Source organism: Rhodococcus indonesiensis, assembly GCF_047782815.1.
GTDB lineage: Bacteria > Actinomycetota > Actinomycetes > Mycobacteriales > Mycobacteriaceae > Rhodococcus > Rhodococcus indonesiensis.
Map to the genome: position 1 here is coordinate 3,012,402 of NZ_CP180630.1, position 115,343 is coordinate 3,127,744.

Sequence of the window (115,343 nt, forward strand, 5' to 3'; positions counted from 1 at the left end):
TCGACGCTGATCATCAACCCCGACCTGAAGTACATCGGTGGCCTGCTCGTGTTGATCGTCGTCCTCGTGGTCCGTCCACAGGGCATTCTCGGCAGCCGGGCCAGGGTGGGGTGAGCGCCGTGGACCTCGTTGCCGTTCTCCAGGTTTCGTTCGCCCAGTTGATCGGGCCGTCGGCGATCTTCTACGCGCTGCTCGCCATCGGGCTGAATCTGCACTTCGGGTACGCCGGACTGCTCAACTTCGGCCAGATCGGATTCGCCCTGCTCGGCGGGTACGGCGTGGGGATCATGACCGTCACCTACGACCAGCCCCTGTGGCTGGGCATCCTGGTCGGCCTGGCCGCGGCGGCCCTGCTGGCACTGGTGCTGGGCATCCCCACCCTGCGGTTGCGCGCCGACTACCTCGCCATCGTCACCATTGCCGCCTCCGAGATCCTGCGGCTGGTGTTCCGCTCCACCGCATCGGATCCGGTGACCGGCTCGACCAACGGGCTGTTCGGATTCGCCGGACCGTTCACCGAGCTCAGCCCGTTCGACTCCGGGCGGCAGTACTCGCTGCTCGGGATGCGGTTCTACGGCGACGACCTGTGGGCGATGGTCGTGGGCTGGTCCCTGGTGCTGGCCCTGTGCGGTCTGGTGTACCTGCTCAGCCACAGCCCGTGGGGGCGAGTGCTCAAGGCCGTCCGCGAGGACGAGGACGCCGCCCGGTCACTCGGCAAGAACGTGTTCGTGTACAAGATGCAGGCGCTGGTGCTCGGTGGCATGATCGGCGGGCTCGGCGGCATCTTCAACGCGCTGCAGACCAAGTCGATCAACCCCGACTTCTACTCCACCGCCCAGACGTTCTTCGCCTTCGGCGCCCTGATCCTCGGGGGCGCCGCCACCGTGTTCGGCCCCGTCCTCGGCGCGATGCTGTTCTGGTTCCTGCTCACCATTCCCGATGCCCTGCTGCGCCAAGCCATCTCGGGTCCGGACCCGCTGCTGGCCCTGTCCGAGCAGCAGGTCGGCGCGATGCGCTACATCCTCCTCGGCGTGCTCATCGCAGTCATGATGGTGTTCCGGCCCCAGGGCATCCTCGGCAACAAGCGGGAGGTGCAGCTCGATGCCTGACGCGACCCTGCCCGCGGCACAGCGTTCCGCCCTGTTCGACTCCGTGGCCCGCGAGCCCGGCGCAGCCAAACCGGATCCGGTCCTCGTGGTGGACCGGCTCTCCCGAACCTTCGGCGGCCTCCGGGCGGTCGACGTGGCGCACCTCGAGATCCAGCGCGGCTGCATCACCGGGCTGATCGGGCCGAACGGCGCCGGCAAGACCACGCTGTTCAACCTGCTCACCGGCTTCGACCGACCCGACACGGGGACCTGGAGCATGGACGGGGCGTCGCTCGGACGTCTGCATCCGCACCAGCTCGCGCGCCGCGGGATCGTGCGGACGTTCCAGCTCACCAAGGCGCTGTCGAAGATGACCGTGCTGGACAATGTGCGGCTCGGCGCGAGGGGCCAGCGGGGGGAACGGATGCTCGCAGCGTTGCTGCCGTGGACGTGGCACCGGCAGGAACGTGCCGTCACCGAACGGGCCCACGAGATGCTGGCGCGGTTCGCCCTCGACACGAAGGCCGACGACCTGGCCGGCTCCCTGTCCGGTGGGCAGCGCAAGCTCCTCGAGATGGCCCGGGCTCTGATGACGGACCCGGCGGTGGTCATGCTCGACGAGCCGATGGCCGGGGTCAATCCCGCGCTGACGCAGACCCTCCTCGGGCACATCAAGACTCTGCGCGACGACGGCACGACCGTCGTGTTCGTCGAGCACGACATGGACGTCATCCGCGACATCTCCGACTGGGTGGTGGTGATGGCGCAGGGATCGGTGATCGCCGAGGCCCCGCCGGAGCAGCTGTCCTCGAATCCGGCCGTCGTCGACGCCTACCTCGGCAGCCACCACGACCAGGTGCTCGAGTTCGACGACGAGGGCAACCCGGTCGGCGCCACGGCCGCGCTCGCCGTGGCCATGGAGGAGGCCGAGGCGCACACCCTCGAGACCGGCGGTGACCTGTCCGAACCGGACGCCACCGTCCTCGGCGACCTGCCCGACGCGACCGGACGGCCTCAGCCCGGTACCGAGCCTCCGACGCAGGAGAAGCCGTGAGCGAGACACCGCCCCCCGAACCGGCGCCGACGACCGCGGCCGAGCGCGCGGCCACCGCCGAGGAACACGCCCGCCTCGCCGAGGGGGCACTGGTGCGCGCCGACGACATCGTCGCCGGGTACTTCCCCGGCGTCGACATTCTGCGCGGCTGCAACTTCTACCTCCGCGACGGCGAGATCGTCGGCATCATCGGACCCAACGGTGCCGGCAAGTCGACCCTGCTCAAAGCGCTGTTCGGGTTGATCCCCGTGCGACGCGGCACGGTGACACTGCGCGGCGACGACATCACCGCCGCTCCGGCCCACGTCCTGGTGCGCAAGGGGCTCGGCTACGTGCCGCAGACCCGCAACGTGTTCCCGTCACTGACCATCGAGGAGAACCTCGAGATGGGAATCTATCTGCGGCCCAAGCAATTCGAACAACGGTTCGCGTTCGTCGCGGAGTTGTTCCCGCTCCTCGGTGAGCGCCGCAAGGTCAAAGCCGGGGCCCTGTCCGGCGGTGAGCGGCAGATGGTGGCGATGGGCCGGGCGCTGATGATGGATCCGTCCGTGCTGCTGCTCGACGAACCGTCGGCCGGCCTGTCGCCGATGTTCCAGGACGAGGTGTTCATCCGCTGCAAGAAGATCAACGCCGCGGGGGTGTCGATCATCATGGTGGAACAAAACGCACGCCGGTGCCTGCAGATCTGCGACCGCGGCTACGTGCTCGACCAGGGCCGCAACGCCTACACCGACACCGGACCGAACCTCATGCACGACCCGAAGGTCGTCGAGCTGTACCTCGGGACGCTCGCCGGCAGCCGGGAGCAGAAGCGCAACTGACGGTGGGCGGGCCGGGAACCGATCCGGTTCCCGGCCCGCCCACCGGCTCGTCGTCACCCACCGACCACGATGTAGTCCTCCGTGGTGAGCGTGTTGTCCGGTCCGAACACCAGGTGCCCGTACGACCCGATCCCGGGCTCGCCGGCATCGGTGAACTCGAGCCGGCCGGTGACCCCGTCGTAGTCGATGTCCTGGCCCCCGCGCAGCAGATCGACGCACTGCTGGTAGCTGGTGCACGTCGTGCCGCCCTCGGTGACGCTGTTGATGTTCGCGGCGATGTCCACGCCGGCGGTGGAACCGGCCTGTTCCGCAGCGAGCGCCGAGATCACCACGGCGTCGTAGGACTCGCCGGCATAGTTGAAGTCGATCAGCGCGGGATCGAGCGCCCGGAGCCGGTTCTGGAAGTCCGGTCCGACGTCGGTGAGCGGCGTGGTACCACTCATCGTGTCCAGCAGCCCGGGCGCGACGGCCTCACCGAGGGCATTGCCCATGTTTCCGTCCACGCCGTAGACGAGCATGCCGTCGGACGGCCCGATACCCACCTCGTGCATGCGGGTGAGGATCTTCGCGGACTCCTCGAACCCGATGAGCGCCACGGCGTCGGGACCGAAGTCCTTGATCTGGTCGACCTCGGCGTTGAAGGACTGCGCGTTGGGATCGTAGATGATCTTCTGGATCTGGTCCTCCGGCACGCCGGCCTCGACGAGGTTGTTCTGGGTGTTGGTGGCCAGGCCGGTGCCGTACGGGTCGTTGAGCGCGATGATCGACACCCGCTGGGCGCCGTCGTCCGAGATCAGCTGTGCCAGTGCCTGGGCCTGCAACACGTCGGTGGGGGCGGTACGGAAGTACAGCCCCTTGTCCGGGTAGCACACGAACTGGTCGGAGGTGTTCGCCGGCGAGAACATCACCACCCCGGCGCTGGTGATCTTGTCGATCACCTTCAACGACACCGACGACGACGCGGCGCCCACGATCACCTGGGTGCCTGCCGCGAGCTCCCGGTCCACCGTGGCGTTCGCCGTGTCGGTCGTGGTGTCGCCCGAGTCGCCGGTGATCAGTTCCACCGGCTGGTTCAGCACACCGCCGGCGGCGTTCACGTCGTCCACCGCGAGCCGTACCGCCGCAACCTCCGGGGGTCCGAGGAAGGCGAGGCTGCCGGTCTCGGGGAGCAGGGTGCCGATCTTGAGGGGTGTCGTCACCGGGGTGGCCCCGGCGGTCGCCTGCGCGGGTTCGCAGTCGGTGGTCACGGTCGTCGCCGACGCCGCGCCGTCACCGGAACCGCTCGTGGCGGAATCGTCGCTGTCCGAGCTACACCCCGCAAGGGCGAGAGACGCTGCTCCGAACACCGCAGCGGCGCGGACGAAGGTCCGTCTGGCCATCCAACTCTCCTTCGGTCGGCATGCACACCGTCTCCGGATACGTCACCGGGACGTGGCCAGAAACCTATCCGCCCCGCGCGTTCCGCGAACCCGGGCGAAATCCTTGTGACGCGACCGTTATCGAAGAATTGACACCGGCGTAACGGGGAGCTCCGTCATCCCGCCGCGGCGCCGCCCAGCGTCTCGATGACCACCTCGGCGACGTGCTTCATCGTGGTGCGCCGGTCCATCGCCGCCCGCTGGATCCAGCGGAACGCCTCGGGCTCGGTCATCGCGTGCTTGTCCATGAGCAGTCCCTTGGCACGGTCGACGAGCTTGCGGGTCTCGAACCGCTCGGTCAGCCCCGCCACCTCGCGCTCGAGTTCACGGATCTCCGCGAACCGGCTCGCCGCCACCTCGATCGCCGGAACGAGATCGGTCTTGGAGAACGGCTTGACGAGGTACGCCATGGCGCCGGCGTCGCGGGCGCGTTCGACGAGTTCACGTTGGCTGAACGCCGTGAGAATGACCACAGGGGCGATGCGCCGGGCGGCGATCTCCGAGGCGGCGTCGATACCGTCGCGCCGGGGCATCTTCACGTCCATGATGACCAGGTCGGGCTTCAGTTGCTCGGCCAGTTCGACCGCCCGCTGCCCGTCACCGGCCTCCCCGACGACCTCGTAGCCTTCCTCGCGGAGCATCTCCACCAGATCGAGCCTGATCAGCGCCTCGTCCTCGGCTACTACGACGCGCCGCGGCTGAGCGGGATTCTCGTGCGGGGCGGCTGTCATCGTCGGCCATCTCCTGTCGCTCGGGCGGCCCCCGTGGAGGGGGTGGGACGTTAGAAGGGTACCGGTGGCCGACGGCCGTCACCGATCTTCTACAGTGGTCTGCGCACGACGCCCCCGTATCCCAATTGGCAGAGGAAACGGATTCAAAACCCGTCCAGTGTGAGTTCGAGTCTCACCGGGGGCACTGTGACACTGCCGGCCTGCAGCCCGGTGGACACCGCCGGCTTCCGGCCGGGGCGCCTCCCTGCGAAAACGCTGGTAACGTGCCGACTTCGGTGAACCGTCCGTGACCGCAATCCCCACCGGCCACCGATCTCGCGGGCCACGGATGGAGATGGGAGAGGCATGAGACGCGCCCTGCTCGTCGTGACGGCGTGTGCGGCCGTGCTGCTCGCCCCGGTGCCGGGTGCGGCCGCGCAGGTGCCGGACGAGCGGATCGTGCTGCGTCCCGGTGACGGAATCACCTTCACCGCCGCCGATCCCGCGCCGGGTTGGTGCTCGGTCGGCGCGGTCGGTCACGACCGGGAAGGCCGGCTCGTCGCCGTCACCGCCGGACACTGCTGGCAGAACGGCGCCGGCGAGGTGTGGAAGGTCGGCGAGCAGAGCCACGGACCGATCGGCACCGAGACATCCGTGTACAGCCCCGGCTCGGTGGATCGATTCGGGATACCGACCGACGCGGCGCCGGACTATGCGGTCGTCCTGCTCGACGAGACCAGGGTGCGCGGGTCGAACACGTCGGCCCCGGACGCCGACGGCGAGGTCGTGGTGCTCGAGTCGATCGGCTCGCTGCCGGACGGTGACCAGGACATCGGCCGGCACTGCGCGGCCGGGCACACGACCGGGATCGCATGCGGACCGTTTCCCCTCGTCGATGCCCTGGACGTCGCCGGCACCCGGGACGTGCTGGTGAACCCGAACTCACTCGAGTCGTGGCTCGTGATGCAGCAGGGCGACTCCGGTGGTCCACTGGTCCGCACCGACACCGGCGAGTGGCTCGGCCTCGCCGTCGGCTACCGCCCCGACGACGTGCGCTTCGCGGTCTACCAGCGGGCCGACCGGATCGTCGAGGACCTCGACGCCCGGGGCGGCATCGGCGCCGGATTCACTCTCGTGTGCACCCCGTGACCAGGCGGATCGTTCTCGCGGACGCTGCCTCCGTGGCCGCGCCGTCGTCCGGCGCGGTCCCCGCGCAGACGATTCGTCGGCCGCTCTTTCCTCGTTCGTCATCTTGGGTTCATCCGGCGTCCCTACGGTCGAGGCATGTCGAACCCGATGGTCTCAGTGGGCCCGGATGCGGTGGTCGGCGCCGTGGTCCGGCTGCTCACTCCCCCGCTGTGCGAGCTGTACGCCGTGTTGATGCGCGCCGGCGTGGTGGTCGTGGTCGACGACTGACTACAGCGACGTCGGTGTCGACCGACTTCCGCCCGGTGGGTCGGGCCGAATCCGGATGGCGCAGTCGGTGAGCTGCCGGATTTCCACGTCGAGGACGGGGTCTGCGGCGGTCCACTCGAACTCGGAAGGGCGGCGCCTGGGCCTCTCCCTCAGGCGAGCCGCACACGGATCGGCACCGACCGCCACGAGCGGAGGGTGTTGTTCAGGTGCCGGTGCACCGGACCGTCGATCTCGATCGACTCGATCCGCGCGGCCAGGGCCGTCAGCAAGGCCTCCGACTCGAGACGGGCGACGTGCTGGCCGACACATTGGTGGATGCCCATCCCGAACCCGACGTGACCGGACGGGTCGCGCGTGAGGTCGAACTCCTCGGGCCGCTCCCAGCGCCGAGGGTCCCGGTTGGCCGCACCGAGGAACATCAGGATCTTGTGACCGTCGGGGACGACGGTGCCACCGATCTCGATGTCGCGGGTGGCGGTGCGGAAGAAGGTCTGCACCGGCGACTCCCAGCGCACCGCCTCGTCGAACGCGGTCCGCGCCAGCGACGGGTTCGCGCGCACCGCTTGCCACTGCTCAGGGTGGGTCGCGAACGCGTACAGCACGGCCGCCAGCCCGTTGACTGTCGTGTCGACTCCTGCCGTGAGGAGCGACCGAACGATCAGGGGTGCCTGGTCGTGGGTGATGTCACCGCGATCCGCCGCAGCCCAGATCTGCGCCCCGAAACCGCCCTCGGTCAGGACGTCGCGGGCACACTGCGCGTCGACCCAGGCCGACAACTCCCCGATCCGCGAGATACCCCGGTCGACGAGGCTGTTGGCGGGACCGAAGGCATTGAAGGTGTGGTCCCCGTACGGCAGCAGGTTCTCCCGGCCGTCGCCGGGGATACCGACGGCGTTCGGGAACACCCGCAGCGGGAACGCGGCGGCCAGATCGGTGACGGCATCGAATGCGGTTCCTCGGGCCAGGACCTCGTCGACCAGGTCTTCGGCGTCGTGGATCCAGGTGTTCCGGAGCGTACGCAGCGCGCGGGGACCGAGGATGCGGGTGAGGAGAGCACGGGGGGCATCGTGGTGCGGCGGGTCCGCCTCGAGCAACAGGCTCGGTGGCCGCCAGGGCTTCTCGTAGCGGAAGTTGCTCAGGCCCACGCCTGCGGCGGACTGGAACGACTGCCAGTCGGTGAGGGCGGCGTGCACCTGCTCGTAGCGACCCATGCCGAACACGCCGAGACGAGCGAGGCGGACGACAGGCCCGGCCTCACGGAGTTCCTCCTGGAACGGTAGGGGGTTTTCGAGGACGTCGAGGGCGAACGGGTCGGCGTCGCTGATCGGTGTTCCGGTCTGGGCGAGAGTTGTCATGACGGGTCCCTTGCTGAGGCGGGTCAGAGGTCGAGTACGAGACGGTCGGAGCAGGATCGCGAAACACAGACGAGCATGCAGTCGTCCGCCGCCCGCTCGCCGTCGTCGAGTACGGAGTCGCGGTGGTCGGGCTCTCCGGCCAGGACCGTGGTCTCACAGGTGCCGCAGGTACCTTCGCGGCACGACGAGAGCACCCCCACACCGGCTGCGCGCAACGCGTCGAGCACGCTCTGCTGCGGCGTGACGGTGACGGTGCGGCCCGACCGGGCCAGCTCGACGTCGAAGGGGCTGTCGCGGACCGGGGCCGGCTGCTCCCGGGGGACGAAGCGTTCCAGGCGCAACGCGCCCTCCGGCCAGGACGTGGCGCGGCTCGCGAGCGCGTCGAGCAGCGGTACCGGACCGCAGGCGTACACCTTCGCGCCGGCCGCCGCGGCGTCGGTGGCGGCGTCGAGGTTCAGTCGCCCCATCTCGTCCTGCGGGACGAGGGACACCCGCTCGCCGTACCGCGCGAGTTCGTCGCCGAACGCCATCGTGTCACGGGTACGGCCGCCGTAGAGGAGGTGCCAGTCGGCAGCGATCGAGTCTGCCTGCCGGATCATCGGCAGGAGGGGGGTGATGCCGATACCGCCCGCGAGGAACAGGTACCGCGACGAGGGCACCATCCGGAAGTTGTTGCGGGGACCGCCGATACCGACGAGATCGCCGACGGCCAGGTGGTCGTGGACGTATGCCGACCCGCCGCGGCCGTGCGGCTCGCGCAGCACGGCGACGCGGTAGGTGCGGGCATCCCAGCGATCGCCGCACAGCGAGTACTGGCGGGTGACTCCGTTGGGCAGCATCAGGTCGATGTGCGCGCCCGGCGCCCAGTCCGGCAGTCGCCTCCTCTCCGGATGCGCGAGCGTCAATGCGACAACACCCTGTGCCACTGGATCTTTCGCGGCGACTCGCAACACCGACTCGGCGGAAGCAGTGTGCTCGGACACGGGAGACTCCTCACTCTTGTCGTCGGATCGAGAATCGTTCGGGCGGTGGAGTTCGCACCAGATGCTTCTCGATCAATGAGAGAAAATGTGCGCCCGGTCACCGACCGGGCACGGCCGCGTGCGAGATCACTCGGGTGATGCCCCGGGCGGCAGCCTGCAGTGCCGGGATCTGTGAGTAGGCGGAGGGGTCGTTCGGCACGATCAACCCCAACGCGGCGACGACCTCGTCGTGCGTCCCGCGGACGGGGACCGCGACGCCCGTGGTGTCGGGGTGGATGTGACCCGCGCAGAGCGCGAATCCCTGTCGGCGGATCTGCGCCAGTGCCGCACGCAGATCTCGTGGGGTGTGGATGGTGTGCTCGGTGAACGCGCGCATCGGCGCGTTCATCACCTGTTCCTGCACCTCGGCCGGGCTGTGGGCGAGCAGCACCAGCCCGGACGAGGACGCATGGAGCGGTAGCCGACCGGCGACGCGGGTGAAGTTCACCGCCGCCCCGCGCGCGGTGAGTCGTTCCAGGAACAGCACCTCGGTCCCCTCCCGGACCGCCAGCTGGGTGTGCTGCTCGACCACGGCGTGCAGATCCTCCATGAACGGCCGCGCCGCCTCCCGCAGGCCCACGGTGGGCGACGATCGTGATCCCACCTCCCACAGCCGCACCCCGACCCGCACTCGGCGGCCGTCGCGTTCCAGCCATCCGCACCGGACGAGTTCCTCGATCAGCCGGGAGGCGGTGGCGACGTGCAGGCCTGCGCGCCGGGCGATCTCGGATACCGTCAGTGTGGAATCGTCGATGCCGAACGCCTCGATGATGCGGGCCGCGCGGGCGAGCACGGACTCTCCGGTGGGAACTCGCGCCACGCCTCTTCCTTTCCACGGCCACCGGGACTCACACGGTGGTGCGTTCGCCCTCGACGGTAGTCACGTCGCTCCGCGCCGTGAGCCGAACAGCGGAGACCACCACCGCTGCACCCAGGAAGGCGACGGCGACGAGCAGGTACAGCTCGGCAGCGGTCCAGCCGGCGTCGAGGAACGCGCCCGCGACGATCGGTGACATGATCGCGCCGATGCGTCCGACGCCGATGCCCCAGCCCATGCCGGTGGCGCGCAGGGACGGCGCGTACACCGCCGGGGTCAGTGCGTAGAGCCCGCCGATGCAGCCGTTCACGACGACGCCGATCGCCGCACCGAGGACGAAACCTACCGCCACGGTCACCGTGGCGGGCACGAACGCGGCGAGCAGGATTGCCGAGACCAGTAGGTATCCGGCCAGGACCCGCCCGAGACGGAACCGGACCGTCATCACGCCGAGGAGGGCGGTGCCGAGGATGCCACCCAGATTGAGCAACACGCCGCCGGTGATCCCCTGCGTCGCGGACATCCCGGCCTCCACCAGCAGCTTCGGCGTCCAGCTCGTCACGAAGTAGAACCCGAACATCGTCAGGAAGAAGGCACACCAGATCAACAGGGTGCTGCGGCGCTGCCCCGGGGCGAGCAGTTCGGCCGGTCCTACACCGCTCTTCCGGGTGTCGGCCGCGGCAGAGGCCGGGGGCAGCGCCCTCACCGGCGGGTGGCCGGCGCGGACGACGAACGAATTGATGCGCTCGAGTGCGTTCACCGGGCGGCGGGCGAACAGGAAGTCCAGGGACTCCGGGAGCCGGAACCAGACGAGCGGGATCAGGGCCGCGGTGCAGACACCGCCGAACAGGAACACCGAACGCCAGCCGGACGTGCTCTGCAGGACGACGGCCACTACGCCGCCGAGTGTCGCCCCGACCGCATAGCCGGTGGAGTTGAGAGTCACGGCCAGGCCGCGGAGACGGTTCGAGGCGAACTCACTCGAGATGACGTTGCTGCTGGCCAGGATTCCACCGATGCCGATACCGAGCACGCGCAGCGCGCCGAGTTGGCCGGCGTTCTGGCTCACCGCCGCGAGCAGCATACCGGTGGACGAAAGAGCCAGGCAGACAAGGATCATGGTCCGGCGGCCCACGCGATCCGCCCACGGCGCGAGGGCGATCGATCCGATCGCCATTCCGAACAACCCCGCGCTGAGCAGCAGACCCAGGACCGAACCCGAGATTCCCCACTCCTGCGAGACCGACTGGGAGGTGAAGGCCATGACCAGGACGTCGAAGCCGTCGAGCACATTGAGCAGCACACACAGTGCGACCGCGGTCCACTGGAACCGGCTCATGGGGCCGGTGGCGATGCGGTCGCGCAGATCGAGTTCCACGCGAATCTCCTTGCGTTGGAGGGATGCCGGACGCCGGGAGCAGTGCCCCGGGAGTGACAGAAGCATCACCGGCCCGCGTGCGACGTCGCTACGGAACTCTCAATGGTCGATAGAGAACTGTGTGTGGCACGACACAACGACCCGCCTGTTGCGATTCGAGTCGTTGTCATTGTGCGTCGCCGGCTTCCCGAGGTGCTGTGCAGCGACAGGTCGTCGACGGGGCCGCTCAGGATCTACGCCCAGGTTCTCGGCGAGGGGACACGGGTCGGTGCCGACGGCGTACCGGGCCGGCGAGATGCACATCGAGCGGCGGAGGACGCTCCCCGGCGCCGGGCGGTGAACTCGGCGCCGTGTGCGGAGCACGGTGCGCCGGCCGGCCCCGCGCTACTTCGGTCCCCCTGCCGGGGTGAGCCGAGGGGCCGGGGCTTCCGGAGTCTCGGACACTTCCCCGGATTCTCGGGGCGCGAGCACCGACGTCACCACTGTGCCGATCGCCGGTAACCGTTGCGCGGCGGTCGGGGCGACGGCGGCCAGCACGGTGGCCGCTCCCGCACACCCGAGCGCCTGAGTCCACCCCACCGGGCCGATCGGCACGCAGCCCAGCAGTCCGCTCACCCCCGGTGTGCTGATCAGTGCGGCCATCACGGCGAGCGATCCGAGGACGGTGCCGACGACGAGGGGGCTGCGCGAGTCGAGCAGGGTCTGCCCGAGCTGAGCCCCCACGAGCGCGACCAGTGCCACCGTCGACGCACGCGGGTTCGAGCCCGTCACCCTTGCCATGGCCCAGGCCGCGGTGGCCGCGGCCGCGGTCGCGGCGCCGCGGACGGCCACGGTGTGCAGCAGCGCGGACTCGCCGGGCCTCGGCGCGGGACCGGAGCCGTCGACGCGGGGGGTGCTGACGGCCAGGGCCGCTGCCGGGAGTGCGTCGGTGAGCATGTTCACCAGCAGCAGCTGCCGGGCATTGAGCGGGGAGCGGCCGGTGACCAGGCTGCCGAGTAGCGCGAACGCGACCTCGCCGGCGTTGCCGCCGAGCAGGACCGCCACGGCGGCCTGGACCCGCTGCCACAGCACGCGGCCCTCGTCGAGCGCGTCGAGCAGGCCCGCGACGCGGCCCTCGAGCAGCACGACGTCGGCCGCGCCGCGCGCGGGGTCGCTGCCGTGGGAGGCCACACCGATTCCGACGCTGGCGGCGCGGATCGCGGCGGCGTCGTTGGCGCCGTCACCGACCATGGCGCACACGTGTCCGGCGTGTTCGAGGGTCTGCACGATCTGCACCTTGTGCTCGGGGGACATCCGCGCGAAGACGAGACACTGCTCCACGGCTTGCTGTCGTTCGGTGTGGGAGAGCCCGTCCCATTCGGCACCGCTGAGGACCTGATCCGTGCTGACGGGCAGGCCGAGTTCACCGGCGATCGCGACGGCGGTCACCGGGTGGTCGCCGGTGATGAGCCGGACGGCGACGCCCTGCTCGAGCAGTGCGGGCAGCAGTCCGGCCGCGTCGGCCCGCGGTGTGTCGGACAGTCCGATCAGCCCGACGTGTCGCAACCCGTTTCCGCACAGTTCCGCGAGGGCATCGGGATCGTCTGTCGCCCGGCCCGTTTCGGAGTCGTTCAGGTCGCGCTGCCCCACCGCGATCACCCGTAGGCCTTCGGCAGCCAGGGCGTGCACCCGCTCCTGGAGTTCGGGACGGTCGTCGCCGTAGGCACCGAGCATCGTCTCCGGGGCGCCTTTGACCGCCAGGTGGTTTCCGGCGAGCGCGGCCGCGTAGGCCCGGCCGGACCGGAACGGCAGGTGGGCTGTCCGTTCGGCGGCCCGGTTTGCGACGGCGGCGGCGTGCGCGGACTCGACGATCGCGGCGTCGGTGGCGTGCTCGGGGGCTCCCCCGTTCGCCGGGATGCCGGTGCGGGCGGCGTAGGCCAGCACGTCCTGCCGGGTGAAGCCCGGAGCGGCGTCGACCGTCACGACCCGCAGACGGTTCTCGCTGAGTGTGCCCGTCTTGTCGAAGCAGACGACATCGACGCGGCTGAGGGCTTCGATCGAGCGGGGTGCGCGCACGAGGGTCGAGCGTTTGGTGAGCCGGCGGGCGGACGCGACCTGAGCGAGGGTGGCCACCAGGGTCAGTCCTTCCGGCACGGCCGCGACGGTGACCGCCACGCCGCTGGTCACTGCCGCGCGGATTCCGGTTCCGCGCAGCAACCCCAGTGCGGCGACGAGTACCCCGCCGCCGAGGCTGACGGGCAGCGCACGGCGAGTGAGGGTGCTCAGGCGTGCCTGCAGGCCCACTTCCCGGGCCGGTGCGGGCGCCATGGCGGTGGCACGACGGGCCTCGGTGGCCGCTCCCACCGCTGTCACGATCGTCACCGCGGTGCCGGTGAGCACGGTGGTACCCGCGTAGAGCATGCAGGCGCGTTCGGCCAGCGGCGCCCCCGGCGTCGATTCGCTCTGCTTGGCGACCGGAAGCGACTCCCCGGTCAGGGCCGATTCGTCGACCTCGACCCCGTCGGTGTGGAAGATGCGCCCGTCCGCGGGCACGACCTCACCCGGACGGACCTCGACGACGTGTCCGGGGCGCAGCGCGGCCGCGGGGACTCCGGCGTACCGCCGGTCCCCGCGCGGACCGGCGACGCGGCGGGCAGGTGGATCTTGCACCTCCAGAAGTCGTTTGAGAAGGCGTTCGGCGCGCAGGCGCTGGGCGGCCGAGAGTGCGGCGTTGAGCAGCAGTACCGAACCGACGAGGGCGGCATCGAGCGGGGATCCGAGTACCGCGCTCGCGGCGGAGCCGGTGGCGAGGACCGGGGTCAGCGGGTCCGCCAGTTCGGTGCGCACGGCCCGGGTGAAGTCGGCCGCGGATCCGAGCGGACGGACACCGACCCGCCGCACGCCCCGCACCACGCGCACCCGGGCCCGTACTCGCCACCCGGAGTCCACCGCGGGCGAGAGCAGCTCGTCCGGCGCGGGAAGGAGCGCGCAGACCTCGTCCACCGGCAGCGCGTGCCAGTCGTGGGCCGATCGTGGTGGCGGCAGCGCCGCGCCCAGCGCGGCGCGGGCCGCCGACGTTCCGGCCCACAGCCCGGCCGCGGCGCCGGCGGTGACCGATTCCGGACCGCTGCCGGGCACGCCGGGCAACATGAGCAACGCCCCGAGGGCGGACGCGTCGCGGGCGATCTCCACGCCGCGCCGGCTTGCGGTCCGCGCGGCCGGGAGGGCGTGCAGGATCCGCCACGCGCCGGTCAGATCGCGGACCATCACGTCCGCCGTCCAGGGTGGTCGGTGCCCGGCGCGGAGGACCCCGAGGCCCACGTCGGCGAGGGCGAGTGCCTGCGCCGCCTCGGTGGTGAGGACCGCGACGGTGCAGCCGCCGCGTTGCAGCGTCTCGACGACGGCGCGCAGCGTGGTGTCCATCGACTCGCCGACGGGTTCGAGACGGTCGAAGCCGTTCCGCAGGGATCCCATCGTCTCGTCCTCCGCGGAGACCACGGCGATCCCGGCGTGACGGGCGGCGGCGAGCACGGCGGAGGCGTAGCGGTCGTGGACCGGCCCGATCAGCACCTGTGCATCGACGGGGAGGTGCCCGGGCACATCCGGGACGGCGGAGACGGGATGCCGGCCGGCCGTCAGGACGCCACGTTCGACCGCCGTGCGCGCCCGGTCCCACACGGCCCGGCGGTCGCGGTCGGGGACGCCGCTCAGTCGCGTCACCGCGAGTGCGGCGGTGCACAGGACGCGGGGGTCGACGACGATCGCGTCGATCCGGTCGAGACGGCGCAGCACGTCCGGGCACAGAGTCAGCACACCGTGGGCGGCGAGCCCACGGGTGAGGGTGGCGGCGAAGGATTCCCGCGCGGTGCGGGTGGCCTTGGGGACGGCGACGAGCGCCGCGGAGCCGGCGGTGGTGGGCCTGCCGGTCAGCATCCCGGCTGCTGCCGCACCGGCGAGACCGGCCCAGCCGGCGCGGTCGGTGTAGCGCTCGACGACGCCGGCCGGCGGTTCGGTGGGACGGTCCGGGCGGTGCGGGCAGCGGGCCACGGCCGCGTGAGCGGCGAGTTCCGGTTCGAAGTCGCGCCAGGCGCGCCGCATCGCCAGGGTCTCGCCCAGGAGGACGGTCCGGGTGACGGCCTCGACGGCGGCCGAGGCCGGTGCGAGTGTCAGGGTGTGCAGCGCGGTGGTCCCGCCGGCCAGCAGCAGGTCGGCCCGGCCGGTCCCCAGCGTGGACTCGACGAGGGCGCGGATCCGGGGGTGGTAGTCCGATACGAGCACCGGGGCGGCTGCGGCGCCGGGCAGGTGCGGCAGCCGCAGATAGCGTCCCGTCGCGGTCAGCATCAGCCCGGTGACGGCGGTGGCCGCGGACACACCCCGCCGGACGAGCTGGACGTCGTCGCCGGGCAGCCCCTGCGGGGCGCCGGGACATGCGGTTGCATCGGTGTGTCGGGTTGCAGCGCATTCGGTTTCGATCTGCTCGACGATGCGCTGCAAGGTGCGGTCCGTGGGCCCGGCCGGGTCCGTGGACACCACGAGGCGGCACCAGGGGCGATGCAATTCGGCCGTGGCCACGCCCGGGGTGGCCCGGATCGCGGCGACGACCCGGTCGCCGAGCGCCGCCCCATCCGGGCCGTCGAGGCCCCGGACTTCGATCCAGGTCCGGGCACCGTTCGCCGCGCAGCGTCGGGTGGGGCGGCCGCTGCCCGCTTCCCGGGCGACGTCGGCGACGAGATGGAGCAGCGCCGCGGGGGCCGGGGCGGCGACCGCGGCGACGGGGGCGCGGAGCAGGGCCGTCCCGACGCCGGCCGCCGTGGCGGCGCCGACGACGGCGGCGTCGAGGGCGACGCCGGCACCGGCGGCCGCGACCCGGACGCCGCCCCGCAGAGCGGACCCGGGTAGCGACATCAGGGTCGCGACCGACCGGTACGGACGCCGCCGGTGGGATGTGCCGTGGTCCATGGTGTCCTCCTCGGCTGCCGCACGAGCATTCCGACCGGGACCCGGGCACCGGTGCCACTGCCGACCGTGCCCGCCGGCCGTCGTGGGCATCGAGGTCACCGATCCTTCAGCGTAGTTCGGTCGCCGCGCGGTGGACACGAGTCGGGCAGATTCGCCCGGATCTCAGCGGACGCTCTCGGTGACCGTCCAGTGTCCCTCCCCTTGCAGTTCGAGGACCCGGTCGTGGAATGTGTCGAGGGTGCTGCGGTGCCCGACGCTGACGACGACGCTGTCGGGCAGGGCCTCGCGGAGGGTGCGATAGAGCGCGTGTTCGAGCCCTTCGTCCACGGCGCCGGTGGCCTCGTCGAGGAAGACGGTCCGCGGCCGGGCCAGCAGGACTCGTGCGAAGCCGAGGCGCTGCTGCTCACCGGGCGAGAGCACGCGCGCCCAGTCGGTGTCGTCGTCGAGGCGTTCGGTCAGGTGCCCGAGGTGCACGCGGTCGAGCACCTCGCCGAGTCGCGCGTCGTCCGGTATCGGCGGACGAGGATAGGACAGCGCTTCGCGCAGCGTCCCGAGCGGCACGTAGGGATCCTGGGACAGGAACAACGCCTCGCCGTCCGGACGCGCGATCCGGCCGTGGGCGTACGGCCAGAGCCCGGCGAGGGAGCGCAGCAGCGTCGTCTTGCCGCTGCCGGAAGCGCCGCGCACGAGCAGCGCCTCCCCGGGTGGGATGTGCATGTCGAGGCCGGTCACGAGGGGACGGCCGGACGGGGTCCGGACGTCGAGACCGTGCATGTCGAGTGTGTCGCCCTGCTCGGTCGCGACGAGAACGGGCAGCTTCGCCGCCTGTTCGGTGGCGTCGAGCAGGCCGTTGAGCCGGATGGTGGTGGCGCGGAACGCGGCGAAGTCGTCGTAGGACTCGCGGAAGAAGGACAGCGATTCGTGGACCTGGCCGAAGGCGTTGCCGGTCTGCATCACGTCGCCGAGGGTGACCTGTCCGGCGAACAGCCGTGAGCCCTGGATGAGGAACGGGAAGATCACCGCGATCTGGTTGACGGTCAGGTTGAAGCCGTCGAATTTCAGGATCCGGAACACGATCCGCCACCAGTTGCGGATCACCGCGGCGAATCGGCCCAGCAGCCCGCCTCGCTCGACATCCTCCCCGCGGTAGAAGGCGATGTTCTCGCCGTACTCGCGGACGCGGACCAGGGCGTAGCGGTAGGTGGCGCCGAGCTTCTCGTTGAGGAAGTTCAGCCGGATCAGCGGCCGGCCGATCCAGAACGCCACCGCGGTGGTGACCAGCACGTAGAGGTAGACCAGGAACACCATCGCCCGGGGGATCTCGGTGCCGAAGACCGTGATCGGGCCCGACAGTTCCCACAGGATGCCGGTGAAGCTGACGATGGACAGCACCGCGGTGACCGCCCCCATCGACAGGATGCGGGTGGTGGTGACGAAATCGGTGACGTCGATCTGGATGCGCTGGTCGGGGTTGTCCACGGGCGGATCGACGAACCGGTCCCGGTAGAACGCGCCGGTGTCGAGCCAGGTGTCGACGAGCCGGTTGTTCAGGTGGGTGCGCCAGTGGATGTCGAGAGTCTGGCCGAGCAGGTACGCGACGAGGCTACGCGCCACGTGGATGGTGGCGAGCACGGCGAACACCCGCATGAACCGCCAGAACGCCGCCTCGTCGAGATCCTGGATCGCGGTGTAGAAGTCGTTGTACCAGTACGAGAACAGCACGTTCATCCGCACCGCGAAGACGGTGAACAGCAGCACCAGGGCCACGAGTCCGAGCGGGCCGAGGCCACGCCGCGGGTCGAAGTAGGGCCACGCGATGCGCCACCACTGCCGTCCCCAGTGGGTTGCCCGCGCGAGCAGCGCCACCACGAGGACGAACACCGCCGCTGTGATCACATACGCCTTCAGCGTCCACCAGGCGCTGTCGACGAGTACATTTCCCCATTCCATCGGTCGCTGCTCCCGTCTGCCGCGCGATCGCGCGATCCATGCGGAAGATTGTGGCCCTCGTTCCGGGTGCACGGCGCCGATTCGGTGGCCGACCACTGCGGCGCGTCCGGCCTCGCGGTCCTTGCCGCGGGCTTCGCCGAGGTTCCGGACTGCTGCTTGACCGCGGGCTCGGCGGGTATCCGACGGCCATGGAAGTTCTGGGAATTCTCATTCTGGTCGGAGTGGTCGTCTACGTGGTGGTCCAGCGTCGCCGGAGCGGGCCGCGGCGGTGAGCGCCGCTCGGGGCGCGGCGGTCGAGGCCGATCACCTCGGGTCCGGCGGCGGGAGTGGTACGAAACGTCGCCGGTCCTCGCCGTGAGCGGCGAGGACCGGCGGTCGAGGAGGGATGGTCAGCGGGTACCGGGCACCGTGCGGTGCGTCGTGGTCCGGCGGGTGAGGAGGTAGCCGAGGGCGATCATGCCCACCCCGAGAACGAAGTGCAGCCAGTCGTCGGCGGAGTTGACCGGGACGAAGTTGGCCGAGCTGTCCTTGTCGATGATCAGTCCGTAGAGCCACAGCACCAGGTAGATGATGCCGCCGCCGATGAGGTAGGACCGGGCGGCACCGACGGTGCGGGCCATCGCGACGCCCGCTACGCCGAAGAGCAGGTGCACGATGTTGTGGAGGATGGAGACTTCGAAGATTCCGAGCAAGAGTGCCTCGGACTCGTGTCCGGCGAATGTCATGGTGTCGTAGTTGGTCGTGATTCCGGGGATGAACCCGAGAATGCCGACGAGGAGGAACACCACGCCGACAGCGAGGGCGGCTGTCTGCACCGGCGTCCGGGTCATAGTTCGTCCTGCGTGCTCGGCCATGGCCGGCTCCTTTCGTTCGAACAGGTGACCGGAGCCGGATCGGCTGCGGCTGCCGGAGTGATACCTCCGGGAACACCGGCGAAACCTCGCTTTCGGGGGTTTTTCCCGGATCGGCGGCGGGCCGAGCCACGCGGGGTGGTCCACCTGGTCATCGCTCCGGTCGTGCGGGCTTGCAGGCGGGGGCGAGGCGGGCGACGAGGCGGGCCGCGACGTCGCGCAGTTTGACGTTCTCGTGCTGCGACTGCCGCACCAGCACGGCGAAGGCCTCCTCGGCGGTCAGCCCGCGAGCGGCCATGACGATTCCGACCGCGCGGTCGATCGTCGGACGCGACTGCAGGGCGCGACCGAGTTGCGCGATTTCCGTCCGGGCGCGGGCTCCGCGGCGGGCCTGCCGCAGTGCGGTTTCCACAGCAGTCGTGAACACCTCTACCAGCGTCTCGTCCAGCGATTCGAATCCGTGGTCGTGCTCGCTGTAGAGGTTGAACGAGCCGGCTGTCTCGTCGTCGATCCGCAGGGGCGCGGCCAGAGTGCTCGCCGTCCCGAACTGTTCCGCGCGTTCCCAGAATTGCGGCCAGCGTCGCCGCATCTCCGCGCGGTCCGCGCGGACCACCCGGCCGCTCCGCGCCGCGTCGAGGCAGGGTCCTGCGCCGGCGAGGAACTGGGCGTGGTCGAGTTCGTAGACCAGCGGAGTGCTGCAGACCTCGGTCTCGAGCCGGCCGTCCCGCAACAACGTCACACCTGCGCTCCCGGCGTCGGGCACGATCTTCACGATGTTGTCGACGAGCCGCTGCAGCATTTCGGGCAGCTCGTCGCCCTCGTCGAGCGCGTCGGACAGCCTCCGCAGCGCCACGGCGATCTCTCCGACCCGCCCGCACAGCGGGTCGTTCTCGGCTATGTCCCCGTCCACGACTGCATCCTCGTCGGTCGTTGCCCTTCCCAGCATGCGCCCGGCCCGCCCGTCAGGGAGCGGTTCCGGGGGTCTACTGCGCGAGGCGCTGCGCCAGGTAGTCGACGAGACCGTCGAGGGTGCTCAGATGCGCGTAGTCGGCCTCGGGGATGTCCACTCCGAGCGACGAACGCAGGCCGATCAGCACGTTCAGCCAATCCATCGAGTCGAGGTCGACCTGTTGGCGCAGCGGCCGGTCGCCCTCCAACTCGAGATCCTCGATTTCGGGTGCGACGTCGGCGATCGCGGCGACGACAGCGGCGCGGAGGCCGGCGGGCTCGCCGTGTTCGGTCTCGTCGGTGGTCACGATCTCACCTCACAGTCGTTCCGGGTGTTGGAGCAGTTCGGCGATCTCGGTCAGGAACAGGGCGCCGCGCCGCCCGTCGCTGACCCGATGGTCGGCGGCCAGGGTCGCGGTGACCACCGGCGCGGGCCGCACGGTGTCGCCGTCGACCCACGGCCGCCGTGTCGGCTTGCCGAAGCCGACCAGCGCGACCTGCGGCGGGTAGATCACCCCGTACACCGATTCCACGCTCTCCTCCCCCAGGTTGGTCACGGTGACGGTGGGGTCGGACATCTCCGAGCTGCGCAACGATCCGGCCCGGGCGCGCTTGACGAGATCGGCGAGAGCCGCCATCAGCTCGGGCAGGGCGAGGTCGGCGACGTCGTGGATCGCCGGGGCGATCAGTCCGCCCTGGCGCAGGGAGACCGCCACGCCCACGTGTGTGGCCGGGGCCGGGTGGAACTCGCCGTCGGTCCAGAATCCGCTCATCTCGGGACAGCGCCGGGTGGCCAGCGCGACCGCCTTGATCAGCAGCGCCGCAAGCAGGACGCGCTCGGTGACCGGTCGTTGCGCGTTGTACTCGGTGAGCCAGTCGAGAGCACGCGTGAGCGGGATCTGCTCCGACAGGTAGTAGTGCGGGATCTCCCGCTTGGACCGTCCCATCGCGGACGCGATGGCGCGGCGCATCTCGGCGGCCTTGTCGACGGGTGTCTTGGCCGGAGCCGCGGCGGGCGGGGGCGCCGCGGCAGCGGGTGCGACCGCGGTGCGGGCGGCCGCGGCCCGATCGACGTCCTCGATCGTCACCGACTCCCAGGGCCCGGTGCCGGTCACGGTGTCGAGGTCGACGCCCAGCGCCCGGGCCTGCCGGCGGGCGGCCGGCGAGATCCGTCGCCGCGCGGCCGGCGCAGGCTCGGTGACCGGGGCAGCGCCGGCGGCTGTGGGGACAGGAGCCGCACCGGCGGCTGCGGGGACAGGAGCCGCGCCGGCGGCTGCGGGGACAGGAGCCGCGCCGGCGGCTGCGGGGACCGGAGCCGCGGCCGGGGCCTCGGACACCGGGATCTCCTCGACAGCCGGAGCGTCTTCCCCGGGTTCGAGCATCGTCGCCATCGCCGCCCCGACCGGCAGGGTGATGCCCGGCTGCGCGAGCAGCCGGTGGACCACCCCGTCCCGCCAGATCTCGACCTCGACCTCCGCCTTGGCGGTGTCCACCGACGCGATCACCTGGCCCCGCTCGACCGTGTCACCGGGGGCGACGCGCCATTCGGTCAGGGTGCCCTCGTCCATGTCGGCCCCGAGGGACGGCAGGGTGAACTCGAACACGTCGCCTCCTCAGTTCTCGCCCGTCAGCGCCAGCACGGCGGCGACGATCTTCTCCGGTTGCGGGATCGCCGCCTGTTCCAGGTGCCGGGCGTAGGGCACCGGCACCTCTTCGCTGCACACCCGGGCCACGGGCGCGTCGAGGTCGTAGAACGCCTCCTCGACGATCCGGGTGGTCACTTCGGCGGCGAGGCCGACGCTGCGCCAGCCCTCGTCGACGACCACCACCCGGCGGGTGCGGCGGACGGAGTCCACGACGGTGGCGGTGTCGAGCGGACGCAGCACCCGAAGGTCGACGACCTCGGCCTCGATGCCGCTACCCGCGAGGGTTTCCGCGGCGGCGAGGGCCTTGCCGACGGTGCCGCCGTAGGCGACGAGCGTCACGTCGCCCCCAGGCCGCAGCACCCGTGCGCTCGCGATGTCGACCGGTTCGTCGGGGTCGATGTCGGCGGTGGTGTTGTAGAGCAGGGCGTGCTCGAACACGACGACCGGGTCCGGGTCCGCGAGGGCGGGCGCGAGCATTCCGCGGGCGTCCTGCACGGTGGCCGGGGCCAGGACCCGGATGCCGGGAATGTGCGCGTACCACGCTTCGAGACTGTGCGAGTGCTGTGCGGCCAGTTGCCGTCCGGCACCGGTGGCCATGCGGATCACGATCGGCACGGAGAACTGGCCGCCGGACATGTGGCGCAGCGCGGCGGCGGTGTTCACGATCTGATCGAGGGCGAGCAGACTGAAGTTGACGGTCATGATCTCGACGACCGGTCGCATCCCGCCGAGGGCCGCTCCGATGCCCGCGCCGACGAATCCGAGTTCCGACAGGGGGGTGTCCCGGATGCGTTGGGGTCCGAACTCGTCGAGCAGGCCCTTGGTCACGGCATACGTGCCCCCGTACCGCCCGATGTCCTCCCCCATCAGGAACACCCGCGGATCGGCGGTGAGCGCGTCGTGCAGCGCGGCGCGCAGGGCTTCGCGATAGCTGAGTTTCACAGCGCCTCCCCGGCCGGTGTGGTCACGTCGCGCAACAGGTCGGACTCGGGTTCCCAGGTGCCGGCCTCGGCGAAGGCGACGGCGGCGTCGACCTCGGCCGTGGCCTGGGCGTCGAGGTGCAGGAACTGTTCCTCGGTCAGCAGATTCAGTGCCTTCAGCCGCGCCGAGAACGTGTGGATGGGACCGCGTTCCTTCCAGCGTTCGACCTCGGCCTTGTCCCGGTAGAGCTCGGGGTCGAACATCGAATGGGCGCGGAATCGGTAGGTCTGGAACTCGACGAACATCGGCCCGCCGGTGCTGCGGACGTGGGAGACCCCGGCGCGAGCCGTCTCGTGGACGGCGAGCACGTCCATCCCGTCGGTCCGGAGGGTGGGGACGCCGAACGCGGCGGCCTTCGCGCACAGGTCGGTCTGCGATTCGGACCGGGCCAGGGCGGTGCCCATGGCGTACAGGTTGTTCTCGCAGCAGAACAGGACCGGCAGCTGCCACAGGGCCGCGAGATTGAGCGCTTCGTGGAACGCGCCCTCAGCCATCGCCCCCTCGCCGAAGAAGCAGGCGGTGACCCTCGGGGCCGACTGCATCTTGTCGGCCAGCGCCAGGCCCACCGCCAGCGGCAGGCCGCCACCGACGATCGCGTTGCCGCCGTAGAAGCGGGTGGCGGCGTCGAACAAGTGCATCGAACCGCCGCGACCCCGGGAGCAGCCTTCCTGCTTGCCGAACATCTCCGCCATGATCGCGTTCATGGACAGCCCATGGATCAGGGCATGCCCGTGTTCACGGTAGGTACCGACGACGCTGTCGTCGCGATCGAGTGCGTGCAGGGCGCCGACGGCCACGGCCTCCTCCCCCACGTACAGGTGCAGGAATCCGCGGATCTTGCCGGCGCCGTAGAGTTCGGCGGCCTTCTCCTCCATCCGCCGGATGCGCAGCATGTCGGCCAGCAGCCCGAGCGCGAACTCACGGTCGTAGGGGAATCCGGCGGCATGACCGCCGATCGATCCGCTGGTCATCCGGCCACCTCCGGGGTCTCGAGCGTCGACGTGTCGCCTTCGGCGAGGCCGAGTTCGCGGGCCTTGAGCAGCCGGCGCAGCGTCTTGCCGCTGCGGGTGTGCGGCAGCGAGTCGACGAAGGTGAGTTCCTTCGGGGCGACGGCCGCACCGAGCCGGACGCGGGCATGCCCGATCAGCTTGCGGCGCAACGCGTCGTCCGGTGCGACGCCGCGTTCGAGGACGACGAAGGCCTTGACCTTCTCGCCCAGGATCTCGTCGGGCACCCCGATCACGGCGGCTTCGAGCACGGCCGGGTGCTCGGCGAGTGCGCTCTCGACCTCGAACGGTCCGATGAGATGACCGGCGGACTTGATGACGTCGTCGGCGCGGCCGACGAACCAGAAATACCCGTCGGTGTCGCGGCGCGCGAGGTCCCCGGTGAGGTACAGATGGTCGGCGAAGCACTTGCGGTACCGCTCGTCCTGGTTCAGGTAGCCACGGAACATCGACGGCCAGCCCGCCCGCAGCGCCAGTTCCCCCTCGGTGTCGGGGTCGGTGACCTCGTGCACGGTGCCGTCCTCGTCGCGGCGGACGATCCGGGCGTCGACCCCGGGCAGCGGCCGGCCCATCGAGCCGGGCTTGATGTCGAACGCCGGCGTGTTGGCGATCATGATGCCGCCGGTCTCGGTCTGCCACCAGTTGTCGTGGATGGGCAGCCCGAGCACCTCGGTACCCCACCACACGGCGTCCGGGGCCAGCGGCTCGCCGACACTGGCGACGAACCGCAGGTTTGGGAACCGGTAGCGCCTCGCGACCTCGGGCCCGGCGCGCATGAGCATCCGGACCGCGGTGGGAGCGGTGTACCAGACGCTGATCTGTTGGTCCTGCAGGATCCGGTACCACCGTTCGGCGTCGAACTCCGCCTCGTCGACGATCGAGGTGACGCCGTGCAGCAGCGGCGCGACGATGCCGTACGACGTGCCCGTCACCCACCCCGGATCGGCGGTGCACCAGTAGATGTCGTCGGGATGCAGGTCGAGGGCGTATCGACCGGTGGCGTAGTGCGTGACGACGGCGCCGTGCACGTGCAGCGCCCCCTTCGGGGTGCCGGTGGTGCCGCTCGTGAAGTGCAGCAACGACGGGTCGTCGGCGGTCGTGGGGGTGAGGTCGGCGGCCGGCTCGGCGGCGTCGAGCAGTGCCCTCAGGTCGAGGGTGCCCGGCACGTCGGTGGCGGCGCCGCCGTCGCCGACGAGCAGCACGTGTTCGAGGGTCGGCACCCGGTCGCGCACCGCGGCGACCCGCCGGTGGTACAGCGCCTCCGTGGTCACCAAGACCTGCGCGGAGCCGAGTTCGAGGCGGGTGACCAGGGGTTCGGGACCGAAGGCCGAGAACAGCGGGGTGACGACCGTGCCGTTGCGCAGGGCGCCGAGGACGGCGATGTACAGCTCGGGGATCCGGTCGGCGAACACGAACAGCCGGTCGCCCTTACCGATCCCGAGGTCGCGCAGGACTCGGGTGAAGCGACGCACCCGGTCTGCGAGGTCGTGGTACGACAACTCCGTGACCTCGATGCGGCCGGTTGCGTCCCCCGGTGCGAGGAACCGGAGCGCCGGCCGGTCACGTAGCGGGCCGTCGGCGTGCCGGTCGACCGCCGACCAGGCGATGTTGCACCCCCCGCCGGGCGGGCCCGGCACCTGTGCTGCCGCCTCCTCCCACGTGAAGCGGGCACAGGTGGTCTCGTAGTCCGACAGGTTCGGCGGAACCCGCAGGTCGTCGGCCGTCTTGCGGATCACCGCGTCGCTGCTGGTCGTCACGGCCGCTCCCTCCGTTCGCGTCGAGCCGATCATGCGCCGCCCCGGACGACCCGGCATAGGGGCATTGGTCCTCACGCCCCGCACCGTGGGCGTGCGGACGCAGCGGCGCTGTCGTTCGTCGCCGCCCGTCGGGGCGTTGCCCCGGGGGGCGCGGCCGGGCACACTGACTGTCGACGTCCGTCGGTCCGCAGGGCATCCGAGGAGGCGACCGTGGAGTTGCAGGTCGTGGCGATCGACAAGCCCGACGACATGAACGTCGTCGTCGGGCAGGCCCATTTCGTCAAGACCGTCGAGGACCTGCACGAAGCGTTGGCCGGGGTGAGTCCTCATCTGCGGTTCGGTGTGGCGTTCTGCGAGGCCTCCGGGCCCCGCCTCGTGCGCTCCTCCGGCAACGACGACCGGCTCGTCGAGTTGGCCCGGCGCAACGCCCTGGCGGTGGGCGCGGGGCACTCGTTCTTCGTGTTCGTGGAGGACGGGTATCCGGTGAACTTCCTGAACACGTTGAAGCAGGTACCGGAGGTCTGCGGCATCTTCTGCGCCACGGCCAACCCGGTCGAGATCATCGTCGCCGAGACCGATCTCGGTCGGGGCATCGCCGGGGTGATCGACGGAAGCCCGCCCGTGGGCGTGGAGACGAGCACCGATGTCGCCGACCGCAAGGCCCTGCTGCGGACGATCGGCTACAAGCTCTGACGGCGGGGACAAGGGGCGGGGACAAGGGGCCGCGGCGCGCGGAGAGTCCGCTCGTCGCCGGTCCGGGCCCGATCAGGCGGCGCGTGTGTGAGGTCGCCGGCTGTCCGACCTCCGGGCCCGCTCGGTCACGCGTTCATCGCCCCCGCCCGGCTCCCCGGTCCCGGCTGAGCGCACCGGCAGCGTGCACCGCCGGCCGGTCCGGATGGTCGTACCGCACGACGATGTCTGCGGCGGCCGTCGCGGCGTCGTGCTCGAGCAGTGGCGGGATCGTCCAGCGGTCCTCGGCGGGCGTCAGCCGATCCAACGCGGCCTGCGACATCGCGAGGTGCACCGTGACATCGAAGGCCAGTCCCCGACCGAGCAGCATTGGCCCGGCGATCGTCAGCACCTGACCGTCGGGAGCGTCGATCCGCCGCGCGCGTGCCGATCGGTCCTCCGCCTCGTCCCACAGCTTCGGCAGCCACCGTCCGTTCTCCCGCAGGGCCCGGACCACTTCGCGGTCGAGCGCCCCGTAGTCGAACCAGTTCGCGCGGTAGCTCTCCTGGTCGGTGCGTCCGTGCTCGAACCGGAGCGAGGCCGGGCGCACGAAGTCGTGCAGTGACAGCACGGCCGCCGGCCGCCCCTCGACGCGAAGGCGGGCGGCCACCTCCTCGGCCAGATCCAGCGGTGCGGCCGCGTCGGCGGCGGAGATCGCGACACACACCCGGCCGCGGTGTCCGGCGGCGCGTGCTGCAACGACGTCGGCGAGGGCCTCGGGGCTGATCGGGGTGAACACCGTCATCGCTCCAGTCTCCGGCCTCTCCGTCGTCGCGGCCCCCGAAGATCCTCGGCTCCGGCCGGTTTCTCACCCCCGGCGCGGAAAGTGCCGGATCAGCCCCTCCTGCACGACCGTCGCCACGAGTTCCCCGTCGAGGGTGAAGTAGCGGCCCGTCGCGAGCCCCCGCGAGCCCGCCGCGACCGGCGACTCGGTGGCGTACAACGTCCATTCGTCGAACCGGACCGGCCGGTGGAACCACATGGAGTGGTTGACGGTCGCGGCGACGACGCGGTCCAGCCCCCAGGACAACCCGTGGGTGGTGAGGATCGAGTCGAGCACGGTGGTGTCGGAGCTGTAGGCCAGGGTGGCGGCGTGCAGGAGCCCGTCCTCGGGCAACGCGCCGTCGGCACGCATCCACACCCGATTGTGCGAGAGCCGTTCCCCGGTGCCTTTGAGGATCCACGCGGGATCGTTGGCATAGCGCATGTCGATCGGTTTGAGGGCGTTGACGAAGTGCGGTAGATGATCCTCGAACCCGGACAGGTGGTCCCCGAGCGGCGGCAGCACGTCCGGGTAGGGCACCTCCGGAACGCTCACCGCATGCTCGAGTCCCTTACCCCACCGCTGGAAGGCGACGAGCATGACGAACAGCTCCTTGCCGTTCTGGGACGCGGTAACCATGCGGTTCGCGAAGTCCCGGCCGTCGCGGTGCCGGGCCACCCGGTACTCGATCGGCGCCTTGACGTCGCCTCCGCGGATGAAGTGAGCGTTGAGCGCGTGCACGGGCCGGTCGCCGACCGTGCGGCCGGCCGCGATCAGCGCCTGCGCGACGAGCTGGCCGCCGAACGTGCGGCTACCCACCTGGACCGGGTGCTCTCCGCGGTAGAGGTCCTCGTCGATCTGCGCGAGATCGAGCAGATCGACGAGCACCTCGAGATCGGTCGCGGTGCGACGGCTCAATGGGTGTCCTTCTCCCCGAGCCGGTGCACGTGGATCAGGTTGGTCGACCCGGACCGGCCGGGCGGGGACCCGGCCACGATGACGACGAGGTCGCCGCGCTGGTATCGGCCGAGGGAGAGCAGCGCCGCATCGACCTGCTGCACCATCACGTCGGTGGTGTCGACCGGTTCGACGGAGAACGTCTCGGTGCCCCAGGTCAGCGCCAGCTGGCTGCGGATGTGCGGAACCGGGGTGAACGCGAGCAGCGGCAGCCTGGTGTGCAGTCGCGCCAGGCGCCGTACCGTGTCGCCGGACTGGGTGAACGCCACCAGCGCCTTGGCTTCGAGCCGTTCGCCGATGTCCCGTGCCGCGTAGGAGATCACCCCGCGCTTGGTCCGCGGCACGTGGGTCAGCGCCGGGACCCGGGTGGGGTCGGATTCGACCGCCGCGATGATGCGGGCCATCGTCCGCACCGTCTCGACCGGGTACTTGCCGACGGACGTCTCGCCGGAGAGCATCACCGCGTCCGCGCCGTCGAGCACCGCATTGGCGACGTCGGAGGCCTCGGCACGGGTCGGACGGGAGTTCTCGATCATCGACTCGAGCATCTGCGTGGCCACGATGACGGGCTTGGCGTTCTCGCGGGCGATCTGGATCGCCCGCTTCTGCACGAGGGGCACCTCCTCGAGCGGCATCTCGACGCCGAGGTCACCGCGCGCGACCATCACCGCATCGAACGCCAGCACGACCGCCTCGAGATTCTCGATGGCCTCGGGCTTCTCGAGCTTGGCGATCACCGGCACGCGGTGTCCCACCCGGTCCATCACCTCGTGCACGAGCTCGATGTCGGCCGGGGAACGAACAAACGACAGCGCCACGAAGTCCACGCCGAGGCGCATCGCGAACTCGAGGTCTTCGATGTCCTTCTCCGACAGCGCCGGAACCGAGATGTTCATCCCCGGCAGGGACACGCCCTTGTTGTTGCTGACCGGTCCCCCCTCGGTCACGCGGCAGACCACGTCCGAACCCTCGACGTGCTCGACGACCAGGCCGACCTTGCCGTCGTCGACGAGCAGGCGATCGCCGGGGCGCGCGTCCTCGGCGAGTTGCTCGTAGGTGGTCGAGACCCGGTCGTGCGTGCCCTCGACGTCGTCGACGGTGATGCGGACGATCTCGCCGGTCTTCCACACCGTCGGTCCCTCGGCGAACCGTCCGAGGCGAATCTTCGGGCCCTGCAGGTCGGCGAGGATGCCGACGGCATGCCCGCTGGTATCGGAGGCCTCGCGCACGCGGCGATAGTGAGCCTCGTGGTCGGCGTGTGCGCCGTGGCTGAAGTTGAGGCGGGCCACATCCATCCCGGCGTCGACGAGTTCCCTCAGGACCTCGGGGTCTGCCGTGGCCGGGCCCATGGTGCAAACGATCTTGGTGCGTCGGGTCACGCGGTCGAGCCTAGTACCCGCGTGACGACCACGGAGCATGGCGGGCGATCCGCGGGGGTCAGGCGGCAGGAGCGGCACGGATCCGCCGGTCGGCGGCGGGCCAGGCGGGCGATAAAATCTGTGTCACATGTAAGAGAAATTCGTACCGGAACGGCCGGCGCCGGGAGTTCGGGGTCCCGGGCGCCCCCTCCCCGACAGCTGTCTCCGGTACTGCAGGTTTCCTGTGGTGATCGGGTAGATTCCGATCCACCGGAGATCGTGGCAGCGAGGACACCGAGCGAGGGAACCTGGAATGGAGAAGACGCGGAAGGAGCCGGTGCCGGACCCCCGCCGCGGCGTCTACGGCATCTCGGTGGCATCCGAGTTGTCCGGGGTCGACCCGCAGTCCATGCGGCTGTACGAGCGTCGCGGACTGCTCAGCCCGGCGCGCACCCGGGGCGGCACCCGCCGATACAGCGACGAGGACGTGGCGCGCCTGCGACGGATCAGCGAACTCCTGTCGGAGGGCATCAATCTGGCCGGTATCGCCCAGATCTTCCGCCTCGAGTCGCATCATGCCGAACTGGCGTCCCATACGGCGCAACTCGAATCCCACAACGCGCGCCTCGAATCGGACAAGGCTCGCCTCGAGGACGCCAATGCACGTCTCGAGTCGGACAATGCGCGCCTACGGGCGGGCACCGACGACAGCACAGCGACCTCATAGCGCAGACGCACCGGTCGCCCGCCGGCGACCGGTGCGCTTTCGAGCGGCCGAGGACACGGCCGCTGCCGCCCCGCTCAGCGGGCTTCGTTCGCGGCCTGCTGCTCGGTGCGCGCGCCCTCGTGCGCCAGGGTCCCGGAAGCGTTCTCGAGATGGGCCCGGACGAACCACTGGAACTTCTCGAGATCCCGCGTCTGCCCGATGAGCAGATCCTCGGTGATCGGATCGATCTCCCCGACCTCCGAGATCGCCTTGCGGCAGTCCCCGATCACGCCGTCGTACACCAGATCGAGCGCGGCGAGATGCGCCTGGGCGGTGTCCCGCCCCACCGAGTAGTCGTCCCACGAACGGTCCTTCTCGATCGCGCCCGCGGTTCCCTTCGGCGAGGATCCGAGTGCCGCGATGCGTTCGGCGACATCGTCGGCGAATCCGCGGACCGCTTCGACCTGCGGGTCGATCATCTCGTGCACACCGATGAAGTTCGGCCCCACGACGTTCCAGTGCACGTGCTTGAGGGTGAGGTGCAGGTCGTTGTAGGCACTGAGACGATTCTGCAGCACTTCGGCCACCCGGGCGCCCTCGCTGTCGCTCAGGCCGGGGACGGTGAACTTCGCCATCTTCGATTCCTCCTACAGACTCGTGTGACGTACCTCCGCAGGCCGTCTGCCGGCCCGCCGGTCAGCACGTGGGTGCCGGGGTAACTCGCCGGAGGGCTACCCCGTTCCGCGGTCGGCGAAACCGCCGAGCAGTAGCGTGCACGCGTCCCCACGCGAAAAGGGCGTGCACGCGTCTCCACGCGAGGAGGCGGCCACGACCGGCGCGCGGGCCGTCCACCTCGAGCAGAACTGTACGCAGCATTTGACAAAATTTCTGTTCTGCGAGACAGATTATTTGCCGTGCGTGAGTGGGGGCGGTGCGCTGCGGAACCGCGGGCGCCTCGAAGTGCCTCCCCGCTCCGCTTCGAGTGATAGACAAAAAACTACTTGTCATAAGTACGAGTTCGACAGCAATCGCCGGAGCGACCGGCCCCGGTGTCGAGCAAGGAGGCGCGACGCGATGACCGCAGCGGACCTGGTGGTGGTGGCCAATCGGCTCCCCGTCGACTACGACCCATCGGCCGACGACGGACGCGGCGGGTGGCGCCGCAGCCCGGGCGGGCTCGTCACCGCCCTGGAACCGGTGCTGCGTGCCGCCGACGGCGCCTGGGTGGGCTGGCCCGGCGCCGCCGACGTCGCGTTCGAACCCTTCACCGAGGACGGCATCACGATGCACCCCGTCTCCCTCACCGAAGGCGAAGTGGCCGACTACTACGAGGGCTTCTCGAACGCGACACTGTGGCCCCTGTACCACGACGCGATCGTCGCGCCGGTCTACGACCGGACGTGGTGGCGGACCTACGTCGCGGTCAACCGCCGCTTCGCGGCGGCCGCGGCCGATGCGGCCGCCCCGGGCGCCACCGTGTGGGTGCACGACTATCAGCTGCAGCTGGTGCCGAAGATGCTGCGCGAGTTGCGGCCCGACCTGAAGATCGGGTTCTTCCTGCACATTCCCTTTCCGCCCACGGAACTGTTCCTGCAGCTGCCGTGGCGCACCGCCGTCGTCGAGGGTCTGCTCGGCGCCGACCTGGTGGGGTTCCACTTGCCCGGCGGCGCCCGCAACTTCCTGTTCCTGGCGCAGCGCCTGCTGGGGCTGCACACCCACGCGCACTCCGACCTCGACTCGTGTGTGGGCGCCGTCGACGTCGGTGACCGGCGCGTGCAGGTCGGCGCCTTCCCCATCTCGATCGACTCGGCCCACTTCGCGGAACGCGTGCAGTCCCCGCACATCCGGGAGCGGGCCGCGCAGGTCCGCGAGGAACTCGGCAACCCCGAGATCCTGCTGCTCGGCGTGGACCGCCTCGACTACACCAAGGGCATCGACATCCGGCTCGAGGCACTACACGAACTGCTCGACGAGGGCACCCTCGACCCCGAGAAGGTCGTCATGGTGCAGCTTGCCACCCCGAGCCGCGAGCGCGTGTCCGCCTACGCGCAGCTGCGCGAGGACATCGAACGCAAGGTGGGCCACCTCAACGGCGAATACGGGCAGCTGGGCCGGCCGGTGGTGCACTATCTGCACCGGCCCGTGGACCGGGACGAGCTCATGGCCCTGTACAGCGCCGCGGACGTCATGCTCGTCACGCCTCTACGCGACGGCATGAACCTCGTCGCCAAGGAGTACATCGCATGCCGGGCCGACGGCACCGGCGCGCTCGTCCTCAGCGAGTTCACCGGAGCAGCAAGCGAACTGCGCCGAGCCCACCTGGTCAACCCACACGATCTCGATGCCGTCAAACGCGCTATCGTCGTCGCCGCCACCGAGGATGCGGCAACCGCGGCCCGCCGGATGCAGTCGCTGCGCACCCAGGTGCTCCATCACGACGTCGACCGGTGGGCCGACGCCTTCCTCACGGATCTGCGCGCCAGCGGCACCGGCAAAGCGGCGGCGGCGAGCGCCTGAGCCGGGCCCGGCACGGCCGGATCACGTTTAGCGATCCGGCTTGGCGGCGATCCCTCCCGTGACCGTGACCCCGCGCCCGGAGGAGACCGCCGATGGCCGGCCCCGTAGTTCAGAGCCCGACCTCGTCGCGCGCCCGGCGGGCCTCGGCGGACGACACCGCCCGGCTCGCCGCCGAGGTCGGCCTGCCGTTCGTCGCCGCGGGTGCCATCGCCCGCCGTCGCAGGGTGATGGGTCTGCTCGAGCGAACTCAGGCCGACGCCCGCATCGTCGCCACCGTCGCGCGCCTACGCGAACGCTACGGCGACGCTCCCCTCACTTTCGCCCTGCCCGGGCGGACGCTCGCGGTGGTGCTCTCGCCGTCGGACGTCGACGCCGTGCTGAGAACCGGCGCCGGCTCCTACACCGCCGCGACGGTCGAGAAGCGCGCTGCCCTCGGTCCGTTCCAGCCCCACGGGGTGCTGGTCTCGCGCACCCCGCTGCGGGAGAGGCGCCGCGCCGTCAACGAGAGGGCGCTCGACACCGATCGGGACCTGCACCGGCTCGCCACACCGATGCTGCACACCATCGAGGAGGAGGCGAACGGACTGTTGCGCCGCGCCCGGGCGGAGGGGGGCCTGAGAGAGTGTTGTGGAACCCGCGCTGTCAGTCGGTGAGGTCCTCTGCTAGCCGGCGTGCCGCTTCGGCTTCGATCGGACCGCGGGGCTCGATGTCTTCGCCGGCCAGGCGGGCCGCCATGAGCCTGATCATCGCGACCTGGATCATGGCCTCGGCATGTGCCGTCTTGCGTTCGTAGTCCCGTGCCAACCGTCTACACCTCGTCAACCATCCGAAGGTCCTCTCGACCACCCACCGCCGGGGCAGCACCTGGAAGCCTTTCACGTCCGCGTTGCGAGGTACCACCACGACCTCGAGATTCTCGGTGCGGGCCGCCCAGTCGACCAGGCCCGCATCGACCGAGTTGACGTACCCGCCGTCGACCCACACCAGCCCCAAGCCGGGGAACCGGGTCCGGGCCCCGGCCAGCACCAGCCGGGCCCCGGCCCGGTCCTGCACCGACGCCGAGTGCACCAGCCCGACCAACATCAACCCGAGGGTGTCGACCAGCAGATGACGCTTGCGGCCCCGGACGCGTTTGCCGGCGTCGTAGCCGATCTGCTCGCCGCCCTCGCTGCTGCGCACCGACTGCGAGTCCAGCACCGCCGCCGATGGCTGCGGATCACGTCCGTCGTTGGCACGCAACCGATCTCGCAGGGTGTCGTGGATGCGCGCCCAGGTGCCGTCCGCGCTCCAGGCGGCGAAGATCCGGTAGGCGGTGCTCCACGGGGCCAGATCGTGCGGGACCAGCCGCCAGGCGCAGCCGGTGGCCAGCACGTACAAGATCGTGTCGACGACCAGTCGGCGCGGGTGCACCGGCGGCCGGCCCCCGAGCCGCGGACTCGGTCGAGGCAGCAGCGGTTCGATCACCGCCCACTGCGCATCGGTCAGCGACGAGTCGTAGGCGGGCTTGCACACACACGGACACACGTACCGAGACGATCATCGATCACGTTCGGATACCACGGCCGACACGCCGCGTCCGCACAGGGTTCCACAACACTCTCTGAGCGCCGCGGAGTTCACCCGCTCCTGGTGGCGACTGGTGCGCCGGCTCGTCCTCGGCGATGCGGCACGCAACGACGACACCCTCACCGATCAGTTGTGGCGGTTGCGGTCCGACGGCAACTGGGCCTACGCCCATCCCGTGCGCCATCGACTGCGCGACCGGTTCACCGAGCGGCTGCACGGTTACGTCGAGCAGGCTCCCGCCGGAACCCTCGCCGGTGCACTCGGTGAGATCGCCGAGCCGGCCGCGGTCGATCCGCAGGGGCAGATCCCGCACTGGCTGTTCGCCTTCGACGCCGCTGGCATGGTCACCGCCCGCACCCTGGCAGTACTCGCCACCCATCCTGTACAACGGGCACGGGCCCGCAGCGACATCGCCGCCGCCGGCCTCGGCACCCCCGCACCACTCGAGTACCTGCGCGGGTGTGTCCTCGACACCACGCGGCTGTGGCCGACCACGCCTGCGATCCTCCGGGATTCGACGGCCGACACGACGTGGAACGACGAGCGCGGCAGCTACACGATCCCGGCCGGGACCGGTTTCGTCGTGCTCGCACCCGCATTCCACCGGGACTCCGAGACACTGCCGTTCGCGAACCGGTTCGCGCCGGAGATCTGGGTCGACGGCGAGGCCGACCGGTATCCGGCGCTCGTCCCGTTCAGTGTCGGCCCGGCCGGGTGCCCGGGCCGCAATCTCGTCCTGTTCGTCACGAGCACCCTGCTCGCGCACCTGCTCGCCGGCGCCGAGTTCACGCTGACCTCCCGCCTGAAGCCGGATCCGGCGCGGCCGCTGCCGGCCACCCTGAACAACTTCGGACTGGAGTTCGCCGTCCGGTGACCGGCAGGACGCCGCCGGGAAGGGGCGGTGCGGCCGGGCCGCACCGCCCCTTCCCGGTTCCCCGCTCAGTCGCCGGGGGAATTCTCCGCGATCTCCGGGGCGTTCTCCCGTGTCGCCATGCCGCCGTCCTTGCCCTCGTCCACCGGGCCGGGGCGGCCGCCCTTGGGCTCGTCGTCCTCGTCCCTCGACTTCTTCTCCGTCACGACTTTCTCTCCATCGGGGTTGCGCTCACGAGCCGGGACGATCGATGTCGCCGCGCCAGCCGCCGTCGGCGACGCCGCGCTTCTCGATGAACTCCTTGAAGCGCTGCATGTCGCCCTTGATGCGCAGGTCGAGCAGGCCGAGTTTGTCGGCGACGTTCTCCACGACTCCGTCGGGGTCGACATCCATCTGAGCGGTGACCCGCGTGGTGGACTCGTCGAGCCGGTGGAAGGTGATCACGCCGGCGTGGTCCGGACCGGCATCGGATTTCCACGCGACCCGCTCGTCGGGATGCTGCTCGGTGATCGTCGCGTCGAACTCCCGGGTTCCACCGGCGACCTTGACGACCCAGTGGGTATGGGTGTCGTCGATCTGACGGACCTGCTCGACGCCCTCCATGAAGCGGGGAAACTCCTCGAACTGTGTCCACTGGTCGTAGGCCGTACGGATCGGGACGTGGACGTCGACCGACTCGATGATCGTGCTCATGACGTTCCTTCCTGCCGCGACCGGCGCGGTCGCTCACCAGTGGGGCCTACCCCGTCCGGCGGGGCGGAAAACGCGGGAAGCCCAGGTGCAACGAGCCGGGACGGACCGGCACCGGCAACTCCGACTCCCCCGTCAGGAAGGTGTCCACCCCGTGCGCCGCCGCACGCCCCTCGGCGATCGCCCACACCACGAGCGACGCACCACGGTGAGCGTCGCCGCACACGAAAACCCCCGGGGTCGCGGTCTGCCAGTGGTCGTCGCAACCGAGGGTGCCCCGCTCGCCGGGGACCAGGCCGAAGGCCTCGAGGAGTGGTCCGCGCTGCACTCCTTCGAAACCGACTGCGAGGAGTGCGAGGTCGCAAGGGATTTCGAAGGTATCCCCGCGGGGGGTGCGGCGCGCGTCCACCTCCGCCAGTTCGAGCGTCCGGACCCGCCCGCCGGACCCGAGGAAGTGCTGCACCGTCACCTCGAACCGGCGGGTCCCGCCCTCCTCGTGTGCCGGTGCCGTCCGCAGCACCCACGGCACGAGCGGCCACGGGGTGACGTCCTCGTCGCGGCCTCCGGGCGGGCGGGGCCGGTAGTCGAGCTGGGTGACGGACCGCGCGCCCTGCCGCAGCGCGGTGCCGAAGCAGTCGGTGCCGGTGTCCCCGCCACCGACGATCACCACGTGCCGCCCGGCGGCGCTGATCGGAGTGGGGCCGTCGCCCGCGCACTCGTGGTTGGCGGCGACGAGGAACTCCATCGCGGGATGCACCCCGGCGAGTTCGCGTCCGGGAACGGGCAGGTCGCGGGCGCGTCCGGCCCCGACCGCGAGAACCACGGCGTCGAATTCGGCCCGCAGAGCGGCGACATCCGGATCGATCCCGGCCTCGGTGCCGGTGCGAAACACCGTGCCCTCGGCGCGCATCTGCGCGAGGCGCCGGTCGACGAGGGCCTTGTCCATCTTGAACGCCGGGATGCCGTAGCGCAGCAGGCCACCCAGCCGGTCGGCGCGTTCGAGGACGGTCACGGCGTGTCCGGCCCGGGTGAGTTGCTGGGCCGCGGCGAGACCCGCCGGCCCGGAGCCGACGACAGCGACGGGTCTGCCGGTGCGACGGACCGGGGGACGCGGCGGCACGCGGCCGTCGGCCCACGCCCGGTCGGCGATCGCCCGCTCGATCCGTTCGACGGTCACACCGGCGGCGTGGTCGTCCCGGGCCAGCACGCAGGCGGATTCGCACGGCGCCGGGCACAACCGGCCGGTGAACTCGGGGAAGTTGTCGGTGGCGTGCAGCCGGTCGGCGGCCTCGGCCCAGCGGTCGCGGCGCACCAGGTCGTTCCATTCGGGGATCAGGTTGCCGAGCGGGCAGCCCGTGCCGGCGCTGTGGCAGAACGGGAGTCCGCAGTCCATGCAGCGGGCGGCCTGTTCCCGGATCGTGCGGAGCTCCTCGTCCGGGGACTGCGCGCGGTGCACCTCGGCCCAGTCGCGCACGCGTTCGCCGGCCGGCCGGCGCGGCGGGTCGCAGCGGTCGTAGCGCAGGAATCCGCGGGGATCAGGCACCGTCGGCTCCGATCGGGGCGGGTCGTTCGCGAGCGGCCGCGCGGATCCGGAGCAGGTCCTCGGGCACCACCGCGGTGAAGCGCCCCGCGCTGTCGGCCCAGTCGGCGAGCAGCTGCCCGGCGACTGCCGATCCGGTGCGTGCGCGGTAGCGGGCGATCAGGTCCCGCACCTGAGTGAGATCGGCGGGGTCGACCGGTTGCAGTTGCACAGAGTCGGTGTTGACGCGGCCGGGGTCGAGGTCGAGGACGTAGGCCAGGCCGCCGGTCATGCCGGCGGCCAGATTGCGGCCGGTGGGTCCGAGGATCACGACGCGGCCGCCGGTCATGTATTCGCAGGCATGGTCGCCGGTGCCCTCGCACACGGCATCGGCGCCGGAATTGCGCACGGCGAAGCGCTCTCCCACCCGCCCGTGCAGGAACAACTCGCCGGAGGTCGCCCCGTACAGGACTGTGTTGCCGGCGACGATCTGCTCGTGCGGGTCGAACGGCGCGGACGTGTCGGGGCGCACCACCACGCGCCCGCCGGACAGGCCCTTGGCGACATAGTCGTTGGCGTCGCCGGTGACGGTGAGGGTGATCCCGGCGGGAAGGAAGGCGCCGAGGGACTGTCCGGCGCTGCCGTGCAGGTCGATCCGGACGGTGTCGTCGGGCAGACCCTCGGGGCGTCGTCGGCCGGCGGTCCAGCCGAGCAGGGTGCCGACGGCGCGGTCGCGGTTGGTGACGGTCCCGGTCAGATGCACGGGCCGGTCGTGGTCGAGGGCGGGGCCCGCGCGGGCGATCAGGTCCCGGTCCAGCGGCGCGTCGGGTGGTCCGGCGGCCGGACGGGTGCGGCGGCGCTGCGGGGGCGCACCGAGGGCGTCGGCCGGCGGGGTGAACAGCGGCGCGAGATCGAGGCCGCGGCGACGCCAGTGCGTGAGCGCCGCGTCGGGTTCGAGCAGGTCGACCCGGCCGACGGCGTCGTCGAGGCGGGCCAGGCCCAGCGCCGCGAGTCGCCGGCGCACGTCCGCGGCGACGAACCGGAAGAACTGTTCCACGAATTCTGCTCTGCCCGTGAACTTCTCCCGGAGCTCGGGATTCTGGGTGGCGATCCCGACGGGGCACGTATCGAGATGACACACCCGCATGAGGATGCAGCCGAGGACCACCAGCGGCGCCGTGGCGAACCCGAACTCCTCGGCGCCGAGCAGTGCCGCGATCAGCACGTCCCGACCGGTGCGCAGACCGCCGTCGCACTGCACGGTGATGCGGTCGCGCAGACCGCTCAGCACGAGGGTCTGCTGGGTTTCGGCGAGCCCGATCTCCCACGGGGTGCCGGCGTGCTGCAGGGCGGTGAGCAGGGCGGCCCCGGTGCCACCGTCGTGGCCGGAGATCAGGACCACGTCGGCCTGGGCCTTGGCGACACCGGCGGCGACGATCCCGACGCCGACACCGCTGACCAGTTTGACATGGATGCGGGCCTGCGGGTTGGCGCACCGCAGGTCGTGGACGAGTTCGGCGAGGTCCTCGATGGAGTAGATGTCGTGGTGCGGCGGTGGGGAGATCAGGCCGACGCCGGTTGTGGCATGCCGGGTGCGGGCGATCCACGGATACACCTTGTGACCGGGAAGCTGGCCGCCCTCACCGGGTTTCGCTCCCTGCGCCATCTTGATCTGGAGGTCGGTCGCGTCGGCGAGATAGCCGGCGGTGACGCCGAAGCGTCCGCTGGCGACCTGTTTGACGGCGCTGCGCCGCAGCGGGTCCCCGAGCCGGTCGCGGTCCTCCCCGCCCTCCCCCGAGTTCGAGCGGCCACCGAGCCGGTTCATCGCGACGGCGAGGGCCTCGTGTGCCTCCCCGGAGATCGACCCGTAGCTCATCGCCCCGGTGGCGAAGCGGCGCACGATCTCCTCCTCCGGCTCGACCTCGTCGAGGGGGATCGGCTCCGCGGCGACGGTGCGCAGCAGTCCCCGCAGCGTGGCGCCCGCGGCGGCGAGACGGTCGACCTCGGCGCAGTAGCGCGCGTAGACGTCCGCCCGTCCCGTCCGGGTCGCGTGCTGCAGCAGGAACACCGTCTCGGGGGTGAACAGGTGGGGTTCACCGTCGCGCCGGTACCGGTATACGCCGCCGGCTTCGAGAAGAGTGTCGGCACAACGGTTCCCGAAGGCGTGCCGGTGCCGGCGACGGGCGTCGCGGGCCAGGTCGGCGAGCCCGGCGCCGCCGAGGCGGGAGACGGTGCCGGGCAGGTACTCGTCGACGACCTCCCGGGCGAGGCCGACAGCCTCGAACGTCTGCGCCGCCGTGTACGAGGCGACGGTCGAGATGCCGAGTTTGGCCATCACTTCGCGGACACCTCCGACGAGGGCGCGACGGTAGTTCGCCGCGGCCGCCGCCGGGTCCGTGCCGGGAATGCGCCCGGCGGCCGCGAGTGCGCGCACGGTGTCGAGGGCCACGTACGGGCAGACCGCCGCGGCGCCGAACCCGACGAGTACGGCCACGTGGTGGACCTCGCGCGCGTCACCGGATTCGGCGATCAGCGCGACGCGGGTGCGCCGCCGGGTGCGGACGAGGTGGTGGTGCACGGCGGAGACGGCGAGCAGCGACGGGATCGGAACGCGGTCCGGACCGCACCCGCGGTCGGTGACGATCAGGATGCCGCGGCCGTCGTCGAGGGCGGCGTCGGCGGCGCGGCGCAGAGCGGCGAGTCCCGCGGCGAGGGCCTCGCCGGGGTCGCCGCCGGCCGCGAAGTGCGCGGGCAGGGCCCGCGAGGCGAGGCCCGGACGCGGCCCGCCCGGGCCGAGCGCCGCGACGGCGGCGAGTTCGTCGCAGTCGAGCACCGGACCGGGAAGTACCAGTTGCCGGCACGACTTCGCGGACGCGTCGAACAGGTTGTCCTCCGGGCCGGCGATGCGCCGCATCGAGGTGACGACGCGTTCGCGGATGGCGTCCAACGGCGGGTTGGTGACCTGGGCGAACAGCTCGACGACGTAGTCGTAGAGCAGCCGGGGGCGCGGCGACAGCACTGCGGGGGCGATGTCGGCGCCCATCGAACCGAGCGGTTCCGCACCGGTCGCGGCCATCGGTTCGAGCAGCACCTCGAGGTCCTCGCGGGTATAGCCGAACAGCCGGTGGTCGCGGTCCGGGTCGCGGTCCGCGGTGCGGTGCCCCGCCGGACGGGGCAGATCCGCCAGGTCGATCTGCCCGTCGCGCAGCCACCGGTCGTAGGGGCCGGCAGCGGCGAGGGTGTCGAGCAGTTCGTCGGGCGGGACGATGCGCCCGGTGTCGGTGTCGACGAGGAGCATCCGGCCCGGCTCGAGCCGGGCCTTGTGCACGATGTGTTCCGGTGGCACGTCGAGCATTCCGGTCTCGCTGCCGAACAGGACCCGGTCGTCGACGGTGCGGCACCACCGGCCCGGCCGCAGCCCGTTGCGGTCGAGCACGGCACCGAACAACCGGCCGTCGGTGAAGGGCAGGCACGCCGGCCCGTCCCACGGTTCGAGCAGTGCGGCGTGGAAGCGGTGGAAGGCACGGCGCCGGGGATCGAGGTCGGGCGCGTTCTCCCAGGCGGGCGGGACGAGCATGGTCACCGCGTGCGGCAGCGAGCGCCCGGCGAGGTGGAGCAGTTCGAGAACCTCGTCGAGGGTGGCGGAGTCGGACATCTCGGGGGTGCAGAGCGGAAACAGGCGGGTCAGGTCGCCGGGGAGCAGTCCGCTGCGCAGGAGCCCCTCCCGTGCGCGCATCCGGTTGCGGTTGCCGCGGATGGTGTTGATCTCGCCGTTGTGGGCGCTGTACCGGAACGGCTGCGCGAGCCGCCACGACGGGAAGGTGTTGGTGGAGAAGCGGCTGTGCACGAGTGCGATCGCGCTGGCGCAGCGCCGATCGCGCAGGTCGGGGTAGAACCCCGGCAGTTGCTGTGCGGTGAGCATGCCCTTGTAGACGACGGTGCGGGCGGACAGCGACGGAAAGTAGACGTCGCCGGTGTGCTCGGCGCGGCGCCGCAACGGATACACCCGCCGGTCGAGGTCCACCCCGGCGGGCCGGGCGCCGCCCGTACCTGCGGCGACGACGAACAGCTGGCTGATGTGAGGACGGCACGCCTCGGCGGTGCGGCCGAGGCCCGCCGGGTCGACGGGAACCTCACGCCAGCCGAGGATCTCGAGGTCCTCCTCGGCTGCGAGCGCGTGGATCCGGTCGCGCGCCGTCGCCCGGGCGCGTGGGTCGCGCGGCAGAAAGCACAGGCCGGTGGCGTAGTCCCCGGGCGGCGGCAGCTCGACGCCGGCGACGGCGGCGAAGAGCGCGGTGGGGAGGGCCAGGGTGATGCCGGCGCCGTCCCCGCTGGCGGGTTCCCGGCCGCTGGCGCCACGGTGGCCGAGGTTGCGCAACGCGGTGAGCGCGTCGGCGACGGTGCGATGTGTGCTGCGGCCGCGCAGGTCGACGACCGCGCCCACGCCACAGGAATCCGATTCGCGGGCGGGATCGTAGAGTCCGCGGGCCTCGGGCATCCCGGAATGCCGCACCGGTCCACCTCCACGTCGCCGGTGTGGGGCGACGTCACGCGTCGTCGGATGAGCGGCCCCGACGGGGTCGCCACGACGGGCGTGCGCTGCGGTGCGGGTGGCCGGACCAGGTCCGCCCGACGATCGAACCGGGGATCGGTCCCGGTGGCGGTCAGTCTACGCGCGCGGCGGCCGGCCGCGCGAGATGCGCGCCCGGCCGCCGGACGGATGGGTCAGGGCCGTAGCGGACGGCCGTCGGAGTCGCGGACGCTACCGGTGAGCATCATGATCCCGTCGATGACGGACCACACCCAGATCACCGGCATGATCACGAAGCCGATCAGGACGATCGCCAGCAGGCCACCGATCCACAGCCCGAGCAGCTGGATGAGGCCGACAGCGGTGCTCCCGAGGTAGAGCCGACCGACACCGCAGATCCCGACGAAGGGAAGCAGCAGTTGCAGCAGACCCGCGGTGGTCTTCGACTTGTCCGAGTACGGTTCGCCGGTCGCCGGGTCCCGTCCGTACGGGGCGGAGGGATCGCCGTAGGCACCGTATCCGGGTGACCCGTAGCCGGAGTGCCCGTAACCGGAGGATCCGTAGCCCTGCGAGGAGGGCGGCGGGTACTGCGGGGCGCTCTGGAACTCCGGTGCACTCTGGAACTCCGGTGCGCTCTGGAACTGCGGGTCGGGCGTGCCGTAGACGGGTCCGGTGCCGCCGTACTGTCCGCCGGTCTGTGCCTCGGACTCGTGCGCGGTGCCGTACTGCGCTTCGCTCGACGGCGGCGGATAGCTCGGCGTGGTGCCCCAGCCCGGGCCGTTGCCCATGCCCGCATAGGTGTTCCAGCCCGGCCCCGCCGTACCCCAGGTGGACGCGGTCGACTCGGTGGTGGGCGGCGGAACGGACAGCGACGCCTGGGCGGTCGGATCGTAGTCGGCGGTGCCCCCGAACGTCGGCAGTTCCTCTGTGGAGGCCGGCTCGCCGGTGCGTGGTGCGGCGCCCGCCCCGGCCGCGGGAGCGTCCGCGGCGTCGGACTGTTTGCGCAGGTCCGGTCCCGCGGAGGTCTCGTCCTTCTTCCGCAGATCCGGGCCCGTGGGCTCCGGGGATCCCGGATCGGAGGTGGGCTCCGGGGATCCCGGGTCGGATGTGGTCACGACTTGTCCCCTTCGTTCTCGCTGCGCATGCCTGACTCGACCTTACCGCCGGCCTCGGCCGGTGCCACGGACCCGGGCGCACCGTCGCGCTGCTCGTCGTCGGGGGTCCCGGCGGCGCCACCGGCCGCGGCGGCCTCGGCTGCGCCGCCCGGACGGCGGGATTTCAGTTCCTCCGGCGCTTCCCGGCCCTTGCGCGCGACGACGACGTAGGCGACGGCGAGGACGAACACGATGGCGGAGGTGAAGGAGTTGATCCGGATCCCGGCGATCTCGGTGGCCGGATCGGACCGCATGAGTTCGACGAAGAACCGGCCCGCGCTGTATCCGGCCACGTAGAGCGCGAACAGCCGGCCGTGTCCGATGCGGAATCGCCGGTCGACGAGCACGAGCAGCAGCACGACGAGCAGATTCCACACCAGCTCGTACAGGAACGTCGGGTGCACCACCGCTGCGACCTGCCCGGTGGAGATTCCGTCGATGAGGTCCGGGCTCGTGAGTCCCGCGTCGTTGCGGCGCTCGTAGATCTCGAGGCCCCACGGCACGGTCGTCTCCCGGCCGTAGAGTTCCTGGTTGAACCAGTTGCCGAGCCGGCCGATGGCCTGGGCCAGCAGGATCGCCGGCGCCAGCGCGTCTCCGAAGGCGGGCAGGGGGATGCCGCGGCGACGGCACCCGATCCAGGCGCCGACCCCACCGAGGGCGACCGCCCCCCAGATCCCCAGCCCGCCCTGCCAGATCTTCAGCGCGTCGACCGGGTCGGCGCCCGCAGCGAAGTACTTCTGCCAGTCGGTGGCGACGTGGTACAGACGTCCCCCGATCAGGCCGAACGGCACGGCCCACACCGCGACGTCGAGCACGGTGCCGGGCTCGCCGCCGCGGGCGACCCAGCGGCGGTCACCCCAGAAGATCGCGACGACGATCCCGACGATGATGCACAGGGCATAGGCCCGCAGCGCGATGGGCCCGAGGTACCACACCCCCTGCGGTGGACTGGGCAGATACGCCAGGACGGTGGCGGCGGGTACGGCGGTGGAGGTCACGTGGCCACGCTAGCCGAGCGCACGCCCTCCGCGAGTTCCGTGGTGAGCGCGCGCAACGCGTCGGCGCCCTGCGCCACGGCGGCCACCAGCGCCGAGCCGACGATCACCGCGTCGGCGTAGGCGGCGATCTGGGCGGCCTGGTCCCGCGACCGCACGCCCAGGCCGACACCCACGGGAATTTGCGAGTGTTCGCGCACCCGGGCGACGAGTTCGGGCGCCATGTCGGAGACGGCGTCGCGGGCGCCGGTCACGCCCATCGTGGAGGTGGCGTAGACGAATCCGCGGCAGGAGTCGACGGTCGTGGCGAGACGCTCGGCGGTCGAGGACGGGGCGACGAGGAAGATGCGGTCGAGCCCGTGCCGGTCCGCGGCCGCGATCCACTGCGCTGCCTCGTCCGGGATGAGATCCGGGGTGATGATGCCCAGGCCCCCGGCGGCGGCGAGGTCGCGGGCGAACTCGTCGATCCCGTACTTGAGGACGATGTTCCAGTAGGTCATCACGACGGCGTGGCCGCCGGCGGCGGCGACGGCCTCGACGACGCGGAACACGTCCCGCACCCGGAAGCCCGCCGTGAGCGCCTCGTCGGCGGCGGCCTGGATGGTGGGGCCGTCCATCACCGGGTCGCTGTAGGGGATGCCGACCTCGACGATGTCGCACCCGGCCTGCACGAGCGTTTCGAACGCCTCGATCGAGCGCGGCAGGTCGGGGTATCCGGCGGGGAGATAGCCGACGAGCGCGGCCCGGTTCTCGGCCTTGCATCGGGCGAAGACCTCGCCGAGGCGGGACTGCGACTGCTGGGCGCTCACTGCGCGGATCCTTCCGTCGTGTCGGGGGTGGCGGGGTCGGCGGGAAGGAGCCCGAACCACCGCGCGGCGGTGTCGACGTCCTTGTCGCCGCGGCCGGACAGATTGACCAGTACGATCGCGCCGGAGCCGAGTTCGCGGCCCAGTTTCAGGGCTCCGGCGACGGCGTGCGCCGACTCGATGGCGGGAATGATGCCTTCGGTGCGCGAGAGCAGCGAGAACGCGTCCATGGCCTCGGTGTCGGTGACGGGCCGGTAGTCGGCGCGGCCGATGTCCTTGAGGTAGGAGTGCTCGGGTCCGACGCCGGGGTAGTCCAGGCCGGCGGAGATCGAGTGGGACTCGATGGTCTGCCCGTCCTCGTCCTGCAGCAGGTAGGAGTAGGCGCCGTGCAGCGCGCCGGGCGTGCCGCCGGTGATGGTGGCGGCGTGCCGGCCGGTGTCCACACCGTCGCCGCCGGCCTCGAAGCCGACCAGGCGGACGCCGGGGTCGTCGATGAAGGCGTGGAAGATGCCGATGGCGTTGGACCCGCCGCCGACGCAGGCGGTGACGGCATCGGGCAACCTTCCGGTGAGCGCCTGCACCTGTGCGCGCGCCTCCAGGCCGATGATCCGCTGGAAGTCACGCACCATCATGGGGAACGGGTGCGGTCCGGCGGCGGTGCCGAAGCAGTAGTAGGTGTTGTGGGCGTTGGTGACCCAGTCGCGCATCGCCTCGTTGATCGCGTCCTTCAGGGTGCGCGAGCCGCTGGTGGCGGCGACGACCTCGGCGCCGAGCAGGCGCATCCGGGCGACGTTGAGCGCCTGTCGTTCGGTGTCGACCTCGCCCATGTAGACGACGCAGTCGAGGCCGAGCAGCGCGCAGGCGGTGGCGGTCGCGACGCCGTGCTGCCCGGCGCCGGTCTCGGCGATGACCCGGGTCTTGCCCATCCGCTTGGCGAGCAGGGCCTGCCCGAGCACATTGTTGATCTTGTGTGAGCCGGTGTGGTTGAGATCCTCGCGCTTGAGCAGGATCCGGGCGCCGCCGGCGTGGTCGCTCAGCCGTTTGGCCTCGTACACCGGGGAGGGCCGGCCGGTGTAGTCGCGCTGCAGCCGGTCGAGTTCGTCGAGGAACCCGTTGTCGACCCGCGCCTTGTCGTATTCGGCGGTGACCTCCTCGATGACCGCCATCAGCGCCTCGGGGACGAACCGCCCGCCGAAGACCCCGAAGTGGCCGCCGGGGTCGGGTTCGTGCGCGCTGTGCTCGGCCACTGCGGCGCTCATGCGGGGCAGACCGCGGCCCTTGGCGGAAAGTACGGGATCGTCTGTGCTCACCCGTCCAGTCTGCCCCAACCTCGACCCCGCCTCGTCGCCGGGTCCGGCCCGTCGGCGGTGTACGGGAATGTGCTCAGCGCGCGGGCTTGGGGCAGGACGGATGGGTGCCGGCGGTGACCAGTTCGGCAACCGCGTGGCGCGGGTCGCCGCTGGTCACCAGACCTTCGCCGACGAGCACCGCGTCGGCGCCCGCGCCGGCGTAGGTGAGCAGATCGGAGGGACCGCGCACACCGGACTCGGCGATCTTGACGACCTCGGTCGGCAACCCCGGTGCGATCCGGGCGAACGTGCTCTTGTCGACCTCGAGGGTCTTGAGATTGCGGGCGTTGACCCCGATGACGGTGGCGCCGGCCTCGAGCGCCCGGTCGGCTTCCTCCTCGGTGTGCACCTCCACGAGTGCCGTCATCCCGAGGGATTCGACCCGGTCGACGAGCGAGTGCAGCACGGGTTGCTCGAGGGCGGCGACGATGAGCAGCACGATGTCGGCGCCGTGCGCACGCGCCTCGTGGATCTGGTACGGCCCCACGATGAAGTCCTTGCGCAGCACCGGGATCCGCACCGCGCGCCGCACGGCGTCGAGGTCCTCGAGGCTGCCCTGGAACCGGCGCTGCTCGGTGAGCACGCTGATCGCGCGGGCACCGCCGGCCTCGTAGGCCTTGGCGAGTTCGGCGGGATCGGTGATGTCGGCGAGCGCACCCTTCGACGGGCTCGCCCGCTTGACCTCGGCGATCACGGCGATTCCCGGCTCGAGCAACGCGGCCTTGGCGTCGAGGGACGGGGGCGCGGCGGCGGCCGCGGCCTTGACCGCAGCGAAGTCGAGGACCGCTTCCCGGGCGGCGACGTCGGCGCGCACCCCTTCGAGTATCGAGTCGAGAACAGTCATCGTGGCTCGAAGTCCTTTCGCCCCTGTCAATCCGATGTGAGGAAGCTCATCGGAGTTTCTTGAAGGGTAGTGTGCGCCCTCACCGACCCGTCCGGCGGGTCCCCGAATCGTCGGTGCCGCCCTCCCCGCCTCGATCGGTGGACCGGTCGTCGGCGGCATCGACCGTGGGGTCCTCACCCGCGTCGAGCGCGTCCCACAGCGTGCGTTCGGTGACCGGCTCGTCGGCGGTGTCCCGGCGGGCCGTGGCCTCCCGGCGGGCGGCGGGGCTGTCGTAGCGCGACGACAGCCCCGCCCGCGCCCGCGGGGTGCGCCACAGCTGCACCGCGGCGGCCAGCGCGGCCACGGCGCCGGCCAGGGCGAGCAGCGCCGGGCCGGTGGTGACCGAGAGGGAGGTGACCTCGGCGCGTACCGGCAACTCGGCGATGCGCGCCGCGGTCGCGTCGTCGACGCTTCCGGTGAGCAGTCCCACCGCCGGGACGGCGGCGGCGACCGCGACCACCGCGACGAGCACCGCCAGAACCCGCAGCGCCCACCCGCGCACCGCGAAGGACGCCGCGACCGCCGCCAGCAGCGCCAGGGCGAGCGGGGTCAGCGCAGCCGCCCACGTCGCCCCGGCGAGTTCGATGACCCGGTCCTCACCGAGGCCGTCGGAGGAGGTGACGGTCACCCAGGTCAGGCGGCTCGCACCCCACAGCGCGGTGGCGGCGGTCGCGAGCAGCGCGGCGATCACTCCGCGGCGCCGCCCCGAGGTGCCGGGAGCGCTCACCGCTGGTCTCCCTCGTACGGGGTGAGGGTGCCGGCGGCGGCGACGGCGGAGAGCACCGCCATGGCCTTGTTACGCGCCTCGGTGTCCTCGTAGACCGGGTCGGAGTCGGCCACGACGCCGGCACCGGCCTGCACGTAGGCGACGCCGTCCTTGACCAGAGCGGAACGGATCGCGATGGCGGTGTCGGCGTCACCGGCGAAGTCGAGGTAGCCGACGATGCCGCCGTAGATGCCGCGCCGGGTCGGTTCGAGCTCGTCGATCAGCTCCATCGCCCGCACCTTGGGGGCACCGGACAAGGTGCCGGCGGGAAAGCACGCGGTGACCGCGTCGAGGGCGTGCCGGCCTTCGGCGAGGCGGCCGGTCACGGTCGAGACGAGGTGCATGACGTGGCTGTAACGCTCGATGTGCCGGTAGTCGTGCACCTTGACCGTGCCGGGTTCGCACACCCGCCCCAGGTCGTTGCGACCGAGGTCGACGAGCATGAGGTGCTCGGCGTTCTCCTTCTCGTCGGCGAGCAGGTCCTTCTCGAGCAGGATGTCCTCCTCCTCGCTGGTGCCGCGCCAGCGGGTGCCGGCGATGGGATGGGTGGTGGCGACGCCGTCGGCGACGGTCACCAGCGCTTCCGGGCTCGAGCCGACGACGGAGAACGCGGTGCCGCCGTCGCCGTCGGGGACGTGCATGAGGAACATGTACGGGCTCGGATTCGAGGCCCGCAGCATCCGGTACACGTCGATCGGCGCCGCGTGGCAGTCGATCTCGAAGCGCTGGGACAGCACCACCTGGAACGCCTCGCCGGCCTCGATCTCGCCGATGAGCCGGCGCACGTCGGCGCCGAAGCTTTCGGTGGTGCGTTGGCGCCGGTAGTCCGGGGCGGGGCGGTCGAACGTCGAGACGGTCGACGGGGCCGGCGCGGCCAGCGCCGCGGTCATCCGGTCCAGCCTGGTGACGGCGTCGTCGTATGCCTCGTCGACGCGCTCGTCGGAGCCGTCCCAGTTGACGGCGTTGGCGATGAGGGTGATCGCGCCCTCGTGGTGGTCGACGGCGGCGAGGTCGGTGGCGAGCATCATCACGGTCTCCGGGATGTGCAGGTCGTCGACTGCGTGCTCGGGCAGCCGTTCGATCCGGCGCACGACGTCGTAGCCGAGGTAGCCGACCATGCCACCGGTGAGCGGGGGCAGGCCGTGCAGCCGCTCGGTGTGCAGCAGCTGCAACGTCTGCCGCAGCACGTCGAGGGGGTTGCCGCCGGTGGGGGCGCCGGCGGGCACGTGCCCGTACCAGGTGGCCTCGCCGTCGACCACGGTGAGCGCGGCGGGGCTGCCCGCGCCGATGAACGACCACCGGGACCAGGACCGGCCGTTCTCGGCGGATTCGAGCAGGAAGGTGCCGGGCCGGTCGGCGGCGAGCTTGCGGTAGGCCGACAACGGAGTCTCCGCGTCGGCGAGGACCTTGCGGGTCACGGGGACGACCCGGTGCTCGGCGGCGAGGAGCCGGAACTGCTCGCGGGTGGTGGTGGGGTCGGGTCGGCCGCCCTCGGTGGGGTCGGACGCCGCTGCGGGGATGGTGGTGGGCTCGCCGGACATGGCGCCCATCATCCCAGGGCCTGCCGCGGCGAGCGCGGTCGCGGTAGCGTCACCCGGCATGAGAGCCGGTGACACCGCCCCCGATTTCACGGCGAACGACCAGGACGGGCGTCCGCGGACCCTGTCCGCGCTGCTGACGGACGGGCCGGTGGTGCTGTTCTTCTACCCGGCCGCGTTCACCCCGGTGTGCACGGCCGAGGCGTGCCATTTCCGGGATCTGGCGGCCGAGTTCGCGGCCGTCGGCGCGACCCGGGTCGGTATCAGCACCGACCCGGTGGACCGGCTGGGCGCATGGTCGACGCGCCAGTCGCTCGACTATCCGTTGCTGTCCGACCCGGACGGCGAGGTGGCGGCCCGGTTCGGGGTGCGCCGGGGGCTGCTCGCCCGGCTGTCGCCGGTCAAGCGGACCACGTTCGTGCTGGACACCGACCGCACGGTGCTCGCGGTGATCGCCAGCGAGGTGCGCCCCGACGTGCACGCGGACCGAGCCCTCGCGGCGCTGCGGGCGCGGCGCGCGGCCCGGGACTGACGATCAGTCCACCTGGACGGAGCGCTTCGCCAATCCCATCCAGAACCCGTCGATCACCTGCCGGGGTGCCTGCCCCGGATCGCTCGACGCGCCGAGGGTGACGAACAGTGGGGCGAAGTGCTCGACCGTCGGGTGGGCGTACGGCATGCCCGGTGCCCGGGTGCGGAAGTCGAGCAGACCGTCGACGTCGCCGGCGGCGAGCCGCTCGGCGGCCCAGGCGTCGAACTCGGCGGACCAGCCGGGCGCGGCGGCCTCGGGACGCGGGTCGCGCAGAAACGGCAGGCCGTGCGTGGTGAAGCCGGAACCGACGACGAGCACTCCCTGCTCCCGGAGGGGACGCAGCCGCGCGCCGAGCGTGAGCAGCCGTGCCGGATCGAGGGTGGGCAGGGAGATCTGCAGTACCGGGATGTCCGCGTCCGGGTACATGACGGTGAGCGGCACGTACGCGCCGTGGTCGAGTCCGCGGTGCGGCTGCTGCACGACCGGTTCGCCGTCGGGCATCAGCGCGGCCACCGTGCGGGCGAGGCCGGGGGCACCGGGCGCCGGGTAGGTGACCTCGTAGAAGCGGCGGGGGAAGCCGCCGAAGTCGTACACGAGCGGGGTGCCGGTGGTGGTGGCACCGATCGTCAACGGCGCGGACTCCCAGTGCGCGGAGACCACGAGGATCGCGGTAGGCGTCGGCAGGTCGGCGGCCCAGCGCTGCAGCTGCGCCACCCACGTCGCGCTGTCGACGAGGGGCGGTGCCCCGTGGCTGAGGAACAGGGCGGGCATGAGGCTCACACGAACTCCTAAAGTTGAAGCTTCAACCATGCTACCCGATGCAGCGTCGGCGGCCTCCGGAATGTTCCCGGCCGGCGGGGATGGATCGACGAAGGCGCGGGTATCCCCCGCTCATGACCGGAACACAGGGCTCGAAGGTGGTCGTCACGGGCGCGACCGGAAACGTGGGCACCAGCGTCACGGCGGCACTCGCCGCCCGGGAGACCGTCGGGTCGGTGGTCGGCATCGCCCGCCGCCCCACCGACTGGCGCTGCCCCAAGACCGACTTCGTCGTCGCCGACGTCGTCCACGACAACCTGCACGAACTGCTGCGGGGTGCCGACGCGGTCGTCCACCTGGCCTGGCTCTTCCAGCCCACCCACAAACCCGAGATCACCTGGCGCAACAATGTTCTCGGATCGATCCGGGTGTTCGAGGCCGCCGCCGCGGCGGGCGTCCCCGCCGTGGTCCACGCGTCGTCGGTCGGCGCCTACTCGCCGGGACCACAGCACGAACGGGTCGACGAACGCTGGCCCACCCACGGCTGGCCCGGCGCGGCGTACCCGCGGGAGAAGGCGTACCTCGAACGCTGGCTCGACGCGTTCGAACTGCGGCACCCCGACCTCCGCGTGGTCCGGATGCGGCCAGGGTTCATCTTCAAGCGCGAGTCCGCCACCGCCCAGCGCCGATTGTTCGCCGGACCGTTCGTCCCCGGCCGCCTCGTCCGCGCCCTGCCCGTCGTCCCCCGCACCGCCGGGCTGCGGATGCAGGTACTGCACACCGAGGACGCCGCCGACGCGTACGTGCGGGCCGTCCTGCGGCCGGTGCGGGGCGCCTTCAATCTCGCCGCCGAACCCCCCGTCGACGCCGAGACCCTCGCCGAGATCCTCGGCGCCCGCACGGTGCCCGTCCCGGCCGCGGCGCTGCACGCCGCCGTCGCCGCCGCCTGGCACGCCCGGCTCGCCCCCGCCTCCCCCGGGCTGCTCGACACCGTGCTGCGGCTGCCGCTCATGGACTGCACCCGCGCCCGCACCGACCTCGAGTGGGTCCCTCGGTTCTCCCCCCGCGCCACCCTCGAGGAGTTCGTGACGGGCCTGCGCGACGGCGCGGGACTGCCGACGCCGCCACTGACGGCGGACAGCGTGGGCGGCCGACTGCACGAGGTTGCCACCGGCATGGGACGGCGCCCCTGACCGTCGGCTCCGACGGGACGCCGTCCTCTCGCACCGGCCGTCCCGATAATGTGGACGATCGAGAAAGGACGGTGCACCCGTGGGTTCCGCACAGATCGACGACACCGAGTGGCTGACCGCATCCCAGCAGCGGGCCTGGCGGAAACTGGTAGCACTGATCACCCGATTGCCGGCCGCGCTCGACACGCAGCTGCAGCGGGACTCGGCGCTCACCCATTTCGACTACTCGGTCCTCGCGGAGCTGTCCGAGGCACCCGGCCGGCAGCTGCGCCTGTCCGAGCTGGCGCAGCTGTCGAACGCGTCGCTCTCGCGGCTGTCCCACGTGGTGACCAAGCTGGAACATGCCGGATGGGTGCGCCGGCAGAGCGTGCCCGGCACGCGCGGCTCGTTCGCGGTGCTCACCGACGCCGGCATGACCAAGCTCGTCGAGGCGGCGCCCGGCCACGTCGCGACCGTCCAAGCCCTGGTGTTCCAGGGGCTGGACGACGAACAAGTCACCGCGCTCACCGAGCTCGGCACCGCACTGCTCGGGCAACTCGACCGGGGCATCGCCGCCGGGACCGGCAAGGCCTGACTCCGTCGACCGCCCGGTCCGGCGGAGCCTCCGCTCAGCGGAGCGCCTGGGCCCGCAGGTCACGGGCGAGGTGGTCGCGCTGCTCGACCACCAGGCGCCGCAAGGCCGCCGGGGCGTCGGCGTGCGCCTCGAGCCACCGGTCGCTCGGCTCGAGGGTGTTCCCGGCCGGGAACAGCCCGACGACGATCCGGCGCGCCATCTCGATACTGCGCTCGGACCACACCGTCCGGATCGCGGCGAAGTAGTCGTCGTCGAACGGGGCGATCAGTTCCCGGTGCGCTCCGGCCCGGAACCCGGCGATGGTGGCGTCGAGGTGCTCGTTCGACAGCGCCGTGTCGGTGAAGATCGCGGTCCACGCCTGATCTTTGACCGCGGGGAGGGGCCGCGCGGCCAGGGCGCGCAGCCGCGCGGTCCGCCCGGAACCGGTGTCGTCGCGGGCGAGTTCCCCGTCGAGATCGGCGGACTCCGCGTGCCCGGTGGCCGCCAGTGCGGTCCACAGCTGCCAGCGCAGGTCCGGATCCAACCGCAGTCCGTCCGGCGTCTTCCCGGTCCCGTCGAGGATCGCCCGCACCTCGGCGGCACGGGTGTCGTCGACTGCCGCGGCCACGGCGACCGCGCGGGCCCAGGCGAGTTGCTCGTCGGATCCCGGGGCGGTGGTGAACACGGCCGTCCAGGCCGCCTCCAGCCAGCGACGACGCTGCCCGGGCCGGCTCGCAGGCGGCAGGTAGTGCTCGATCGCGTAGGGCGCGTTCGTCAGCAGAGCGGTCAGCAGGGCCGGATTCGGTTCGGCCACTGCGAACCTGCGGACCGCGGCCAGATACCGTGCCGCGGTCAGTTCGCCGTCCCGGGTGGCGTTCCACAGTGCCGACCAGATCGATCCCCGCGCCAGCGGGTCGACGACACGGTCGAGCGAATGCTCCACCGTCTCGAGGGAGCGTGGGTCGAGACGGACCTTGGCGTAGGTCAGGTCGGCATCGTCGAGCAGGATCAGCGGTGCGGGCGCGGACTCGAACACGGTGCGCTCGGCCTCGAGATCGACCTCGACGCGCCGCCGGCAGACCAGGTCCCCGTGCTCGTCGAAGTCGTAGTGACCCACGGCCAGCCGGTGGGGCCGGGCCGGCCGCTGGACGATCGCGGACCACCCCTCCCCCGCGTCCTCGAGCGTCAGGGTCGACACGCCGCTGGTCTGCAGCCAGGCGCGCGCCCACTCCGACAGGTCTCGCCCCGACGTCGCCGACAACTCGGTGAGCAGATCCGCGAGGGTGGTGTTCCCGAAAGCGTGCCTGCGGAAGTAGCGCCGCGCGCCCTCGAAGAAGGCGTCCCGCCCCACGAAGGCGACGAGCTGCTTGAGGACGCTCGCCCCCTTCGCATACGTGATGCCGTCGAAGTTGAGTTTGGCGGCCTCGAGGTCGACGATGTCGGCGACGATCGGGTGGGTCGTGGGCAACTGGTCCTGCAGATAGGCCCATGCCTTGCGCCGGTTCGCGAAGGCGACCCACGCGTCGGTGAACTCGGTGGCCTCGGCGCTGACCAGCGCGCCCATGTAGTCCGCGAAGGACTCCTTGAGCCACAGGTCGTCCCACCACGTCATGGTGACGAGGTCGCCGAACCACATGTGCGCCATCTCGTGCAGGATCGTGTTCGCGCGGGCCTGGTACTGCGCGGCGGTGGCGGCGCCGCGGAACACGTACGCCTCGGTGAAGGTCACACACCCCGGGTTCTCCATCGCACCGAGGTTGTACTCCGGCACGAACACCTGGTCGTACTTGCCGAACGGGTAGGGGTAGCCGAAATGCTCGGCGTAGAAGTCCATCCCCTGCCGCGTCACGGCGAAGACCGCGTCGGCGTCGAGGTACTGCGCCAGTGAGGCGCGGCACGAGACGGCGAGGGGAACGGTGAGTTCGTCGCGGCTCCATGAGGATTCGGCGCGGTGGTACGGGCCCGCCACGACCGCGGTGATGTAGGTGGAGATCGGCAGTGTCGGCGCGAACTTCACCGTCTGTGCGTCACCGAGCGATTCACGTTCGGCGACATGTCGATTGGACAGCACCTGCCAGCCCGCCGGGGCGGACACGACGAAGGTGAACGGCGCCTTCATGTCCGGCTGTTCGAAGCAGGCGAACACTCGTCGCGCGTCCGCGGGTTCGTACTGCGTGTACAGGTAGGTCTGTCCGTCGGCGGGATCGACGTACCGATGCAGACCCTCGCCGGACCTGCTGTAGTCCGCGGTGGCGACGACGGTGACGACGTTGTGCGCGCGCAGACCGCTCAGCCCGATGCGCGCGCCGTCGTACCGGACGGGCACCGCCGCACCGTTGAGCACGACCGACTCCACCCGGGGGCCGAGGAAGTCGAGCCACGTCGCGTCCGCGGCGGCGGTGAACTCGACCGTCGTCGTGGTCGGGAAGCAGGGGTTCCCGGCGTCCGGGGCGCCACGCAGGTCGAGGTCGACGTGGTAGCTGCGGACCGACACGGCCCGGGAACGCTCGGCGGTTTCGGCACGGGTCAGGTTCGCGGACGGCATACGCCGATCCTGCCAGGACCCGCTGAGCGGGACCGTCGGCCGGCGGTACCCGCGGTGGGGCGGGCCGCTCGGGGAGCGGCGTGCCTCACCCGAGCGGGACCCCCCCGACGCCCCACTGCTCCCGCGGCACCTCGGTGATGGTCACCCACACCGATTTCGCGTCCTTGCCGGTCGCCTCCGCGTAGGCCCTGGTCACCGCCTCGATGGTGGCGCGCTTCTGCTCGACGGTGAGACCGGGGGTCTGGCTGATCTGGATGAGGGGCATGGGTGAGATTGTGCCGCACCGCCCACGGAGCCGGACGTCGAGGCGTAACGAAACAATCCGGTCGGTCGAATCCCCTTCGGCCGCTCCGCGGCCGGTGTGTCCTTTGGGCTGCCCCAGCCACCCAAAGGACACACCGGCGCCGGAGGCGCCTATTCGGCGGCGAGCAGGACGTCCGCGTCGAAGCACGTGTGGGTGCCGGTGTGGCACGCGGCCCCGACCTGGTCGACGACGAGCAACACCGTGTCGCCGTCGCAGTCGAGCCGTACCTCGTGCACGTGCTGGGTGTGGCCGGAGGTCTCGCCCTTGACCCAGTACTGTCCGCGCGAACGCGAGAAGTAGGTCGCGGTGCGGGTCTCGAGGGTCCGGGCGAGGGCCTCGTCGTCCATCCATGCCATCATCAGCACGTCGCCGGTGGCGCGTTCCTGCGCGACGGCGGCGAACAGCCCCGCCTCGTTGCGCTTGAGCCGCGCCGCAATCGCCGGATCCAGACTGCTCATCGGACCTCGATCCCTTCTGCGCGCATCGCCGCCTTCACCTGCGCGATGGTGAGCTCCCCGAAATGGAACACGCTGGCCGCGAGCACCGCGTCGGCGCCGGCGTGCACGGCCGGCGCGAAGTGCTCCACCGCTCCGGCGCCGCCGCTGGCGATCACCGGTACGTGGACCGCGGCGCGCACCGCCTGGATCATCGGCAGGTCGAAACCGGACTTGGTGCCGTCGGCGTCCATCGAGTTCAGCAGGATCTCCCCCACCCCGAGTTCCGCGCCGCGGCGGGCCCATTCGACGGCGTCGATGCCGGTACCCCGACGACCGCCGTGCGTGGTGACCTCCCATCCCGACGGGGTGTCGTCCTCGCCGTCGGGCACGGTGCGCGCGTCGACGGACAGCACGATGCACTGCGATCCGAACCGCTCGGACATCTCGCGCAGCACCTCGGGGCGGGCGATGGCCGCGGTGTTGATGCTGACCTTGTCCGCGCCGGCACGCAGCAGCCGATCCACGTCCTCGACGGTGCGCACCCCGCCCCCCACCGTCAACGGGATGAACACCTGCTCGGCCGTGCGGCTGACCACGTCGAGCATGGTGCCGCGGTCGCCGCTGGAGGCGGTGACGTCGAGGAAGGTCAACTCGTCCGCGCCCTGCAGGTCGTACGCGGCGGCGAGTTCGACGGGATCACCGGCGTCGCGCAGGTTCTCGAAGTTCACCCCCTTGACGACGCGGCCGGCGTCGACGTCCAGACACGGGATCACCCGCACTGCCAGGGTCATGTAATTCGGTCCTCCTCGGGGACGGGACCGGTGAGCGATCCCACGATGTCGAGTATCTCCTCGTGCACACCCGGCGCTCCGGCGACCACCGAACCGGAGCCGATGCGCCAGGGCTCGCCGGCGAAGTCGGTGGCGCGCCCACCGGCTGCCCGCACCAGAGCGACGCCGGCGGCGTTGTCCCACGGGTGGTGCCCGAAGACGACGGCCGCGCCGAGCACCCCGGCCGCCGTGTAGGCCAGGTCCACTCCGGTCGATCCGTGCATGCGCAGGCGCGAGACCCGGCGGCTCAGCTCGGTGATGACGTCGAGGCGGCGCCGGCCCGGGATGCGCCCGCGGCTGTCGATGTCGAAGCTGCCGACACCGACCATCACCTCCGCGAGCGTCGCGCGCTGCAGCGGCGGCTGGGGACGGCCGTTGCGCAGCAGCGGCCCACCGACGGCGGCCGCGAACCGGTCGCCGACGAACGGCAACCAGGTCAGCCCGAGAACCGGGTCGCCGTCCCGGACGAGCGCGAGCAGGATTCCCGCGGTGGGAAGCCCGGCCGAGTAGTTGACGGTGCCGTCGATCGGGTCGAGCAGCCACACCGTGCCCGAATCAGCTTCGGGGCCGCCGAACTCCTCGCCGTGCACGGAGATGCCGGTGCGCCGCTCGAGCTCGGAGGAGATGCTCCGTTCCAGCTCGAGGTCGAGATCGGTGGCGAAGTCGTTGGGGCCCTTGTCCACCGAGCGCGGCGCCCCGCGACCGGCTACGAACCGTTCCGACGCCACGTCGAGCACCTCGCCGGCGACGGCGAGCAGGCTGGACAGGTCGGCGGGCACGGTCATCGGATCAGCGCGAGACCGCGTCGAGTGCCTCGGTGAGCGTGAACCGGCCCGCGTACAGCGCCTTGCCGACGATGGCGCCCTCGACACCCCGGTCGACGAGACCGGCGATCGCCCGCAGGTCGTCGAGGGCGGACACGCCGCCGGAGGCGACGACGGGAGCGTCGGTGGCGGCGCAGACCTGGGCGAGCAGGTCGAGGTTGGGGCCGGTGAGCGTGCCGTCCTTGGTGACGTCGGTGACGACGTACCGGCTGCAACCGTCGCGGTCGAGCCGGGCGAGGACCTCCCACAGGTCGCCACCGTCGGAGACCCAGCCCCGGCCCCGCAGGCGCCACTGTCCGTCGATGAGCTTGACATCGAGCCCGACGGCGATGCGGTCGCCGTACTCGGCGATGGCGCGGGCGCACCAGTCGGGATCCTCGATGGCGGCGGTCCCGAGGTTGACGCGAGCGCACCCGGTGGCGAGCGCCGCTTCGAGGGATTCGTCGTCGCGGATACCGCCGGACAGTTCCACCTTCACGTCGAGCTCGCCGACGACGTCTGCGAGGAGCTCGCGGTTGGAGCCGCGCCCGAAGGCGGCGTCGAGATCGACGAGGTGCACCCATTCGGCGCCGGCGTTCTGCCACTCGAGGGCGGCATCGCGGGGAGAGCCGTAGCTGGTCTCGCTGCCCGCCTCTCCCTGGACGAGGCGAACTGCTTCACCGTTGGCGACATCGACTGCAGGCAAAAGGACCAGGCTCACTGCGCCCATGCTAGCGGGTCGCGGCGGCCGCCGAGCACCGGCCCCGACGGTCATTCGTCCCCGTCGCGGCGCGGCCCGGCGTCCCCGTCGCGGTGCGGCGCATCGTGACCGCCGCGGTGCGGCGCATCGTGACCGTCGCGACCGAAGGCGCGGCGCGTCGTCCGCGTCGAGACGACGCCCATCGCGGCGATCGCGCCGACCACACCGGCGAGGGCGACGATCAACGCGACGACGGGCCCCGGTTGCAGCACCACGATCACCGCGGTGGCGAGCAGGAGCACCCCGGTGGCGGCACCCAATGCCGTCAGAGCGAGCCGGCCGAGCGAGAAGTCCGGCCGGGCCGGGTCGTCGCCGCCCGCGCCACGGTTCACAAACTGCCGACCCAGTTGCGCAGCAGCTCGGCTCCGGCGTCACCGGACTTCTCGGGATGGAACTGCGTCGCCGAAAGCGGGCCGTTCTCGACCGCGGCGAGGAACCGCACGCCGTGCTCGGCCCAGGTCAGCGCGGGTGGAGCGATCAGCTCCGAAGGTGGCAGCTCCCACTTCTGCGCGGCATAGGAGTGCACGAAGTAGAACCGGGTGTCGCGGTCCATGCCCGCGAACAGCACGCTGGTGTCGGGGGCGTCGACGGTGTTCCAGCCCATGTGCGGCAGCACCGGCGCATCGAGACGTTCGACGGTGCCCGGCCATTCGCCGCAACCGTCGGTCTCGACGCCGAATTCCACACCCTTGTCGAAGAGGATCTGCATGCCGACGCAGATGCCGAGCACAGGGCGGCCGCCGGCGAGTCGCTGGCCGATGATCCGGTCCCCGCGCACCGCCTTCAGCCCCGCCATGCACGCCGCGAACGCACCGACACCGGGCACGACGAGGCCGTCGGCGGCGAGCGCGACCTGCGGGTCGGCGGTCACCTCCACCTGCACGCCGGTGCGCGCCACCGCGCGCGTCGCCGAATGCAGATTGCCGGAGCCGTAGTCGAGGACGGCGACCTTGGTTGCGCTCATGAGTTCGATTCTATGGGGCTGCGCCGCGCCGCTCCGACGGCCCGGCGATCCGGGCGCACAGTGGAAGGAGCGGCACGAGCAGCGCGACGGTGGCGAAGGCGGCGGGATAACCTGCGACGGTGGCGATCCCGCCGAGCAGCAGGGATCCGGCCCCGGTGCCCGCGTCGAAGCCGATGTTCCAGGCGGCGCTCGCGGCGCCGATGTGAGCGGGTCCGGCGCGACGGAACGCCAGCATCAGTGCATCGTTCTGGACGATCCCGAAACCGAGACCGAATGCCACGGCCGCACCGAGCAGCACCGCCGCGCCACCGCGCTCGTCCGCGGCGAGCGCGAACGGCACCATCGCCACGGCGACCAGACCGAGCCCGGCCGGCAGGAGCCGGCCCGCACCGATCCGGTCCGCGACCGCACCGGCGCCGTAGCGGCCGACGAGGGTGGACGCACTGATCAGCGCCAACGCGGCCGCCACGTACCCGGCGGCCGCGGGCACGGCGATCGCCAGCAGCGAGGTGAGGCCACCGTAGGCGACAGCACCGGCGGCGATCGCCACCGCCGGCAGGGCCAGTGCCCCGAGCGGGATGCGGCTGCCGGCCGCGCCGGGCCGGCGCGCGACCACTCGCGGCAGGCGCGCTATCGCGAGGAGCGCGACCGTGGGCACCGCTGCGCCGAGCACGAACACCGGTGCGGTGGTGGCCCGCTCGGCGACGGCCAGGCCCAGCGGCAGGCCGACCATCTGCGCCGCGGCGATGGCGATGCCCTGTGCCCCGGTGGCGCGACCGAGCAGCCGGGCGGGGGCGAGTTCGGCCACGAGCGCGGCGCTGGCCACGGTGATCATGCCGAAGCCGATTCCCCGCACCGCGGAGGTCGGCAGCACTACGGCCGGATGCAGCGACAGCAGGAGCAGCAGCGACGGAAGCCCGAGGAGCAGGCACCCGGCGGCGAGCACGGTGCGGTAGCCGCGGGCCCGCACCAGGCGCGGCACGGCCGGCTGGGTGAGCACCGTCGCGGCCATGAACACCGCCGTCACCGCACCGGCGAGGGTGCCGCTGCCGCCGGCGTCGGCGACGGCCTGCGGCACTACGGGCAGCAGCAGCGAGAACCCGGCGAACGCGCCCGCCGCCATCGCCCAGGCGGCGGGCAGGCCGGGCACCGCGAGCAGGCCCGGCCGGTCCGAGGAGCTCAGAGCAGCCTCAGCACGCCGGCGATCGCGGCGAGCAGGGTCAGCGCCAGCAGCACCCCGGCGAAGAGGGTGTTCCCGGCCCGCCACATCGACCAGGTGCCACCTGCAGCGAGGCCGGCCACCATGAACAGGCCGTACGTCAGGACGACGTCCACTACAGGGTGCCCTTGGTCGACGGCACGCCACTGACCCGGGGATCCGGTTCGACGGCCTGGCGCAACGCTCGCGCGACAGCCTTGAACTCGGCCTCGGTGATGTGGTGCTGGTCGCGGCCGTAGAGCACGCGGACGTGCAGGGCGATGCGGGCATGGAAGGCGAGGGATTCGAACACGTGCTTGTTGATCACGGTCGAGTACGGCACGCCGGGGTAACCGCCGATCACCGAGTGCACCATGTAGTCCGGTTCGCCGGTGTGCACGCAGTAGGGACGGCCGGAGACGTCGACCGCCGCGTGCGCGAGGGTCTCGTCCATCGGGATGAAGGCGTCGCCGAAGCGGCGGATGCCGCGCTTGTCCCCGAGCGCCTGGTTCAGGGCCTGGCCGAGGACGATGGCGGTGTCCTCGACGGTGTGGTGCGCCTCGATCTCGATGTCGCCCTGCGCGCGCACGGTCAGGTCGAAGCTGGCGTGCTGACCGAGTGCGGTGAGCATGTGGTCGTAGAACGGGACACCGGTGGCGATGTCGGTGCGGCCGGTGCCGTCGAGGTTCAGCTCGACGACGATGGACGACTCCTTGGTGGTGCGTTCGATCCGCGCGGTGCGCGGGGTGGGGGTGGTCTGCTCGCTCATCGCGCGTCCTCGATCTCGGTGGCGGCGAGCTTTTCGCTCACCCGTAGCAGTTCGTCGTTCTCGTGGGGTAGGCCCACGGTGGTGCGCAGGAACCCGGGGATCCCGACGTCCCGGATCAGCACTCCCTCGTCGAGGTAGTGCTGCCAGGTGGCGGCGGCGTGGGCGAAGCGGCCGAACAGGACGAAATTCGCGTCCGAGGGCACCACGTGGTAGCCGAATCGGGTCAGCTCGGTCACGATGCGGTCGCGTTCGGCGCACAGCCGCGCGACCGAGCCGAGGGTCTCGTCGGCGTGCCGCAGCGCGGCCCGGGCGGCGGCCTGGGTGAGCACCGACAGGTGGTAGGGCAACCGCACGAGCAGCAGGGCTTCGACGACGGCGGGCGCCGCGGCGAGGTATCCGAGCCGGCCGCCGGCGAACGCGAACGCCTTGCTCATGGTGCGCGAGACGATCACCTTGGCCGGGTACTCGTCGATCAGTGCGAGCGCGCTGGGGGCGGCGGAGAACTCGGCGTAGGCCTCGTCGACGATCACGATGCCGGGCGCGGCCGCGCAGATCGCCCGCAGCTCGTCCAGCGGGATGCTGTGCCCGGTCGGGTTGTTGGGGCTGGTGACGAAGACCACGTCGGGGCGCTGCACGCGGATGGCGGCGACCGACGAGTCGACGTCGAGGGTGAAGTCCTCGCCCCGGTACGTGGGCAGCCACTCGGTCTGGGTGCCGTCGGCGATGATCGGGTGCATCGAGTAGGACGGCACGAACCCCATCGCGGAGCGTCCCGGCCCGCCGAAGGCCTGCAGGATCTGCTGCAGGATCTCGTTGGAGCCGTTGGCGGCCCAGACGTTCTCGACGCTCACGGCGACACCGGTCTGCCGCGTGAGGTAGTCGGCCAGGTCGGTGCGCAGCGCGACGGCGTCACGGTCGGGGTAGCGGTGCAGCTGCGCGGCAGCCGCGCGCACCGACTCGGCGACGTCGTCGATCAGTGCCTGCGTCGGGGGGTGCGGGTTCTCGTTGGTGTTCAGCTGCACCGGCACCGTCAGCTGCGGCGCACCGTAGGCGGACTTGCCGCGCAGGTTCTCCCGCAGCGGCAGGTCGTCGACGGTGATCCCGGCTCCCGGCGCGCTCACTGCAGGTCCTCGAAGCGCAGCCGGACCGCCTCGCCGTGGGCGGGCAGGTCCTCCGCGGTGGCGAGAGTGATCACGTGTCCCGCGACGTCCTCGAGCGCCTCCCGGGTGTACTCGACGACGTGGATGCCCCGCAGGAACGTCTGCACGCTCAGACCGGACTGGTGCCGGGCGCAGCCGGCGGTGGGCAGCACGTGGTTCGAGCCTGCGCAGTAGTCGCCGAGGCTGACCGGCGCCCAGGGGCCGACGAAGATCGCGCCCGCGGCCCGCACCCGCGCCGCGACCGCGGACGCGTTCTCGGTCTGGATCTCGAGGTGCTCGGCGGCGTAGGCGTTCACGACCTGCAGGCCCTGGTCGAGGTCGTCGACGAGGACGATCCCGGACTGGCTGCCCGACAACGCGGTCCGTACTCGTTCGCGGTGCTTGGTGCGCTCGAGCTGGGTGTCGACGGCGGCGTCGACGGCATCGGCGAGCTCGGCGCTGGTTGTGACGAGCACCGAGGCCGCCATGACGTCGTGCTCGGCCTGGCTGATCATGTCGGCGGCGACGTGCACCGGATCGGCAGTGTGGTCGGCCAGGATGGCGATCTCGGTGGGGCCGGCTTCGGCGTCGATGCCGACGACGGCGCGGCACAGGCGCTTGGCGGCGGTGACGTAGATGTTGCCCGGGCCGGTGATCATGTCGACCGGGGCCAGTTCGGCGTCCCCGTCCTGGGTCGCGTCGGTTCCGCCGTAGCTGAGCAGCGCCACGGCCTGGGCCCCGCCGACGGCCCACACCTCGTCGACGCCGAGGAGGGCGGCAGCGGCGAGGATGGTCGGGTGCGGCAGGCCCCCGAAGTTCGCCTGCGGCGGGGAGGCGACGACGAGCGACTGGACACCGGCCGCCTGGGCGGGCACGACGTTCATCACGACCGACGAGGGGTAGACGGCGTTGCCTCCCGGCACGTACAGCCCCACCCGCTCGACCGGCACCCAGCGTTCGGTGACGGTGCCGCCGGGCACGACCTCGGTGACGGTGTCGGTGCGACGCTGGTCCTGGTGCACCGTGCGGGTCCGTTCGATCGCCACGACCAGCGCCGAACGCACGGCGGGATCGAGTTCGTCGAGCGCCCGGTCGAGTTCGGCCTTCGGCACCCGCACGCGGTCGGGGCGCACCCCGTCGAACTTCTCGCTGTAATCGAGGGCCGCGACGGCGCCTCGGTCGCGCACGTCCTCGACCACGGGCCGCACCTGATGCAGCACCGCGTCCACATCCACTCCGCCGCGGGGCAGCGCGCCCCTCAGCTCCGCAGTGGTGGGGGTTCGACCGCGCAGGTCGGTGCGGGCAAGCATGAGGTGTCCTCTCTCGCGAACGGGGGTCCGTTCCATTATCCGTGATGGCGGCGATCACCCTCGACGGCAGTCCCCGAACGCGCCGTCGGCGCACCCCCGAGGCGAAGGCGGCCGGGACCTATGCTGACCCCATGGAGGACGATGCGTCGCATCCCCCGACGTTGGGGGAGCTGATCCGGCGGCAGCGCGAGCTCGCCGAGTTGCCCATGCGGCAGCTCGCCGCGATGGTGGGGATCTCGAACCCGTACCTGTCGCAGATCGAACGGAACCTGCGCGCACCGAGCGAGCGCGTGCTGCAGGCGATCGCCGAGCAGCTGCATCTGTCGGCCGATGCGTTGACGGCCGAGGTGGGACGGCCGGATCCGGGCGAGTCGGCGGTGGTGCGCGCGATCCGGGAGGATCCGGATCTGACGAATGCGCAGCGGCGGTCGCTGGTGGAGATGTACGAGGCGTTCCGGGAGGTGACGGTGGGCAAGCGTCGCCGTGGCGCGCGCCTCGACGAGGACACCGAGTGAGCAAGTTCACACCACGACGGTCAATGTGAGCCTTCCTCATGTTTCGGCTGGTGAGGGGGTCGCCCGGGATCACGCCCGGGACGTGCAACTCGCATGTACCTCGCGGTAAGGTGCGCGGCTCGGCACGCGGTGTCACCCTCGGGGCACACCCCTTCTTCCCCATCTGGAGATGTCCCTTGCTCGACCACGTGCACAAGAAGTTGAAGTCGACCCTGGACCCGATCGGCTGGGGTCCCGCAGTGACGTCGGTGGCCGGACGCGCGGTCCGCAACCCCCAGGCCGTCACCGCCGCGACGGCGGAGTACGCAGGCAGGCTGGCGAAGATCCCCGCCGCAGCCACCCGCGTGTTCAACGCGAGCGATCCCGACGCACCGATGCCGGTCGACCCGCGGGACCGCCGCTTCTCGGACACCGCATGGCAGGAGAACCCCGCGTACTTCTCGCTCCTGCAGAGCTACCTGGCCACGCGGGCCTACGTCGAGGAACTCACCGAGGCCGGCGCGGGCGATCCGCTGCAGGACGGCAAGGCACGTCAGTTCGCGAACCTGATGTTCGACGCGTTGGCACCGTCGAACTTCCTGTGGAATCCCGGTGTCGTCACCCGCGCCTTCGAGACCGGCGGGGCGAGCCTGCTGCGCGGCGCCCGCTACGCCGTGCACGACGTGCTCAACCGGGGTGGCCTGCCGCTGAAGGTGGACTCGGACGCGTTCGCGGTCGGCGAGAACCTCGCGGCCACTCCCGGCAAGGTGGTCTTCCGCAACAACCTGATCGAGCTGATCCAGTACACGCCGCAGACCGAGCAGGTGCACGCGGTGCCGATCCTGGCCGCGCCGCCGTGGATCAACAAGTACTACATCCTCGATCTCGCCCCCGGCCGGAGCCTCGCCGAGTGGGCGGTCCAGCACGGCCGCACCGTGTTCATGATCTCGTACCGCAACCCGGACGAGTCGATGCGCAACATCACGATGGACGACTACTACGTCGACGGCATCGCCGCGGCGCTGGACGTGGTCGAGGAGATCACCGGGTCCCCGAAGATCGAGGTGCTGTCCATCTGCCTCGGCGGGGCGATGGCCGCGATGGCCGCGGCGCGCGCCTTCGCCGTCGGGGACAAGCGCGTGAGCGCCTTCACGATGCTCAACACCCTGCTCGACTACAGCCAGGTCGGGGAACTGGGCCTGCTCACCGACCCGGCGACGCTGGACCTCGTCGAGTTCCGGATGCGGCAGCAGGGCTTCCTGGCCGGCAAGGAGATGGCCGGCAGTTTCGACATGATCCGCGCGAAGGACCTCGTCTTCAACTACTGGGTCTCGCGGTGGATGAAGGGCGAGAAGCCGGCGGCCTTCGACATCCTCGCGTGGAACGAGGACAGCACGAGCATGCCCGCGGAGATGCACTCGCACTACCTCCGGTCGCTCTACGGCCGCAACGAGCTCGCCGAGGGCCTCTACGTGCTCGACGGACAGCCCCTCAATCTGCACGACATCACGTGTGACACCTATGTCGTCGGCGCGATCAACGATCACATCGTGCCCTGGACGTCGTCGTACCAGGCGGTGAACCTGCTCGGCGGCGACGTGCGCTACGTGCTCACCAACGGCGGGCACGTCGCCGGTGCGGTCAACCCCCCGGGCAAGCGGGTGTGGTTCAAGGCCGTCGGCTCACCGGACACCGAGGCCGGCACCCCCCTGCCTGCGGATCCGCAGGTCTGGGACGAGGCCGCCACCCGCTACGAGCACTCGTGGTGGGAGGACTGGACGGCCTGGTCGAACAAGCGCGCGGGCGACCTGGTGGCGCCGCCGGCGATGGGCAGTGCGGCCCATCCCCCGCTCGAGGACGCTCCGGGCACGTACGTCTTCAGCTGAGGACTTGTCCGTTAGCACTCATTTTGCTAACCTGCTAACAGCGTCCTCCGGGCGCTGCCGCACACTCGAACGGAAGGAACGCCATGACCACCGCCAAGACCCCGGTCGACGCCGCCGTCGCTAAGACCACCGCCGACACCGCCAAGGCCAACGAGGCTGCTGCCAAGGCCACCGCGGACGCCACCGCCGCCGCTCAGAAGATCGCCGAGTCGGCCACCGCCGCCGCCAACCAGGCCACCGCCGAGTTCACCAAGGCCCTCGACGACAGCGCCGCCCGCCTGAGCGAGTTCAACGACAAGGTCGTCGACGCCGCCAAGCAGAGCGGCAACCTGACCGTCGACACCTACGAGCGCACCGTGACGAGCCTGCTCGACCTGCAGGAGAAGCTCGCCTCCGCGAGCCCCATCGGCTGGGTCGAGGACCTCACCAAGGCGCAGGTCTCCTTCGCCCGTGAGCTGACCGCCACGGTCACCACCACCGCACGCGATCTCCTCAAGTGATCGATTGTGCGTCTTTTCCGTCGCGATCACGACGGAGGAGCCGTACCACGACGCCGGGCGCCGGTTCAATGAACCCCATGGACGCCCTGCAGACCGCCGCGATCGCCGCCGCCCCGTTCCGTCTCGGGGCGGCGGCGATCGCCGGTTGGAGCACCTACCTGGCCACCCTGGCCCGGCGCGGCGCGCATCCACTCGACGTCGCGACCGACATCGCCGACTGGTGGCGGGCGCTCACCGACCGCGAACCGCCGCACTGGGCGCATCCGTGGCCCGTCGCCCACACCTGGCCGCTCGCCCGGCTGCGTGACTGCAGCGACCCCGACGCCCGCGACCCGGAGGCCGTGCCGACCCTGCTGCTACCGCCGCAGTCCGGGTCGCACTCGTGCATCGTCGATCTCTCCCCTGACCGCAGTCAGGTCTCCGCGCTGCGCGCCGGCGGGCTGACACGGCTGTACTGCCTGGACTGGGCACCCGCCGGCCCGGCCACCGACAGCGCCGCCCTCGACGACCATCTCGCCGTCCTGGCCGAGGCTGTCGACCTGCTCGGCGGACGGGTCAACCTCATCGGCGGCAGCCAGGGCGGCTGGCTCGCGGCGATGCACACCGCACTGCACCCGCAGACCGTGCACAGCCTCACCGTCGCGGGGGCGCCGATCGACTTCCACGCCGACCGTCCCGCTGCCGTCGCCTTCGACCACCTGCCCCGCGCGGTTTCCGCGTCCGTGCTGAACCTGTGGTACGACACCGGCCGGCTGTTCGGGGTGCTGCCCACCGACCCGGTGAGCGAGGTCGAACGCAGCCTCGAACTGCTGGGTCTGCTCGACGACCCCGAGACCCTCGCACAGGCGATCGAGGAACGCCGGTGGTTCCTCTGGCGCCAGGAGATCCCTGCGGCGTTCCGGACGTGGATCCTCGAGCACCTGTTCATCGGCAACGACCTCGTCGCCGGTGCCGTCACCACCGCTGCCGGCCCGGTGGACCTGACCGCCGTCGAGTGCCCTGTGCGCATCGTCCTCGGTCGACACGACCTCGTGGTGCCGCCGGGACAGGTCCTCGCCCTCGCCGACCATGTGAGCACCCCCGCGGGTGACATCACGGTGCACGACGTCGATGCCGGCCACCTCGGGCTGTTCGTCGGCCGGCGCGCCCTCGCCGACCTGTGGCCACGGCTCGCTGCCGAGATCGCCGCGCACTCCCGATGAGGCTCTCCGCCATCACAGTCCGGGCGAGCGCGGCGGCATCGAGGGCTGCGGTGGCGACAGCACTGACCGTCGTCGTCGCAGCCTCCGCCGCGGTGGGGTCGGCGGCGCCCGCCTCCGCCGCGGCAGACGGGTTCCTGTGGGGCGTGTCGAGTTCCGGATTCCAGTCCGAAGGCTCACCGCCGGACAGCAACTGGACCCGGTACGCGGCGGCGGGCCGCACCCGCGAACCTGTCGGCACCTCGGTGGATTTTCGGCACCGCTACCGCGAGGACATCGCCGCGGCCGCGGACCTCGGGGTGGACGTGTTCCGGTTCTCGGTCGAATGGTCCCGCATCCAACCCACCCCGGCCGGCTGGGACGAGACCGAACTGCGCTACTACGACGACGTGGTCGCGGCAGTGCGCGGGCACGGCATGATCCCGATGATCACCCTGGACCACTGGGTGTATCCCGGGTGGATCGCCGACCGCGGCGGCTGGCGCGATCCCGCCACCATCGAGGCGTGGCTTGCCAACGCCGAGCGGGTCGTCGCCCGGTACGCCGGGCAGGGGGTGCTGTGGGTGACGATCAACGAACCGGCGATCTACGTCCAGAAGGAGCTCGCCTTCGGCGGGATCGACGCCGGCGACATCCCACGCATGTTCGACGCCCTGGTCGTCGCGCACCGCGCCATCTACCGCCGGATCCACACACTAGATCCGGGTGCGCGCGTGACGTCGAACACCGCGTACATCCCCGGCGTGCAGACCGGACTCGACACCCTGTTCGTCGACCGGGTCCGCGACACCCTCGACTTCCTCGGCCTGGACTACTACTACGGCGCCACCCCGGAAAATCCGAGCGCGCTCCACGCGCTCACCGACGACTTCGCCTCGATCGTTCCGCACCCCGAGGGGATGTACGAGGCGCTGATGCACTACACCCACCGCTACCCCGGGCTGCCGCTCTACGTGGTGGAGAACGGAATGCCCACCGCCGACGGGGCGCCCCGCGCCGACGGCTGGACCCGGGCCCGACACCTGCACGAGCACGTCGACCGGGTGCGCCGAGCCGCGGCCGACGGCGCCCCCGTCTTCGGATACAACTACTGGTCGCTCACCGACAACTACGAGTGGGGAAGCTACACACCACGTTTCGGCCTCTACACCGTGGACGTGCGCACGGATCCGACTCTGACGCGCCGTCCGACCGACGGAGTCGCCGCCTACCGGGCCGTCACCGGCGAACCGTGGCCGGTGCCGGTGCCGAGATGACCGGTCCGGCCCGATCGTAGAATCGCACGATGACCTGGCAGACGTGGGTGGCCCTGCTCGGCGCCTCCTGGGTGATCAGCCTCTCCCCCGGCGCCGGCGCGATCGCATCGATGTCGTCGGGACTCGCCCACGGGCTGCGGCGCGGCTGGTGGAACATCGTCGGGCTGCAACTCGGCCTGCTGCTGCAGATCGCGGTGGTCGCCGCCGGCGTCGGCGCGATCCTCGCCGGATCCGCTGCCGCCTTCACGGTGATCAAGTGGTTCGGCGTCGCCTACCTCGTCTATCTGGGGGTGCGCCAGTGGCGCACGCGGCCCACCGAGGTCGCACCCGATGCGGCGCCAGGCCTCGGCTCGGCGCCGGTCCTGGTGGCACGCGGCTTCCTGATCAACGCGAGCAACCCGAAGGCTGTGGTGTTCATGCTGGCCGTGCTGCCGCAGTTCCTCGATCCCGGGGCTCCGCTGCTGCAGCAGTACCTGATCATCGCGGCGACCATGGTGACCGTCGACATGATCGTCATGACCGGATACACGGGTCTGGCGGCACGGGTGCTGACGCTGCTGCGCTCGCCACACCAGCAGCGGCTCACCGGCCGGGTGTTCGCCGGGCTGTTCTTCACCGCCGCCGCGTTCCTCGCCACCGTGCGCCGCACGGCCGCCGCAGCCTAGCGTCAGTGCTGGCGCGGCGGCACTCCGAGCCGCTCGCACGCGGCGCGGTACAGGGCGACGACCGCGGTGCGGATCCCCGCCCGGTTGGCGACGGGTTCGAGCCACGGCACCCGCACCGTCGTCTCGGCGCCACCCACCTCGGCGACCCACTCGCCGAACTGGGTGTGCACGCCGGTCATGCGCGCGACGTCGGCTGTGGGTTCGGCGAAAGCACGGACCACCAGCAGGTTGTCGTCGGCGTGGTCGTCGTTCATGTGCCGGGTCACGGCCGCGACGACGGCGGGGTCGAAGGAAGTCACGCCGGCGAGCCTAGCCCGACCGATCGTCACCGGCGGCCGGCACCCCGAAGGTGCGTTCGAGGGCGGCGAGTTCGTCGTCGAGGGACCCGAGGAGGCGATCGAGCCGCGGGACGCTGCGGCTGCACGAGGTCAGACCGAAGGCGATCCGGTCGGCAGTGCTGGTGCAGGTGATGTTCAGGGCTTGCCCGTCGACCGGCACCGACAGCGGGTACAGGGCGTCGACGCGGGCACCGTTCCAGTACAGCGGCCCGGCCGGGCCGGGCACGTTGGAGACGATCACATTGAACGGCGGCCGCACCACGGCCCGGTTGCCGGTGAGCACCCCGACCGCGAGTGGAGCCATGCCCAGGGCGCTCACGGTCAGCAGCGCCGTCTGGGAGCGGCCCCGCAGGGACTGCTTGCCGTCGACCATCGCGTCCCTGACGGCGAGCAGGCGAGCCGCCGAGTCGTCGAGGTGGGTCGCCAACGGGCACATCAGGACGCCGACGTCGTTGCCGCCCTCGGTGGTCTTCTCGCGCCGCAGCGAGACCGGCACCATCGCGACGAGCGGCTCGTCGGGCAGGGCCTCGTGTTCGAGCAGATACGCGCGCAGTGCTCCCGCCGACATCGCGAGAACGACATCGTTGACGGTGGCGCCGGCCGCCTCGGCGACGCGCCGCAGCCGCGCCAGCGACCAGTCGTGTGCGGCGAAGCGACGGCCCCCGGCGATGGAGACGTTGAACATCGTGCGCGGCGCCGCGAGCGACACCGCGCCACCGCGGCCGCGCAGAGCCCGGTCCACGGTCCCCACCACGGCGGGCACCATCCCGACGGCCTCGTCGATCACGCCACGCACGGCGCGCACCGTCATGCTCGGCAGGTCGAGCGCGGTCCCGACCGCGGAGTGCACCGGATCGGGGGACGGAAAGTGCGCCCAGGGCGCCGGCATGTCGGTGCGGTCCGGGTCGGCGCTCAGGGCCCGATGCAGCAACCGCATGGCACCGACCCCGTCGGCGAGGGCGTGGTGGATCTTCGTGTAGATCGCGTACCGTCCGTCCTCGAGGCCCTCGATCAGGTGCATTTCCCACAGCGGCCGGCTGCGGTCGAGCAGGGTGCTGTGCAGCCGGGACACCAGCGCGCGCAGTTCGGTGTTCCCGCCGGGCTGCGGCAGGGCGTCGCGCCGGACGTGATACTCGAGATCGAAGTGCGGGTCGTCCTCCCACGCCCACATCCCGAAGGTGGTGAGCGAGCGGACGGCACGTCGGCGCCACAGGGACGCCACGTCGTCACTGGCAAGGGCGGCGTCGAACAGGGTGCGCAGGGTGCGGGCGTCGCCGTCCGGGGGCGGCTGCAGCAGGATCAGTCCCCCGACATGCATGGGATGTTCACGCGACTCACCGAGCAGGAACATCGAATCGGTCGGTGCCATCGGCAGACGCATGCGAACTCTCTCCGCTCCCCCGCCGGGGAACTCGTTCGTGGTGGGCCCCCTGTGACCCGCCGGACGCGCGCCGCCGCCGTGAGTTGCCTCACGGCGGCGGATACGTAGCCAGTTGTACGCGATCGGCGCGGCCGGCGCCACGCGCGGCCCGGCGTGGCGTCACATGTCGAGACCGAGGTCGAGGACGCTCACCGAGTGGGTCAACGCGCCGACGGCGAGGTAGTCGACGCCGGTGCGGGCGTAGTCCGCGGCCACGTCGAGGGTCAGGCCCCCGGAGGACTCGAGTCGGGTCCGGGGCGCGTGGGTGTTGCGCCGCTGCACCGCGATCTGCGTCTGCCACAACGGGAAGTTGTCGAGCAGGATCAGCTCGACGTTCTCGGCGAGCACCTCGTCGAACTGCTCGAGGCTGTCGACCTCCACCTCGCACTCGAGGTCGGGGGCCTGGGCCCGCACGGCCCGCAGCGCCGCGACGACCGAACCGGCGGCGACGACGTGGTTGTCCTTGATCAGTGCGGCATCGCCGAGACCCATCCGATGGTTGACCCCACCACCGACCCGCACCGCATACTTCTGCAGCGCACGCAGACCGGGCAGGGTCTTGCGGCTGTCGCGGATCTTCGCGTCGGTGCCGGCGACGGCGTCCACCCACCGGGCGGTGGCGGTGGCGATGCCGGACAGGTGACACATCAGGTTCAGCATGGTGCGCTCGGCGGTGAGCAGGCCCCGGGTGGGTGCCTGCACCGTCAGGACCGTCTCCCCCGCCTCGGCGCGATGCCCGTCGACGGCACGGTCGAGCACCTCGTAGTTGCCGGCGCCGAGGACCTCGTCGAGCACCAGCAGACCGATGTCGATCCCGGCCACGGTGCCGGGGCTGCGCGGCACCACCGAGGCCGTGGCCACGGCGTCGGCGGGCACCGTGGCGTCGGAGGTCACATCCGGGCCGTAGCGCAGGTCCTCGTCGAGGGCGACGCGCACCAGCGCGAGCGTCTCGTCCCGATCGAGTCCGGCGGGCAGCTCGGTACTGGCCATTCAGTGCGCTCCTGTGAGTTGTGGTGTGCGCAGCGTGAGCTCGCCGTCGCCGTCGAGCCGCGTTTCGAGGCTGCGACGCTGCGCGGGGTCGGTGTCGGGATGGTCCGAACGGGTGTGACAACCGCGGCTCTCGGTGCGGGTACCGGCCGCGAGGGTCAGGGCCCGCGCCGCGACGGTGAGCGCGGCGTCCTCGAGTGCCGGCGCGTCGGCGCACCGGCCGGTCGGGGCGGCAGCGAGGTTCGCCCCGGCGGCGGCGAGTCCGGCCGCGTCGCGGACGACGGAGGCGTGCCGGGTCATGATCTGCTGCAACGCCGTCCGAGGTGCGCGGGCCCGCGGAGGCAGGTCGGCGTGGGCGGTTTCGACGCGCAGCCCACCGCGCTCGTCAGCCGCTGCCAGTCCGGCGCGTTCGCCGACGACGAGGCCCTCGAGCAGGCTGTTGGAGGCGAGCCGGTTGCCGCCGTGCAGGCCGGTACGGGCGACCTCGCCCGCCGCGTACAGCCCGGGCACGCCGGTGCGGCCGTACACGTCGGTGACGACCCCACCGCACGAGTAGTGCGCGGCCGGGGCGACGGGGATCAGGTCCCGAGCCGGGTCCAGGCCCACCTCCGCCAGGGAGGCCGTGACGGTCGGGAAACGCCGCGCGAATCCCTCCAGGTGCCGCGCATCGAGCAGGACGTGGTCGTCGCCGAGTTCGGCGAGCCGGGTGGCGATGGCACGGGAGACGACGTCGCGCGGTGCGAGGTCGCCGAGAGGATGCACTCCGGCGGTGACCGAACGGCCGGTGCTGTCCACGAGGCGCGCGCCTTCGCCGCGCACAGCTTCGCTGACGAGGGGGCGGCGGCCGACCGATCCGGCCGCGAACAGCACGGTCGGGTGGAACTGCACGAACTCGAGGTCGGCGACGGCGGCGCCGGCGTCCAGCGCCAGCGCGATCCCGTCGGCGGTGGCCCCGGCCGGGTTGGTGCTGCACGCGTACAGCTGCCCGAGGCCGCCGGTGGCCAGCACCACGGCCGGGGTGTGGACCACACCGAGGCCCCGGTCGTCGAGAACGAGCAGGCCGGTGACACCACCGGCGTCGGTGAGGACGCGGGCGGCGGCGGCACCGAAGAGTACCGGCAGGCCGGCGGCGCCGAGGGCGCGCTGGATCTCGGCGCCGGTGGCGTCGCCGCCGGCGTGGATGATGCGCCGGGTGCTGTGCCCGCCCTCGCGGGTGCGGGCGATGCCGCCGTCGCGGCCGCGGTCGAACACGGCGCCGAGGTCGGTGAGCGCGGCGACGGCATCCTGTCCGCCGGAGACGACGGACCGCACGGCCGCCTCGTCGCACAGACCGGCACCGGCGGCGCACGTGTCGGCGACGTGGGCGTCCACGGAATCCGCCGGGCCCGGGGCGACGACGGCGATGCCGCCCTGCGCGTACTGGGTAGCGGTGTCGGTGGGGCCGCCCTTGCTGACGGTCAGCACCCGCAGTCCCCGCCGGGACGCGGCGCGGGCGGCGGTGAGGCCGGCCACGCCGCCCCCGACCACCACGAGGTCGGCGCGGACTTCCCAGCGGATCGTGTCCTGCCGCTCCGCCCGGGCCGCGCCGAGGCCGGCGGGCATGGTCACTCCCCGCCGCCGGGATTGCCGATGGCGATCATCCGCTGCACCGACTGCCGGGCCCGCTCGGCCACAGCCGCATCGACGTGGACCTCGTCCTTGCCCTCCTGCAGGCAGCGCAGCAGCGCGGCCGGGGTGATCATCTTCATGTAGGGGCAGGACGCGCGGTCGTTGACGGCCTGGAAGTCGACGCCGGGGGCGGCCTTGCGCAGCTGGTGCAGCATGCCCACCTCGGTGGCGACGAGAACCTGCCGGGCACCGGTGGCGCGGGCCGCGTCGAGCATGCCGCCGGTGGACAGGATCTTGACCTTGTCGTCGGCGACGAAGCCCTCGCCCGCGAGGTACAACGCGGAGGTCGCGCAGCCGCACTCGGGGTGGACGAACAGCTCGGCGTCGGGGTGCGCCTTGGACTTGGCGGCGAGCTCGTCGCCGTTGATCCCGGCGTGCACGTGGCACTCGCCCGCCCAGATGTGCATGTTCTGCCGGCCGGTCACGCGCTTGACGTGGGCGCCGAGGAACTGGTCGGGCAGGAACAGCACCTCGCGGTCGGGGTCGATGGAGGCGACGACGTCGACCGCATTCGAGGAGGTGCAGCAGATGTCGGTCAGACCCTTGACCTCGGCGGTGGTGTTGACGTACGACACGACGACCGCGTCGGGATGATCGGCCTTCCACTCGCGCACCTGCTCGGCGGTGATCGAGTCCGCGAGCGAGCAGCCGGCCCGCTCGTCGGGGATGAGGACCGTCTTGGTGGGACTGAGGATCTTCGCGGTCTCGGCCATGAAGTGCACGCCGCAGAAGACGATGGTGTCCTCCTCGGCCTCGGCGGCGATACGCGAGAGGGCCAGGGAGTCGCCGACGTGGTCGGCGACGTCCTGGATGGCGGGCAGCTGATAGTTGTGCGCCAGCAGCGTGGCGTTGCGCTCGCGCGCCAGTCGCCGGACCTCCGCGGCCCATTCCGGGGTCGCCTCGACACCGGTGTAACCGCCGGGTCCGTCCTGGATCGGGGTCTGCGCGCCCGCCCACGTCGTAGTGGTCATGGCCTGCTCCTTCGCCGTGCACCGGGCGGGCTGTGCCCGGATTTCCGTTTTCGGGGGTTTTCGACTTAGGATCGAAAACATGACACATGGTAGCACCCTTCACGAAGTGCTCATCGTCGTGTTCCAGGTCCGCCGCTTCCCGGACATCCACGGGGGCACGAAGACCGAGCTCGGAGTGCTGCTGTGGCAGCGCGCTCTCGACCCGCAGGCGGGTACCTGGTCGCTGCCCGGCGGCCGCCTCCACGACGACGAGGACCTCACCACCTCGGCGCGTCGCCAGCTGGCCGAGAAGGTCGACGTGCGCGAGGTCGCGCACCTCGAGCAGTTGTCGGTGTTCTCCGATCCGCACCGCGTGCCGGGACCGCGCACCATCGCCTCGACCTACCTCGGACTGGTGCCCATCTCCTCCGATCCCCGGCTGCCCGAGGACACCGCCTGGCATCCCGTCTCGGACCTGCCGGCGATGTCCTTCGACCACGGAATCATGGTCGAGAACGCGCGCACCCGACTGGCCGCCAAGCTCTCGTACACCAACATCGCGTTCGGGCTGGCCCCGGCCGAGTTCGCCATGTCCACGCTGCGCGAGATCTATTGTGCGGCACTCGGGTACCAGGTGGATGCCACGAACCTGCAGCGCGTACTCAAACGCCGCGACGTCCTGACCCCCACCGGCACCACCGCGCCGTCCGGCCGGGCCGGCGGCCGCCCTCCGGCGCTGTTCCGTTTCACCGAGTCGCGCCTGCGCGTCACCGACGAGTTCGCCGCCCTGCGCCCGCCGGGTTGACCGGTGCCGACGGCCCGGGCACACCCGGTGCCTGTTCGGCTCTCAGTGTCGGTCCGCGTCCGACTCGTTCACGAGGAGCACGGTGCCGACGTCCTCGCGCCCGGCGCCGACGACACGTCCGGGTCGTGGACGAGCGCGCAGGGCAAGCCCGCGTGGCACCTGGCCGCGGACCTGGTCGAGCAGTACGCGCCGCTGCTGTTCGAGCACACGCTCGCTGCTGCTCGCCTTGCGCCGCTGTTCACCTGGTCCGACCAGTGGGCCGGCGCGACCGGATCGGAACCGAACGAACCACCCCCCGACGAGCCCCTCGCAGCGTTGGCCGGGCTCCCGGCGCACGAGGCGGACGCAGCGCGGGCGTCGATCCCCGACGGCATCCGGCGTCGCACTTCTGCCGCCGCCGACCACGACTGACGGCGCGACCCCGGACCGGACCGATCACCACGACCCCTTGCCAACGTGCCCTGCCGAGCACACGGTCGGCACGCTCCGGCGCTCCCCTGATCTGTGAGACCCCGGACCTGGCGCCTCAGGTGAGGTCCGATTCGGCATCGAAGCGGGCGCGGGCGGCGTCGATCTCGGGTAGGTGCGTGTCGGCCCACGCGAGGAGGACGTCGACCGGCGGGCGGAGCGTCTTGCCGAGCGGGGTCATCCGGTATTCGACCGCGACCGGGCGGGAGCTGAGGAGCGCGCGCTCGACGATGCCGTTGCGTTCGAGACGCCGCAGGGTCGCGGTCAGCGACTTCTGCGTCACCGCGGGGATCGCGCGCCGCAGCTCGTTGAACCGGCTCGGGCGCTGGCACAGCTCGTTGCACACCGCCAACGACCACTTGTCGAGAATCTGATCGAGCAGCTCGCGATGCGGTGCGGTGACCGTGAGTGCACCGACGTCGTCGGAGGCGGTATCGCGCTTAACGCCTCTCCTTCCTGAAGGCAGGAGATTCCCGGCTCAGACCGCAACCGCACCACCACCCGGAGGGAGGTGATCCGTTTGACTCACGTCGTCGACACCGGTGTGGCCACGCTCCGCCACAGCCAGAATCACTCTGGCAGCGTTCCGGTCCCGACACGCGGTATGCCCGCACGCCCAGCACCGGAAAACCCGTTCCCCGAGTCCGAGGCGTTGCTTGGCTCTCGCGAAACACCTCGAACACGTCATGGTCGTGTACGCGGGCCGCACCAGCACCACCTTCCGGCCGGCCCGCCGGCCCCGCTCGAGCAACTCCCGTTTCACCGTCGCGATCGCGGCATCGGCGGCCGTGCGCGCCATCGTCGACCTCGACAGGAACCGGGGTCGGAAATCCTCCACCGCGACCAGATGATGCGCCTCGACCACGGCCCGGGCCCAGATCCGGCCGTCGTGCCGGTTCTGTCGGGCCGCCTTCTTCTGCACCTTCGCGGCCCGGGTACGGGCCCGCCGATAGCCCCTCGAGGGTGGGTGTCCCGTGCCTCGGCGGCGCCGCGCCATCGTCCGCTGCGCTCTCGCCAACTCCGCCGCACACCGTCTCCGGTGCCCGTGCTGCGGCAGATCGAAACGCTCCTCGGTGGCCGTCGCGGTGCGGGCCACGCCCCAGTCGATCCCGACCGCGCTGCCCGGGTCGGCCACCGGGATCGGCTCCACCTCGCGGGTCACCACGAACGAGGCATACCAGTGCCCCAGGCAATCGCGGATGATGCGCACACTCGACGGCTCCGCCGGCAACACCCGCGACCACACCACCGGCACACTCACACCTTTGGGCAGCACCAACCGGCCGTCCCGGAGCCGGAACCCGCGGCGGGTGTACTCGAGCGACGGCAGGGTCTTCCTCCGCGCCTTGAACCGCGGCCGGCCCCGGCCCGGGGCCGTGAACGACGCGTCCAACGCCTGCGCGTAGGTACGCAGCATCTGCTGCTGGGCGACCTGGGAGCCGTCCCGCAACCACGACGAGCGGGCCCGCGCCTCGGTCAACTGCTTGGCCAGCTTCCCGAACGTCGGCCGGCGACCGGCCTTGTGTTGGTGCACCGCCTCGTTCCACAGGAATCGGCAGCGATGCCACTCCTGCATCAGGGCATGTTCGGCGGTGGTGCCCGGCCGCAACCGGTAGTTGTAGCGCACCACCTCGACCCCCATGCCCGGCACGCTAACCGCCCCCACCGACAAGTGGGCCCGACACCACCACTCCCCCGAAAGGAGGACGGCGCTTCCTCTCCCTCGTGAACGAGGCAGTATCCGCGCCGCACATCAGATGACCATGCCACCCCGTACCACCACGTCCCCGTCGGCACGGGCACCCACCATGTCCACGTCGCCGGCCAGATCGCCCGGCTCGCGGACGGAACCCCCGTCTCACCCGGCGATCTGGCGGGACAGGTCGCCCAGGCCTTGCGGAACACAGCAACCGGACTGGCCGGTGCCGGGGCAGGGTTCGGCGACGTCCTGCGGCTGACCTTCTACGTCACGAACTGGGCGCCGGAGAAGATCACCGACTTCATGGCCGGCATCGAGCAGGTCGCCGAGGAGATCGGATTTCCCGTGCCGATGCCGCCGGCCTCCCTCCTCGGCGTGGACTACTTGTTCGAGCCGGATGTACTCGTCGAAGTCGAAGCGACCGCCGTCCTCGACTGAGTCCGCCTCAGCGACGTTCGGTCAGGCTCGAGTCGAGCATCCCGTGCCGTGAGCACCGGGCCCACCAGCCGTCGGGGGCGATCTGCACGATCATCCGTCGTCCGCACTGCTCGCAGAAACGGGGCGGTTCGAGACCGAGCCGGGCTGCGGCCGGGACCGGGGCGCCCTCGTCGACGGGCCGGCCGGTGAACGGATTGAACACGCCGGCCTCCTAGAAGGTCTCGCCGAGTGCCTTGATCGGCATCTTCAGCTCGCCGAGCAGGTCGAGGTCGGACTCGGCGGGCCGGCCGAGGGTGGTGAGGTAGTTGCCGACGATGACGGCATTGATGCCGCCGAGGATGCCCTGCTTGGCGCCGAGATCGCCGAGGGTGATCTCGCGGCCGCCGGCGAAGCGCAGGATGGTGCGCGGCAGCGCGAGCCGGAACGCGGCAACGGCCTTGAGCGCCTCCGCCGCCGGCAGGACCTCGAGATCCCCGAAGGGGGTACCCGGGCGCGGGTTGAGGAAGTTCAGCGGCACCTCGTCGGGCTCGAGGGCGGCGAGGTCGGCGGCGAATTCGGCACGCTGCTCGAGCGTCTCCCCCATGCCGAGGATTCCGCCGCAGCACACCTCCATGCCGGCCTCACGGACCATCCGCAGCGTCTCCCACCGCTCCTCCCAGGTGTGGGTGGTGACGACCTGGGGGAAGAAGGAGCGGGCGGTTTCGAGGTTGTGGTTGTAGCGGTGCACTCCCATCGCGGCGAGCTGGTCGACCTGCTCCCGGGTGAGCATGCCGAGCGAACAGGCCACCTGGATGTCGACCTCGTTGCGGATCGCTTCGACACCGGCGGCGACCTGGGCCATCAGGCGTGCGTCGGGCCCTCGGACGGCGGCGACGATGCAGAACTCGGTGGCACCGGTCTTGGCCGTCTGCTTGGCGGCCTCGACGAGGCTGGGGATGTCGAGCCATGCCGAGCGGACCGGGGAGGCGAACAGTCCCGACTGGGAGCAGAAGTGGCAGTCCTCGGGGCAGCCGCCGGTCTTGAGGCTGATGATGCCCTCGACCTCGACCTCGGGGCCGCACCAGGTCATCCGGACCTCGTGGGCCAGGCCGAGCAGCTCCTCGAGCCGGTCGTCGGGCAGCCGCAGCACCTCGAGCACCTGCTCGCGATCGAGTCCCTCGCCGCGCCCCAGCACCTGTTCGCGGGCGAGGGCGAGGATGTCGGCACGGGCGGGGGCCTGGGTCACGGGAGTCTCCTGGAGGATGCGGGTCACGGCAAACTTGAACACCGTTCACTTGAACGATGTTCAGGCTAGGGTGGCGGTGGTCTACTGTCAACGCGACGGATGCTCGGGAACCAGACGGGAGCGAACGGTGCAGTTGCGACGCGGCGACGTCCTCGACGGCGCGATGGCGATCCTCGACGAGTACGGTCTCGGCGATCTGACGATGCGCAAGCTCGCCACCTCGCTCGGCGTCCAACCCGGCGCCCTGTACTGGCACTTCCCGAACAAGCAGACCCTGCTCGGGGCGATGGCCGATCGCATCCTCGACGGCGTCGCGGCCCCGCCCACCGCACCCACCTGGGACGGCGCCCTCTCCGAACTCGCGCATCGGTTCCGCGCCGCACTGCTCGCGCACCGGGACGGCGCGGAACTCGTCGCCGCGACCTACGCATCGCGCCTGACCACCGCGCGGGTGCGCGAGGCGTTCGTCGCCGCGGGTCTACGCGCCCGGCTGTCCCGGGCACACGCCGAACTCGCCGGCTATGCGCTGCTGCACTACGTCCTCGGCCACACCGTCGACGAGCAGTCCCGCCTGCAACTCGCCGAACTCGGGGCACTGACCCGTAAGCCCGTCTCCCCCGACGTCTCCACCGAGACCGCGGCCGGTTCGGACGACGACCTGCACGACGGGGATCCGGCCGTGCGCTTCGATTTCGGCTTGACCCTGTTCGTCGACGGCATCCGCACCCGCTTGCACACGAGCGGCGCCACGTCGCCCGGACCGAATGTCACACCGGTGCAGTCCAACTGAACGAATGTGACATTCGGTCCGGGCCGCTCAGCGCCGGAACAGCTTGTTTCCGAGCCAGACGATCGGGTCGTAGCGACGGTCTACGACGCGTTCCTTCATCGGGATCAGCGCGTTGTCCGTGATGTGGATGTTCTCGGGGCACACCTCGGTGCAGCACTTGGTGATGTTGCACAGCCCCAGTCCGTGCTCTTCCTGGGCGGAGGTGCGCCGGTCGGCCACGTCGAGCGGATGCATCTCGAGTTCGGCGATCCGCATCAGGTACCGGGGCCCGGCGAACGCCTCCTTGTTCTCCTCGTGGTCGCGCACCACGTGGCAGACGTTCTGGCACAGGAAGCACTCGATGCACTTGCGGAACTCCTGCGACCGCTGCACGTCGATCTGCTGCATCCGGTACTCCCCGGGCGCCAGGTCGGGCGGGGGCGCGAACGCCGGGATCTCCCGGGCCTTGGCGTAGTTGAAGGACACGTCGGTGACCAGGTCCCGGATCACCGGGAAGGTGCGCAGCGGAGTCACGGTCACCACCTCGTCCTCCGCGAAGACCGACATCCGGGTCATGCACAGCAGCCGTGGACGGCCGTTGACCTCCGCCGAGCAGGACCCGCACTTGCCCGCCTTGCAGTTCCATCGCACCGCCAGGTCGGGGGCCTGGGTGGCCTGCAACCGGTGGACGATGTCGAGAACGACCTCCCCCTCGTTCACCTCGACGGCGTAGTCGCGCAGTTCGCCGCCCCCGTCGTCGCCGCGCCAGATCCTGAATGCCGCTCGGTAGCCCATGGCTACGGCCTCCGTCCCGGATGTTCCGCGAGTTCGTCGTCGGTGTAGTACTTGGCGAGTTCCTCGACATCGAAGAGTGCCAACAGGTCCGGACGCATGGGCACCTGACGCTCGGGCGCGACGGTGACATCCGGGATCGATCCGCCGCCGTCGCCCGTGCGGCACACCAGCAGCGTCCGGCGCCAGTTCGGGTCCATTGACGGGTGGTCGTCGCGGGTGTGCCCGCCCCGGCTCTCGGTGCGCAGCAACGCCGCCCGGGCCACGCACTCGCTCACCAGCAGCATGTTGCGCAAATCCAGGGCGAGGTGCCAGCCGGGATTGAACTGCCGGTGACCCTCCACGGCGACGTTGCGGATCCGTGCCCGCAACGCAGCGAGATCGTCGAGGGCGCGGGCGATCTCGTCGGCGCGCCGGATGATGCCCACCAGGTCCTGCATGCACTGCTGCAACCCGGTGTGCAGGGTGTACGGGTTCTCCGCCGTCGCGGGCTCGGCGGGATCGAAGGGGGCCAGCGCCGTGCGCGCCGCCGCGACGACGTCCGCCTCCGCGATGCGTGGACGGTGTCCGAGGCCCTGCACGTAGTCGGCGGCGCCGAGACCGGCGCGCCGGCCGAACACCAGCAGATCCGACAGGGAGTTGCCGCCGAGCCGGTTCGATCCGTGCATCCCGCCCGAGCACTCGCCGGCGGCGAACAGGCCGGGCACGGACGCGGCCCCGGTCTCGGGATCGACCTCGATCCCGCCCATCACGTAGTGGCAGGTGGGACCGACCTCCATCGCCTCGGCGGTGATGTCGACGTCGGCGAGTTCCTTGAACTGGTGGTGCATCGACGGCAGTCGCCGGACGATCTCCTCGGCGGGCATGCGCGAGGCGATGTCGAGGAACACCCCGCCGTGCGGGGTGCCACGACCGGCCTTGACCTCGGAGTTGATGGCGCGGGCCACCTCGTCGCGCGGCAACAGGTCCGGGGTGCGGCGATTGTTCTCCTGGTCGGTGTACCAGCGGTCGGCCTCTTCCTCCGTCTCGGCGTACTGGCCTTTGAACACCGGCGGAATGTAGGAGAACATGAACCGTTCGTCCTCGGAGTTCTTCAGCACCCCACCGTCACCGCGCACCCCCTCGGTGACGAGGATGCCCTTGACGCTCGGCGGCCACACCATCCCGGTGGGGTGGAACTGGACGAACTCCATGTTGATCAGGGCGGCCCCGGCCCGCAGCGCAAGCGCATGACCGTCGCCGGTGTACTCCCACGAATTCGACGTGACCTTCCAGGACTTGCCGATCCCGCCGGTGGCGAGGACGACGGCGGGGGCCTCGAACAGCACGAACCGGCCGGACTCGCGCCAGTACCCGAACGCACCGGCGATGCGGCCCTCGCCGTCCTTCAGCAGTTCGGTGACGGTGCACTCGGCGAACACCCGCACACGGGCGTCGTAGTCGCCGGTGGCGGCGTAGTCCTCCTGCTGGAGCGACACGATCTTCTGCTGCATCGTGCGGATCAGCTCGAGCCCGGTACGGTCGCCGACGTGTGCGAGCCGGGGGTAGGTGTGACCACCGAAGTTGCGCTGGCTGATCCGACCGTCAGGGGTGCGGTCGAACAACGCACCGTAGGTCTCGAGTTCCCACACCCGGTCGGGGGCCTCGCGCGCATGCAGCTCGGCCATGCGCCAGTTGTTGAGGAACTTCCCTCCGCGCATGGTGTCCTGGAAGTGCACCTGCCACGAGTCGTGCGGGTTGGCGTTGCCCATCGCGGCGGCGCAGCCGCCTTCCGCCATGACGGTGTGGGCCTTGCCGAACAGCGACTTGCACACGACCGCGACCCGCAGTCCGCGCTGACGCGCCTCGATGACGGCACGCAACCCCGCCCCGCCCGCGCCGATCACCACTACGTCGTAGCTGTGCCGTTCGACGTCCGCCATCCAGTCCTCCTCTGCTGCCGAACCGCCCGCGGCAGGCGCCCGGGCCGGCGTCGTAGCTCAGCCGACGAACCGCAGGTCCGAAATGGTGCCGCTCGCCACGAGCATGATGTAGAAATCCGTGATCATCAGGGTGCCCAGCGTGGTCCACGCCAGCTGCATGTGCCGGGTGTTGAGTCTGGAGACGAACGTCCAGACCCGGTAGCGCAGCGGGTGTTTCGAGAAATGCTTGAGCCGGCCGCCGGTGACGTGCCGACACGAGTGGCACGAGACGGTGTATGCCCACAGCAGCACGACGTTCACCACCAGGATGACGTTGCCGAGCCCGAACCCGAAGCCGCCCCCGGCGCCGTGGAACGCGAGGATCGCGTCGTAGGTGTTGATCGCCGAGATGACGAGCGCGGCATAGAAGAAGTAGCGGTGCGAGTTCTGGATCAGCAGCGGCAACCGCGTCTCCCCCGTGTACCGGGCATGCGGCTCGGCGACGGCGCAGGCCGGCGGCGCCAGCCAGATCGAGCGGTAGTAGGCCTTGCGGTAGTAGTAGCACGTCAGCCGGAACCCGAGCAGGAACGGCAGCGACAGGAACGCCAGCGGGATCCACATGGGCAGCTCACCCACCCATGTGCCGAAGTGCCGGGCGCCGGGCACGCACGACGCGCTGACGCAGGGTGAGTAGAACGGCGTGAGGTAGTGGTACTCCTCGACCCAGTACGCGGTGCGGACGAACGACCGGATCGTCGCGTACACGACGAAGACGGCCAGTCCCAGCGTGGTGAGCAGCGGCGGTTGCCACCACCGGTCGGTACGTAGCGTGCGCGCCGCGATCCGAGCCCGCGTCGCGGAGCGCACGCCGGTGCCTGCCGCCGGCACGCTCACCGCGAGCCGTGCAGGCCGCCGAGCCCCTCGTCGTCGCAGTCGACGCCGCGGAAGATCTCGTCGTACGGGGTGTCGGGGATCGGGATCCGCTCGCCGACCGGCCGGGACGCCTCACGCGGTGGGGAGGCCGCCAGGTCCTGCGCGTCGATGTCGAGCCGGTCCACGTCGTTGACCAGACGACGCACGGCGGCGGCGTCGCCGTACCTCGACCGGAGCGAGGTCAGACAGTGCCGCAGGTGACCGATGGTGCGGTGCAGTTCCTGCATTTCGGTGGTGGACATTCGTACCTCCGAGAGGTCGTCGGCACGTCGACACCTGCCGACTCGATGTGACAGCTATCACAGTACGACATTCGTGCGGCCTCGCATGCGAATCCGGCCATCGACGCGCACGCGTCGTGACCGCACGGGGCGCCGAGCCGGATCCGGACAGAACGTGCCAGAAAATGTGAAATATCCGTTACAGGTTTCGAAAACCCGCGCTCCGGGAAGACTTGGATGCCACTGTGAAAGCAGCACGCGCTGAAGAGAGTTAGGACAGAGAAACGTCATGCAGACCACCTTGTTCGCCTCCGCCGCCTCCCGCCGTGCAACGGCCACTGCCGGCTCGGCCATGAGCACCGAGGAGATCAAGCGCCACATCGAGGCGATGTTCGCCGAACCGCGCACCGACGAGCAGTCGGCCGGAACCGGACGCGCATGAGGTCGACGACGTCGATACGGAAAGCAGGGGATCAGATGACTTCAGGATCGATCGAGGGGGGATCGGCCGGCGAACTGCTGATCGTCGGCGACTGCTCCCGGGTGCTCGACGGCGCCCGCGGGGCCGAGCTGCGGAGCTGGGCACGGGAGCACGGATTCGGACTCACCGATGCCTTCGCCGGAGGCCGAGTGGTGTGCGCGATCGTCGCCGAGGAAGTGCTCGACGGCGCGTGCTCCGCTGCCGAGGCGATGACGATGCAGGCCGTGCGCGCCGCAGGCGTTCCGTGCGTCTGCGTGCACGACGCTCCCGAACGGATACTCGACGCACTCGCCGGTAGCGGCGTGCCGGCCGATGTGGTGGCCTCTCCGGCGCGAGACGTGACGGCTCCCCTCGGGACCGTGTGCACCTCGGTGTTCGCCGCGAGCGGCGACGCCGGCAGCCGTCGGCACCCGCAACCCGCCTGAGGTTTCTTCCCGGAACGGATTCCGGCCCCGACGCGCGAAACGTCGGGGCCGGAATCCGTTCGTGGTCACGATGGCGCCCACCCGACTCGCGTCGGCCGGTGACCGTCGAACTCCCCTAGGGCAGCTGCCAGCGCATCGCCACCTGCGTGCCGTCGGGGTTGACGGCCAGGTCGGTATCCGCGGCCAGATTCCGGATCAGCGCCAGGCCGTGCCCCCGGGAGTTACCGGCCGCCGGGGTGTCCGACTCCCGCCAGTGCCCGTGGTCGGTGACGACGATCTCCACACACCGGTCCTGCGGCGAGTAGTTCGCCTCCAGGTCGACCGTGCCGTCACCGTCGGTCGCGACGTACGCGTGCTCCACGGCGTTCGCGAGCGCCTCGTAACTGGCCAGCAGCACGTCCTGGCCGCCGACCTCGGCGAGCCGCAAGCCGCTGAGCCAGCGGTCGAGCGCCTGCCGCAGCATCGTCACCTGTGAGGCCTCGGCACGGACCCCGCGAAAGTACAGTCCGGTCGCCAGAAAGGCCGGTGCTACGCCCCGCGTCTGCATCCTCGTTCCCTCGTCGTCGCCAGGTCCCCGACAGGATCACGCCCCGGACACGTCCGTCCGGTCGAGCCTGCGCGGCCCGATCGGCTCATGCCTCCGTGCCGGCTTTGTCGGCCTGCAGAGCGGCCAGCGCCTCGTCGAGGCGGCTGTGGATCGGGAACACCTCGTCCAGCCCGAGCAGCGACAGCGGCCGGGCGGTGGCCGAACCCTGCGCGACGACGGCGTAGGGAGTCGTGCCGGCGGTCTTCTTCGACAGGTCGACCAGTACGGCGATGCCCACCGAGGCGAGGAAGTTGACAGCACCGAGGTCCACGATCAGGCCCCGGCACTTGTCGTTGCCCAGGGTGGCGACGGCTTCCTCCTCGAGCTGCGGGGCGCTGACCAGATCCACGTCACCGGCCACCGACAGCACCGCGATGTCGCCGCTCCACGCTTGGGAAACGGCCATGATCGGCTGTTCGGAAGTCGCTTCGTTCATCTGTCCATCATGCAAGACACTGTCCTCCTGTGCGATAGCGGGTCCGATCCCGAGGGTCGGAGTCGAGGGGGTATACCTACGGCGAGCAGGACGATGTCGTCCTGGGCGCCGGGCGGGAACCGGTTTCGAAAGTCCGGCGACGAGCCGGGCGGGGGTGGAGTCCGGCGCGCTCGTCACAGGGAATCCGACGTCGCTCTCTTCCCCGAATCTCTCCCGTTCGTCGGGGCCGGCCCGGGTGAGCCCGTCGGCGGGGAGCAACAGGGCCTCCCCCGGCTCCGGGCCGATCGGGCGCGACGGTGCCGAGCCGTCGACCGTCCGTGGTGGTGACGGGTGTAAAGGGGTCGGCATCGACGATCGACACCGTTGCCCCCGGCGTCCCGGACCGGGACGGGGTGTTCCGGCCGAGCGGGCCGTCGAGAATGTGGTCGGGCGAGACTGCCCGCTCGTGGGCCGTCCCGCACTGCTGGTGATCGAGCACCCTCATCGCTTGCGCTGTCTCCTACACCGACTTCCGGTCTGCCTCGGTCGGTGATACGCAGCGGTCGACACCGGACGCGGCGAGCACTGCGTAGCACTGACGCAGGGACGCGTCGTCGGGACGCGTCCTCACAGGCACTACGGCTGGTGTCTCAACCGCACCGGACACCCTACCCGAACTCGTCGGCTTCGCACATTCGTTCACCTACGGCACGCGTGGCGGTACGCAAGGCCGGCCGCTGCGGGGAGGGGGTCAGGTCCGAACCGGCATCCCGAGCCGGTCGGCAGGCAGCCAGCGGGTGGCCTGCTCGGCGAAGGACACGGCGTCGAGGGCGCCACTGCCCGCCGGAATGCGCCCGAGGAGGGGCACCCCGGTGACCTCGGGTAGATCCTGCAGATTGCACTGCTCGGCAAGACCGGGCTGCTCCGGCCACGCGCCGATCACCACGCCTGCGCACTCGACCCCTCCGGCCTTCAACGCGGCGACGGTCAGCGCGCTGTGGTTCAGGGTCCCCAGGGCGGGCGCCGCCACCACCACGGCCGGGGCGCTCACCGCGGCGGCGACATCGAGGAGGGTGAATCCGTCCCTGCCCAGCCGGACGAGCAGCCCCCCGGCGCCCTCGACGAGAACGAGGTCGTACTCGTCGGCGAGCGCGCGCACGGCGGCGACGACGACGGGCAGGTGCAGCAGCGGCCGTCCGCTGCGCCGCGCCGCGGTGTCCGGCGCCAGGGGCTCCGGGTAGCGGGCCAGCTCCACGGTGTGCACGCGGCCCCCGGTGAGCCGGGTGATCTCGGCGAGGTCGCCGGGAGCGTCGTCGGCCACTCCGGTCTGCGCCGGCTTGCACACGGCGACCCGTAGCCCCGCCGCCGCGGCCACCGCGGCGTAGGCCGCCGTGACGACGGTCTTGCCCACGTCGGTGGACGTGCCGGTCACAAAGAGGACGGTCATGCTCGTGCTCCGGACAGCACCTCGGTGAGGACGTCGTCGATGTGGGCGAGTTCGTCGGCGTCCAGGTTCGCGCGGGCGGTCAGCCGCAGCCGCGACGTGCCCTCGGGAACGGACGGCGGCCGGAAGCATCCGACGTGGACTCCCCGGCTGCGGCACGCCTGCGCGGCGTCGAACGCGACCTGTGGGTCCCCGAGCACCACCGACACGACCGCCGACGTGGGGGTGGCGACCCCCGTGATCCTGGCCAGGTCGGCGGCCCGCTCGAGCACGGCCCGGGCCCGGTGCGGCTCGTCACGCAACACGCGCAGCGCACCGCGGGCGGCGCCGACGGCGGCGGGCACGAGACCGGTGTCGAAGATGAAGGTGCGGGCGGCGTCGATCAGGTGGGCCCGCACGCGAGCATCGGCGAGCACCACGCCTCCCTGTGACGCGAGGGACTTCGAGAGCGTCGCAGTGACCACGACGTCCGGTTCACCGGCGAGCCCCGCCTCGTGGACGAGTCCGCGGCCGCCGTCGCCCCGGACTCCCACCCCGTGGGCCTCGTCGACGAGCAGCAGCGCGTCGTGCGCCCGGCACGCCGCATGCAGTTGCTGCAGTGGCGCGAGGTCCCCGTCGGCGCTGAAGACGGAGTCGGTGAGCACGAGGGCACGCCGCTCGGTGCGGGTCGCGAGTGCCGTCCGCACGAAGTCGACGTCGGCGTGCGGGGCAATCTGCACCCGTGCGCGTGCGAGGCGGCACGCGTCGACCAGGGACGCGTGGCAGCCCGCGTCGGAGACGATCAGGGTGTCGCGGTCGGCGAGGGCGGTGACGGCGCCGAGGTTGGCGGCGTACCCGCTGGCGAACACGAGACCGGACTCGGCGCCGGTGAACTCGGCGAGTTCACGCTCGAGCAGTTCGTGCTCGCTGGTGGTGCCGGTGACGAGACGGGACCCGGTGGCGCCACCGCCCCAGCGGCGCAGCGCGGCGGTCGCGGCGGCGAGGACCTCGGGGTGCCGGACGAGGCCGAGGTAGTCGTTGGAGGCGAGGTCGACGATGTCCGGCGCCGGGGTGCGCGGATGCAGGGTGCGGCGCAGGCCCGCCGCGCGCCGGGCATCGGCGACGTCGTCGAGCCATTCCAGGCTGGCGAAGACGGTCATGCCCGCAGACCATACCTGAACACTGTTCAAGTCGGAATGCGGGCGGCGTTACCGGCTCGCTCGCCCGGCACCCCGCCCGCCGGGTCAGGTCCGGGCGGCGGCGCACATCCCCGCGGTGATCGTCCGCACGTCGTCGTCCGTGCAGATGTACGGCGGCATCGCGTAGATCAGGTTGCGGAACGGGCGCAGCCACACGCCGGCCGCGACGGCGGCCGCCGTCGCGGCGCCCATGTCCACCGGCCGGTCCAGTTCGAGCACGCCGATACCACCGAGCACCCGCGCGTCCACCACGCCCGGCAGCTCCCGCGCCGGCGCCAGACCCACTTCGAGGCCCTCGCCGAGCGCGGCCACCTCGCCGCGCCAATCGCGCGAGAGCAACAGCTCCACGGCGGCGACGGCCACCGCGCACGCGAGCGGATTGCCCATGAATGTCGGGCCGTGCATGATGCCGCCGCCCTCGCCCGCGCTGACCGCCTCGGCGACCGCCGAGGTGCACAGCACCGCCGCCAGCGTCAGATACCCGCCGGTCAACGCCTTGCCCACGCACATGACGTCCGGCGCGACGGCCGCGTGATCGGCGGCGAACAGCTCGCCGGTGCGGCCGAACCCGGTGGCGATCTCGTCGAAGATCAGCAGCAGGCCATGGGTGTCGCACATCCGGCGCAACTCGGTCAGGTAGCGGGGATCGTGGAAGCGCATGCCGCCCGCGCCCTGCACCACCGGTTCGACGATCACGGCGGCGAGTTCGTCGGTGTGGGCCTCGAGCGTGGCTTCGAACTCGGCGACGTACGCCGGGTCGAACTCGCGCGGGGGCGCCGGCGCGAACACCTGCCGCTGCAGTACTCCGGTCCACATCGAGTGCATGCCGCCGTCGGGGTCGCACACGCTCATCGGCGCGAACGTGTCGCCGTGGTAGCCGCCGCGCCAGGTCATGAGCCGGTGCCGCCCCGGCCGGCCCACCGCGCGCTGGTACTGCAGGGCGAGTTTGACCGCGACCTCCACCGACACCGACCCGGAATCGGCGAGGAAGACCTTGTCCAGGCCGTCGGGGGTGATCTGCACGAGCAGCTCCGCGAGTCGCGCGGCCGGCTCGTGGGTGAGCCCGCCGAACATGACGTGGCTCATCCGCCCCAGCTGGCGCGTGACCGCCGCGTCGAGGACGGGGTGGCGGTATCCGTGCACGGCGGCCCACCACGAGCTCATGCCGTCGACGAGTTCGCGGCCGTCGCCCAGCCGCAGCCGGGTGCCGTGTGCCTCGTCGACGACGAGCGGGACGGTCGATGCGGGCACGGCTCCGTAGGGATGCCACAGGTGCGCCGCGTCGAGCGCGGCGACCTCGTCGGGATTCAGGCGGCGGGCGGTCACGGGGATCGACTGTAGGCGTCGGCGCCGCGGGCCCGGTCGGCACCTGCGCCGGACCGGCTCGCTCGGTCCGTGCACGACCGCGGATCCGGCTAGGGTTGCGGTCATGGAACCCACCGAGCCGAGCACGTCCACCGAGGCCCTCCCGGCCGAGATCCCGGTGTGGCCGGGGAACGCATATCCGCTCGGCGCGACCTACGACGGGGCGGGGACGAACTTCGCCCTCTTCTCCGAGGTCGCCGAGAGGGTCGAACTGTGCCTGATCGCCAAGGACGGCACCGAGACCCGCGTGCCGATCGAGGAGGTCGACGGCAACGTCTGGCACGTCTACCTACCCACGGTGACCCCCGGCCAGCGCTACGGTTACCGGGTCCACGGCCCCTACGACCCGGCGCAGGGTCTGCGCTGTGATCCGAGCAAGCTGCTGCTCGACCCCTACGGCAAGGCTTTCGACGGTGCGTTCGACGGGGATGCGTCCCTGTTCTCGTACGCGATGGCGGGGTCCGAGGTCGAGGAGGCCCCGTCGGAACCGGAGCAGTCGGACGCAGCCGCGGAGGACGCCTCCGGTGCTCCGGGCGCGGCCACCGCGGAGTCGGGCGACGAGAACGAGACGGTGGCCGAGTCCGCCACCGAACCCGATGAGCCGTCGAATCCCGATTTCCCCCAGTTGGATTCGCTCGGGCACACGATGACGACCGTGGTGATCAACCCGTTCTTCGACTGGGTCTCCGACCGGCATCCGCGCCGGCCCTACTACGAGACCGTCATCTACGAGGCCCATGTGAAGGGCATGACCGCGACCCACCCCGGGGTGCCGGAGCAGTTGCGCGGCACCTACGCCGGGCTGGCCCACCCGGTGATCATCGAGCACCTGCAGAGCCTGGGGGTCACCGCGATCGAACTGATGCCCGTGCACCAGTTCATGCACGATCAGGTGCTGCTGGACCGTGGACTGCGGAACTACTGGGGCTACAACACCTTCGGCTTCCTGGCTCCGCACCTGGACTACTCGTCGGCCAGCAACCCGAGCGGCGTCGTCGCCGAGTTCAAGGCGATGGTGCGCGCCTACCACGAGGCGGGCATCGAGGTGATCCTCGACGTGGTGTACAACCACACCGCGGAGGGTAACCACATGGGGCCGACAATCTCTTTCCGCGGCATCGACAACGCCGCCTACTACCGGCTGGTCGACGACGACAAGTCCTACTACATGGACTACACCGGCACCGGCAACAGCCTCAACGCCCGCCATCCGCACACCCTGCAGCTGATCATGGATTCGTTGCGCTACTGGGTGACCGAGATGCATGTCGACGGATTCCGTTTCGACCTGGCCTCCACCCTGGCCCGCGAGCTGCACGACGTGGACCGGCTGTCCGCGTTCTTCGACCTCGTGCAGCAGGACCCGATCGTCTCGCAGGTCAAGCTGATCGCGGAGCCGTGGGACGTCGGTGAGGGCGGCTACCAGGTGGGCAACTTCCCCGGCCTGTGGACCGAGTGGAACGGCAAGTACCGCGACACGGTCCGGGACTACTGGCGCGGGGAACCGGCCACGCTCGGCGAGTTCGCCTCCCGGCTCACCGGTTCGTCGGACCTGTACGAGGCCACCGGCCGCCGGCCGAGCGCCTCGATCAACTTCGTCACCGCACACGACGGCTTCACCCTCGCCGACCTGGTCTCCTACAACGAGAAGCACAACGACGCCAACGGCGAGAACAACATGGACGGCGAGTCGCACAACCGCTCGTGGAACTGCGGCGTGGAGGGCCCGACCGACGACGCGGACGTGCTCGCGCTGCGGCAGCGGCAGAGCCGCAACATCCTGGCCACGCTGATGCTGTCCCAGGGCACCCCCATGCTCGCGCACGGCGACGAGTTCGGGCGCACGCAGCAGGGCAACAACAACGTCTACTGCCAGGACAACGAGTTGTCCTGGATGGACTGGTCGCTGGCGGAGACGAACGCGGACCTGCTCGAGTTCACCCGCAACGTGATCGCGCTGCGCCGGGCCCACCCGGTGTTCCGGCGACGGCGGTTCTTCGAGGGCCGCCCGATCCGCAGCGGCGAGCAGTCCCGGGACATCGCCTGGCGTACCCCGGCGGGCGAGGAGATGACGCCGGAGGACTGGGACAGCGGGTTCGGCAAGTCGCTGTCGGTGTTCCTCAACGGCGAGGGCATCCACGAGCCGAACCAGCGCGGCGAACGGGTCGTCGACGATTCGTTCCTGCTGTGCTTCAACGCGCACGACGAGCCGATCGATTTCGTCACCCCCGACGGCCCGCACGCCGACGAATGGTCGGTGGCGCTGGACACGGACGTGCCGGACGGGCTGCGCGAGCAGGTGGTGACCGCCGGGGAGTCCGTGCGGGTGCAGGGCCGTTCGCTGCTGGTGATGCGGAGGACCGCATGAGCCCGCGCCCGGTGTCGTCGACGTATCGGCTGCAGCTCACCGGCGACGGGACGACCTTCGCGGACGCGGTGGCCCTCGTGGACTATCTCGACGCGCTCGGCGTCTCCCACGTGTACCTGTCTCCGGTGCTCAGTGCCGCAGCCGGCTCGACCCACGGTTACGACGTGGTGGATCCGACGACGGTGTCGGCGGCGCTCGGCGGCCGCGAGGGTCTCGCGGCCCTCGCCCGTGAGGTCCGCTCCCGCGGGATGGGTCTGCTGATCGATATCGTGCCCAACCACGTCGGCGTCGGCGATCCGCGCGAGAACCCGTGGTGGTGGGACGTGCTGCGGCACGGCCGCGACTCGCCGTACGCCTCGTACTTCGACATCGACTGGGACGCGGACAACGGCTGCGACGGCCGGATCGCCCTGCCGGTGCTGGGGTCGGCCGCCGACGTCGAGGACCTGACCGTCGACCGCACCGGCGACGAGCCGACGCTGGCCTACTACGAGCGGCGCTTCCCCGTCGCCCCGGGCACCGACACGGGAACCGGAGCGGAAGTACATGCGCGGCAGGCGTATCGGCTCGTGCCGTGGGACAGCGGCCTGATCGGGTACCGCCGGTTCTTCACCGTCGACGACCTCGCGGCGGTGCGGGTGGAGGATCCGGCGGTGTTCGACGCGGTGCACGCCCAGGTGGCGTCGTGGATGCACGACGACCTCACCGACGGCGTCCGCGTGGATCATCCGGACGGTCTGGCCGATCCGACCGGTTACCTGCGGCGGTTGCGCGAGCTCGTCGGCCCGGACCGCTGGCTGGTCGTGGAGAAGATCCTCGGCGACGGCGAACCGCTCGACCCGACCCTGCCGGTCGACGGCACCACCGGCTACGACGCGCTCGGCGAGGTCGGTGCGGTGTTCCTCGACCCGCGTGGAGAGAAGGACCTCGACGCGCTCTCGCGCGATCGCACCGGCGCCTCCGGCGACGCGCAGTGGCTGCACGCGCAGGAGAGACACATCAAGAGCGCGGTGCTGCAGGCGGGGCTGGCACCGGAGGTGCGCCGGCTGGTGCGGGCGGTGCGCCGGGACGCCGCCGATGCGACCTGTCCGGACGAGCACCTGCGCGACGCGGTGATCTCCGTGGTGGCGGAGCTGCCCGTGTACCGGTCCGACTACGCGCCGCTGGCCGGGATGCTGCCCCGCATCCTCGGTGACTGCGCCCGCGCCGAGCCCGCACTCGAACGGGCGCTCGAGGTGCTGGCCCGGGCCCTGGCCCGGGGCGGAGAGGCGACGGCCCGGTTCGGGCAGGTGTGCGGCGCCGCGACCGCCAAGGCCGTCGAGGACTGCCTGTTCTACCGCGCGGCACGGTTGGTCTCGCTCCAGGAGGTCGGCGGCCACCCGGGCCGGTTCGGGCTCCCCGTCGCCGAGTTCCACCTCGCCTGGTCGGAGCGGGCGCGGTGGTGGCCGCGGGCGATGACGTCGCTGTCCACCCACGACACCAAGCGCGGCGAGGACGTCCGCGCCCGTATCGGGGTGCTCTCGCAGGTGCCGCAGCTGTGGGCGGCGTGCCTGTCCGAATGGGAATCGGTCGCGCCGCCCCCGGACGCCGCCTCGGGACTGTTCCTGTGGCAGAACGTCTTCGGGGCCTGGCCGCGCGACGGTCGCGTGACGGAGGAGCTGCGGACCCGGCTGCACGAGTACGCCCGGAAAGCGCTGCGGGAGAACGGCTTGCGGACCACCTGGACCGAGGTGGACGAGGAGTTCGAGGGCGCGGTGGCGGCCTGGCTCGACGCGGTGTGCGACGGGCCGGTCGGCGCGTCGCTGACCGAGTTCGTCGCGTCGCTGGCCCCGCATTTCTCCGCGGACTCGCTCGGGCAGAAGCTGCTGCAGCTGCTCGGACCCGGCATCCCCGACGTGTACCAGGGCACCGAGTTGTGGGAGGACTCGCTCGTCGACCCGGACAACCGGCGGCCGGTGGACTTCGCCGCGAGACGCCGGCTGCTCGAGCAGGACGCGCCGCCGGCCGTGGACGAAGCCGGCACCGCGAAGCTCGCGGTGGTGCGGTCGGCGCTGCGGTTGCGCCGCGAACGGCCGGCGAGCTTCGTCGGTGGTGCCTACGTCCCGCTGTCCGCGTCGGGTCCGGCCGCCGCTCACCTGATCGGCTTCGGGCGCGGCCCGGCGGCCGACGACGTCGACGTGGTGGCGCTCGCTTCGCGGCACACGGTGACCCTGGAGGAGACCGGGTGGGGCGACACGACGCTCGACCTGCCGCCGGGACTCTGGGTGGACCGGCTCACCGGGCGGCGGCTGTCGGCAACGGTGTCGCCGGCGGAGGTGTTCGCGGATCTTCCGGTAGCCGTGCTGGCCCGCGACTAGGCCGTCCGCGCAGAGGAGGGCAGTCCCGACCCGCGACGCCGCACCCCTAACGCAGACGCAGCAGGACCAGGGCCAGGGCCGTTCCGTCCTCCCCCAGCTCGGCGGCGTAGCGGCGGATCACGCTCATGTCGTGGGCGTGGGTGACGCGGGGCGCCCCCGTCCCGACCCGGAGCTGCCCGATCCGTCGCTCGAGCGCGACACGGCGCCGCACCACCGCGAGGATCTCGGTGTCGAGGCTGTCGATGTCGGCGCGCAGACGGGGCAGTTCGGAGTCGGTGGTACCTGGTTCGGCAACGGCGGTCATGATGCCTCCCTTCGGGATTCGGCGTGTTCACTGGATCGATCCTCCCGTACCCGGATGCCGGGAGACAGCCACCCCGGGTGGTGGATTCGCCACCCTGCCGGGATCACCGGCGGCCGATCCGGTCACAGGGCCCGCCGGTATCCGCGGATCACCGGCACGGCGCACACCGCGACCAGGGCCACCGACCAGGCCACGGTGCGCACCAGCGGGCCCTGGACGGCGCCGCCCAGGGCCAGCGCCTGCATCGTCTCGACGGCGCTGGTCATGGGCTGGTTGCGGATCACCGGCGCGAGCACCTCCGGGTACGCACCGATCGGCACGAACCCCGGATTGAAGAACAGCATCAGCGTGCACAGCAACGAGATCGATTCGATGACCACCGTTTTCGCGGCCATGAATGCGGCCGCGGTGACCAGCGCGGCGAACGCCAGCCCGAACAGCACCGGTACGGCCAGGAATCCGATTGCGGCAAGCGGGCCGCGGTGGAAGCGGAAACCGAGCACGACCCCGGCAGCGACGACGACGACGGTGGTCACGGCGATGCGCACCGCCTCGGCGAGGAATCTCGAGGCCAGCGCCGAAGCCCGGTGGACGGGCAGCACCCACAGCCGTGCGGGCAGCCCGGCCTCGCATTCGCGGCCGAGCGTGACGGCACCGGCCAGCGAGCCGAGCAGCGCGCTCATCACGACAACCATCGGCACCGTCCCGTACAGCGCGTCCTGCCCGGCGAACGCCGAGACCTGCCGGCCGAGCACCGCCTCGAGCATCAACAACAGGAGCACCGGGTAGGCGAGGCTCTGCAGGACCGTCATGGGATCCCGGCGCCAGCGGGTCAGCAGGCGCCCGGCCTGCAGCATGGTGTGCCGCACGAGAGCGGGGACCGAGTTCTCGGGTGTGGTCACGGTGGTGCTCATCGCTGCCTCCGGTTCGTGCGGGTGGCCAGGGGGACGACGACCAGAAGAATCCCGCCGAGCCACAGCAGCGTCGGCGTCAGGGCGGCACCGGTGCCGTCGGCGAGCCCGCGCAGGCTCGACGCGAACTGGGAGACGGGCTGGTTGCGGACGAACGGCTGGATCCAGGCCGGGAACTGGTCGATCGGAACGAAGCCGCAGGAGAGCATTCCGAGCACGAGCTGCGGCAGCATCAGGGCCTGCGTGGTGGCTTCCGGGCTGCGGAACACGGTGCCGAGCACATCGGCTCCGAGCGTGAGGACCATCCCGATGGTGAGCGCAAGTGCGCAGAACCCGACGGCCGCGGTGGTCCCGGCGAAGCGGAAACCGATGACGTACCCGCAACCGATCGCTGCTGCCAGCGACAACGCGCACTTGACGGCGCTCGCGGACAGGCGGGCGGCGAGCGGCACGGCCGCCGCGATCGGCATCGTCGCGAACCGGCGGTCGATGCCGTGCACCGCATCGGTGGCGGCCAGGAACGCGGCGGAGATCGCGGTGAAGGACACGGCCTGCAGCGCGATCAGCGGCATCAGGAACTGCCCGTAGTCGACGGTCCCGCCGGTGAACAGGGCGATCACCCGTTGCAGCGGCACGTAGAACCCGACGGTGAACACGAGCGGAGCGACGAGTGCGGTGACGAGCTCGCCGCCGCGGACGGCCGGGATCAGAGTGCGCACGGACAGCACCCACCACTGGTAGAGCGGTGAAGGCGACGGTGCGACGGTCGTCGTGGTCATGCCACCACCTCGAATCGCGGCCGGGTGGCGGTGAGGGCGAGGAAGACCTCGTCCAGCGACGGTCGCCGCAGCGCGATGTCGGAGACCGCGACACCGTGGGCGGCGACGGCGGTGGCGACCTGCGCCAGGGTGCCCGCGCCGTGCGGGGCGGGGATCGTGACGCGGTCGGCGGCGACTTCGATCACCGCCGCCGGGGCGAATCGGCGCAGCACCTGCGCCACGGCGGGCACGTCGGTCACCTGTACCGGGACGACCTCGCAGAAGGTGGCGCCGACGCGCTGCTTCAACTGGGCGGGGGTGCCCTCGGCGACGACCGTACCCCGGTCGATGACGACGATCCGGTCGGCGAGCAGGTCGGCCTCCTCGAGGTACTGCGTGGTGAGCAACGTGGTGACGCCCTGCGCCTTGAAACCGGCGATCAGGTCCCAGACCCGTTGGCGGCTGCGCGGATCGAGGCCGGTGGTCGGCTCGTCGAGGAACACCACCCGGGGCGGGACGACGAGCCCGCACGCGATGTCGATGCGGCGGCGCATACCGCCGGAGTACTTGCCGACCCGCCGGTCGGCGGCATCCTCGAGGTCGAACTCGGCGAGCAGTTCCCGCGCGCGGGCCCGGGCGGCGCGGCGCCGCAGCCCGAGCAGGCGCGCGAACAGGACCAGGTTCTCGAATCCGGTGAGCATGTCGTCGAGGGCGGCGTACTGGCCGGTGAGCATCACCGCGCGGCGCACCCCGGCCGGGTCGGTGACGACGTCGTGACCGGCCACGACGGCACGACCGGAATCCGGCCGCAGCAGGGTGGACAGGATGTTCACGGTGGTCGTCTTGCCGGCGCCGTTGGGGCCGAGGACGCCGAGAACCTCACCGGGCTCGGCAGTGAAGCTCACGCCGCACAGGGCCGGGACCGGCCCGAAGCTCTTGGTGACGGCGTCGACGAGGACGGCGGGGGTCGAGGGGGACATGGTGCTCCGTTCGGAATCGGGGGTGGACTGTGCGGTCAGGACGCGGCGAGGTACCGGTCGTCGCCGAGGTGCCGGTCGAGCACCGCGGCCAGGGTGGGCACCGCGTCGGGTGCGGTCATCCGGTCGTGTGCGACATCGAGCAGGTGGTTGTGCATCGCGCCGGTGACGTAGGGCCGCCAGCCGGCGAAACCCCCGGCGTGCTGCGGCTTGTCGGCCGTCGCGGTGACGAAGACGAGGTCACCGTCGTAGAGCGGCGGCCGGTAGCCGGCGAGCAGCGACGCCGAACCGTTGTACTCGGCGGTCATCCGGTCGAGGTGGCCGGCCTCGACCGGCGCCCCGGTGTGGGTGCGGATCAGCGCGGCGGCCTCGGCGGCCGTCAGGGCCGGATCGAGGTCGGGCAGCCCCAGGGACGAGCCGAGGGCCGCGACGAGTTCGCCGGCGGTCAGCGGTTCCGGCGCCGCGACGTCGCGGGCGATCAGGTCCGCGTCGAGCAGCGCGAGCAGCGCCACCTCCTCGCCGGCATCGCGCAACCGCGCGGCGACGGCGTGGGCGATGAATCCGCCGAGCGACCAGCCCAGCAGGTGGTACGGGCCGGTGGGCTGGACCGCACGGATCTCGTCGACGTACCGCTCGGCGTACGCGGCGATCGTCGCCGGGGCGCCCTCGCGGCCGTCGAGGTGCGGAGACTGCAGTCCGTACACCGGCCGTCCGGGGGCGAGGTGCGCGGCGAGCCCGGCGTAGCCCCAGGCCAGTCCGGACGCCGGATGCACGCAGAACAGCGGCGCTCCGTCGCCGTCGGTGCGCAGCGGCAGCCGCACCGCGAACGGCGAGTCCGGCTGCCCGCCGGTGTCCTCGGCCTCGATGTGGGCGGCCAGGGCCGCCGGGGTGGGCGCCGAGAACAGCGCGATCACCGGCACGGCGGTCCCGAGTTCGGCGCCGAGCCGATCGCAGGCCCGGGTGGCATCGAGGGAGGTCCCGCCCAGGTCGAAGAACGAGTCGTCGATCCCGACGTGCGCGAGGCCGAGCACCTGCGCGAACACCGCGACCACCGCCTCCTCCGCGGGGGTGCGCGGGGCGCGTCCCGAGCCGGCCGCGAACACCGGCTCCGGCAGCGCCGCCCGGTCCAGCTTGCCGACCGGGGTCAGCGGCAGTTCGTCGAGCACGACGATCGCCGCCGGCACCAGGTGTCCGGGCAGCCGCTGCGCCGTCCGGCGCTGCACCCGGGCCGGGTCGAGGTGATGTCCCGGAGCCGGGAGCACGTAGGAGACGAGCACCTGGGCGCCGGACGGTCCGGGTCGCCCGACGGTGACCGCGAAGTCGACCTCGGGCAGGGCCGTGAGCGCCGCGTCGATCTCGCCGACCTCGACACGCATCCCGCGGACCTTGACCTGGTGGTCACCGCGCCCGAGGTACTCGAGCTCGAGCCCGTGCCCGGTCCGCACCCACCGCACGAGGTCCCCGGTGCGGTACATCCGCTCCCCCGGCTGATCGGGACGAGCGACGAACCGGCCGGCAGTCAGTCCCGCCCGTCCGTGATAGCCCCGCGCCAGCCCGGCCCCGGCCAGGTAGAGCTCGCCCGTCACGCCGGCGGGTACCGGCCGCAGGCGGGCGTCGAGCACCAGCGGCGTCACGCCACGCACGGCCGATCCGATCGTCACCGCCCGGCCCGGCACCAGCGGACCCGCCGTCGCCCAGATGGTGGCCTCCGTCGGTCCGTACAGGTTCAGCATCGTGCGGCCCTCACCGAACCGGTCCACGAGTTCCGGTCCGGTCGCCTCCCCGGCCACGGCCAGCACCTCCACCGAGGCCAGTGCGGCCGGGTCGAGCGTCGACAGCGCGGCGGGGGTGACGACGAGATGACTGACCCGGGCCGCACGGAGCCGGTCGGCGAGTTCGGTGCCGCCCACGACGGTGGGCGGGACGACCACGAGGCGGGCACCGACCGCGAATGCGGCGAGCTGCTCGAACACCGCGGCGTCGAAACTCGGCGACGCGATGTGCGCGATCCGGGCCTGCGGGGTCAGCGCCAGGGTCTCCTGCTGCGCCGCAACGAGGTTGCCCAGTCCGCGGTGGGTGACGGTGACCGCCTTGGGGGTACCGGTCGAACCGGAGGTGTAGATCAGGTAGGCGGGATCGTCGACGTGCACGGCCGTGACCCGCGGCCGCTGCGGGACGAGCGCGAGGCGGGTGTCGGCGGCCGGGCCGTCGAGCACCAGCCACCCGACCGAGGCGGGCAGGCGGTCGTGGTGCTCGGTCACGGTCACCCCCAGGACGGCCCCGGAATCGGCGAGCATGTACTCGATCCGTTCCTGCGGGTGCCGGGGATCGACGGGCACGAACGCCGCGCCCGTTCGAGCGACCGCCCACACCGCGAGCACCGACTCGAACGATCGGGTCAGTGCCAGCGCGACGAGAGTGCCCGGACCGGCACCCCGCGCGGCGAGGGCGTCGGCGAGCAGCGCCGCGCGGGCGTCGAGTTCGCGATAGGTGACCTGCCGGTCGTCGGTGACGACGGCGACGGCGTCGGGTCGCGCCGTCGCCGCGGCGTTCAGCAGTTCCGGCAGGGTCACCGGGGCGACGGACTCCGGGCCCGTGCCGGCCCGCAGTTCGTCGGCCTCCTGCGGGTCGAGCAGGTCGACGTCGCCGATCGTGGCGTGCGGGTTCTCGGCGACCGCCGTCAGCAGCCGGCCGAAGCGGGCGGCGAGGGTGCGGGCGGTGGCGTCGTCGAACAGGTCGGTGGCGTAGCCGAGGGTCACCTCGATTCCGTCGGGTTCGCCGTTCGCGGTCGTGCGTTCGCGCAGGGTGAGGCTCAGGTCGAACGGTGAGGACTCGTGGGCGACGTCCTGCAGTTCGATGCGCAGGCCCGCGACCTCGAGCTCCGGCTGCTCGAAGTTCGCCAGCGCGAGGGAGACCTGGAACAGCGGGTGGTGCGCGGTGGAGCGAGCCGGGCGCACCGCCTCGACCACCTGGTCGAACGGCAGGTCGGCGTGGGCGAAGGCGGCCAGGTCGGCCTCGCGGACCTGCGCCACCAGGTCGGCGAACGTGACCTCGGGGCGCACCGGGGTGCGCAGGACCACCGTGTTGACGAACATGCCGACCAGGTCGTCGAGTTCGGCGGCGCCGCGACCGGCGACCGCGGTGCCCACCGCGATGTCGTCGCCGGCGCCGAGGCGCGAGAGCAGCGCGGCGAGCGCGGCGTGCACGGTCATGAACACGGTGGCGTGTTCGGTGGCGGCGACGGCCCGCAGCCGGGCGTGCACGTCGGCACCGAGCGCGAGATCCACGTCGGCGCTCGCCATGGACTGCACGGGCGGGCGCGGGCGGTCGGTGGGCAGGGTGATCCGGTCCGGAAGCCCGGCGAGGGTGCTCACCCAGAAGTCGCACTGTAGCGCGGCGGTCGACCGCGGATCGGTCTCGTCGCCGAGGATGTCGCGTTGCCACAGCGTGTAGTCGGCGTACTGCACCGCCAGCGGCGCCCAGCCGGGCGCCGCACCCGCGGTGCGCGCGGCGTACGCGGCGATCAGGTCCCGCGCCAGCGGCGCCACCGACACCCCGTCCGCGGCGATGTGGTGCAACACCAGCACCAGCACGTGCTCCTGCACCCCCAGGCGCAGCACCCGGGCCCGCACCGGCAGCTCGACGGTCAGGTCGAAACCGGCACCGGCGAAGTCCGCCACCGCGGCAGGCACGTCGGCAGGTGCCTCGGTGAAGTCGAGCACGTTCCCGGCGTCGACGGCCACCTGGTGCGGGCCGTCCGCATCGGCGGGGAAGACGGTGCGCAAGCTCTCGTGCCGGTCGGTCACGTCCCGCCACGCCGCGACGAACGCCGCGGCGTCGATCGGCCCGGACAGGCGCAACGCGACGGGAATGTTGTACGCCGCGGAGGTCGGGTCGAGCTGGTTGAGCACCCACATGCGCTGCTGCGCCGGCCCGAGGGGCACCCGGGCCGGGCGGGGCCGGGCCGTGAGGGCGATCCTCGGGGCGGGACGCTCGAGCAGGCGCACGGCCAGCGCCGCGGCGGTGGGCGCCTCGAACAGGTCGCGCACCGCCAGGGCGGAGTTCAGGCGGGCGACGACGCGGGTGGCGTCGAGCGAGTTGCCGCCGAGGTCGAAGAACGAGTCGTCGATCCCCACCCGGTCCAGGTCCAGCACCTCGGCGAACGCGGCGACCACGGCCTCCTCCGCCGGGGTGCGCGGGGCCCGCCCCGCGCCGGCGGCGAACACGGGCTCGGGCAGCGCCGCCCGGTCCAGCTTGCCCACCGGCGTCAGCGGCATTTCGTCGAGCACGACGACCGCCGCCGGCACGAGGTGGGCCGGCAGCGACTCGGACATCCGGGCCCGCAGCGCCTCCGTCGTCGGGTCGCATCCAGTCGCCGCGAGTACGTACGACACCAGCACCGGGGAGCCGGCCGGGCCGGGCCGGCCCACCGTCACCGCGCGGTCGACCTCCGGCAGCCCGGTCAGCGCCGCGTCGATCTCCCCCACCTCGATCCGCATTCCGCGGACCTTGACCTGGTGGTCACTGCGGCCGACGTACTCGAGCTCGAGGCGGCCCGCGGCGTGCACCCACCGCACCACGTCCCCGGTGCGGTACATCCGCGCTCCCTGCGGATGCGCCACGAACCGGGCTGCGGTCAGTCCCGGCCGCCCGTGGTAGCCGCGCGCCAGTCCGTCGCCGGCGAGGTACAACTCCCCCGCCACACCCACCGGGACCGGGCGCAGCCGGCCGTCGAGCACCAGGGGCGTCACGCCGCGCACGGCCGATCCGATCGTCACCGGCCGGCCCGCCGTCAGCGCCGTCGACGCGGTGGCCCAGATGGTGGCCTCCGTCGGCCCGTACAGGTTCAGCATCGTCCGTCCCCCGGCGAACCGCTCCACCAGGTCCGAACCGACCGCCTCGCCGGCCACCGCGAGCACCCGGATCGTGGTCGGCTCCGCCGAGTCCAGCGTCGCGAGCACCGAGGGGGTGAGGACCACGTGTGTCACCTGCTCGGCCTCGAGGAGTGCGGCCAGTTCGGTGCCGCCGACGACGCCGGGCGGGACCGACACCAGGCAGCCCCCGGCGCCGAAGGCGGCCAGCTGTTCGAAGACGGCCGCGTCGAAGCTCGGCGAGGCGAAGCCGAGGACCCGCGCGTCCGGCCCGACGTCGAGCGAGTCGGACTGGGCGCGAACGATGTTCGCCAGCCCGCGGTGGGTGACGGTGACGGCCTTCGGGGTGCCGGTCGAGCCGGAGGTGTAGATGAGGTAGGCGGCGTGGTCGGGATGCAGCGGCCGGGTCCGGTCCGCATCGGTCCACGGTGCGGACGAGTCGTCGGCGCATGCGGCCTGCAGCGCCGGGTCGTCGAGCTCGAGCCAGGTGAGCGCGCCGGGCAGCGCGGCCCGGTGCGCAGCCGTGGTCAGTCCGAAGGTGGCGCCGCTGTCGTGGAGCATGTGCGCGATGCGCTCGGCCGGGTACGCCGGGTCGACGGGCACGAAGGCGCCCCCGGCCTTGGCGACCGCCCACACGGCGAGCACCGACTCCGCGGAGCGGGGCAGTGCGAGTGCCACGCGCACGTCCGGACCCACCCCGGCGGCGACGAGCCGGTGCGCGAGCCGGCCGGCGGCATCGTCGAGTTCACGATAGGTCCAGTCGGTGCCGCCGGCCCGCAGCGCCGGGCGCGCGGGGTGTGCGGCGGCGGCGGCCGCGAGCAGCGTGGGCAGCAGCCACGGCCCGATACCCGCCGGGCCGGCCGTGGCGGCCAGTTCGGCGGACTCGGCCGCGTCCAGCAGTGCCACGTCCCCGACGGGGACGGCCGGGTCGGCGGTCACGGTGGCGAGGAAGCGCACGAACCGCGCGGCGAGGGTGCGGGCGGTGGCGTCGTCGAACAGGTCGGTCGCGTAGGTGAGGGTGGCGTCCAGCCCGGCGGGCCGGCCGTCGTCGCCGGTGTGCTCGCGCAGCTCGAGCCCGAGGTCGAACTGCGAGGAGACCCGGGCGATGTCCTCCGGGGCGATCTCGAGCCCGTCGAGGTCGAGGGTCGGCGCCGCGAAGTCGGCCAGCGCGAGGGAGACCTGGAACAGCGGGTGGTGCGCGGTGGAGCGAGCCGGGCGCACCGCTTCGATCACCTGGTCGAACGGCAGGTCGGCGTGGGCGAAGGCGGCCAGGTCGGCCTCGCGGACCTGCGCCACCAGGTCGGCGAACGTGACCTCGGGGCGCACCGGGGTGCGCAGGACCACCGTGTTGACGAACATGCCGACCAGGTCGTCGAGTTCGGCGGCGCCGCGACCGGCGACCGCGGTGCCCACCGCGATGTCGTCGCCGGCGCCGAGGCGCGAGAGCAGCGCGGCGAGCGCGGCGTGCACGGTCATGAACACGGTGGCGTTCGCGGTGCGGGCGAGACGTCGCAGCCCGGCGTGGAGGTCCGCGTCGAGGGTGAAGGCGATGTCGGCGCTCGCGCCGGACTGCACCGCGGGTCCGGGCCGGTCGGTGGGCAGGGTGATCCGGTCCGGGAGGCCGGCCAGCGTGCGGGTCCAGAAGTCCAGTTGCCGGGCGGTGGTCGAGTCGGGGTCGTCGGGCTCGCCGAGCGTCTCGCGTTGCCACAGCGTGTAGTCGGCGTACTGCACCGGCAGCGGCGCCCAGCCGGGTGCCGCACCCGCGGTGCGCGCGGCGTACGCGGCGATCAGGTCCCGCGCCAGCGGCGCCACCGACACCCCGTCCGCGGCGATGTGGTGCAGCACCAGCACCAGCACGTGCTCCTGCACCCCCAGCCGCAGCACCCGGGCCCGCACCGGCAGCTCGGCGGTCAGGTCGAAACCGGCACCGGCGAAGTCCGCCACCGCGCCGCGGACCGCGTCCGCGGGCACGTCGACGACGTCGATGCCGGGGGGCACCGTGTCGACGATCACCTGGTGCGGGCCGTGTGCGTCGGCCGGGAAGACGGTGCGCAGACTCTCGTGCCGGCCGGTGAGGTCGCCGAAGGCGGCGGCGAGGGCGGTGAGGTCGAGCGGTCCGCGCAGGCGCAGCGCCACCGGGATGTTGTAGACGCCGGAGTCGGGGTCGAACTGGTTGAGCACCCACATCCGGTGCTGTGCCGGTCCGAGCGGCAGGCGGGCGGGACGCTCGCGGCGCCCGAGCGCGGCGGCGGCACCGGTGCGGCCCGCGGCGCGGGCGGCGAGCGCCGCCGGGGTGGGGGCCTCGAACAGGTCGCGTACCGCCAGGGCGGTGCCGGCGGTGGCGTTGACGCGGGCGATCACGCGGGTCGCGTCGAGGGAGTTGCCACCCAGGTCGAAGAACGAGTCGTCGGCACCGAGGTCGTCCAGCCCGAGAACCTCGGCGAACGCGGCGGCGGCAGCGGTCTCCACGGGTCCGCGCGGCGCGCGGGCCGGGCGGCGGCTGCGGCCGAAGTCCGGTGCCGGCAGCGCCGTCCGGTCGAGCTTGCCGACCGGGGTGAGCGGAACCTCGTCGAGGACGACGATCGCGGCGGGCACGAGATGGGCGGGGAGCTGGTCGGCGAGCCGGTCCCGCAGCCGGTCCGGGTCGAGGGTGCGCCCCGGCGCGGGTCGCACGTAGGAGACGAGGACGGTCGAGCCGGTGGGTCCGGGGCGTCCGAGCGTGGTCGCGAAGTCGACGTCACCGTCGGTGGTGAGGGCGGTGTCGATCTCGCCGAGCTCGACGCGGATGCCGCGCACCTTGACCTGGAAGTCGGTGCGGCCCAGATATTCCAGGACGAGTCGGCCGTCGTCGTCGCGGGTCCAGCGCACGAGGTCACCGGTGCGGTACATCCGTGCGCCGGGCCGGCGAGGATGCGCGACGAACCGGCTCGCGGTCAGGGGTGCCCGCCCGTGGTAGCCGCGGGCCAGACCGGGGCCGGACAGGTACAGTTCGCCGACCGTGCCGAGGGGCGCCGGCCGGAGCCAGCCGTCGAGGACGACGGTTTCGGTGCCGGGGATGCCGGTGCCGAGCGTGATGGGCGCGTCGGCGGTGAGGTCGGCGACGGTGGCCCAGATGGTGGCCTCGGTCGGCCCGTAGAAGTTGAGCATCGTCCGGCCGGGCGCCCACCGGCGCACCAGGTCGGTGGGGACGGCTTCGCCGGCGACGCCCACCGTCTGCACAGTGGTGGCCGCCGCCGGGTCGAGGGTGGCCAGCACCGCGGGGGTGAGGACGAGGTGGGTGACGGCGGCGGCGGTGAGCCGGGCGGTCAGTTCGTCGCCGCCGACGACGGTCGGCGGCACGACGACGAGCCCGGCGCCGACGGCGAACGCGGCGAGTTGTTCGAAGACGGAGGCGTCGAAGCTCGGTGACGCGACGTGCGCGACGCGGGCCGAGGGGGTCAGTCCGAGCACGGCGATCTGGGCGTCGATCAGGTTGCCCAGGCCGCGGTGGGTGACGGTGACGGCCTTCGGGGTGCCGGTGGAGCCGGAGGTGTAGATGAGGTAGGCCGGGTCGTCGAGCCGGGCCGGCGACGACGCTGCGGGCCCGGTCGCGGCGAGGCGGGCGGGGGTGGCGGGGTCGTCGAGAACCAGCCAGGTCGCCGCGGAACCGGTCAGCCGGTCGCCGTGAGCGGAGACCGTGACGCCCAGCCGGGCGCCGGAGTCGGTGAGCATGTGCTCGATCCGGTCCTGCGGATGGCGCGGATCGACGGGAACGAAGGCGGCACCGGTCTTCGCGACCGCCCACACGGCGAGGAGCGACTCGAACGAGCGGGTGAGCGCCAGCGCGACGGCCGTGCCGGGTCCGGCGCCGTGCGCCGCGAGCAGCCCCGCCAGTGCGTCGGCCCGGTCGTTCAGGTCGCGGTAGGTGATCTCGCCGGCGTCGGCGACGACGGCGACCGCGTCCGGGTGACGGGTTGCGGTACCAGTGAGGATCTCGGCGAGCGTGACGGCCCGGTCCCGACCGGGGGTGAACGGGGCTGCGACACCGGGAGCGCCGAGCGCGGCGATGCGGCGGTCCGGAGTCCGGGCGAGCGCCCCGAGCAGCTGCGCGCATCGCTCGACGAGGTGGCGGGCGGCGACGTCGCCGACCGAGGCGGGGCGGTAGCGCAGGCTCAGCTGCGGCCGGTCGCCCGGCTCCACGATCAGGCTCGCGGGGTACGGGGTGGCTTCGGCGCCGGTGACGCCGAGGACCCGCATTCCGGCGTTGCCGGCCATTGCGGACAGCGCGTCGCGGTCGAGTGGGTAGGACTCGACGACGGCGAGGGTGTCGAACAGTTCGGTGGCGCCGGCCGCCCGGTGGATCTCGGGGAGGCCGAGATGCTGGTGCTCGAGCAGCGCCGCCTGTTCGGCCTGGACGCGGCGCAGCAGTTCGGTGCCGGTGTCGGTGGGCTGCAGGCGCACTCGCACCGGCACGGTGTTGACGAACAGACCCAGCACCGCGTCCACGCCCGGCAGCTCGGGCGGGCGGCCGGAGACGGTGGAGCCGAACACCACGTCGGTGCGGCCGGTGGCCTCGGCCAGGGTCAGCCCCCACGCCGCCTGCACGACGGTGGCGAGGGTGACGTCGTGGGCGCGGGTGACGGCGGCGAGTCCGGCGGCCGTCTCGGCGCTCAGTTCGACGGTGTGGGCGGCGCCGCCGGTGTCGGCCGCGTCGGCGTGCGGGGCGAGGAGGGTGGGGGCGTCGATGCCGTCCAGGGCCCGGGCCCACGCGGACCGTGCGGCGCCGGCGTCCCGGCCGGCGAGCCAGGCCAGGTGGTCGCGGAACGACGGCGCCGGGCCGGGTACCGCCGCGCCCGCGGCGTAGGCGGTGAGCAGTTCGGCGACGAGCAGCGGGGTGGACCAGCCGTCGAGGACGAGGTGGTGGTTGGTCAGCAGCAGCCGGTACCGGTCGTCGGCGATGCGGATCAGATGGATGCGCAGCAGCGGCGCGGCGGCGAGGTCGAACCGGTCGGCGCGGTCCGCCTCGAGGATACGCGCCAGTTCGCCGTCGGTGTCGGCGCGGCCGCGCAGGTCGGTTTCCCGCCAGGGCAGCACGGCGGTGTGCCGCACGAGCTGGACCGGGCCGGCGGCGGTGTCACGGAAGGCGGCGCGCAGGCTGTCGTGCCGGTCGACCACGGACTGGGCAGCGGCGCGCAGCCGGGCGGCGTCGACGGTGCCGGCGAGGTCGAGCACGGTCTGCACGGTGTAGTCGTCGGGGGCGTCCGCGGCGGCGTAGCCGGTGTGGAACAGCAGCCCGGCCTGCAGGGGCGACAGTGGCCACACGTCGGCCAGGCCTCCCCGCTCGTGCTCCCATTCGTCGATCCGGTCCTGGTCGACGGCGACGAGCGGGAAGTCGGAGGGACTGTGCCCGCCGGCGGCCGGGTCGGCGACGTGCCAGGCGAGCGCGGCGAGCGCAGCCACCCACAGCTGTGCGAACTCGTCGACGGCGTCCTCGTCGAGCAGGCCGCTCGCGTAGGTGAAGGTGCCGACGAGACCTTCGCCGTCGACGGCGGCGTCGATGTCGAGCACCGCGGGCAGCGGCATGCGTGGTTCGCGGGTCGCGGCGGTGCCGAGCGGCAGCCACGGCCCGTCGACCGTGGTGTCGATGCGGCCGAGGAAGTTGAACGCGATCTGCGGTGCCGGATGCGCGGGCAGGAGCCCGGCGACGTACCGGAGCAGGCCGTAGCCGATGCCGTGGTCGGGGACGGTGGCGAGCCGTTCCTTGACCGATCGGATCGCCGCGCCCGCGGCGGCACCGCCACCGAAGGCGTCGTCGACGTCGATCTCGGTCAGGTCCACGTCCAGCGGGTGCACGGTGGTGAACCATCCGACGGTGCGGGACAGGTCGGCACCGGGCACCGCCGCCTCCTCCCGGCCGTGGCCCTCGACACCGACGAGCGTCGCGGGGACGGTGCGGCCACGGTTGCGGCGCCACCGGTCGGCGGCCAGACCGAGCGCGGCGAGCAGCGCCTCGACGGGGCCGCAGTGGAAACGCTGGGGCACGGCGGTCAGGACGGCGTCGGTGACCTCGGCGGGCACGCGCACGCGCAGCTGCGCGGAGGTGGCGACGGTGTCGCGCGCCGGGTCGAAGGGCCGCTCCCCCAGCGCCGGATCGGGCGTGGCGAGAATCCGCTCCCACAGCGGCAATTCGTCGCTGCGATCGGCCTCGGTCAGGCCGTGCGCCCACCGGCGCAGCGACGTGCCGACCGGGGCGAGGGCGGACGCGGCACCGCCGCTGGTGTAGGCGGCGGCGAGGTCGGGCAGCAGGATGCGCCAGGACACCGCGTCCACGGCGAGGTGGTGGACGACGGCCACGAGCAGGTCGTCGCGGCCGTCGGGCGAGGCCAGCCACGCGAACTGGGCGACGATCCCGGCGGCCGGGTCGAGCCGGTCCGCCGCGGCCTCCAGCACGGCCTCGGCGGCGCGGCGTGGCGCGTCGACGGGGGTGCGGTGCAGCACCGCCTCGGCGGTGACCGCGCCGGCCGGGAGCACCTCGAGCGTGCGGGCCGCGGTCAGCCGCATCCGCAGCGCGTCGTGCCGATCGAGCAGCGCCTGCACGGCCCCGGCCAGGTGCGCGGCGTCGGGGTGCTCGGGCAGCCGGATCAGCACGGCCTGCCCGTACCGGTCGACGGGCTCGCCGCCGGCCAGCAGTTCGGCGACGATCGGGGTGGTCTCGACCGGGCCGGTGCCGCCCCCGGGGAGTTCGGCGAGGGCCGTCGCGGCGCCGGTGTCCGCCACCGCGACGGCGGCCAGGGCGGCGACGGTGCGACGTTCGAAGACGTCGCGGGCGGTGAAGCGCAGTCCGGCGGCGCGGGCGCGGGAGACCAGGGTGATCGCGACGATGCTGTCGCCGCCGAGGGCGAAGAAGCTGTCGTCGGCGGAAACCCGCTCCACCCCGAGCACCTGGGCGAACAGCGCGCCGATCAGTTCCTCGCGTGCGCCCTCGGGGGCGCGGCCGCCGGCGGTCGCGGGGGCGCCGAAGTCGGGGGCGGGCAAGGCGGCCCGGTCGATCTTGCCGACGGGGGTGAGCGGCAGCTCGGGCAGCACGGTGACCACCGCGGGCACGAGGTAGGCGGGCAGGGTGTCGGCGAGTGCGGCGCGCAGGGCGTCACCGTCGACGGGGGTGCCGGGACGTCCGACGACGTAGGCAGCGAGGACGGTTGCGCCGGCGGGCGTGGAGGTGCCGACGGTGACGGCCCGGGCCACGGTCTCGTGCCGCAGCAGCGCGGCATCGACCTCGCCGAGTTCGACGCGGAATCCACGGATCTTGACCTGGTGGTCGGTGCGGCCGGCGAACTCGAGCACGGCGGTTGCGCCGCCGGTGTGTCCTTCGGGTTCCCCTGGCAGCCCAAGGGACACACCGCGCCAGCGGACCAGGTCGCCGGTGCGGTACATGCGTTCGCCGGGCGCGGACGGGTCGGCCACGAAGCGGGCCGCGGTCAGGTCGGGGCGGCCGAGGTAGCCGCGCGCGACACCCGGCCCGGCCAGGTACAGCTCGCCGGTCACCCCCACCGGCACGGGCTGCAGCCACCGGTCGAGGACCAGGGCACGCATGCCACGGATCGGTGCTCCGACGTCGACGCCGGCGCCCCGACGGTGCGGGGCGGCGAACGTGGCGGTGACCGTGGCCTCGGTGGGGCCGTAGGCGTTGAGGAACTTCCGCCCCCGGGACCAGCGGTCGGCCAGGTCGGGCGGGCAGGCGTCACCACCGACCACGACCGTGCCGATCTCGGGGTGGGCGTCGGGGTCGAGGGTCGCGAGCACGGCCGGGGTCGCGTCGAGGTGGGTGACTCGTCCGGCGTGCAGCACCTCGGCGAGCTCGGTACCGCCGTAGGCCTGCGGCGGTACCACCACCAGGGTGGCGCCGGCCGTGAAGGTCGACAGCAGCTCCTCGATCGAGGAGTCGAAGGCCGGTGAGTACAGGTGGGTGGCGCGCGAGCCGGGGGTGAGGGCGAGCCGCGTGCGGGTGTCGTCGGCGAGGTTCGCCAGGCCGGCGTGGGTGACGACGACGCCCTTGGGGGTGCCGGTGGACCCGGAGGTGTAGACGATGTAGGCGGCGTGCTCGGGTCGGATCCTCCGGTCGGTGACCGGCGCGGCGTCCGTGGCCGCGATCGCCGCGACGGTCCCGGGGTCGTCCAGCACGATCCAGTCGGTGTCGTCGGGCAGGCCGTCGCGGTGCGCGGCGACGGTCAGGCCGATGCGGGCGCCGCTGTCGCGCAGGACGTGTTCGAGCCGGGCGCGAGGGTGGCCGGGGTCGACGGGCACGAACGCGGCCCCGGTCTTGGCAACCGCCCACACGGACTGCACCGAGTCGAGCGAGCGCGCCAGCGCCAGCGCGACGGTGGTCTCCGGGCCGGCGCCGCGGGTCAGCAGCAGCCGGGCGAGCCGGTCGGTGGCGCTGTCCAGTTCGGAGTAGGTCACGGTGCGGGGACCGTCGATCACGGCGACGGCACCGGGGTCGAGGGCCGCCCCCGCGGTGAGCAGGTCGGCGAGGGTGCGGGCGGGCACCGGGTCGGCGCCACGGGCCGGGACGAGAGCCGCGCGCTCGTCCTCGTCGAGCAGGTCCAGGTCGGTGAGCCGCCGGTCCGGGGCGGCGGTGGCGAACCGGTGCAGGAACGCGAGGAACCGACGGTGGTGCGCGGCGAGCTCGTCCCGGGTGTACAGGTTCGGGTTGGCCTGGAAGTCGAGGTGCGTGCTGTGCCCGCCCGGGTAGAGGTTGACGAAGAGGTCCTCGATGAGCCCGGAGGTGAGCACGTGCACCCGGCCGGTGAGCGCGCCGAGCCGGACCTGGTGGTCGAACAGCATGAGGTTGACCGACGGGCCGAACCCGGCGGCGTGGTCGCCGGTGAGACCGAGGTCGCGGGCGATGTCCTCCTGCCGGTACCGCTGGCGGCGCAGCGCCCCGGTCAGCTCGAGTTCCGCTGCGGCGATGACGGAGGCGACGGTGGCGGCGTCGGTCCGCAACCGCAGCGGCACGACGTTGGCGAGCATGCCGCCGGAGCGGCGCAGCACGGCGGTGGTGCGGGCCGAGACGGGCAGGCTGAGCATCACCTCGTCGTGGCCGGTCATCCGGGCGAGGTAGGTGCCGAACGCGGCGACCACGAGCGGGGCGAGGCTCGACCCGCGCCGGGTCGCGGCATCGCGCAGGGCCTGCTCGGTGTCGGGGGGAAGTTCCGCGCCGACCAGCAGCGGATGCGCGTCGGCGGGGGCGGCCCGGCCGGCCAGCGACACGGGATCACCCAGGCCGGCCAGGTGTTCGGTCCAGTACGCGCGGTCGGTCTCGAACCGCGGGGAACGGCGGTAGGCCTCGTCCTCGGCGACGATGTCGGGCAGCGCCGCGGTGCGCGGGGCGTGCACCTCGGTTCCGGTGACGGTGGCGGTGTAGCGCTCGGCGGTGCGCGCGACGAGGGTCATCGCTCCGACGCCGTCGAGGGCGATGTGGTGGATCCGGGCGTACCAGAACCAGCGGTTGTCGGCGACGCGCAGCACGGCGGTGACGGCGAGCCGGTCGCTGCACATGTCGACCGGCGCGGTGTAGTCGCGCTCCATCCAGTCGCGGGCCGCGGCGACGGGATCGGCTTCGCCGCGCAGGTCGACCACCGTCAGGCGCTCTCCGGTGTGCACGACGGTCTGGAACGGGTGACCGTCCTCTTCGAGGATGCGCAGGAAACCGGTGCCGAACTCGCGTCCGACCGCACGAGCGGACGTCTCGAGGGCGTCGAGGTCGAGGTCCCCGGTGATGTCGACGTACTGGGCGATGTTGACGGGCGTGTCGCCGGCCAGGTGCTGGGCGAACCAGATACCGCGCTGGGCTGCCGAGAGCGGGAACGCGCCGGCGGGTTGCTGGGCACCGAAATGTGCTTGGGCGACCGGGCTTTCGTGCAACACGGGGGTACTCCTGACGACCGGTGGACTGTGCTGCTTCCACGGTCGTCCGAAGCCCCCCGTGCAGATACCGACCCCAGCGGTGGGGGTGGCACCCGCAGGGGTGGTCGAGAATCACCCTCGGGTGCGAGAACTTCTCAGCCTGTCCAGCCCGCGGTCGGGTCTCGCCGCCACAACAGGTCGTGGATGGCTTCGACGGCGTCCCCGGCGGAGGTGACGGCGAGCACCCCGGCGGCGGGCAGCGGCCACCCCCCGATCGAGATCACCGGGACCCCGGTCCGGACGGCGAGCGCGATCTCGCTGAGCGTGCCCCAGCTGCCGCCCACCGCGACCAGCGCCTCGCAGGTGCGGACCAGCAGGGCGTTGCGCATCTCGCCGAGCCCGGTCGGGATCGACACGGTCAGGTACGGGTTGGCTTCCGCGCGGTCGTCGCCGGGCAGCAGGCCGAGGGTGGTGCCGCCGGCCTCGGCGGCCCCACGCGAGGCCGCGGCCATCACCCCGCCCAGTCCCCCGGTCACGACGACGGCGCGCCGCGCCGCGAGCAGCCCGCCGACCTGACGGGCGATCCGGCGTTGTTCGGCCGTGGCTTCCGCGGGCCCGACCACGCCGACATACCGCTGCGCATCCATGCCGAGATTGTCCACCACCCAGGGTGCAGAAGTGGCCCCCTGAGGTGAAATCCCCCACCACCGGGGCTGCTCGCGCCGGCACCGGCGTCCCGCGGATCCTTGTCCGCATGTCCACCCTCCGCACCGAGCGTCTCGTGCGCCGCCACACGGTGATCGCCGACGACGGCGTGCCGCTCGCGGTCCACGAGCTCGGCGCGGCCGGCGCGCCGCTCACCGCCGTGTTCGTCCACGGACACTGCGGCCGCACGGAAACCTGGACCCCGCTTCGGGATTCGTTGATCCGGCGATACGGGGCCACGCTGCGGATGGTGTTCTTCGACCACCGTGGGCACGGCGCGTCCGGCACCGCCGGGCCGGAGACGTACACCGTCGAGCAGCTCGGGCGTGATCTCGCGGCGGTGCTGCGCGCGGTCTCTGCCGGCCCGGTGGTGCTGGTCGGCCACTCGATGGGCGGCATGACGATCCTGTCCTACGCCCGTCAGCATCCGCACGAGATCGGCACCCGCGTCGCCGGGGTCTGCCTGATCGGCACCGCCGCCGGTGATCTCGGACGGTCGGGGCTCGGACGCTACCTCGACAGTCCCGCGGTCGCGTTGTTCCACCGGGCGGTGCGGCACGCGCCCGGCGCCGTGCAGCGCGCGCTGCACCTGGGCGGACGGGCGGTGCGGCCGCTGCGGCGGACGTCGCAGCGCCGCGCCTCCGGCTCCCGGTGGGCGGCTCTGCTGGCGGTGCTCGCGAACGACACACCGGTGGTGACGATGGCGGCGTTCCTGCGATCGTTCGCGGTGCTCGACGAGTCCGCCGCGTTGGCGGTGCTCGCCGCGGTCCCCGCGGTCGTGCTGTGCGGCTCGGCAGACGAGTGGACCCCGTTCGAGCTGTCGGCGGGTCTGGCGGAGCGGCTGCCGCGCGCCGAGCTGGTGCGGGTCGACGGCGCGGGGCATTCGGTGATCACCGACCGGCCCGCGGAGGTCGCGCAGGCACTCGGTGGGTTGCTGCAGCGGGTCGGGTGAGCCGACGCTCAGAGGTCGCGTTCGGTGATGACGCCGCTGTGCAGTGCGAGCTCGGCGAGCCGGACCCGCTTCTGGTTCTGGGGCAGGTCCTCGACGCCGAACTTCGCGAACAGCGCCCGCAGGTGTGTCTTCACTGCGTCGACGCTCAGGAACAGTTCGGAGGCGATGTCCTGGTTGGATGCCGGGGTGGCGAAGGCGGCGCCGTGCTTGTACGGCCGGCACAGCGCGACCAGGATGCCGCGTTGTGTCTGCGTGAGCGATCGCACCGTCGGCAGCTCCGACGCGACACGGGTCGCCTCGTCCGGCCCCGCGCCGATCTCCTGGAAGGTCAGGCGGATCGAGCCGATCCGGATGCTGTCGCCCTCCCGCAGGCGCCGGCGGCCCGCGATGCGTTCCCCGTTGAGGAACGTGCCGTTGCGGGAGAGCCCGTCGTCGAGGATGGTCCAGTGGGTGCCGATCCACTCCACGACGGCGTGCAGGCGGGAGACCTCGTTGTCGCCGGTGAAGGCCACATCCGACGTCGGGGCACGGCCGATGGTGACGCGCGGCGAGCCCGGCGACAGCTCGAATCGATGCTGCCGCCCCTGCTTGTCGACGTATGTCAGACGCGATTCGGTGACGACGCTCATCACAACCTCCGGGGGCGGACTCAATCCTGCCCGCAGGTCGCAATGTCGGCAAGAGGGTCGCGCCCCAACCGCAGCAGCGTCGCGGCCAGCGCCGCGCCGTCCCGGCCCAGGACCGCGGTGAACCGTGTGAGCACCGCCATCTCGCGCCGCCCGTGCACCGACACCGTTCCGTGTCCGGCGCGGCGCAGTCGGCCGGCGTGGTGGGCAAGCCCGGTCCGGTACCGGATCGCGGCGACGATCTCGGCATCGACCCGGTCGATCTCGTCGAACACGCGATCCGGGTCGGTGTGGCTCGTGGTGAACCTCTCCGAGGTTGCGGTCACGGGGCCTCCATGGCGTTGTGGGTCGGTGGTCTCATCGTGACCGGGGATCACCGTGCGCCCCAAGGAACCCTGGGGTGGGGATCGCCCCACCCTCAGCCGAGGAGAAGCGTCACGGCCACGAAGTAGATGACGATCGAGAGCAGGTCCTGGATCACCGTGGCGAGCGGGCCGGACCCGAAAGCCGGGTCCTTGCCCAGCCGTTGCAGCGCCCACGGCAGCACCATCGCCACAGTCGTCGCGATGGTGCTCGCGGCCAGCACGGCCGACGCGACGGCGACCGCGAGATCCCGGTTCCCCGTCATGAGCAGCACGGCCGGCAGCATGGTCGCCCCGAGCAGCGCCCCCACCGACAGTCCGGTCAGCACCTCGCGGCGCACGATCCGGCGGATCCCCACCCCCACCGAGAACCCGCGGATGACCAGTGCCTCGGTCTGCGTCCCGACCGCGTCCGCCAGATACACGATTCCCGGCACGAAGTACGCGACGGCGAGGTCGGCGTCGAGTTCGGCCTCGAACACCTGCATCAGGCGGGCCGAGACCATGGCTCCGATCAGACCGACGACGAGCCACGGCAGCCGGTGCCAGAGCCGACGACGGATTCCCTCGACGCTCGAGGCGCGCGCCGCGTCCACCGAGTGCACGAAGCCGCCGAGCCGGGCCATGTCCTGATCGTGCTCGTGCAGCAGCACGGCGAGCAGTTGCTGCGGCGCGATGAGGCCGCGGAACCGGCCGTGGCCGTCCACGACGGCCAGGCCCGGTTCGCCGTGCTGCACCGCCTTCCATGCGGCGCGTTCCTGCGCGGTATCCGGGTACACCACCGGCGGATCCGGATCCATCAGGTCGT

At 71.8% G+C, this 115,343-nt stretch carries 100 protein-coding genes, 1 tRNA gene and 1 pseudogene (2 of these 102 cut by a window edge); 30 read left to right on the forward strand and 72 right to left on the reverse strand.

Translation table 11 applies throughout. The features are described 5' to 3' along the window. The 4 genes in view from ACM26Y_RS13865 to ACM26Y_RS13880 are tightly spaced (at most 5 nt apart) and all read left to right on the forward strand, a layout consistent with a single transcriptional unit that may run on beyond the window. Positions 1-114 carry the end of a branched-chain amino acid ABC transporter permease gene (locus ACM26Y_RS13865; protein WP_289379720.1) on the forward strand. The gene continues 1,224 nt to the left of window position 1, outside the view, so only the last 114 of its 1,338 coding nucleotides appear in the window; the start codon falls outside the window, past its left edge; it ends in the stop codon at positions 112-114. 5 nt (positions 115-119) lie between these two features. Then, the gene (locus ACM26Y_RS13870) at positions 120-1,109 is read left to right on the forward strand and encodes a branched-chain amino acid ABC transporter permease (protein WP_040783286.1); all 990 of its coding nucleotides are present in this window, start codon (positions 120-122) and stop codon (positions 1,107-1,109) included. Beyond that, entirely contained in the window at positions 1,102-2,142 is a 1,041-nt protein-coding gene (locus tag ACM26Y_RS13875) for an ATP-binding cassette domain-containing protein (RefSeq protein WP_054374839.1), read from the forward strand. The genes ACM26Y_RS13870 and ACM26Y_RS13875 overlap by 8 nt, the downstream gene beginning before the upstream one ends. Next, entirely contained in the window at positions 2,139-2,963 is an 825-nt protein-coding gene (locus tag ACM26Y_RS13880) for an ABC transporter ATP-binding protein (RefSeq protein WP_003937897.1), read from the forward strand. Before ACM26Y_RS13875 ends, ACM26Y_RS13880 begins: the two co-directional genes overlap by 4 nt. 53 nt (positions 2,964-3,016) lie before the next feature. Here ACM26Y_RS13880 and ACM26Y_RS13885 read toward each other — a convergent pair whose 3' ends face one another. After that, positions 3,017-4,342 carry an ABC transporter substrate-binding protein gene (locus tag ACM26Y_RS13885; protein ID WP_003937896.1) on the reverse strand — a complete coding sequence of 442 codons (1,326 nt, stop codon included), beginning with the start codon at positions 4,340-4,342 and terminating at the stop codon, positions 3,017-3,019. A gap of 155 nt (positions 4,343-4,497) precedes the next feature. Beyond that, a complete protein-coding gene (locus ACM26Y_RS13890) occupies positions 4,498-5,112 on the reverse strand; it encodes an ANTAR domain-containing response regulator (RefSeq protein ID WP_003937895.1) in 615 nt (204 codons plus the stop codon). Positions 5,113-5,222: 110 nt separating this feature from the next. Here ACM26Y_RS13890 and ACM26Y_RS13895 point away from each other — a divergent pair. From ACM26Y_RS13895 to ACM26Y_RS13905, 3 genes are all read left to right on the forward strand, one after another. Beyond that, positions 5,223-5,296, forward strand: a tRNA-Leu gene (locus ACM26Y_RS13895). Between the two features lie 161 nt (positions 5,297-5,457). Further along, positions 5,458-6,240 carry a serine protease gene (locus ACM26Y_RS13900; RefSeq protein WP_416061192.1) on the forward strand — a complete coding sequence of 261 codons (783 nt, stop codon included), beginning with the start codon at positions 5,458-5,460 and terminating at the stop codon, positions 6,238-6,240. Between the two features lie 135 nt (positions 6,241-6,375). Then, entirely contained in the window at positions 6,376-6,507 is a 132-nt protein-coding gene (locus tag ACM26Y_RS13905) for a hypothetical protein (RefSeq protein ID WP_268744401.1), read from the forward strand. A 149-nt stretch (positions 6,508-6,656) separates the two neighbouring features. On the opposite strand, the gene ACM26Y_RS13910 is transcribed toward ACM26Y_RS13905, so the two are convergent. The 13 genes from ACM26Y_RS13910 to acsA all read right to left on the reverse strand — a co-directional run bounded on the left by ACM26Y_RS13910 (position 6,657) and on the right by acsA (position 25,190). Then, positions 6,657-7,862 carry a cytochrome P450 gene (locus tag ACM26Y_RS13910; RefSeq protein WP_054374841.1) on the reverse strand — a complete coding sequence of 402 codons (1,206 nt, stop codon included), beginning with the start codon at positions 7,860-7,862 and terminating at the stop codon, positions 6,657-6,659. A gap of 23 nt (positions 7,863-7,885) precedes the next feature. Next, a complete protein-coding gene (locus ACM26Y_RS13915; RefSeq protein WP_040783282.1) occupies positions 7,886-8,701 on the reverse strand; it encodes a PDR/VanB family oxidoreductase in 816 nt (271 codons plus the stop codon). A gap of 241 nt (positions 8,702-8,942) precedes the next feature. Beyond that, positions 8,943-9,704 (reverse strand): IclR family transcriptional regulator, encoded by a 762-nt coding sequence (locus ACM26Y_RS13920; protein WP_416061193.1) that lies wholly within the window; start codon positions 9,702-9,704, stop codon positions 8,943-8,945. A 28-nt stretch (positions 9,705-9,732) separates the two neighbouring features. After that, a complete protein-coding gene (locus ACM26Y_RS13925; protein ID WP_416061194.1) occupies positions 9,733-11,079 on the reverse strand; it encodes an MFS transporter in 1,347 nt (448 codons plus the stop codon). 384 nt (positions 11,080-11,463) lie between these two features. Further along, positions 11,464-16,017 carry a cation-translocating P-type ATPase gene (locus ACM26Y_RS13930; protein WP_416061195.1) on the reverse strand — a complete coding sequence of 1,518 codons (4,554 nt, stop codon included), beginning with the start codon at positions 16,015-16,017 and terminating at the stop codon, positions 11,464-11,466. Between the two features lie 162 nt (positions 16,018-16,179). After that, complete coding sequence (locus tag ACM26Y_RS13935) at positions 16,180-17,967, reverse strand: ABC transporter ATP-binding protein/permease (protein WP_416061196.1); 1,788 nt, start codon at positions 17,965-17,967, stop codon at positions 16,180-16,182. A gap of 389 nt (positions 17,968-18,356) precedes the next feature. Next, a complete protein-coding gene (locus ACM26Y_RS13940) occupies positions 18,357-18,797 on the reverse strand; it encodes a DUF4383 domain-containing protein (protein WP_416063674.1) in 441 nt (146 codons plus the stop codon). A gap of 172 nt (positions 18,798-18,969) precedes the next feature. Further along, positions 18,970-19,728 (reverse strand): GAF and ANTAR domain-containing protein, encoded by a 759-nt coding sequence (locus ACM26Y_RS13945; protein ID WP_416061197.1) that lies wholly within the window; start codon positions 19,726-19,728, stop codon positions 18,970-18,972. A 73-nt stretch (positions 19,729-19,801) separates the two neighbouring features. Continuing rightward, positions 19,802-20,074: an acyl carrier protein gene (locus ACM26Y_RS13950; RefSeq protein WP_003935769.1), complete on the reverse strand. Its 273-nt coding sequence runs from the start codon at positions 20,072-20,074 to the stop codon at positions 19,802-19,804. A 9-nt stretch (positions 20,075-20,083) separates the two neighbouring features. After that, complete coding sequence (locus ACM26Y_RS13955) at positions 20,084-21,370, reverse strand: dihydrolipoamide acetyltransferase family protein (protein ID WP_416061198.1); 1,287 nt, start codon at positions 21,368-21,370, stop codon at positions 20,084-20,086. Between the two features lie 9 nt (positions 21,371-21,379). Further along, complete coding sequence (locus ACM26Y_RS13960; protein WP_416061199.1) at positions 21,380-22,354, reverse strand: alpha-ketoacid dehydrogenase subunit beta; 975 nt, start codon at positions 22,352-22,354, stop codon at positions 21,380-21,382. Then, entirely contained in the window at positions 22,351-23,364 is a 1,014-nt protein-coding gene (gene pdhA, locus ACM26Y_RS13965; protein WP_289379749.1) for a pyruvate dehydrogenase (acetyl-transferring) E1 component subunit alpha, read from the reverse strand. The genes ACM26Y_RS13960 and pdhA overlap by 4 nt, the downstream gene beginning before the upstream one ends. After that, positions 23,361-25,190, reverse strand: coding sequence for an acetate--CoA ligase (acsA, locus tag ACM26Y_RS13970; RefSeq protein WP_193788808.1), 1,830 nt, complete (start codon positions 25,188-25,190; stop codon positions 23,361-23,363). The genes pdhA and acsA overlap by 4 nt, the downstream gene beginning before the upstream one ends. Positions 25,191-25,367: 177 nt before the next feature. On the opposite strand from acsA, the gene ACM26Y_RS13975 reads away from it, so the two are divergent. After that, the gene (locus ACM26Y_RS13975) at positions 25,368-25,850 is read left to right on the forward strand and encodes an adenosine-specific kinase (protein WP_003935776.1); all 483 of its coding nucleotides are present in this window, start codon (positions 25,368-25,370) and stop codon (positions 25,848-25,850) included. A gap of 133 nt (positions 25,851-25,983) precedes the next feature. Here ACM26Y_RS13975 and ACM26Y_RS13980 read toward each other — a convergent pair whose 3' ends face one another. The 3 genes from ACM26Y_RS13980 to pyk all read right to left on the reverse strand — a co-directional run bounded on the left by ACM26Y_RS13980 (position 25,984) and on the right by pyk (position 28,985). Continuing rightward, on the reverse strand, positions 25,984-26,631 hold the full coding sequence (locus ACM26Y_RS13980) for a uridine kinase (RefSeq protein ID WP_416061200.1): 648 nt from the start codon (positions 26,629-26,631) through the stop codon (positions 25,984-25,986). A 63-nt stretch (positions 26,632-26,694) separates the two neighbouring features. Beyond that, on the reverse strand, positions 26,695-27,567 hold the full coding sequence (locus tag ACM26Y_RS13985) for an acyl-CoA thioesterase II (protein WP_416061201.1): 873 nt from the start codon (positions 27,565-27,567) through the stop codon (positions 26,695-26,697). Then, positions 27,564-28,985 (reverse strand): pyruvate kinase, encoded by a 1,422-nt coding sequence (gene pyk, locus ACM26Y_RS13990; protein WP_003935779.1) that lies wholly within the window; start codon positions 28,983-28,985, stop codon positions 27,564-27,566. Before pyk ends, ACM26Y_RS13985 begins: the two co-directional genes overlap by 4 nt. A gap of 292 nt (positions 28,986-29,277) precedes the next feature. Between pyk and ACM26Y_RS13995 the strand changes: the two genes are divergently transcribed. Continuing rightward, a complete protein-coding gene (locus ACM26Y_RS13995) occupies positions 29,278-29,691 on the forward strand; it encodes a MerR family transcriptional regulator (RefSeq protein WP_416061202.1) in 414 nt (137 codons plus the stop codon). A 74-nt stretch (positions 29,692-29,765) separates the two neighbouring features. Here the strand turns inward: ACM26Y_RS13995 and dps are convergent, their stop codons facing one another. Beyond that, positions 29,766-30,305: a DNA starvation/stationary phase protection protein Dps gene (dps, locus tag ACM26Y_RS14000; protein ID WP_003935781.1), complete on the reverse strand. Its 540-nt coding sequence runs from the start codon at positions 30,303-30,305 to the stop codon at positions 29,766-29,768. Between the two features lie 439 nt (positions 30,306-30,744). On the opposite strand from dps, the gene ACM26Y_RS14005 reads away from it, so the two are divergent. Continuing rightward, positions 30,745-32,187, forward strand: a complete 1,443-nt coding sequence (locus tag ACM26Y_RS14005; protein ID WP_054374101.1) for an alpha,alpha-trehalose-phosphate synthase (UDP-forming) — start codon at positions 30,745-30,747, stop codon at positions 32,185-32,187. A gap of 92 nt (positions 32,188-32,279) precedes the next feature. Beyond that, the gene (locus ACM26Y_RS14010; RefSeq protein ID WP_416061203.1) at positions 32,280-32,840 is read left to right on the forward strand and encodes a hypothetical protein; all 561 of its coding nucleotides are present in this window, start codon (positions 32,280-32,282) and stop codon (positions 32,838-32,840) included. On the opposite strand, the gene ACM26Y_RS14015 is transcribed toward ACM26Y_RS14010, so the two are convergent. Beyond that, positions 32,830-33,699, reverse strand: a complete 870-nt coding sequence (locus tag ACM26Y_RS14015) for an IS5 family transposase (protein ID WP_235431173.1) — start codon at positions 33,697-33,699, stop codon at positions 32,830-32,832. The two genes, ACM26Y_RS14010 and ACM26Y_RS14015, sit on opposite strands and share 11 nt — an antisense overlap. Positions 33,700-33,826: 127 nt before the next feature. Here ACM26Y_RS14015 and ACM26Y_RS14020 point away from each other — a divergent pair, with 127 nt between their 5' ends. Next, positions 33,827-34,627, forward strand: coding sequence for a cytochrome P450 (locus tag ACM26Y_RS14020; protein ID WP_416061204.1), 801 nt, complete (start codon positions 33,827-33,829; stop codon positions 34,625-34,627). A gap of 65 nt (positions 34,628-34,692) precedes the next feature. On the opposite strand, the gene ACM26Y_RS14025 is transcribed toward ACM26Y_RS14020, so the two are convergent. The 11 genes from ACM26Y_RS14025 to ACM26Y_RS14075 form a co-directional block, all read right to left on the reverse strand. Beyond that, positions 34,693-34,830 (reverse strand): hypothetical protein, encoded by a 138-nt coding sequence (locus ACM26Y_RS14025; protein WP_003935784.1) that lies wholly within the window; start codon positions 34,828-34,830, stop codon positions 34,693-34,695. Positions 34,831-34,855: 25 nt separating this feature from the next. Then, positions 34,856-35,317, reverse strand: a complete 462-nt coding sequence (locus tag ACM26Y_RS14030; protein WP_416061205.1) for an SRPBCC family protein — start codon at positions 35,315-35,317, stop codon at positions 34,856-34,858. 46 nt (positions 35,318-35,363) lie between these two features. Further along, a complete protein-coding gene (locus ACM26Y_RS14035) occupies positions 35,364-36,857 on the reverse strand; it encodes a glutamate synthase subunit beta (protein ID WP_416061206.1) in 1,494 nt (497 codons plus the stop codon). Continuing rightward, positions 36,850-41,331, reverse strand: a complete 4,482-nt coding sequence (gene gltB, locus ACM26Y_RS14040; protein WP_416063675.1) for a glutamate synthase large subunit — start codon at positions 41,329-41,331, stop codon at positions 36,850-36,852. Before gltB ends, ACM26Y_RS14035 begins: the two co-directional genes overlap by 8 nt. Before the next feature lie 227 nt (positions 41,332-41,558). After that, positions 41,559-42,479 carry an NINE protein gene (locus ACM26Y_RS14045; RefSeq protein WP_416061207.1) on the reverse strand — a complete coding sequence of 307 codons (921 nt, stop codon included), beginning with the start codon at positions 42,477-42,479 and terminating at the stop codon, positions 41,559-41,561. After that, on the reverse strand, positions 42,476-43,516 hold the full coding sequence (lgt, locus tag ACM26Y_RS14050) for a prolipoprotein diacylglyceryl transferase (RefSeq protein ID WP_003935789.1): 1,041 nt from the start codon (positions 43,514-43,516) through the stop codon (positions 42,476-42,478). Before lgt ends, ACM26Y_RS14045 begins: the two co-directional genes overlap by 4 nt. Next, the gene (gene trpA, locus ACM26Y_RS14055; RefSeq protein WP_003935790.1) at positions 43,513-44,322 is read right to left on the reverse strand and encodes a tryptophan synthase subunit alpha; all 810 of its coding nucleotides are present in this window, start codon (positions 44,320-44,322) and stop codon (positions 43,513-43,515) included. The genes lgt and trpA overlap by 4 nt, the downstream gene beginning before the upstream one ends. After that, positions 44,319-45,578, reverse strand: a complete 1,260-nt coding sequence (gene trpB / locus ACM26Y_RS14060) for a tryptophan synthase subunit beta (protein ID WP_052033944.1) — start codon at positions 45,576-45,578, stop codon at positions 44,319-44,321. Before trpB ends, trpA begins: the two co-directional genes overlap by 4 nt. A 124-nt stretch (positions 45,579-45,702) precedes the next feature. After that, positions 45,703-46,512 carry an indole-3-glycerol phosphate synthase TrpC gene (gene trpC, locus ACM26Y_RS14065; protein WP_003935792.1) on the reverse strand — a complete coding sequence of 270 codons (810 nt, stop codon included), beginning with the start codon at positions 46,510-46,512 and terminating at the stop codon, positions 45,703-45,705. A 79-nt stretch (positions 46,513-46,591) separates the two neighbouring features. Further along, complete coding sequence (locus ACM26Y_RS14070; RefSeq protein WP_416061208.1) at positions 46,592-47,278, reverse strand: TIGR02234 family membrane protein; 687 nt, start codon at positions 47,276-47,278, stop codon at positions 46,592-46,594. Further along, positions 47,275-48,858, reverse strand: coding sequence for an anthranilate synthase component I (locus tag ACM26Y_RS14075; protein WP_193788807.1), 1,584 nt, complete (start codon positions 48,856-48,858; stop codon positions 47,275-47,277). The genes ACM26Y_RS14070 and ACM26Y_RS14075 overlap by 4 nt, the downstream gene beginning before the upstream one ends. Before the next feature lie 58 nt (positions 48,859-48,916). Between ACM26Y_RS14075 and ACM26Y_RS14080 the strand changes: the two genes are divergently transcribed. Further along, positions 48,917-49,387: a peroxiredoxin gene (locus ACM26Y_RS14080; protein WP_416061209.1), complete on the forward strand. Its 471-nt coding sequence runs from the start codon at positions 48,917-48,919 to the stop codon at positions 49,385-49,387. 3 nt (positions 49,388-49,390) lie between these two features. Here ACM26Y_RS14080 and ACM26Y_RS14085 read toward each other — a convergent pair whose 3' ends face one another. After that, complete coding sequence (locus ACM26Y_RS14085) at positions 49,391-50,158, reverse strand: dioxygenase (RefSeq protein WP_416063676.1); 768 nt, start codon at positions 50,156-50,158, stop codon at positions 49,391-49,393. A 122-nt stretch (positions 50,159-50,280) separates the two neighbouring features. On the opposite strand from ACM26Y_RS14085, the gene ACM26Y_RS14090 reads away from it, so the two are divergent. Together ACM26Y_RS14090 and ACM26Y_RS14095 are read left to right on the forward strand one after the other, a co-directional pair. Then, positions 50,281-51,339, forward strand: coding sequence for an NAD-dependent epimerase/dehydratase family protein (locus tag ACM26Y_RS14090; RefSeq protein ID WP_003935797.1), 1,059 nt, complete (start codon positions 50,281-50,283; stop codon positions 51,337-51,339). Between the two features lie 79 nt (positions 51,340-51,418). Continuing rightward, positions 51,419-51,913 (forward strand): MarR family winged helix-turn-helix transcriptional regulator, encoded by a 495-nt coding sequence (locus tag ACM26Y_RS14095; protein WP_003935798.1) that lies wholly within the window; start codon positions 51,419-51,421, stop codon positions 51,911-51,913. A 34-nt stretch (positions 51,914-51,947) separates the two neighbouring features. Here the strand turns inward: ACM26Y_RS14095 and pepN are convergent, their stop codons facing one another. The 13 genes from pepN to hisD all read right to left on the reverse strand — a co-directional run bounded on the left by pepN (position 51,948) and on the right by hisD (position 62,951). Continuing rightward, positions 51,948-54,437, reverse strand: coding sequence for an aminopeptidase N (gene pepN / locus ACM26Y_RS14100; protein ID WP_416061210.1), 2,490 nt, complete (start codon positions 54,435-54,437; stop codon positions 51,948-51,950). 85 nt (positions 54,438-54,522) lie between these two features. Further along, positions 54,523-54,702, reverse strand: a complete 180-nt coding sequence (locus ACM26Y_RS14105; RefSeq protein ID WP_003935800.1) for a tautomerase family protein — start codon at positions 54,700-54,702, stop codon at positions 54,523-54,525. A gap of 149 nt (positions 54,703-54,851) precedes the next feature. Next, positions 54,852-55,199 (reverse strand): phosphoribosyl-AMP cyclohydrolase, encoded by a 348-nt coding sequence (gene hisI, locus ACM26Y_RS14110; protein WP_003935801.1) that lies wholly within the window; start codon positions 55,197-55,199, stop codon positions 54,852-54,854. After that, the gene (gene hisF / locus ACM26Y_RS14115) at positions 55,196-55,969 is read right to left on the reverse strand and encodes an imidazole glycerol phosphate synthase subunit HisF (RefSeq protein WP_054375298.1); all 774 of its coding nucleotides are present in this window, start codon (positions 55,967-55,969) and stop codon (positions 55,196-55,198) included. The genes hisI and hisF overlap by 4 nt, the downstream gene beginning before the upstream one ends. After that, positions 55,966-56,793 carry an inositol monophosphatase family protein gene (locus tag ACM26Y_RS14120; RefSeq protein ID WP_003935803.1) on the reverse strand — a complete coding sequence of 276 codons (828 nt, stop codon included), beginning with the start codon at positions 56,791-56,793 and terminating at the stop codon, positions 55,966-55,968. The genes hisF and ACM26Y_RS14120 overlap by 4 nt, the downstream gene beginning before the upstream one ends. Before the next feature lie 4 nt (positions 56,794-56,797). After that, a complete protein-coding gene (gene priA / locus ACM26Y_RS14125; protein ID WP_003935804.1) occupies positions 56,798-57,532 on the reverse strand; it encodes a bifunctional 1-(5-phosphoribosyl)-5-((5-phosphoribosylamino)methylideneamino)imidazole-4-carboxamide isomerase/phosphoribosylanthranilate isomerase PriA in 735 nt (244 codons plus the stop codon). Positions 57,533-57,582: 50 nt separating this feature from the next. Continuing rightward, positions 57,583-57,903, reverse strand: a complete 321-nt coding sequence (locus ACM26Y_RS14130; protein WP_416061211.1) for a hypothetical protein — start codon at positions 57,901-57,903, stop codon at positions 57,583-57,585. Next, a complete protein-coding gene (gene hisH, locus ACM26Y_RS14135) occupies positions 57,900-58,535 on the reverse strand; it encodes an imidazole glycerol phosphate synthase subunit HisH (RefSeq protein WP_416061212.1) in 636 nt (211 codons plus the stop codon). The genes ACM26Y_RS14130 and hisH overlap by 4 nt, the downstream gene beginning before the upstream one ends. Positions 58,536-58,545: 10 nt before the next feature. Continuing rightward, positions 58,546-59,685, reverse strand: coding sequence for an MFS transporter (locus tag ACM26Y_RS14140; RefSeq protein WP_289378308.1), 1,140 nt, complete (start codon positions 59,683-59,685; stop codon positions 58,546-58,548). A 29-nt stretch (positions 59,686-59,714) separates the two neighbouring features. After that, positions 59,715-59,870, reverse strand: a complete 156-nt coding sequence (locus ACM26Y_RS14145; protein ID WP_193788849.1) for a hypothetical protein — start codon at positions 59,868-59,870, stop codon at positions 59,715-59,717. Then, positions 59,870-60,502 carry an imidazoleglycerol-phosphate dehydratase HisB gene (gene hisB, locus ACM26Y_RS14150; RefSeq protein ID WP_010595263.1) on the reverse strand — a complete coding sequence of 211 codons (633 nt, stop codon included), beginning with the start codon at positions 60,500-60,502 and terminating at the stop codon, positions 59,870-59,872. The genes ACM26Y_RS14145 and hisB overlap by 1 nt, the downstream gene beginning before the upstream one ends. Continuing rightward, on the reverse strand, positions 60,499-61,623 hold the full coding sequence (locus tag ACM26Y_RS14155; RefSeq protein ID WP_416061213.1) for a histidinol-phosphate transaminase: 1,125 nt from the start codon (positions 61,621-61,623) through the stop codon (positions 60,499-60,501). The genes hisB and ACM26Y_RS14155 overlap by 4 nt, the downstream gene beginning before the upstream one ends. After that, on the reverse strand, positions 61,620-62,951 hold the full coding sequence (gene hisD / locus ACM26Y_RS14160; RefSeq protein WP_416061214.1) for a histidinol dehydrogenase: 1,332 nt from the start codon (positions 62,949-62,951) through the stop codon (positions 61,620-61,622). Before hisD ends, ACM26Y_RS14155 begins: the two co-directional genes overlap by 4 nt. Positions 62,952-63,082: 131 nt before the next feature. Between hisD and ACM26Y_RS14165 the strand changes: the two genes are divergently transcribed. The 6 genes from ACM26Y_RS14165 to ACM26Y_RS14190 all read left to right on the forward strand — a co-directional run bounded on the left by ACM26Y_RS14165 (position 63,083) and on the right by ACM26Y_RS14190 (position 68,951). Then, positions 63,083-63,466 (forward strand): helix-turn-helix domain-containing protein, encoded by a 384-nt coding sequence (locus ACM26Y_RS14165; protein ID WP_054374932.1) that lies wholly within the window; start codon positions 63,083-63,085, stop codon positions 63,464-63,466. A 176-nt stretch (positions 63,467-63,642) separates the two neighbouring features. After that, positions 63,643-65,331 (forward strand): PHA/PHB synthase family protein, encoded by a 1,689-nt coding sequence (locus ACM26Y_RS14170; RefSeq protein WP_003935812.1) that lies wholly within the window; start codon positions 63,643-63,645, stop codon positions 65,329-65,331. Between the two features lie 83 nt (positions 65,332-65,414). After that, complete coding sequence (locus ACM26Y_RS14175) at positions 65,415-65,831, forward strand: hypothetical protein (RefSeq protein WP_003935813.1); 417 nt, start codon at positions 65,415-65,417, stop codon at positions 65,829-65,831. A 77-nt stretch (positions 65,832-65,908) separates the two neighbouring features. Next, the gene (locus ACM26Y_RS14180; RefSeq protein WP_003935814.1) at positions 65,909-67,033 is read left to right on the forward strand and encodes an alpha/beta fold hydrolase; all 1,125 of its coding nucleotides are present in this window, start codon (positions 65,909-65,911) and stop codon (positions 67,031-67,033) included. Further along, positions 67,030-68,286 carry a family 1 glycosylhydrolase gene (locus tag ACM26Y_RS14185; protein WP_416061215.1) on the forward strand — a complete coding sequence of 419 codons (1,257 nt, stop codon included), beginning with the start codon at positions 67,030-67,032 and terminating at the stop codon, positions 68,284-68,286. The genes ACM26Y_RS14180 and ACM26Y_RS14185 overlap by 4 nt, the downstream gene beginning before the upstream one ends. 29 nt (positions 68,287-68,315) lie before the next feature. Further along, a complete protein-coding gene (locus ACM26Y_RS14190; protein ID WP_416061216.1) occupies positions 68,316-68,951 on the forward strand; it encodes a LysE family transporter in 636 nt (211 codons plus the stop codon). A 2-nt stretch (positions 68,952-68,953) separates the two neighbouring features. Here the strand turns inward: ACM26Y_RS14190 and ACM26Y_RS14195 are convergent, their stop codons facing one another. From ACM26Y_RS14195 to nadA, 5 genes are all read right to left on the reverse strand, one after another. Beyond that, positions 68,954-69,250: a DUF2470 domain-containing protein gene (locus ACM26Y_RS14195; RefSeq protein WP_416061217.1), complete on the reverse strand. Its 297-nt coding sequence runs from the start codon at positions 69,248-69,250 to the stop codon at positions 68,954-68,956. A gap of 10 nt (positions 69,251-69,260) precedes the next feature. Beyond that, positions 69,261-70,670, reverse strand: coding sequence for a WS/DGAT/MGAT family O-acyltransferase (locus ACM26Y_RS14200; RefSeq protein ID WP_416061218.1), 1,410 nt, complete (start codon positions 70,668-70,670; stop codon positions 69,261-69,263). Positions 70,671-70,829: 159 nt separating this feature from the next. Further along, the gene (gene nadC, locus ACM26Y_RS14205; protein ID WP_054374928.1) at positions 70,830-71,699 is read right to left on the reverse strand and encodes a carboxylating nicotinate-nucleotide diphosphorylase; all 870 of its coding nucleotides are present in this window, start codon (positions 71,697-71,699) and stop codon (positions 70,830-70,832) included. Then, positions 71,700-73,298, reverse strand: coding sequence for an L-aspartate oxidase (locus tag ACM26Y_RS14210; protein WP_416061219.1), 1,599 nt, complete (start codon positions 73,296-73,298; stop codon positions 71,700-71,702). Positions 73,299-73,300: 2 nt separating this feature from the next. Next, positions 73,301-74,335, reverse strand: coding sequence for a quinolinate synthase NadA (gene nadA / locus ACM26Y_RS14215; RefSeq protein WP_416061220.1), 1,035 nt, complete (start codon positions 74,333-74,335; stop codon positions 73,301-73,303). 79 nt (positions 74,336-74,414) lie between these two features. On the opposite strand from nadA, the gene ACM26Y_RS14220 reads away from it, so the two are divergent. After that, on the forward strand, positions 74,415-75,119 hold the full coding sequence (locus ACM26Y_RS14220; protein WP_416061221.1) for an NUDIX hydrolase: 705 nt from the start codon (positions 74,415-74,417) through the stop codon (positions 75,117-75,119). A 45-nt stretch (positions 75,120-75,164) separates the two neighbouring features. Next, entirely contained in the window at positions 75,165-75,530 is a 366-nt protein-coding gene (locus ACM26Y_RS14225) for a hypothetical protein (protein WP_416061222.1), read from the forward strand. A 115-nt stretch (positions 75,531-75,645) separates the two neighbouring features. Here ACM26Y_RS14225 and ACM26Y_RS14230 read toward each other — a convergent pair whose 3' ends face one another. Both ACM26Y_RS14230 and ACM26Y_RS14235 read right to left on the reverse strand, forming a co-directional pair. Further along, the gene (locus tag ACM26Y_RS14230; RefSeq protein ID WP_416063677.1) at positions 75,646-75,969 is read right to left on the reverse strand and encodes a winged helix-turn-helix transcriptional regulator; all 324 of its coding nucleotides are present in this window, start codon (positions 75,967-75,969) and stop codon (positions 75,646-75,648) included. Between the two features lie 96 nt (positions 75,970-76,065). Beyond that, the gene (locus ACM26Y_RS14235) at positions 76,066-77,229 is read right to left on the reverse strand and encodes an RNA-guided endonuclease InsQ/TnpB family protein (RefSeq protein WP_416061223.1); all 1,164 of its coding nucleotides are present in this window, start codon (positions 77,227-77,229) and stop codon (positions 76,066-76,068) included. A 126-nt stretch (positions 77,230-77,355) separates the two neighbouring features. Here ACM26Y_RS14235 and ACM26Y_RS14240 point away from each other — a divergent pair. Then, positions 77,356-77,724: pseudogene (locus ACM26Y_RS14240) on the forward strand (RidA family protein); the annotation flags it as partial. Between the two features lie 7 nt (positions 77,725-77,731). Here ACM26Y_RS14240 and ACM26Y_RS14245 read toward each other — a convergent pair. Continuing rightward, complete coding sequence (locus ACM26Y_RS14245) at positions 77,732-77,926, reverse strand: hypothetical protein (protein ID WP_003935826.1); 195 nt, start codon at positions 77,924-77,926, stop codon at positions 77,732-77,734. A 9-nt stretch (positions 77,927-77,935) separates the two neighbouring features. Beyond that, positions 77,936-78,949 carry a biotin synthase BioB gene (bioB, locus tag ACM26Y_RS14250; protein WP_289378322.1) on the reverse strand — a complete coding sequence of 338 codons (1,014 nt, stop codon included), beginning with the start codon at positions 78,947-78,949 and terminating at the stop codon, positions 77,936-77,938. A 127-nt stretch (positions 78,950-79,076) separates the two neighbouring features. Between bioB and ACM26Y_RS14255 the strand changes: the two genes are divergently transcribed. Continuing rightward, positions 79,077-79,739 carry a TetR/AcrR family transcriptional regulator C-terminal domain-containing protein gene (locus tag ACM26Y_RS14255; RefSeq protein ID WP_416061224.1) on the forward strand — a complete coding sequence of 221 codons (663 nt, stop codon included), beginning with the start codon at positions 79,077-79,079 and terminating at the stop codon, positions 79,737-79,739. Between the two features lie 27 nt (positions 79,740-79,766). Here ACM26Y_RS14255 and ACM26Y_RS14260 read toward each other — a convergent pair whose 3' ends face one another. Genes ACM26Y_RS14260 through ACM26Y_RS14275 form a run of 4 tightly spaced genes read right to left on the reverse strand, consistent with a single transcriptional unit; the run spans position 79,767 to position 83,586 of the window. After that, a complete protein-coding gene (locus tag ACM26Y_RS14260) occupies positions 79,767-80,513 on the reverse strand; it encodes a succinate dehydrogenase/fumarate reductase iron-sulfur subunit (RefSeq protein WP_003935829.1) in 747 nt (248 codons plus the stop codon). Between the two features lie 2 nt (positions 80,514-80,515). After that, the gene (locus ACM26Y_RS14265; protein ID WP_003935830.1) at positions 80,516-82,432 is read right to left on the reverse strand and encodes a fumarate reductase/succinate dehydrogenase flavoprotein subunit; all 1,917 of its coding nucleotides are present in this window, start codon (positions 82,430-82,432) and stop codon (positions 80,516-80,518) included. A 57-nt stretch (positions 82,433-82,489) separates the two neighbouring features. Beyond that, a complete protein-coding gene (locus ACM26Y_RS14270) occupies positions 82,490-83,305 on the reverse strand; it encodes a hypothetical protein (protein ID WP_416061225.1) in 816 nt (271 codons plus the stop codon). After that, positions 83,302-83,586 carry a hypothetical protein gene (locus tag ACM26Y_RS14275; RefSeq protein ID WP_003935832.1) on the reverse strand — a complete coding sequence of 95 codons (285 nt, stop codon included), beginning with the start codon at positions 83,584-83,586 and terminating at the stop codon, positions 83,302-83,304. Before ACM26Y_RS14275 ends, ACM26Y_RS14270 begins: the two co-directional genes overlap by 4 nt. A gap of 268 nt (positions 83,587-83,854) precedes the next feature. On the opposite strand from ACM26Y_RS14275, the gene ACM26Y_RS14280 reads away from it, so the two are divergent. Further along, complete coding sequence (locus ACM26Y_RS14280; protein WP_003935833.1) at positions 83,855-84,007, forward strand: hypothetical protein; 153 nt, start codon at positions 83,855-83,857, stop codon at positions 84,005-84,007. Between the two features lie 35 nt (positions 84,008-84,042). Beyond that, positions 84,043-84,471 carry a hypothetical protein gene (locus ACM26Y_RS14285; RefSeq protein ID WP_416061226.1) on the forward strand — a complete coding sequence of 143 codons (429 nt, stop codon included), beginning with the start codon at positions 84,043-84,045 and terminating at the stop codon, positions 84,469-84,471. 115 nt (positions 84,472-84,586) lie between these two features. Here the strand turns inward: ACM26Y_RS14285 and ACM26Y_RS14290 are convergent, their stop codons facing one another. The 5 genes from ACM26Y_RS14290 to ACM26Y_RS14310 all read right to left on the reverse strand — a co-directional run bounded on the left by ACM26Y_RS14290 (position 84,587) and on the right by ACM26Y_RS14310 (position 89,420). Further along, entirely contained in the window at positions 84,587-85,018 is a 432-nt protein-coding gene (locus ACM26Y_RS14290) for an ATP-binding protein (protein ID WP_003935835.1), read from the reverse strand. 85 nt (positions 85,019-85,103) lie between these two features. Continuing rightward, positions 85,104-85,493 (reverse strand): STAS domain-containing protein, encoded by a 390-nt coding sequence (locus ACM26Y_RS14295; protein ID WP_003935836.1) that lies wholly within the window; start codon positions 85,491-85,493, stop codon positions 85,104-85,106. A gap of 730 nt (positions 85,494-86,223) precedes the next feature. Further along, positions 86,224-86,919, reverse strand: coding sequence for a dethiobiotin synthase (gene bioD, locus ACM26Y_RS14300; RefSeq protein WP_416061227.1), 696 nt, complete (start codon positions 86,917-86,919; stop codon positions 86,224-86,226). After that, positions 86,916-88,055, reverse strand: a complete 1,140-nt coding sequence (locus ACM26Y_RS14305; RefSeq protein ID WP_416061228.1) for an 8-amino-7-oxononanoate synthase — start codon at positions 88,053-88,055, stop codon at positions 86,916-86,918. Before ACM26Y_RS14305 ends, bioD begins: the two co-directional genes overlap by 4 nt. 84 nt (positions 88,056-88,139) lie before the next feature. Then, entirely contained in the window at positions 88,140-89,420 is a 1,281-nt protein-coding gene (locus tag ACM26Y_RS14310; protein WP_416061229.1) for an adenosylmethionine--8-amino-7-oxononanoate transaminase, read from the reverse strand. Between the two features lie 103 nt (positions 89,421-89,523). Between ACM26Y_RS14310 and glgX the strand changes: the two genes are divergently transcribed. Next, the gene (glgX, locus tag ACM26Y_RS14315) at positions 89,524-91,827 is read left to right on the forward strand and encodes a glycogen debranching protein GlgX (RefSeq protein WP_416061230.1); all 2,304 of its coding nucleotides are present in this window, start codon (positions 89,524-89,526) and stop codon (positions 91,825-91,827) included. Next, the gene (gene treY, locus ACM26Y_RS14320) at positions 91,824-94,184 is read left to right on the forward strand and encodes a malto-oligosyltrehalose synthase (RefSeq protein ID WP_416061231.1); all 2,361 of its coding nucleotides are present in this window, start codon (positions 91,824-91,826) and stop codon (positions 94,182-94,184) included. Before glgX ends, treY begins: the two co-directional genes overlap by 4 nt. Before the next feature lie 46 nt (positions 94,185-94,230). Here the strand turns inward: treY and ACM26Y_RS14325 are convergent, their stop codons facing one another. The 6 genes from ACM26Y_RS14325 to ACM26Y_RS14350 all read right to left on the reverse strand — a co-directional run bounded on the left by ACM26Y_RS14325 (position 94,231) and on the right by ACM26Y_RS14350 (position 112,537). Next, positions 94,231-94,488, reverse strand: coding sequence for a chorismate mutase (locus ACM26Y_RS14325; RefSeq protein ID WP_054374703.1), 258 nt, complete (start codon positions 94,486-94,488; stop codon positions 94,231-94,233). Between the two features lie 122 nt (positions 94,489-94,610). Then, entirely contained in the window at positions 94,611-95,402 is a 792-nt protein-coding gene (locus tag ACM26Y_RS14330; protein ID WP_003935843.1) for an ABC transporter permease, read from the reverse strand. After that, a complete protein-coding gene (locus ACM26Y_RS14335; RefSeq protein WP_003935844.1) occupies positions 95,399-96,178 on the reverse strand; it encodes an ABC transporter permease in 780 nt (259 codons plus the stop codon). The genes ACM26Y_RS14330 and ACM26Y_RS14335 overlap by 4 nt, the downstream gene beginning before the upstream one ends. Then, on the reverse strand, positions 96,175-97,137 hold the full coding sequence (locus ACM26Y_RS14340; RefSeq protein ID WP_289378338.1) for an ATP-binding cassette domain-containing protein: 963 nt from the start codon (positions 97,135-97,137) through the stop codon (positions 96,175-96,177). Before ACM26Y_RS14340 ends, ACM26Y_RS14335 begins: the two co-directional genes overlap by 4 nt. Positions 97,138-97,172: 35 nt before the next feature. After that, entirely contained in the window at positions 97,173-111,911 is a 14,739-nt protein-coding gene (locus ACM26Y_RS14345) for an amino acid adenylation domain-containing protein (protein ID WP_416061232.1), read from the reverse strand. 134 nt (positions 111,912-112,045) lie between these two features. After that, on the reverse strand, positions 112,046-112,537 hold the full coding sequence (locus tag ACM26Y_RS14350; protein ID WP_289380562.1) for a TIGR00725 family protein: 492 nt from the start codon (positions 112,535-112,537) through the stop codon (positions 112,046-112,048). A 107-nt stretch (positions 112,538-112,644) separates the two neighbouring features. On the opposite strand from ACM26Y_RS14350, the gene ACM26Y_RS14355 reads away from it, so the two are divergent. Further along, complete coding sequence (locus ACM26Y_RS14355) at positions 112,645-113,547, forward strand: alpha/beta fold hydrolase (protein WP_416061233.1); 903 nt, start codon at positions 112,645-112,647, stop codon at positions 113,545-113,547. An 8-nt stretch (positions 113,548-113,555) separates the two neighbouring features. Here the strand turns inward: ACM26Y_RS14355 and ACM26Y_RS14360 are convergent, their stop codons facing one another. The 3 genes from ACM26Y_RS14360 to ACM26Y_RS14370 form a co-directional block, all read right to left on the reverse strand. After that, positions 113,556-114,176 carry an FHA domain-containing protein gene (locus tag ACM26Y_RS14360; protein WP_040783537.1) on the reverse strand — a complete coding sequence of 207 codons (621 nt, stop codon included), beginning with the start codon at positions 114,174-114,176 and terminating at the stop codon, positions 113,556-113,558. A gap of 20 nt (positions 114,177-114,196) precedes the next feature. Beyond that, positions 114,197-114,499: a chorismate mutase gene (locus ACM26Y_RS14365; RefSeq protein ID WP_003938250.1), complete on the reverse strand. Its 303-nt coding sequence runs from the start codon at positions 114,497-114,499 to the stop codon at positions 114,197-114,199. 92 nt (positions 114,500-114,591) lie between these two features. Further along, positions 114,592-115,343 carry the 3' portion of a magnesium transporter gene (locus tag ACM26Y_RS14370; RefSeq protein ID WP_416061234.1) on the reverse strand. Its footprint extends 238 nt past the window's final position, so 752 of the gene's 990 nt are visible here — the last part of the coding sequence; its start codon lies off the right edge, out of view — the gene reads right to left on this strand; its stop codon occupies positions 114,592-114,594.

What these genes read in the sequence shown, in the direction of transcription:
- ACM26Y_RS13875 (WP_054374839.1), top strand. Translation starts at nt 1,102, where the DNA reads ATGCCTGACGCGACCCTGCCCGCGGCACAGCGTTCCGCCCTGTTCGAC.
- ACM26Y_RS13885 (WP_003937896.1), bottom strand. Translation starts at nt 4,342, where the DNA reads ATGGCCAGACGGACCTTCGTCCGCGCCGCTGCGGTGTTCGGAGCAGCG.
- ACM26Y_RS13890 (WP_003937895.1), bottom strand. Translation starts at nt 5,112, where the DNA reads ATGACAGCCGCCCCGCACGAGAATCCCGCTCAGCCGCGGCGCGTCGTA.
- ACM26Y_RS13900 (WP_416061192.1), top strand. Translation starts at nt 5,458, where the DNA reads ATGAGACGCGCCCTGCTCGTCGTGACGGCGTGTGCGGCCGTGCTGCTC.
- ACM26Y_RS13905 (WP_268744401.1), top strand. Translation starts at nt 6,376, where the DNA reads ATGTCGAACCCGATGGTCTCAGTGGGCCCGGATGCGGTGGTCGGCGCC.
- ACM26Y_RS13910 (WP_054374841.1), bottom strand. Translation starts at nt 7,862, where the DNA reads ATGACAACTCTCGCCCAGACCGGAACACCGATCAGCGACGCCGACCCG.
- ACM26Y_RS13915 (WP_040783282.1), bottom strand. Translation starts at nt 8,701, where the DNA reads ATGCTGCCCAACGGAGTCACCCGCCAGTACTCGCTGTGCGGCGATCGC.
- ACM26Y_RS13930 (WP_416061195.1), bottom strand. Translation starts at nt 16,017, where the DNA reads ATGGACCACGGCACATCCCACCGGCGGCGTCCGTACCGGTCGGTCGCG.
- ACM26Y_RS13935 (WP_416061196.1), bottom strand. Translation starts at nt 17,967, where the DNA reads ATGGAATGGGGAAATGTACTCGTCGACAGCGCCTGGTGGACGCTGAAG.
- ACM26Y_RS13940 (WP_416063674.1), bottom strand. Translation starts at nt 18,797, where the DNA reads ATGACCCGGACGCCGGTGCAGACAGCCGCCCTCGCTGTCGGCGTGGTG.
- pdhA (WP_289379749.1), bottom strand. Translation starts at nt 23,364, where the DNA reads ATGACCAGCGGATCGATCGGCGGTCATGCCGCCGGATTCCCCTACGAC.
- acsA (WP_193788808.1), bottom strand. Translation starts at nt 25,190, where the DNA reads ATGATCGGCTCGACGCGAACGGAGGGAGCGGCCGTGACGACCAGCAGC.
- ACM26Y_RS13980 (WP_416061200.1), bottom strand. Translation starts at nt 26,631, where the DNA reads ATGACGGTGTTCACCCCGATCAGCCCCGAGGCCCTCGCCGACGTCGTT.
- ACM26Y_RS13995 (WP_416061202.1), top strand. Translation starts at nt 29,278, where the DNA reads ATGGAGAAGACGCGGAAGGAGCCGGTGCCGGACCCCCGCCGCGGCGTC.
- dps (WP_003935781.1), bottom strand. Translation starts at nt 30,305, where the DNA reads ATGGCGAAGTTCACCGTCCCCGGCCTGAGCGACAGCGAGGGCGCCCGG.
- ACM26Y_RS14005 (WP_054374101.1), top strand. Translation starts at nt 30,745, where the DNA reads ATGACCGCAGCGGACCTGGTGGTGGTGGCCAATCGGCTCCCCGTCGAC.
- ACM26Y_RS14010 (WP_416061203.1), top strand. Translation starts at nt 32,280, where the DNA reads ATGGCCGGCCCCGTAGTTCAGAGCCCGACCTCGTCGCGCGCCCGGCGG.
- ACM26Y_RS14030 (WP_416061205.1), bottom strand. Translation starts at nt 35,317, where the DNA reads ATGAGCACGATCATCGAGTCGGTCGACGTCCACGTCCCGATCCGTACG.
- gltB (WP_416063675.1), bottom strand. Translation starts at nt 41,331, where the DNA reads ATGCCCGAGGCCCGCGGACTCTACGATCCCGCCCGCGAATCGGATTCC.
- trpB (WP_052033944.1), bottom strand. Translation starts at nt 45,578, where the DNA reads ATGAGCGCCGCAGTGGCCGAGCACAGCGCGCACGAACCCGACCCCGGC.
- trpC (WP_003935792.1), bottom strand. Translation starts at nt 46,512, where the DNA reads ATGACTGTTCTCGACTCGATACTCGAAGGGGTGCGCGCCGACGTCGCC.
- ACM26Y_RS14075 (WP_193788807.1), bottom strand. Translation starts at nt 48,858, where the DNA reads ATGTCCGGCGAGCCCACCACCATCCCCGCAGCGGCGTCCGACCCCACC.
- ACM26Y_RS14080 (WP_416061209.1), top strand. Translation starts at nt 48,917, where the DNA reads ATGAGAGCCGGTGACACCGCCCCCGATTTCACGGCGAACGACCAGGAC.
- ACM26Y_RS14085 (WP_416063676.1), bottom strand. Translation starts at nt 50,158, where the DNA reads ATGCCCGCCCTGTTCCTCAGCCACGGGGCACCGCCCCTCGTCGACAGC.
- ACM26Y_RS14090 (WP_003935797.1), top strand. Translation starts at nt 50,281, where the DNA reads ATGACCGGAACACAGGGCTCGAAGGTGGTCGTCACGGGCGCGACCGGA.
- pepN (WP_416061210.1), bottom strand. Translation starts at nt 54,437, where the DNA reads ATGCCGTCCGCGAACCTGACCCGTGCCGAAACCGCCGAGCGTTCCCGG.
- ACM26Y_RS14105 (WP_003935800.1), bottom strand. Translation starts at nt 54,702, where the DNA reads ATGCCCCTCATCCAGATCAGCCAGACCCCCGGTCTCACCGTCGAGCAG.
- hisI (WP_003935801.1), bottom strand. Translation starts at nt 55,199, where the DNA reads ATGAGCAGTCTGGATCCGGCGATTGCGGCGCGGCTCAAGCGCAACGAG.
- hisF (WP_054375298.1), bottom strand. Translation starts at nt 55,969, where the DNA reads ATGACCCTGGCAGTGCGGGTGATCCCGTGTCTGGACGTCGACGCCGGC.
- ACM26Y_RS14120 (WP_003935803.1), bottom strand. Translation starts at nt 56,793, where the DNA reads ATGACCGTGCCCGCCGACCTGTCCAGCCTGCTCGCCGTCGCCGGCGAG.
- hisH (WP_416061212.1), bottom strand. Translation starts at nt 58,535, where the DNA reads ATGAGCGCAACCAAGGTCGCCGTCCTCGACTACGGCTCCGGCAATCTG.
- hisB (WP_010595263.1), bottom strand. Translation starts at nt 60,502, where the DNA reads ATGAGCGAGCAGACCACCCCCACCCCGCGCACCGCGCGGATCGAACGC.
- hisD (WP_416061214.1), bottom strand. Translation starts at nt 62,951, where the DNA reads ATGCTTGCCCGCACCGACCTGCGCGGTCGAACCCCCACCACTGCGGAG.
- ACM26Y_RS14165 (WP_054374932.1), top strand. Translation starts at nt 63,083, where the DNA reads ATGGAGGACGATGCGTCGCATCCCCCGACGTTGGGGGAGCTGATCCGG.
- ACM26Y_RS14175 (WP_003935813.1), top strand. Translation starts at nt 65,415, where the DNA reads ATGACCACCGCCAAGACCCCGGTCGACGCCGCCGTCGCTAAGACCACC.
- ACM26Y_RS14180 (WP_003935814.1), top strand. Translation starts at nt 65,909, where the DNA reads ATGGACGCCCTGCAGACCGCCGCGATCGCCGCCGCCCCGTTCCGTCTC.
- ACM26Y_RS14185 (WP_416061215.1), top strand. Translation starts at nt 67,030, where the DNA reads ATGAGGCTCTCCGCCATCACAGTCCGGGCGAGCGCGGCGGCATCGAGG.
- ACM26Y_RS14190 (WP_416061216.1), top strand. Translation starts at nt 68,316, where the DNA reads ATGACCTGGCAGACGTGGGTGGCCCTGCTCGGCGCCTCCTGGGTGATC.
- ACM26Y_RS14200 (WP_416061218.1), bottom strand. Translation starts at nt 70,670, where the DNA reads ATGCGTCTGCCGATGGCACCGACCGATTCGATGTTCCTGCTCGGTGAG.
- nadC (WP_054374928.1), bottom strand. Translation starts at nt 71,699, where the DNA reads ATGGCCAGTACCGAGCTGCCCGCCGGACTCGATCGGGACGAGACGCTC.
- ACM26Y_RS14210 (WP_416061219.1), bottom strand. Translation starts at nt 73,298, where the DNA reads ATGCCCGCCGGCCTCGGCGCGGCCCGGGCGGAGCGGCAGGACACGATC.
- nadA (WP_416061220.1), bottom strand. Translation starts at nt 74,335, where the DNA reads ATGACCACTACGACGTGGGCGGGCGCGCAGACCCCGATCCAGGACGGA.
- ACM26Y_RS14220 (WP_416061221.1), top strand. Translation starts at nt 74,415, where the DNA reads ATGACACATGGTAGCACCCTTCACGAAGTGCTCATCGTCGTGTTCCAG.
- ACM26Y_RS14235 (WP_416061223.1), bottom strand. Translation starts at nt 77,229, where the DNA reads ATGGGGGTCGAGGTGGTGCGCTACAACTACCGGTTGCGGCCGGGCACC.
- ACM26Y_RS14260 (WP_003935829.1), bottom strand. Translation starts at nt 80,513, where the DNA reads ATGGGCTACCGAGCGGCATTCAGGATCTGGCGCGGCGACGACGGGGGC.
- ACM26Y_RS14265 (WP_003935830.1), bottom strand. Translation starts at nt 82,432, where the DNA reads ATGGCGGACGTCGAACGGCACAGCTACGACGTAGTGGTGATCGGCGCG.
- ACM26Y_RS14275 (WP_003935832.1), bottom strand. Translation starts at nt 83,586, where the DNA reads ATGTCCACCACCGAAATGCAGGAACTGCACCGCACCATCGGTCACCTG.
- ACM26Y_RS14280 (WP_003935833.1), top strand. Translation starts at nt 83,855, where the DNA reads ATGCAGACCACCTTGTTCGCCTCCGCCGCCTCCCGCCGTGCAACGGCC.
- ACM26Y_RS14285 (WP_416061226.1), top strand. Translation starts at nt 84,043, where the DNA reads ATGACTTCAGGATCGATCGAGGGGGGATCGGCCGGCGAACTGCTGATC.
- ACM26Y_RS14290 (WP_003935835.1), bottom strand. Translation starts at nt 85,018, where the DNA reads ATGCAGACGCGGGGCGTAGCACCGGCCTTTCTGGCGACCGGACTGTAC.
- ACM26Y_RS14295 (WP_003935836.1), bottom strand. Translation starts at nt 85,493, where the DNA reads ATGAACGAAGCGACTTCCGAACAGCCGATCATGGCCGTTTCCCAAGCG.
- bioD (WP_416061227.1), bottom strand. Translation starts at nt 86,919, where the DNA reads ATGACCGTCCTCTTTGTGACCGGCACGTCCACCGACGTGGGCAAGACC.
- ACM26Y_RS14305 (WP_416061228.1), bottom strand. Translation starts at nt 88,055, where the DNA reads ATGACCGTCTTCGCCAGCCTGGAATGGCTCGACGACGTCGCCGATGCC.
- glgX (WP_416061230.1), top strand. Translation starts at nt 89,524, where the DNA reads ATGGAACCCACCGAGCCGAGCACGTCCACCGAGGCCCTCCCGGCCGAG.
- treY (WP_416061231.1), top strand. Translation starts at nt 91,824, where the DNA reads ATGAGCCCGCGCCCGGTGTCGTCGACGTATCGGCTGCAGCTCACCGGC.
- ACM26Y_RS14325 (WP_054374703.1), bottom strand. Translation starts at nt 94,488, where the DNA reads ATGACCGCCGTTGCCGAACCAGGTACCACCGACTCCGAACTGCCCCGT.
- ACM26Y_RS14330 (WP_003935843.1), bottom strand. Translation starts at nt 95,402, where the DNA reads ATGAGCACCACCGTGACCACACCCGAGAACTCGGTCCCCGCTCTCGTG.
- ACM26Y_RS14335 (WP_003935844.1), bottom strand. Translation starts at nt 96,178, where the DNA reads ATGACCACGACGACCGTCGCACCGTCGCCTTCACCGCTCTACCAGTGG.
- ACM26Y_RS14340 (WP_289378338.1), bottom strand. Translation starts at nt 97,137, where the DNA reads ATGTCCCCCTCGACCCCCGCCGTCCTCGTCGACGCCGTCACCAAGAGC.
- ACM26Y_RS14350 (WP_289380562.1), bottom strand. Translation starts at nt 112,537, where the DNA reads ATGGATGCGCAGCGGTATGTCGGCGTGGTCGGGCCCGCGGAAGCCACG.
- ACM26Y_RS14355 (WP_416061233.1), top strand. Translation starts at nt 112,645, where the DNA reads ATGTCCACCCTCCGCACCGAGCGTCTCGTGCGCCGCCACACGGTGATC.
- ACM26Y_RS14360 (WP_040783537.1), bottom strand. Translation starts at nt 114,176, where the DNA reads ATGAGCGTCGTCACCGAATCGCGTCTGACATACGTCGACAAGCAGGGG.